Raw genomic sequence first — 115,343 nt, forward strand, 5'->3', positions numbered from 1 at the left:
AACAGTATCAGATGGCTTTTATAAAATGTCAATATACGGATGATTACCTACTTGCAATTATCAGATAAAGTTCGGATATTATTAGAATTTTATAAATTTAATTACTGGCATCTTACGATGCCAGTAAAAAATAACAAAAAACTTTAGTAAGTTAATTTTAAAAAGCAAAGAGATTAAATTAAAACATATTTTCAGTTGATAGAAAATTAGTGGAGAGATATAATGAAGCAAATTAAATATTATGACAGAGTGTACATGTTTCGAGTGCGAAAGGTAAATAAACAGAAAAATACAGGGAGATTCGCACCGGAAAATGACAGGATGAAGAGAAAAGCGAAGAGAAGCTAGGTGAAAAAGAAAAGCTAGAATGAGAAATTTGGAAAGAATTAATAAAAATAAGAAGTGTTTAGCAGCAAAAATTATTTGAATTTGCAGTCGCCTTCCGTGAAGGCGTGAGTTGAGAAGAATAAATTCGAGAAATTGAACAAGAAACTAAAGTCGCCTTCCGTGAAGGCGTGAGTTGAGAATGAATAAATTCGAGAAATTGAACAAGAAACTAAAGTCGCCTTCCGTGAAGGCGTGAGTTGAGAATACTAGCATTTAGACCCTATAAATGTGCTGTTATAGAACGCCTATAAAGATGTTCCTCCTGCTCATTTGAATATTCTTGGAATATAAGTCTTCAATAGCATAAATACGGACCAAGGAAGCTGTATGAGAAGAAACAGAAGAGTAGAAAGTAAATGCTAAAAGAAAAGATATTATAATAGGAAGAAACACGAGTAAAAAATATTATAAAAAGAAAAAAACAAAAAGTCATGAATTGATTGTTATGCTGGAACATAGGTGTTAAAATCAAATTATATTGTAAGTACGGGGTATATATACAGTAATAAATTTGAGAAGTTTGTGAGCGTTATTTGCGTATACAAAAAGTTTGCATTTCCAAGAAAGAATTGTATAGGTTTGGAGGGATGTCAATGAATACAAGAGCGTATATTCCAATGGATTTTTGGAATGTTCCAGGAACACAGCTTGAGAAACTGCCATGGGAGCATGAACAGATATTGCGGCGGTATCTCAGCATGTCACAGCATATTTGTGAATTGGATGAGTTATATAGTATGATGGTTTTTAACTTGGAAAATATGTTTGAGAAATTCTCTTTACAATTTGACGATCGTATATTCGCTAAGAGAGGAGAAACTGTAGATGTGATTCAGATCAATGCGTTGCTTTGCAATGCCGTCAGCGCAGGGCGGACATTGATAGAATCTATGGAGAAATTTGATGAATTCTATATTTCTAAGGATAAAAGTTTTAAGAAAAACTTCATTTCGAAAGCATATGATCAATATTCGGAGTATAAAATTGTAGACTTTCTGCGAAACTATATGCAGCATGGCCATATACCGATTCATTATGATGAAGAAAAAATTTATTTAGATCTGTCAGAAATTCTGGAGACCACACATCTGAAGATGAATAAAAATCTAAAAAGGATGTTACAAAAGGCCAAAAAGGATTTGTTAGAGTATGGAGTAGCAGATACAAGACTTTGCTGTGTCCCGCTTTTTTATAAGTATTTTCTTTTGATTCATAGATTGTATCGGGCATTTTATTCGTATGCTGAGTATACATTGATGCAGATAGGAGAAGAAAAGCGAAAATTATTGCAGGATCATCCAGAATATGTACGGCAAGTGGATGAGATTGCTTTTGCGCCAGTTTATCAGGATGAATTGGGGCAGCTTCATGGAGTAGCGGTAGAGGACGGTTATGAAGAGAAAATTCGGGAAAATATAACGTATGCAGAAGAAAAACTTCAGGAATACATAAAAGGAAATGGACAGATCTGCAGTTTACAGATTGACTATTGCCTGGAATATCGTATTCCGGAAATGATCCTGATTCATGAGGAGGAGCTGTCGGAAAATCTGGTGTTTTATTGCAAAAAGCATGGACATGAGATTCGGCATGTTTCTTTTTATACGTATTATAAAGATGATATGGATAGCTATACACGCTATAAAATGTTTCCGTATATCCAATTTGAGGAGGGTGTCGAATGGAATGTCCCATATGACAGGGTGACGATTCGGGATTTCCTTCGCACATTTCCAGAGGCAGAGGAAAAAGGAATTCTTGTACAAGCCAACAATATGGGCGGGGATGGAATACAGATCGCGCAGGCGGTTTTGCAGGGATGGAAAACATTTTTATATCACAGTTCCCAGATATTGGACACGCTGGGAATAAACTCCCTGGCTGATGCAATCGACTGGGCGTCACGGGTAGTTTTTATTTATCAGAGTATTGGATGGCTGAAGAAGTCATTTGGAAAAAGAATCGAGAAGAAACCGACTATTGAGCAATTGGAAGAATATATCAGGAGAGCAGAACGGTGGGAGCTATCGCAGCTTTCATCTACACTGCATGCAGCGCCGGAATTGTTGAAACTGGTATTGAGCGAAGTGGGATATATCAGCCAAGATGGTGAGTTGTTTGTATATGATGAAGTAATAGCTACGCAAAGAAAAGAGGAAGAACGAAAACGTAAGGCAGAAAAAGAAAATTCGCATGGAACCCAGGTAGACTGCAGGAAAATGAATAAGGTGATAGAAGAGCTTAATGTCACGATTTTGTATTATGCAAGTTTACAGAATGAGAAAAAGGCAGAGGAATGTGGGAAAGAGACGAGGATAGGAAAATGCGTGGAGCAGGTGATCTGCAAGTATAGAGAGTTTCTATGGTGGGACGAAGTGAGAGAAGAGCTGAAGGTGAGAGATCCATTGCCGGAAAAATTTACAGAGGAGATCCAAGGAAAGATTTGCAGGGATGTGAGAGCGTTGGAGGAAGAGCTTTCTGGAAAATGCAGGGAATTAGAAAAGAATGAGAGCTTATGAAAATAGAAGAAATGAACATAAGATTACAAATAAAAAGAATAAAAAAGAAATTCTGTAATTTTTTTAAAATAGTGCATATTCCGCAAGAACTGCGCATCCGTTCCAGAGGAACGGAGCGCCATTCCGCTTCAAACTGAGCAAAGCTCAGCAGGTTTATTAGTTACCGTTGTTTACTCTACGATCTCTGCCAGGAAATTCAAGACGATATGCCTTGGATGTCATTCGGCTTAAGCAGGCATCTGCATAGGTGGAATCTCCAGATTGTCCCTGATAAATAAGAGGCGAAATGACCATGTCCTTTTGACGTAGTTCATGCTTTGTCATGTTTATACCAGCTCTGGACGAAGACAGACATTCCTTGTATTTGCGGTCTGCAAAGACAGCATCGTAACGGTACTTGTGAGCAATGGAACAATGATGGATGGCTTTCGGACATCCATTACAGACGTAAGGAGCCTTATCAAGACGGTTACACTGTTCTTTAACGAAATCAGGACAGGTTTGGTTACAGGTTGGACAGGAAGTACACTTAATGTTGCAGAGTATGATTTTCCTGCATACATTTGTTTTTCTGCAGTGATATCTATGAATGCAGAAGTTGTGAGCGTTAAGGAAGGATCCTTTATAATACCAATCACTTACACGATGGAGTTTCACTTCCTTCGAAATAGTTGTAGGATCTTTGCATAAGAAGCGGGCGATATCTTTAAAAGTGCTGCCGTTATTCAGGGAACGCTCAATGTATTTACGGTCTTCAAGGGAAAGATGTTTCTGGTTACCAGGAATATATTTACTCATAGAGATCTCCTTCTACTGCTGTCAGAAGGTCTTCATGAGCATAGCACGAATATATGAAAGATTAAACTCCACTCATGTAGGAGTAAATTCCACCGCATAAGCGGACGATGGAATTTACTTTTGAAATTTTCAGTGAAAGAATTTAGCTTTTAATCACATGACAACGACAGGGTATGATGCTATAATGAGTTTAAAAATAAGAAACGGGGTGACGTTGTATGATGTATCCATATATGACACTGGCAGATGAAACGGAGATTGTTCATTCACAAATTGTTGAAAAAGATGGAATGAAAAAAGTTATTGTAAACTTTGAACGACCAACAGAAGATGGATTTGATTCGGCAAGGTGTGAATTGCCTGATTACAAATGGACAGAACGCCAAGGATATTCGGATGAAGAAATAGCAATGTTTGAAGAACTCCTGCATAGTAATGCTCATTTGCTATACCGGTATGCGGAGAATGGGGGGATTCAAATTGCCTAAATTGTTTATGGTATGTGGATATACGGTATATTTTTGGTCTAATGAAAATGGAGAACCAATTCATGTTCATATATCAAAAGGTAAGCCTACTCCAAATGCGACTAAAATATGGCTTACAAAGTCAGGTGGATGCATTTTGGCAAGTAATGGAAGTAAAATTTCCAAGAAAGAGCTGAATGAATTGATGGAATTTATATCAGCACAGTTTTTCTTTATTTGTGCAAAATGGAAAGAGGCATTTGTGACGGATGAGATAGGATTCTATTGTTAAGCATATTGTAACTTATAGTACATCGGGGACCGGTCCCAAGGCGGTCAATCCAAAAGAAGATCACTATAATTCTGATACAAAGATAAGATTAAAAGATTTTCCTAATATTCCCATGACCTTAGCAAACGAGACACATGGGGGTATGCCCTATGAAAATGAATAGAAAAAGCGAGTAAAACGGCAGGGGTCTCGAAAAGGAGACGGCTGCCGTTTTACTCGCTTTTTACCAGGGTTTTCCAGCAGTACGATAGTTCCCGTCTACTCAGATTTTCATAGGGTCAGACCCCTAGAGTTGCGTGGACCAAAGGCTCTGGGCGACATCCGGGGCGTGACCTACATATACGGAATGTTCTACCGCTTCGGACTGATTGATGTGCCGTAAACGAGGCAAAGCAGAAGATAGGATCAACTTGCCATTTGAGTTCCCAAATGGTAAAATCAAAATGCACTGGGATATAATATCCTTTGCCTGTTAATGTAGCTTCGGAAAGGGCGTGGAAGAATGGCAGCGACGTTAAAACTTCCGGTTGGTGTCGAAGATTTTAAGGAAATTCGCCAACAAGGTTTTTGCTATATTGATAAGACAAGACTGATTGAACAGCTTCTTGACAGCTGGGGAAAGGTAAATCTTTTTACAAGGCCCCGCCGTTTTGGTAAGACCTTAAATATGAGTATGCTCCGAAACTAACGGATAATGAAAAACAAAGATATGGCGCGCTTGTCCGAATGCAGGACGGAAAATACGCAATGGACGAAGATACGCTGGAATCGGCACTCCAGACATTGCAGAACAGATGATGTCATCGACTGGCTTTTGGGATGATGTCACTGTGTAAAAACTACCTCAAAGATCGTTCCGCCGGACGGGCTGGACTGAACGGTTATTCTGCCGTCATGTACGCGCACGATTTCACGAACCAGGGCCAGCCCAAGGCCTACTCCGCCAAGCTGGCGGCTTCTGGACTTATCTACGCGGAAGAATGGTTCAAATATGCGTTCTTTTAATTCAGGCGGGATTCCGCTTCCGGTATCTTCTATGGACAGGCAGATGTTTTTTCCGCTCCGGTATGCGGTTACGGTAACCTGTCCGCCGAAATGGTTGTATTTGATTGCATTCTCAACAAGATTGTATACAATCCGGTAAATCAAAATGTCACTTCCGACCATAGTGGTATCTTTACAGTTCCCGATCAGTTTTATCTCCTTTTCCTGGGCAAGCGGTTCCAGATCCACCAGTACTTCATCGACGAGGGCATCAACGGCAATGGTTTCATCCCTGCTTACTGTTTGAAGCTCACTCATATCGAGCAGTGTCTTGACCATTTTGCTGAGCCGGCCGTTTTGCTCCGTCACCATTTTCAGTGTTTGTAAGGTGTCGGCGTCATTGCCGGGATGCGGGGTGGAATGGTATAAATCGAGCTGTACCTGCATGACAGACAGTGGAGTGCGAAGCTCGTGTGCTGCATTTGCCGTAAACTGTCTCTGGATTTCAAAAGCATCTGCGAGACGTTCCAGCATCTTGTTATACGAAATACGAAGCTGGTTCAGCTCTTTTACTTTGTTTTCTTCAATGCGCGAATCGGCCAGATTCTGTGCCTGCACCTCCTCAATTTTTTTGGAGAACTCACGAATGGGCCGAAGTGCATGGCCACTGATAAAATAGGTAGCGACACCGCCAAGAAGGGCCAATAAGGCGGAAAGGATCAGGCTGTTTCTTTTGTAGTCTGCTTTATTGTTGTACACCTGAACAGAGAAATCCCTGGCAAATTCATCCCACTTGTCCTCCGGAATGCTGATATAGATTTGATCGGAACCGTCTGCGGTACCGTCTCCGCCCTGATCTCCGGCATCATCGCCCCGGGCATCTACGGTCTCCTGCAGGGAATCGATATAATAAATTCCGTTTTTATAGACAAGCAGGGTCAGACATCCACAGATGACCGCAATATACAGGGTAATGATACAGGTAAGTCTCCACTGCAGTGATATTTTTTTCATCGGTCGGACTCCTCTCGTATTTGATATCCTTCGCCTACTTTATTTAAAATCGGATCGTATCCAAGTACCGCCCTGAGCTTTCGCCGAAGCGAAGACATATGGACGCGGATGGATCCGCTGAAGCTGTCCACGGAGGCATCCCAGACATGCTCGATCAATTCTTCCTGGCTTACCGGTCTGCCAAGGTGGAGAAGCAGATATTCCAAAATTCCGTTTTCTTTTCTTGTCAGGGAAACCAGGGTTCCGTTGGCATAGGCCTCTCGTTTGATGGTATCGAATTTGATCCCGCCACTTTCCAGACAGACATCCTTCTGCACAAATTTTCTTCTTGTCAGACTGCGGATCCGCGCTTCCAGCTCCTGCAGATGGAACGGCTTTTCCATATAATCATTTGCCCCGGCATCGAGTCCTTCTACTTTGTCTGCAATCTGTCCTCTTGCAGATAAGATCAGCACCTTCGTTTCTTCGTTTTCCTTTCGGAGCTCTTTTAGAAGATCCATTCCGTCCATGCCGGGCAGATTGAGATCCAGGACAATCAGATCATAATTTTCTGCCAGGATGCATTCCAGAGCCTCCGCCCCATCATAGCAGGTATCTACCTCGTACCCGGCGGCGTACAGACTTCTGGCAACTGTGTCACACATTTGTTTCTCATCTTCCACGATTAATAATCTCAAAATTTTTTTCACCTGCCCATTTCTTAACAATGATTTTACAACAGCTATTGTATAATATCAGAGTCAGCTGGTCAATCAATAAAATCAAAGGAGCAACCACATTTTGAAATGCAGAAAAATATCTCAAATTGTTCTAGTTATCACAGGCATAGCGATGATGGGCTATGGCGCCGTCAGAGGGGAAGCGGCTGCTGTGCTTGGGAAAGCAATTAAATTATGTCTGGAGTGTGTCGGAATTGGATAAGAAAAAGAAGTTACGATCAAAGAAAATAGCCGGAATACGCGGGTGGATCCAGGCAGCGGCCACACTGCTTACCAATCCTCATATCCCCAATTTTTTTCAGGGCAAAATATATCAGGGCAAAGTGAAAACGGTATGCGTACCGGGACTAAACTGTTATTCCTGTCCTGCCGCGACGGGAGCGTGCCCCATCGGAGCCTTTCAGGCGGTTGTCGGATCATCCAAATTTAAGTTTTCCTACTACATAACCGGGTTCCTGATTTTACTCGGCGTGACACTGGGAAGATTCATCTGTGGTTTTTTGTGTCCGTTTGGATGGTTTCAGGATTTGCTTCACAAAATCCCCGGAAAGAAATTCTCTACGGCCAGACTGAAGCCGCTGCGGTATCTGAAATATATCATCCTTGTTGTTTTTGTGATTCTTCTGCCGATGTTTGCAACGAATTCGATCGGGATGGGAGATCCGTTCTTCTGCAAATATATTTGTCCGCAGGGCGTTCTGGAGGGGGCGATCCCGCTTTCCATCGGAAATGCCGCAATCCGGTCTGCACTGGGCAAGCTGTTTTCGTTTAAATTCGGTATTCTGATTACGGTTGTCGTGCTCAGCATCTTGTTTTACAGACCTTTCTGCAAATGGATCTGTCCTCTTGGGGCAATCTATTCCTTATTTAATAAGGTAAGCTTTTTACATATCACGATTGAAAACAGCAAATGCGTCGGATGCAACCAGTGTTCCAGGGCATGTAAAATGGATATCGACGTGTGCCGGACCCCAAATCATCCGGAATGCATCCGATGCGGAGCCTGCATCAAGGCCTGCCCGAAGGATGCGATCCACTATCAGTTTCTGGGAAAAACGTGTCAGAAAAAGGACACCGGAGATCAACAGTCAGAGATCAGAAACCATTGATCAGCAGCAGATCACGAAGTATCGAAGGATGATATTGAATTCTTGTTTTTTACATTATACTATCTTAAAAGGAGCCATAACTTATGAAAACCAAAAGAACTTTTATCCCTGTTTTTACACTCAGCGTAGCATTATTACTTACCGCATGCAACGGAAAAGAGGCTGCAGACACAAAGAAAACGCAGACAACACAGACGGAATCCGGCACAGAAGCTGTTACGGGATCTGTTGCGGAATCCGGAACCGAAACGGCAGGGGCTTCCGGCACAAAGCTGGACGATTTATATCAGCAGGAAAACCAGATTTTTGCAGATCATGCGGATGTATGGAATAAGGTGTTTGGCATGATGAATAAAAGCACGGCTGATCCGAGCGGAAATTATGGGGATTATCTGGCAGACACGGTTGAAGCCAACAAGGACTCTTTTTCAGAGGACGAGCTGAATACACTGACGGATGATATTGCAACGATACGAAAAATCGAGGAACAGATAGCGGAAATGGAAAATGGCAATACAGCATCGGAAGATAGCAACGCGAAAAACGATTCCGAAGAGGCATCTCCGTTCCGGGATTTTTCGGGTCAGGATTATGATGGCAACACAGTTGACGAAAGTCTGTTTTCCAAAAATGCGGTAACGGTCGTGAATTTCTGGTTTACCGGCTGCAAGCCTTGTGTTGCTGAGTTATCCAAGCTGAACGAATTAAACGATGCAATCAAATCCATGGGAGGCGAGGTTGTAGGTATCAACACAGAAACCTTCGACGGAAATCAGGATGCGATCAAAGAAGCAGCAGCGGTTCTTGAAAGCCAGGGTGCGAAATACCGCAATCTTTCCATTGACTCTGCTTCCGCGGCAGGAAAGTATGCTTCCGATATTATGGCATTTCCTACCACAATCTTAGTCGATCGAAATGGAAATGTTGTGGGAGAACCGATGCTTGGCGGAATCGACAATCAGGAGAATTATGATACGCTGATGAAACAGATCCAGTCTGTGATAGATGCAGACAGCGCGAAGTAAGACGAGAGCTGCGGCGTTTTTTGGGAGAGAAAATGGGAGTGCGAAAAAACAAAGTTACGTTTTTTCGCACTCCTTTTCATAACAAGATTTTAAAAAAATACATTTACGAAACGATGTACTGTGCTGTACCTGTCACGAAAAGCTGCTCGGTGCTTAGAACAAGAGCTGAGGTCACACGGCGATTCCCCACATATATGCACACGTTTTCGGAACCACCAGTAATCCGACCTTTGGTTTTGATAGCAGCCATTTGACAAACAACAGCCGGGTTCCTGCTCTGCGAAAGGGCAGAAAATAAGGAAAACTTTGCGCAATTAAAAGGAGCATACCGCATCAGCGATATGCTCCTTTTGGACTACCTGGGTAAATATTATTCACAAAGTTTGGAGAAAGCGTCAGCTACGAACTGAACTTTTGTTCCAACGATAACCTGTACAGAGGTTTTGCCAGGTTTGATCACGCCTGCCACGCCGGCAGATTTGATTACCTTGTCGTTTACGGCAGTGATATCTTTCACTTCCAGTCGCAGTCTTGTAACGCAGTTATCAATGCTTGTGATGTTTTCTTTTCCGCCGCAGCCTTCCAGAATTTTAGCTGCGATTGCGGTATAGTTATCACTTGCCAGTTCTACTTTTTTCTCTGCTTCGAGATCGTCATCTTCGCGTCCAGGAGTCTTCAGATCCCATTTCTTGATAGCAAACAGGAATACGAAGTAGAATACGAGGAATGCTGCGATTCCAAGCGGAATGATCAGCCATATTTTCTGTGCTGCGGGCAGTGAGGATGAGAACAGGAGGTCCATAGCACCGGCGGAGAAGCTGAATCCTGCACGGAAGCCGAGAGCAACTGTGATCATAGTAAAGATACCATACAGTAATGCATAGATTACGTACAGAGCAGGAGCAAGGAACATAAATCCGAACTCAAAAGGTTCTGTAACGCCACAGATGAATGCGCAGACTGCAGCAGAAGCTACCAGACCGATCGCAGCTTTTTTCTTTGCAGGTTTTGCACATCTTACCATAGCAAGTGCAGCACCAGGAATACCGAACATCATACATGGGAAGAATCCGGACATGTACATACCAAGGCTCCAGGTTACATCAGCAGATGTTTCACCAGCCCAGAAGTGCTTCAAGTCACCAAGACCGATCGTGTCAAACCAGAATACATTGTTCAGAGCGTGATGTAATCCGGTCGGGATCAGCAGACGGTTCAGGAATGCATAGATACCGGCACCGACAACATCAAGGCTGACAATAGATTTACCGATTGCTACCAGAGCACCGAACAGTAATGGCCATACCAGTAACAGAACAGCAGATACAACGATAGAAACAACACCGGAAACAATTGCTACACAGCGTTTGCCGCTGAAGAAGGATAACCAGTCCGGAAGCTTGGTGTCTTTGAAACGGTTATAGCAGGCAGATCCGATGATACCGGCCAGGATACCGATGAACGGGTTTTCGATCTTGTCAAAGGCCAGCGTCTTTGTAGCACTCTCAGCGATGGACGGGATGATAGTTGTAACAACTCCGGTAGAAAGAAGTGTTGTGATCATCAGCTAGGATGCCAGAGCTGCGATTCCGCCGGTACCGTCATTCTTTTCTGACATACCGACACCAACGCCGATTGCAAAGAGGATTGCCATGTTGTCGATCAGAGCTGCTCCTGCTTTTACGAGAAACAGACCGATCAGGTTTACTACGCCCGAGATCTCGCCGCCCTGCATCGTTGCCGGACACAGCCGGTATCCGATACCCATCAGGATACCGCAGATCGGCAGTACTGCTACAGGAAGCATGAGGGCTTTCCCTAGTTTCTGAAGAAATTTCATATATTTCTCCCTCCTTAAAAGATAATTTATATAACTGGATACCTCCAATTAGATACGTGAATTTACCGAATCCACCCAATATACTTACAAAAGCAAGTGCAGAAAAGACATTGAGAGGGCATTTCGCAAAAGCAAGTGAGAAAAGGCTATAAGCGTACATTTCACAAAAGCAAGTGAGAAAAGCCTTCAAGCGTACATTTCATTTCATAAAAGAAGAGGATGAAGATTCATCTGACGAAAGATCAAAAAAAGATCAGGAAATACTGAGAACGGCTTCGTCTAAGGAAACTTCGCCCTCTTTTTTCAAGCTGATTTTCTCGTAATCATCGGTATTGCAAATCAGTACCGGAGTGACTGTGTTCAATCCGGCTCCGGTGATCTTGTCCAGATCGACATCCATCAGAAGATCTCCTTTTTTGACCTGATCGCCGGCTGCAACGTGTGCGGTAAACGGTGCGCCCTTTAGTGTAACCGTATCCAGGCCGATGTGGATCAGGATTTCGGTTCCGGAGCTGCTTGTGAGCGTGATGGCATGAAGAGTATCAAATACCATGGCTATTTCACCGTCTGTCGGTGCATAAATTTTTCCTTCCGACGGAATTACTGCGAATCCGTCCCCCAGGATTTTTTCGGAAAAGGTAGGATCCGGGACTTCGGAAAGCGGAACTACTTTTCCTTTGCAAGGTGCGTAAAGAACATTTTCTTTACTCTTTCCTTTTAGAAAATGAAACATAAAATTGATATCTCCTTTCGAAATAAGGTGCGATGTTTTTTTCGGGATATGGATCCGATTTCATCTGTAATTACGTTGAGTGATTTTTTGCGAAAAAATTTGGTATTTTACCCTTTGATCCGTTCTGTTTGACGTAAAAAGTCAACAAAATGCCATTGGGAAAGGAAACAGAGTATTTATTAAAAACAAAATTGCATAATTCTACACGAACTTCTCAATAGATTATATACATAATAACTGATGTGTAAGGATTTGTAAATACTTTTTTTGATATTTATGACAAAAGAATCTACTTTCAAAAGGAGAAAAATCGGTAGTTTAACCAATTAATGCGTTACTGCGATAAAAGAAGAATATACACACATTGGGGTCAGACCCCATTACTGTTGTGGGAAACTTTTGGGCGGTTCCTGTTTTTTGGTTTGAAATTCGAAAAATCTTTATACAATCTTAATGCCATGGAAAAGGTATTTATACGTTTTTAAAACGGAAGTCTCTAAAATAAGGAGGAATCAAAAAGAAGGAGTAAAAAGAGAAATGTGGAGTATAAAACTGCGATACAGGAAACAATGGTCGTCGTTTGAAATTATCATTCTTGGATTTGCGGGGGTAATTCTGGCAGGAGCACTGCTTTTGATGCTTCCTGTGGCTTCGCGGGAAGGAAATGTAACGCCATTTACAGAAACACTGTTTACTGCAACATCAGCCGCCTGTGTGACAGGACTGGCAGTCAGAGATACAGGAAGCTACTGGTCCGTCTTTGGACAGAGCGTGATTTTGCTGCTCATTCAGATCGGCGGTCTTGGTGTGGTTACGATCGCTGTTTCGATTGCGATGCTTTCCGGGAGAAAAATTTCCCTGATGCAGCGAAGCACGATGCAGGATGCGATTTCTGCCCCGAAGGTGGGCGGAATTGTGCGCCTGACGCGTTTTATCCTCAAAGGAACCTTTGGAATTGAACTGTTGGGGGCGTTGTTTCTTCTGCCTGTTTTTTTACGGGATTACGGCGGAAAAGGAATCTGGATGGCGTTGTTTCATTCTGTATCCGCATTCTGCAATGCAGGATTTGATCTTCTTGGAAAAACGGATCATCTGTATCCGTCCCTGACTTCTTATGTGGGAAATCCACTGGTTAATCTTACGATTATGGGGCTAATTGTAACAGGTGGAATCGGATTTCTGACCTGGGATGATATCTATACAAAAAAATACCATTTTCGTCAGTACTGCATGCAAAGCAAGGTGATCCTGCTTACAAGTCTGTTTCTGATTTTTGTTCCGGCGGCCTTCTTTTTCTTCCGGGATTTCGCTGGAATGCCGGTCAAGGAGCGGACGCTCTGCGCATTGTTTCAGTCCGTGACAACAAGAACGGCCGGATTTAATACGGCAGATCTTTCCGGGATGACAGGTGCTTCCCAGGCGATTATGATTGTTCTGATGATGATTGGCGGAGCACCGGGATCAACGGCTGGCGGAATGAAAATTACCACATTTGCCGTGCTGACAGCTAATGCGTCTGCTACGTTCCGTCAGAGAGAGGACACACAGATGTTTGGACGCAGGGTGGGCCAGGAGGTATTAAAAAATGCATCTACGATTCTGATGATGTATCTTTTTCTGGTGCTGATGGGAGGAATGGTGATCAGTGTGGCAGAAAATCTGCCGATTTCTGAGTGTCTGTTTGAGACAGCATCTGCTGTTGGAACGGTTGGCCTGACGCTTGGAATTACGCCGCAGCTCGGTGTTCTTTCGAAAGGAATTCTGATCGCACTGATGTTTCTTGGAAGGGTTGGCGGTCTGACGCTTGTTTATGCTGCGATGCCGGGGAGAAAGAGCGCACATGCAAAAATGCCGCTGGAAAAAATAAATGTAGGATAAGAAGAGAGGAAGAGATGAGATGAAAAATATTTTACTGATTGGAGTAGGAAGATTTGGGAGACATATTGCCATGCATCTGAATCAGCTTGGACATCAGGTGATGGCGGTAGACCGAAATGAGGAACGGATCGACGCCGTGATGCCGTATGTGACAAATGCACAGATCGGTGACAGTGTCAATGCAGACTTTCTGCGATCCCTTGGTGTGGGAAATTATGATGTCTGTATTGTGACGATCGGAAGCAGCTTTCAGGATTCGCTGGAAACCGCGTGTCTTTTGAAAGAGTTGGGCGCAAAATGGGTCGTGTCCCGGGCAGAACGGGATGTACAGGAAAAATTCCTGTTGCGGAACGGAGCGGATCAGGTTGTTTATCCGGAAAAACAGATGGCAAAATGGACAGCAATTCGTTACAGCTCGGATCATGTGTTTGACTATATTGAAATTGACAGTCAGTATGCGATTTTTGAGGTTGAAATCCCGGAGAACTGGATTGGAAAAAATGTCGGCCAGCTGGATATCCGGAAAAAATACGGTATTAATATTCTGGCAACAAGAAAATATGGAAAAACAGATGTTGCGGTGTCTCCGGAGACAGTTCTGGATGGCGATGCTACCATATTGGTTCTTGGTGAATATAAAGCGATCCAGAAATGTTTTCGAATCTGAAAGAGAGGTGATTTCTGTGTTAAGTGTAGGACTGCTCTTCGTTACCCTGGTCGGTTTTTTGTCTGGAGGCGTGCTCGTAGATCAGATAGAGACATTTTTCACGGAAAACAGAAGAGAGGAACCGGAAACGGGACAAAATTTCACAGAAAACAGAAAACAAGAACAGGGAACGGGAGAAAAAAAGATTTCCTGACTATAGCTTTCTCTTCGTTTATGATCTACAATAGGAGGCGGGGTGAGACAGTTGGAAAAAGAAAAACAAAAAAAAGAGCATATCCTGGTGTGTCTGTCCTCTTCGCCATCCAATGAAAAAATTATTCGGACTGCGGCGCAGATGGCACAGGCGTTTCAGGCCGGCTTTACGGCATTGTATGTGCAGACAGCAGAAAAAACAGAAAAAACACCGGAGGATCTGGCAAGGCTGCAGAAGCATGTTCGTCTGGCAGAGCAGAGCGGGGCAGAAATTGTAACGACACACAGTGAGGATATTGCCCTGCAGATTGCAGAATACGCAAGAATTTCCGAGGTGACGCGGATTGTCATTGGAAAGAGCATGATGAAGCAGGGCTATTTCCATCAGCGAAGGGTGTGGACCGAGCGTCTGACGGATCTTGTGCCTGATCTGGAAATTCACATCATTCCAGACTCAGACGTGTACCGGAGATATCAGAAACGAAAAAAATTTCCGGAGTGGATGGAGCTGCCTTCCTGGAAAGAACTGATGCTTACGGTTCTGATTCTGGCTGCTGCGACCGGAATCGGAGAAATCTTTTTTCGGCTTGGTTTTACGGATGCCAATATTATTACGGTATATCTGTTTGGCGTCATGCTGACATCTATTCTGACCAGCGGTTATACCTGTAGTGTGGTCAGCTCTGTGGCAAGTGTTGTCCTGTTTAATTATTTTATGACAGAGCCAAGGCTTTCGTTGTATGCGTATGGTTCCGGCTATCCGGTGACCTTTGCGATCATGCTTGGCACTTCAATCCTGACCAGTACGCTTGCTTCAAAATTGAAAGAAAATGCAAAGCTTTCTGCACGAGATGCCTTTCGAACCAAGATTCTTTTTAATACCAGCCAGCTTCTGCAAAAGGCAGAGGATGCGTCAGAAATTTTTGATATTACGGCAACGCAGCTGATAAAGCTTCTGGGAAGAAATCTGGTTGTGGCGCCGGTAGAAAAAAAGAAAAACGGCATTGTGCAGGGAACTCTTTATAACGCCGAAACAGGAATAAAATCAGAAAAAGTTTTTAATGTGAAAGAACAGGAAATCCTGCAGTGGGTTCTGAAAAACCGGAAACGGGCGGGAGCTATGACAGAACGTTTTTCTGAAGAACCGTATCTGTACCTTTCCATCTATGCGGCACAGAACAGATATGGTGTGATCGGCATTTTCATCGGACAAAAGCCACTGGATGCGTTTGAGAACAGTATCCTGCTTTCTATTCTGGGAGAGTGCGCCATGGCACTGGATCGGGAGCAAAGTGCGAGAGAAAAAGAAGAGGCGGCAGTCATGGCGAAAAATGAGCAGCTTCGGGTGAATCTGCTGCGGACGATTTCCCATGATCTGCGCACACCACTGACATCAATTCTCGGCAATGCAGACTCTTTGATCAGTAACTTTGACGCACTGGACGAAGGGATGCGGAAACAGATTTTTTCGGATATTTATGAGGATGCCGGATGGCTGATTGAACTGGTGGAAAATCTGCTTGCGCTTACGAAAATAGAAGATGGAAGTGTAAAACTGCAGTTATCCGATCAGGTGGTTGAGGATGTAGTCCGTGAGGCGCTGCGCCATGTAGAACGGCGGAAAAACGAACATAAAATTACGGTGGACTGCGGGGAAGATGTACTGCTCGCCCGCATGGATGCAAAGCTGATTGTACAGGTATTGGTAAACCTGATCAACAATGCAGTAAAATATACACAGGCAGGATCCAAGATCCGGATTACAGCCGGAAAAGAAGAAAAAAACGTATGGATTGCGGTGGAAGATAATGGACCCGGCATTCCGGCGGAGTGCAGGGAGCATGTATTTGAAATGTTCTATTCCGGAAAAAATAAGGTGAGTGACAGCCGCAGAAGCCTTGGCCTTGGGCTGGCACTGTGCCGCTCCATTGTAAATGCGCATGGCGGGGAACTGGTGCTTCGTGACTGCGCTCCGCATGGCTGTCATTTTCGTTTTACGCTGCCGCTCAGTGAGGTGAATTTAAATGAATAAGACATTGATACTGGTCGTGGAAGACGATACGCCGGTCCACAACCTGATTACGACAACACTGAAAACACACGATTATAAATAACCACATTGGGGTCAGACCCCATTACTGTTTAGAAATTTTGTTCTTGTTTTGGCAATTCTGACACTGCAGACTGTGCTGAATGACAATATCAAAACGGCAGAAGATGTTGAAACTTATCTGGGTCTTAACACCTTGGTCGTTGTTCCGGATTTTGGAAGCAAAAAGAAATCCAGAAGACGAAGAAAAGACTGAACATAAACACAGAAAATTAAAAAGGAGCATCTCCGGTTTCGAACTTGAAACCTGGAGATGCTCCTTTTTCGTATGCTGCAGAATGAAAAATTATTCTCCCGCCACCGTCACATCCCGCAGCAGTACCGCACACGGTACCACGCGGTTGTTTATCTGCTGTGTCTCTTTCGAGAAAGTCAGATTTTTCAGCACATCGTCATAACGGGCGGAAAGTGATCCGCTGGTTGTCGGATGGGAGGTGGTTCCGTCGCTCTCATACGCGAGCCGGATCTCACCGCCGCAGGTGCCGCTTACGGCATCCATATCAAACGCACTGAAATCGGTGATTTCTATATGCGGCATGCTGCGCAGCTCGTCGAGTGTTTTCGAACCGCCTTCAACTACCATGTTATTCATGGAAGTAGTATCCTTCATGCCGATATAATGGGCATGCTGAAGGCTGCCCCAGTAGGAGCGGCAGATGCCGTTTTCAAACAGAACGCGCTCGACTGCCGGCATACCGGTTTCGTCGTACGGCGCGTTTTTGGCAGAGCCGTCGAGCGTCGGCACGAGGCGGATATTCAGCGGATCCGCATCCGCACCGGTGATGGCTTCACCGATTTTTGCCTTTGCGACGCCCATGTACTGATAAGAAGCATTGGTATGCATAGCAAAATACTGGAAGAAACTGCCGACGGCATTTCCGGTCAGGAGAACATCAGCATGCTCATTCTGGCGGGTCGGAACAGCATTCAGACGCTGGTGGCCGGTGTGGAACATTCCGCGCACTTCGGCGATGATCTTCTCGGCAGATTTGTCGGAGAAGCGGAGATCCTTGTAGATCTCAATCTCATGATCATCCTTGCGGGAGTTTGTGACAACCTCGATCTCGCAGTCAAAGCCGGAGAAGGTGACATCGACACCGCGGGAATTGCGGATGTGTGTCTGCTTCTGGTTGACGAAAATCTCATAGGAGTTTACGCGGGAATCCTCTTCCGCCTTGATTTCCTGCATAGCCTGCACCAGTTTTACGAGTTTAGCGGTAAGATCGCGGGAAGCATCAGCCATGTCGGCGCTTGCCTGGGCATCCGATGGCTCTGCAACAGGGTACCATGGGTTTTGCACAAACTGTGCGGCGAACAGCGCCTGGTCAATTTCCTGCTTCATTTCTTCGCGGGAAATGCCCTGGTGGATCTCTTTTTCTGCGCTTCCGCGGAATTTTCCATCCTCACTGTCGACAAAGACGGTCAGAAACGTATGCGTTACTTTTTTCGCGCGGCTCATGTCGAGCTTCTGACCGATGAAAAATGCCTCGCGGGATTCGGTCTGCTCTTCGCGGATCAGAAAGTCGCTGGCTTTACTTGTTTTTAATACATTGTATAATTCGTTCATCAGCCTAACCTCACTTTACATTTCAGATACGGGCCGCCATCGCTGACTTTGACCCATTCTTTGTGACCTTTTCCGCACATGCCGGAGCCGAAGAGCTCTTCTTTGTCGGAAACCATGGAGATGCTCTTTAAGAGATCTGGAACGTAGCCGGTCAGGGTGACAGGAGATACGACTTTTCCGGTCAGCTTACCATCTTTGATCTCGCGGCCGAGTCCGACCATGCACTGGATGCCCCAGTGTTTCGGGTCTTCCATACCGGACTGAACGCTTTCGAGAAGATAGCCGTGATCAATCGAAGCGATCATATCATCGAGTTTGTCTGTGCCTGCGGTGAAGTAGGTGTTGGTCATACGGGAGTAGACTTTGCGCTCGAAGCTCTCGCGTTTTCCGTTTCCGGTCGGCGTGGTGCCAAGGCGGAGTGCGCTTACGAGATCGCTGATGCCGGTAACGAGTGTACCGTGGTCGATGACCGTGGTGTCGGTGCCGAGCGTTCCCTCATCATCAAAAAGATAACTGCTGACCTGCTGTGCGCCGACTGCTCCGTCGTGCATGGAGGAGAGCTGGGAGGCAACAGGCTTGCCGATATACTCTTTGGCGAGTGCGCGGTCTTTGACAAACATATCCATCTCGACACCGTGGCCGAATGCCTCGTGTGCAATCACGCCGGTGACATCCGGTGCGGTGATGACATCGTACATGCCAGGGATGACCGGATCGGAGTGGAGCTTGTCGTACAGAACGGCGATGATTTCCTCAACAATCGCATCCATCTCATTTAAGATTTCCACGCCTTTCAGGCCGGAGCAGGAACGGTACGACATATTCTGTTTTCCGTTTTCTGTGCCGATTGCGGAAAGGGAGCCCTCAGAGAAAGCGTAGGACTGCATCAGATCCTTTTTGGAGGAGAGGAACAGCTTGTTGACACGGGCAAAGCTGACGGTACTCTGGAATTCCAGAATTCCTTCATGGGCAGCGCCGGCGTCGCAGAGCTTCCGAAGGTGGGAGAGAATCTCCTCTGCGGAGACGGTCTCCGGGTCAATCTCGATTTCATTCTGCATCGTTTTGGTGATGGCTTCTTCCTGCACGAGAGGAGACTCCATCTGCGCGATGCCGAGTGCCTTTAATGCCTGAAATTCGGATTTCAGCGCGGAAGTAATTTCCTCCGCAAGATCTGCGGCATCGGTGAGGTTGTTGAAGGAATATTCGGTGTAGGAACCGTCCTGCCATGCACGGACAACGAAGCCGCGTTCACAGAAGTGATAATCGCCGACGGTGGTCTGATGCATGCTGACGCGGTAGGTCGTACCTTTGACATCGGTGCAGAGCACGCTGACGTAATCAAATTCGCGCTCGAGCAGACGGATCAGTTCCTGAATCTGTGGTTTGATTTCCACAAGATAGGATGACATTGGAACCTGCATAAGTTTGGTGTCCTTTCTGGAGCCTGCCGGAGTGTTCGATAGAGAACCTGCGCCGGGGCTCAAAATAATAGAATCCGGAAAAATAGTTTCGAAAAAATCCCGAACATAGTTTCATTATAGAAGTGGGAAATGGAAAAAGCAATAAAAAAAGGTTGACAAAATGAATTTTGATGATATACTTTGAATATCAAAACATTTGAAAAGAAAAATGTTTGAGAATGAAATAAGCAAGAGGACAGTAAGGTGAAAAACGGCAGAATTGCGGGAACCGGTTCGTATGTACCGGAGACGATATGGAAAAATGAAGATCTGGAAAAGATGGTGGATACGAGCGATATCTGGATCCGGGAGCGGACGGGAATCGGTGCGCGCCACATAGCCGGGGAGGAGACGGTTGCCCAAATGGCAGTAAAGGCGGCGAGAAGAGCGCTGGAAAATGCCGGGATCTGTTCGACAGAACTGGATCTGATTCTCGTCGGAACCTCCTCGTCGGAGAGCATCTTTCCGAATACCGCCTGTCTTGTGCAGGATGAAATCGGTGCCTTCCGTGCCGCCTGTCTCGATGTCAGCGCCGCCTGCACCGGATTTCTTGCGGTGTATGAGCTGGGCCAGCTGTATATCCGGAGCGGCAAGGCAAAAAACGTGCTGCTGATCGGCGCAGATGCCCTGAGCCGTCTGGTGGACTGGAGTGACCGCGGAACCTGCATTCTGTTCGGGGACGGCGCGGGAGCCATTGTGCTGACGGCGGAGGAGCAGGAGACAAAAGCGTGCGAAAAGATCCATTCCGATGGAGAAAAAGGCGTGTCGCTGACCTGCGAAAAGGGAACGTATCTGCAGATGGACGGCCGTGCCGTGTTCCAGTTTGCTTTATCACGCGTGCCGGAAGTCATCCGCGAGGTGCTCGCGGAAGCCGACATGGCGGTCGAAGAGATTGATGCGTTTATCCTTCATCAGGCAAACAGCCGCATCATCGACGGCGTGGCAAAACGACTGAAAGCACCGAAAGAAAAATTTCCGCGGAATATCGAAGCATACGGCAATACATGTGCGGCGAGCATTCCGATTCTGCTGGATGAGTGGAACCGGTCCGGCAGAGCCAAAAAAGGACAGAGAATCGTTCTCTCCGGTTTCGGAGCAGGACTGATCTGGGGCGCGGCGTACCTGGAATGGTAAGAAACGTCCATATAAAATAAGAAGAATAAGAAAAAAAGTGAGGACAAAAACATGTTAGAAAAAGTAAAAGAAACCGTAGCAGAAGCACTGGGAGCAGACATCGATACCATCACAGCGGAGACTTCCTTCAAAGAGGATCTCGGAGCAGATTCCCTGGATCTGTTTGAAATGGTCATGTCCCTCGAGGACACCTGCGGCGTGGAAATCCCGACCGAGGATCTGGAAACGATGGTAACTGTCGGTGATGTTGCAGAGTATCTGGAGCAGCACAAAAACTAAGAAAGATCGGGAAGCAGGAGGAAGCGATTCATGATCACAGAAGTGACAAAATTACTCGGGATTCAGTATCCAGTCATTCAGGGCGGCATGGCCTGGGTGGCGGAGCATCATCTGGCAGCGGCAGTTTCCGAGGCCGGCGGCCTTGGCCTCATCGGAGCATCGGCGGCACCGGCAGAGTGGGTTCGGAATGAAATCCGCGAAGCAAAAAAACTGACGGACAAACCGTTCGGCGTCAACATCATGCTGATGAGCCCGTATGCGGATGAGGTGGCAAAAGTGGTTGCCGAGGAAGGCGTAAAAGTCGTTACGACGGGCGCAGGAAATCCGGAGAAATATATGGAACTGTGGAAAAACGCTGGTATCCGCGTCATCCCGGTGGTCGCTTCTGTGGCTCTTGCAAGACGAATGGAGCGCGCAGGCGCAGATGCCGTTGTGGCAGAAGGATGTGAGTCCGGCGGCCATATCGGCGAGACGACAACGATGGCACTCGTTCCGCAGGTGGCAGATGCCGTAAAAATTCCAGTCATTGCGGCCGGTGGAATTGCGGACGGACGCGGCATGGCAGCAGCCTTTATGCTGGGTGCCGAGGCGGTTCAGATGGGAACGCGTTTTGTCGCTTCGAAAGAGGCCGTTGTGCATGAAAATTACAAGCAGCTGGTGATCAAGGCGAAAGATATTGATACCCGCGTGACAGGCCGCACAACCGGTCATCCGGTGCGGGCGATCCGAAATGAGATGACACGCCATTATCTGGAACTGGAAAAAGAGGGAGCTCCGTTCGAAGAGCTGGAAAAACTGACGCTCGGCGGTCTTCGAAGAGCCGTTGTGGACGGTGATGTCAAAACCGGAAGCGTGATGTCCGGTCAGATTGCAGGTATGGTAAAAGACGAGAAAAGCTGCAAAGAAATCATAGAGCAGATGATGAATGAGATGGAAGAACTTCTGAAAGGAGCACCGGCGCGGTTATGAGTAAAACAGCATTTATGTTTCCGGGACAGGGTTCCCAGTGTGTCGGCATGGGCGCGGATTTTTATGAAGCATGTCCGAAAGCGAGAGCCGTCTACGATATGGCATCCGAGCTGATCGGGATTGATATGAAAAAACTCTGTTTTGAGGAAAATGAACATCTGGATCAGACAGAGTTTACCCAGATTGCACTGCTGACAACCGGAATGGCGATGGAGCAGTCCATCCGGGCGTGCGGCCTTACGCCGGATGTGACAGCGGGCCTCAGCCTTGGCGAGTACAACGCGATTGTGTCCGCCGGCGGTATGGAAATGGCGGATGCGATGAAGGTCGTCCGCAGAAGAGGCATCCTGATGGAGGAGGCCGTTCCGGCAGGCGAGGGCGCGATGGCGGCGGTGCTCGGCATGGAAGCTGCAAAAATCGAAGAGATTTTGAGCGGGATTTCCGGCGCCTACATTGCCAATTACAACTGCCCGGGTCAGATTGTCATCACCGGATATGAGGCGGCAGTGGCAGAGGCTTCGGAAAAGTTAAAAGAAGCAGGCGCAAAGCGGGTACTTCCGTTGAACGTAAGCGGCCCGTTCCATTCCCCGATGATGGAAGCTGCGTCCCAGGGGCTGACCGAAGCGCTCGAGGGCGTCGGCTTTATGGAGTTGAAGATTCCGTATGTAACGAATGTAACCGGTCAGTATGTGCGTGACATTGCACTGACACGCGGCCTTCTGATCCAGCAGGTGGCATCCGGTGTGCGGTGGCAGCAGAGCATCGAGGCAATGATTGCGGACGGCGTTGATACCTTCGTGGAGATCGGACCGGGAAGAACACTGACCGGCTTTTTAAGAAAAATCAACCGGGATGTAAAAGGTTACAATATCCGCACCTATGAGGAAATGCATCAGGTGTGCGAAACTTTATTATAGATAGTGGATTATGCAGCAGGAGAATGAGATGTTAAGTGGAAAAACAGCAGTAGTAACGGGCGCATCCCGCGGAATCGGGCGTGCGATTGCAGAAAAACTGGCGGCGGAGGGAGCCTTTGTTGTCATCAATTACAATGGTTCAAAAGAGGCGGCCGAAACCGTGCTTGCGGGAATCCGCGCGGCAGGAGGAGACGGCTGCGTGATGCAGTGCAATGTATCGGATTTTGCGGCGTGTGAAGCGTGGATGAAGGAAATTCTTGCTTTGTATGGGAAAATCGATATTCTGGTCAACAACGCGGGTATCACAAAGGACGGCCTTCTGATGGGCATGTCGGAGGAAGCCTTCGACCGTGTCATTGAGACAAACCTCAAGGGAACGTTCAACTGCATCCGCTTTGCGGCACGGCCGATGATCCGTCAGAAGAGCGGCTGCATCATCAACATGGCTTCTGTGGTCGGCGTGGCAGGAAACGCCGGACAGGCAAATTATGCGGCATCGAAAGCAGGTGTGATCGGCCTGACGAAAACAGCGGCACGGGAACTGGCATCCCGCGGCATCCGCGTCAATGCGATTGCGCCGGGCTTTATTGAGACCGATATGACGGAGGTTCTTTCGGATAAAGTGAAAGAAGCATCCGTATCCCAGATTCCGCTCGGCCATTTCGGAAAGCCGGAGGATGTGGCAAACCTGGCTGCATTTCTGGCATCCGAAGCGGCAGCTTACATCACCGGACAGGTGATTCACTGCGACGGCGGCATGGTGATCTAAGAAAAGGAGAGTTGGAATGAAGAGAAGAGTAGTCATCACAGGGCTGGGTGCGGTAACCCCGATTGGAAATACCGTGGAGGAATTCTGGAACGGCGTCCGCAAGGGAGCCTGCGGAATCGGAACGATTACGAAATTTGATACAGCAGAATATAAAGTACATCTGGCAGGCGAGGTCAAAGGCTTCGTGGCAAAAGAGCGCATGGATTTCAAAGCGGCAAGACGAATGGGAACCTTTTCCCAGTATGCCGTTGCAGCAGCAAAAGAAGCGTTTGCAGATGCCGGCATTTCCATGGAGAATGAAGATCCGTTCCGCGTCGGCGTTCTGGTGGGCTCCGGCGTCGGTGATCTGAATGCATGCGAACAGGCGAAAGCCAAAATTGATGCCGGAAATCCGTCCCGCGTCAACCCGTTTACCGTTCCGGTGATGATTGCGAACATGGCGGCGGGAAACGTTGCGATTGCACTCGGCGCGAAAGGAAAATGTACCAGCGTGGTGACGGCGTGTGCGACAGGAACGCACTGCATTGGCGATGCCTTCCGCGCAATTCAGTACAACGACGCGGACATCTGTGTGGCAGGCGGCGCGGAGAGCGCAATTACGCCGGTCGGCGTGGCAGGCTTTTCGGCACTGACCGCACTTTCCGAGTCGGAAGATCCGCTGCGGGCTTCGATTCCGTTTGATAAGGACCGGAACGGTTTCGTCATGGGCGAGGGCGCCGGCATTCTCGTACTTGAGGAGCTGGAGCACGCGAAACAGCGCGGCGCGAAGATCTATGCAGAGGTAGTCGGATACGGCGCAACCTGCGATGCGTACCACATTACTTCTCCATTGGAAGATGGAAGCGGTGCGGCACGTGCGATGGAGCTTGCGATGGAAGAAGCGGGAGTAAAACCGGAAGAAGTTACTTATATTAATGCACACGGAACGTCCACACATCACAACGATCTGTTTGAAACGCGTGCGATCCGGAAAGCCTTCGGTGATGCGGCAGACCATGTGCTGGTCAACTCGACGAAATCGATGGTCGGTCATCTGCTCGGCGCGGCAGGCGGTGTGGAAGCTGTTGTCTGTGCGAAATCCATTCAGGACGGCTTCGTGCATCAGACGATTGGAACAAAGGAAGCAGATGCGGAATGCGATCTGAATTACTGCATCGGCGCTCCGGTGGAAACCGATGTGAAACTGGCAATGAGCAATTCCCTTGGTTTTGGCGGCCACAATGCGGTGCTGCTGTTTCAGAAATATGAATAAAGCGGCATCGTGTTCCGGTGCAGAAAGGAAAATAAGATGGAATTAGATCAGATTTTACAGTTGATTGATAAAGTTTCGGATTCTTCGCTGACCGCGTTTGATTACGAGGCTGATGGGATCAAGATTGCCATGGAGCATGGAAAAGCAGCTCCGGTGCAGGTGCAGATGAGCGGGGTTCCATCCGGTGCCGGTCTGCAGATGGCAGAGATGATGGGCGGAGCAAATGGCGTGACAGCGAAAGAAGCAGCCATGCCGGAGAGAAAAGAAACGGCAGGAAAAAGTACAGCGGCTGAGGATCACAGTGAAGCAGAAGAAGGCGTTTTTGTGACATCCCCGCTGGTCGGAACGTTTTATACAGCTCCGGCAGAGGATGCCGAGCCGTTTGTGAAGGTTGGCGACACCGTGAAAAAGGGACAGGTTGTAGCGATTGTGGAGGCCATGAAGCTGATGAATGAGATTGAGAGCGAAGTGGACGGCGTGATTGCGGAGGTTCTGGTGAAAAACGGCGAGATGGTTGATTACGGAAAACCGCTGTTCCGGGTAAAAGCGTAAAGCCGGGACGAGAAAGGAAGCAGCGAATGAACAGTTTGACAACGAAACAGATTCAGGAGATTATTCCACACAGACATCCGTTTCTGCTGGTGGATTACATAGAAGATTTTGAGCCGGGCGAATTCGGCATTGGGTATAAATGTGTGACGTACCGCGAGGATTTTTTTGCGGGTCATTTTCCGCAGGAGCCGGTGATGCCGGGCGTGCTGATTATCGAGGCGCTGGCGCAGGTCGGTGCGGTTGCGATTCTTTCTCTTGACGAGAATAAGGGAAAAATTGCATTTTTCGGCGGCATCAACAAGTGCCGCTTTAAGGGAAAAGTGAAACCGGGAGACAAGCTTCGTCTGGAGACGAAAATTATCCGCCACAAGGGACCGATGGGCGTCGGGGAAGCGGTTGCTTCGGTTGACGGCAAGGTGGTCGCGCAGGCGGAACTGACCTTTATGGTGGGGGCAGCACAATGATTCGAAAAGTTTTGATTGCAAACCGTGGGGAGATCGCGGTCCGGATTATCCGGGCATGCCGTGAGATGGGAATTCTCACGGTTGCTGTTTATTCGGAGGCGGACCGGGAGGCACTGCATGCGCAGCTCGCGGATGAGGCGGTGTGCATCGGGCCGGCGCCGTCGAAGGACAGTTATTTAAATATGGAACGTATTTTGAGTGCGGCGCTTGTGACGGGGGCGGATGCGGTTCATCCGGGATTTGGATTCCTGTCGGAGAACAGCACGTTTGCGCGGAGATGCCAGGAGTGCCACATTACGTGGATTGGGCCGTCGCCTGAGGTGATGGACCGGCTGGGTAATAAGTCTGAGGCGCGAAATACGATGCAGGCAGCCGGTGTGCCGGTGATTCCGGGGACGAAGGAACCTGTTTTTGACTGGGAGACGGGTCTTTCTGAGGCCGACCGGATTGGTTTTCCGGTGATGATTAAGGCGGCGCTTGGAGGCGGCGGCAAGGGTATGCGCATGGCGGAGACGCGCGGGGAGTTCCAGAGTGCGTTTCAGACGGCGCAGAAGGAGGCTAAAAGTTCGTTTGCGGACGGGACGATGTATGTGGAGCGGCTGATTCGTCATCCACGTCATGTGGAGTTTCAGATTATGGCGGACTCGTTCGGGAATGTGATTCATCTGGGGGAGCGGGACTGCTCGATTCAGAGGAATCATCAGAAGATGATTGAGGAGTCGCCTTGTGTGGCGATTGATGACACGCTGCGGGAGCGGATGGGCTCGGCGGCGGTCCGGGCGGCGAAGGCGGCGCATTATGCGAATGCGGGGACGATAGAGTTTCTGCTGGAGCCGGACGGGAATTTTTATTTTATGGAGATGAATACGCGGATTCAGGTGGAGCATCCGGTGACGGAGTGGGTCACGGGGGTGGATCTGATTCAGGAACAGCTTCGGGTGGCTTCGGGGATGCCGCTGTCGGTGACGCAGGGGGAGGTCCGGCTTTCGGGGCATGCGATTGAGTGCAGGATTAATGCGGAGAATCCGGCGAAGAATTTCAGGCCTTGTCCGGGGAAGATTACGGAGATGCATCTGCCTGGTGGATTTGGAGTACGGGTGGATACGGCGGCGTATGACGGGTATGTGATTCCGGCGTTTTATGATTCGATGCTGGCGAAACTGATTGTGCATGGGAGGACGCGTGAGGAGGCGATTGCGCGGATGAGGAGTGCGCTGGGGGAAGTCGTCATCGAGGGAGTCGACACTAACGTTGATTATTTGTATTCTATTTTAAATGAAGAGGAGTATCTGACCGGGAGGGCGGATATTGAGTTTGTGGAGCGGTTGACGGAGAGATTGTAAGAGACGGACGCCGCCCGGCAGTACAGCAGAGGGGGACGGCGCGGTTTCAGAGGAAAGAAACACTAAGGCCTCCAGCATTTGCTAAAACCATTTTCAAAAATCCAAAACCCGCTGTCGCTCAGACAGTTAGATTTTTGAAAATAACGCAAATTCTGGAAGCCTAAGTGTTTCTATAGCAATCCCCGAAAATAATGCAAAAAATTCAGCACCGCAGAGCGTGAATTACTGCGTCACAGATTTTCGTCGTACCCCGGTACGCCTTCAAATCTGTTCCTTGCAATTCGCGCTCTGCAGCACTGCCTTTTTTGCATTATTTTCGGGTCTTGCTATAGTTCCTCCTGCAAATGCGCCGTCCCCCTCTGCTGTACTGCCGGGCGGCTGAGATCAGACACACGACTGGGAGAGTGTGGTCAGCGACACCGCAGGGCGGTGCGGCTGGGATGACAGGAGTGAGCGGTGAAGAGAGAATGAATGCCTCAATGGGTGAGGTGTGTGGTTGGAAGATTGTTATGGTGACAATAGAGTGAAAGTGTTATGACGTAAGGAGTGATGGTGGTATGATGCTGGGTAAGTATTTTAAGAAGACGGTGTTTCGGAAGGAGCACACGGCGGATGGGGTGGTGCCGGAGGCGCCGCAGGGGATTTTGAAGAAGTGTAATGCTTGTAAGGGGGCTATTTTTACGGAGGATGTGAAGAGGAATCTTTATATTTGTCCGAAGTGTGGGAATTATTTTCGGGTGCATGCGTATCGGAGGATTGAGTTTCTTCTGGATGATGGGAGTTTTGAGGAATGGGATCAGGGGATGACGGCGGGGAATCCGCTGGGGTTTCCGGGGTATGAAGAGAAGGTGAGGGCTCTGCAGGAGAGAACAGGACTTACGGAGGCTGTTGTGACTGGTAAGGGACGGATCAACGGGATGGAGACGGTGATCGGGGTCTGTGATGGCAGGTTTATGATGGCCAGTATGGGTGAGGCTGTTGGGGAGAAGATTACGCGGGCGGTGGAGAGGGCGACGAAGCTCTCGCTGCCGGTGATTTTGTTTGCGTGCTCGGGAGGGGCGCGGATGCAGGAGGGGATTGTTTCTCTGATGCAGATGGCGAAGACGTCGGCGGCGCTGAAAAGACACAGTGATGCGGGGCTTTTGTATGTGAGTGTGCTGACGGACCCGACGACGGGCGGCGTGACGGCGAGCTGGGCGATGCTGGGGGATATTATTCTGGCGGAGCCGCATGCGTTGATCGGGTTTGCGGGGCCGAGGGTTATTGAGCAGACAATAGGACAGAAACTGCCGAAAGGGTTCCAGCGGGCGGAGTTTCTGGTGGAGCATGGGTTTGTAGATCGGATTCTGCCAAGAGAAGAGGCGAAAGAGGTGCTGTCGGAGATTCTGCGGATGCATGGGAAAGATATCGAAGTTTCCTCGGAAGTGCTGACTTTGGGGGATGGAGACGTGAAGCGGTCTTTGGCAGCACCAGAAACGGGAGAGAAAACATCGGCTTGGGACTGTGTGCAGAAAGCGCGGAAAAAGGACCGACCGGTGGGAGAAGATTATATTCGGGAGCTGTTTCCTGATTTTATTGAGTTTCATGGTGATCGACTGTATGGCGATGATGCGGCGATCATCGGCGGTATTGCATCGTTTGACGGCACACCGGTCACGGTCATCGCCGAGGCGAAAGGCGCGGATACGAAAGAAAACATCCGCCGCAATTTCGGCATGCCGTCCCCGGAGGGCTACCGCAAAGCCCTGCGTCTGATGAAACAGGCCGAAAAATTCCACAGGCCTGTTATCTGTCTCGTAGATACCCCAGGCGCCTTCTGCGGAATGGAAGCCGAAGAACGCGGCCAGGGCGAGGCGATTGCGCGGAACCTGTATGAAATGTCAGCGTTAAAAACGCCGGTTCTTTCTATTGTCATTTCAGAAGGCGGCAGCGGCGGTGCACTGGCACTCGCCGTGGCGGATGAAGTGTGGATGATGCAGAATGCCATCTACTCCATCCTGTCGCCGGAGGGATTTGCAAGCATCCTGTGGAAAGACGGCAAACGCGCGCCGGAGGCCGCCGAGGTGATGAAGCTGACGGCGGGGGATTTGAAGGAACTGGGAATTGTAGAAGAGATTGTGGAAGAGCCGGGGGAGTTTACGGTGGACACAATGCCAGTGGTGTGTGAAGAATTGAGAGGCAAAATTCTGAGATTCCTGGAAAAGTATGAGAAGATGGATGGGGAAGAACTGGTAGAGGAGAGGTATCGGAGATTTCGGGATATGTGAAAAGAAGATTTTGACATATTCTGAAATGCATGATATTATGATATTGAAAAGAGTGCTACCGATAGACGGTTAGTCCATATTTATTGGTTTATGTAAAAATAGTCGCCAAAGTTTGCAGGACTGGGCGGCTATTTTTGTGATTTCGCAGTATCTTTGCCGAAGTTGTATCCAAGGCTAAAGCAGGTTAAGCCGAAACTTACAACTGCTATGAAGTCGATAATACTCATGGCTTAGCCCTCCTTTCCAAGGAATTCCCATATAAAGGGTTTCTATGTAATCGGAGAGTCACAGTCCCTCCGTAGAAGGACTAACCGCCTACCGTTATGGCAGCACCCGTATATTGAGTATAACAGTTTCTTGTAGTCCATTCAACAAAAATATGATTGAAATGCAGAATAAAAATATACGGATTTTAGATATACAAAATAAATAGAGGATTTGAAGGGAGGAATAACTAATTGACGTTGGCGGAATTTATGGTAAGATAGAGGGGCAGAATAAGAGTGCGGGAAATATTCTGCGGGTTCAGACGAAGGTCTGTGAGTTGAAAAACATTTTTGAATAACTGTTATGTAAAAAGCATTGGAAAATAATCTGATGCTTTTTATATTTTAGACTATTTAAGAATTATTCAATAATATAAACTTTACATTATTGAAAACTTATAAAAATATAATTTGTATTGCATGTTAGTAGAAAAGGTGATATAGTGAAAATATAAAAGAAGAAGCTATCAGATATTGGCAGTATCGGATAACTTCTTCAGGTAGAAAACTGATTCAATTTAGAAATAAGATCTAAAAAGAATAGTAAACTACGAACATATACTATTCTATACGTTATTTTCTAATTTGTAAAGTCTTCTATAATTTTAGAGTAAAAAATACTCTAACACACAAAGGAAGAATTACAAAATCTAAAAATCTTTGTAAATTCCCAATGTGAAAATAAAAATCAAATTGATACTAAGGCAGAAATGCGATTTAAGAGGAGAGGTGGTAAAAAGGATTTTGAATAGAATTATTTGACATGTCAAAGTAGAAAACGATGAGGTATAAACTAAATATATGATCGAACAAAAGTTTGAAAATATATTGCGCTACAGGTCGGAGTCTGCTATAATGTGGTAAAAATGAATAAAAAATCAGAACTTGACTCCGAAAAATAAACAAAATAGACAAAAGGAGAAAGTGATGAATAATACAAACGAAAATAAAACAAGTGACATTTATCTTGCACATGTGGATTTTGAAACAGGCCGTACCCAGAGCTTTCAGGAACATACAGATAATGTAACATCATATGCAAAAAGCATTTGTCCTATGGGAGAGATTCAGAAACTTGTCGAGGCGGCCGCACTTTTTCATGATGCGGGGAAACTCTCTGATGATGTGCAGAAAGATTTTCAAGATATCTTGAAAAAGGGGGATCAGGCACACCGAAACGATTTGGATCACTCAACCGCAGGTGGACGGATGCTATGGAAAATGATGCGGCAGAAAACAGCAGCAGAGCTGTTAAGTACAGTTGTGTACTCACATCATGGAATCAGCGACTGTATTGATTTTGAAAGCGGGTGTACCTTACAGGAACGCAGAGCGGAAAAAGAGTGTCAGGAAGACATTGTGAAGGAAAGATTTTTTCAGATCTTTGATAAAGAGAAAATCCAAAAAGTGTGCGAAGCAGCAGATGCACAATATGTTCAGATTAATAAAAAAATAGGAATGTTTGTGCGAAAAAGCACAAAACAAAATCGTCATTGTGGAAATGGATATTTTTATATTGGAATGTATTTCAGAGTATTGCTTTCTATGCTGCTTGACAGTGATTGGACAGATACGGAAAAATTTTTTCAGAATGAAGAATTGAAACAACGTATTTCAAAGAAAGAAATACAGAAAATATGGCAACAGAGTATACAATGTTTTGAGAACTATCTTAATCATGAAATTCGAAACAAGGCAGAAAATGGCCAGAGTCTTCAGGCAGTCCGGCAGGAGATTTCTGAGAGGTGCTATGAAGAGGCAGAAAAAGAAACGAGACTGTATCGTCTGACAGTACCAACGGGAGCTGGAAAGACATTAAGTAGTTTGCGCTTTGCACTGTATCGTGCCGAGCGGACCCAAAAACAGCATATTATTTATGTTGCCCCATTTAACAGTATTTTAAGTCAGAATGCCGATGAGATCCGGAGAGCAGTTGACGATCCGGATATCGTACTGGAACATCATTGCAATGTGATTCTTTCGGAGAAAAAGCAGGAGAAAGACTATAAAAAACTGACAGAAACATGGGATGTACCAATTATTATGACATCAGCTGTACAGGTATTGAATGTACTTTTTTCGGGACAGAAAAGAGATATCCGCAGAATGCATACCTTATGTAACAGCGTGATTATTTTTGATGAGGTACAGGCCATTCCGAAGAAGTGTATGGAACTTTTTAACTTAGCAGTAAATTTTCTTACCAATTTTGCGGAATCGGATGTTGTATTATGTTCAGCTACCCAGCCATCCATTAAAGATTTGAAAGAGAATAATTTAAGTGAATGCATGGAGATGACGGAAATCATAGAAAAGTATGAAGAAGCCTTTCGAAGAACGGATATCGTAGATTTGACAGAAACAGAAGCGTATCCGGGCGGAATGGAAATTGAGGATCTCTGTGATTTTACGTTGCAGCAAGCTGAGACATTTCGAAATGTGCTGGTCATAGTAAATACAACCGAATGTGCAAAACAAGTATATGAAAAGATAAAAAGCAGCTGTTCAGACGAAGATCAAGTTTTTCACCTGAGCAATAAACTTTGCCCGCAAAATAAAGAGGACACGTTGGAAACGGTCCATGCGGCATTACGAAAAAATAGAGAATCCGGATATACAGGCAGAGTGATCTGCATCAGTACACCGGTTGTAGAAGCGGGTGTAAATTTTTCTTTTGGCTGTGTCATTCGATCAAAAGCGGGATTGGATCATGTGATCCAGGCCGCTGGAAGAGGAAATCGCCACAAGGAGTATCCCTGGTTTGGAAAGATTTACATTGTACAATTGACAAACGAGGCCGAAAGTCTGGAAAAGCTGCCAGAGATACAAGAAGAACAAAGAGCAGTACAAAAATTATTAGAACAATTTCGAAGTAAGCCTGAAATTTTTGAAAAAAGATTAGATTCGTCGAAAGCGATAGCGATTTATTATCAGTATTACTATCAGGTGCTGCAGGCTGATATCACGAAATTTCCGGCGAAAAATTATAAAACGACCTTGCTAGAAATGCTGGGAAAAAATTGTCCGGGAAGAAAACAATATTGGCATAAGTTTGAACAAGAGTATAAGGGGGGAATGGCACAGGCATTTGCAACGGCAGGAAAAGAATTTGAAGTTATTTCTAATGACTATAAGATTCCAGTTGTGGTTCCCTATAATGATGAGGCCAAAAAACTGATTGCAGCATTTGTCGGAGCAGATGGTGAGTATTTACCTTGGGAGGAAAAGCAGAGGATGCTGCGGGAACTGCAAAAATATACGGTTGGAATTTCAGAAGTGCAGAAGGAACGTCTTAATAATGCAATATATCAAATTAGTGATGAAGAAATACTCGCGTTGAGCGAAGGGTATTACAGCAATGAAGTTGGTGTGCTGGAAGAACCGCAGATGAACTTTGAGAACTATTAAACATATTGGAGGTGGTACAATGGAAAAACATGCGAATACCATAGAGTACGAGGTGTATGGGAACTATGCATTGTTTTCTGATCCGGTGGTGCGTGTTGGAGGCGAAAAAACAAGTTATTCAATTCCAACTTACGAGGCATTGCGAGGTATTACGGAAAGCATATTTTGGAAACCCACGATCTTTTGGGTAATTGATGAAATTCGCGTTATGAACCGGATTCAGACGGAAACAAAAGGTATTCGTCCTATTAAATACAATGGCGGAAACGAACTGGCATACTACACGTATTTAAAGGATGTGCGTTATCAGGTACGTGCTCATTTTGAATTTAATGAGCATCAGGTCAACATGGTACAGGATAGAAATGAGCGAAAATATCAGTGCATGTCAGAAAGAATGGTAAAGAGCGGAGGCCGGAGAGATATTTTTCTTGGAACAAGAGAATGTCAGGCATTTGTGGAACCGTGTGAATTTGGCAGTGGAGCAGGATATTATGATGATATGGAAAAAGATATAGATTTCGGTTTCTCTTATCACGGAATTACTTATGCGGAAGAAGCCGTTTTGTCGGAGGATCAGGGAAACATGACGGTAAGATTCTGGGAGCATCCGACCATGACAAGGGGAGGCTACATCGTTTATCCCCGTCCGGAAGAGTGTACAATCAAACGTCATATACGAAAAATGCAGCCGAAAATATTTGAAAATATCGAGAAAGAAGAACATGAAAAAAGGGAGGTGAAAGATACGTGAACTGGGGAAGAGAAGCACTGGATTTGTACGAAAAAAATCTGAACAAGGTAGGAAAAATAGAATATCGTGGTGAATTTCCCTATACGCTGCTTCCAACATTCCACTCAACGGCAACGGCACAGATTACGGTAACCATTGATGAAGAAGGTAACTTTTTACATGGCGAACAGGTTCCTGCAAATGATAAATTTACCATTATTCCGGTTACAGAAAAATCAGGAAGCCGAACATCTGGAAAAGAAGCCCATCCCCTGTGTGATAATTTAAGATATCTGGCGGGCGATTATCCGCTTTATGTGGCGGACGATGGAAGCTGTTTTGAAATTTATATGGAACAATTAAAAAAATGGTATGAGTCAGAATTTTGCCATGATAAAGTAAGAGCAATTTATTATTATCTGCAGAAGAAAAGTTTGATGCATGATTTGATTGAACAGAAGGTATTGAAGCAAAATGAAGATGGAACGCTGGCAGAAAAGGAAACGATTCAGGGAATTGATCAAAGTAAAGCGTTTGTGCGATTTATTGTGCGCTCTTTAAGTAATCCACTGACAGAAACAGTTGATGAATGCTGGAAAGATAAGACCTTATGGGAAAAATATCAGCAGTATCAGCGGTCTATGGAAGGGGAAAAGGGACTTTGCTATTTAAGTGGAAAAAGAGAAAGTATTTCCTATCTACAGCCAAAGAAAATCCGAAATGAAGGAGACGGCGCGAAACTGATTTCTTCAAATGATAAGGATAATTTTACGTATCGTGGTCGATTTGCAACGAAAGAAGAGGCATTTGCAATTGGAAATGAAACATCCCAGAAGGTTCACAACGCATTGAAATGGATTATCCGCAGACAGGGAGGCACATATGATACCATGGTGTTTGTTACATGGGAAACAGCGGAGGATTCAGCAGGAGAATTAGAAGTTCGATGGGACTCGGATACGGAGCATATTATATCTGAATTTGATGAATGGGATACCGGACTGGAAGATCCGGAGTTTGACACCAATGCGATCGGAGCGGAGCTGTTTCAGAAGGCGATGAGTGGGTATCGCACGCTGCAGAACGAGGAAAAATGTCCCACGACTATGAAATATATGGTGTTATTAGGAGTCGATGCAGCAACACCGGGGCGCCTGGCAGTCGTGGAAGCAAAAAAAATTGAAGAAACGCGATATTTAGAGAATATCAAAAAATGGCACAAGGACTGCTGGTGGCGTCATGAAAAATGGAGAGACGGAAAAAGAATTGTTTATTATGGCATGGTTGGAGTAAAGGAGATAGCGGATCTTTTATTCGGAATAGAAAATAATGGAAGTATTACCATTGTAGATGGAAACAGCAAAAAACTTTATGCTGAGGTTGCAAAGCGTATCTTGCCATGTATTTGGGATGGGCAGAGAATACCAGCTGATTATGTGGAAAGGGCGATAAATAAGGCATCTAATCCATTGGCATATAAAGAACGGAGAAACTGGGAGCAGATTTTGCAGCTTGCGTGCTCCATGGTTAAAAAAAGAAGAAAAGAACTTTATAAGGAGGAATGGAAAATGGCGGTAGACAAAAATTGTACAGAAAGAGATTACCTGTATGGAAGATTGCTTGCTGTAGCAGATCGAATTGAATATCGGACTTTTGATATGGATAAGGACAGAAGTAGAATTACAAATGCAAAGCGATACATGAATAATTTTTCGCAGAGACCGTTTGAAACCTGGAAAGTTATTGAAGAGAATATTCAGCCGTATTTGAACAAATTGCCAGTGCCAGAACGAAGATTTTATGAAAATCTGCTGGACGAAATCGAGGACGCATTTGAAAGTGTAAACGATTATCAGGAGAATAAACGTTTGAGCGGATTATATTTACTTGGATTTCACAGTCAGTCCTGTGCGCTGAGAACTTACAAAACAGAGAAAACAGAGGAGGAATAAAGAAATGAGCGAATTAAAAGGAAAAATTGATTTTACATTATTTGTGAGTGCAACGAATGCAAATCCCAATGGAGATCCACTGAACGGAAACCGTCCGAGAATTAATCTGGATGGATATGGGGAAATTTCAGATGTCTGCATTAAACGAAAAATCCGAAACCGCCTGCAGGATCTGAGACAGAAAATTTTCGTGCAGTCAGATGACAGAACGGACGACTCATTCAAGAGTCTGAAGGAGCGCGCAGATGGTTGCGAGGAGCTTAAAAAACAGATGGGAAATAAGAAAGATGCGAGCAGAGATCTCTGCGCACAGATTGCATGCAGGGAGTGGATCGATGTGAGAGCATTTGGACAGGTTTTTGCATTTAAAGGAATTCCAGTATCCTTTGGCGTACGCGGTCCGGTGTCGATTCATCAGGCAGTAAGTCTGTCTCCGATTGATATCATGAGTATGCAAATCACCAAGAGCGTAAACAGCGAGGCCGGAAAAGAAGGAAAGGCATCTGATACGATGGGAACGAAACATAGAGTTGGGTTTGCTGTATACAAGGTGATGGGAAGTGTCAATGTGCAGCTCGCGGAAAAGACGGGCTTTACCCAGGAGGATGCTGAGATACTGAAAGAAGCACTCATGACATTGTTTGAAAATGATGCATCGTCAGCACGTCCGGAAGGAAGTATGGAGGTATGCCGGATGTATTGGTGGCAGCACGAGGAAAAAACACCGGCTATTTCGAGTGGAAAGATCCAGAGAGGATTTGACTGGAATAAAGATTTAGATCATCCGAGAAGCTTTAAGGATTATGATATTACCTGGAATGTAGAAGGATGCAGAGAACCGGAGATTTTTGATTTTGTCTAAAGATACGGTCGTTTTCCGTGAGGGGTGAATTGGAATGTATGATGAGGATGATTATCTGCAGTTGTCAGGAATTCAACATTTTGCATTCTGCCGGCGCCAATGGGCACTTGCATATATCGAGATGCAGTGGCAGGAGAATGTCCGCACGGTAGAGGGAAAGATTCTTCATGAAAATGCACATGATCCGGGTCTCAAAGAAAAAAGAGGAGATCTGCTGATTGTGCGTGCGATGCCGGTTCACTCCTGCGAAATGGGAGTGAGCGGCGAGTGCGATGTGGTGGAATTTCATCGGGTGAAAGAGGGGATTTCACTGCATGGAAAAGAAGGATTTTATCGTGTAGTGCCAATAGAATATAAGCGGGGAAAACCAAAAGAAGGAGAAGAGGATATCCTGCAGTTGGCAGCGCAGGCGTTTTGTCTGGAAGAAATGCTGTGTTGTGAAATCGAGTATGGATATCTTTATTACGGTGAAGTCCGCAGACGCCATAAGGTAGAATTTGATAATGCAATCCGGGAAAAAGTGAAGCAGATATTTGCAGAAATGCATAAGTATTATGAACAACAGTATACACCGAAAGTAAAAATAAGCAGGAAATGTAATGCATGTTCCTTGAAAGATATTTGTCTGCCGGTTTTAAATAAGAATAAATTGGTTGCGGAATACATTACCAAGAGAATGCAGGAAGAGGAAAATCTATGAAAAGATTGCTGAATACCTTGTATATTACTTATGGAAATCGTTATCTTTCACTTGATGGGGAAAATGTCGTAGTAATGGAGGATAAAAAGGAAATAGGAAGAATCCCTTTACATAATTTACAGGCGATCGTGACCTTTGGCTATACAGGAGCGAGTCCGGCATTAATGGGGGCGTGCGCGCAAAGAAACATTGAATTATCCTTTATGTCCGGAAATGGCCGTTTTCTGGCGAGAGTCAGCGGAGAAGAAAAGGGAAATGTGACACTGCGAAAAACACAATACCGCATCAGTGAGAAAAAAGAAGAAAGCGTCAAAATAGCAAAGAATTTTATTCTTGGCAAGGTCTATAATGCCAGGTGGGTGCTCGAGAGAGCCGCCAGAGATTACAGTATGCGGCTGGATGCAGAATTGCTTAAGAAAAAATCAGCTTTTCTGGGGCAGAGTATGAATAAAATCAGAGAATGTGAAGATGCGGGAACACTTTTAGGACTGGAAGGAGAAGCTGCATCGGTATATTTTTCCGCTTTTGATGAACTTATTCTGCAGCAGAAAGAGGATTTTTATTTTCATGGAAGAAATAAGAGACCACCGTTAGATAATGTGAATGCGATGCTTTCGTTTGGATATTCTTTACTGGCAGGAATGTGCGGCGGGGCGCTGGAAGCAGTGGGCCTGGATCCATATGTTGGATTTTTCCACACAGATCGTCCGGGACGAATGTCATTGGCGCTGGATCTGATGGAAGAATTTCGTAGCGTTATGGTAGATCGGTTTGTTCTGACACTTATCAACAAGAGGATTATGAAGCCAGAATATTTTTTAACTAAGGAAAACGGTGCCGTTATTATGACGGAGGAGGGACGAAAAGCCTTTCTTAGTGCATGGCAGGGAAAAAAACAGGAGATGATTACGCATCCATTTTTAGGCGAAAAGATTGAGTGGGGAATGGTTCCATATGCACAGAGCATGCTGCTGGCACGTTTCCTGCGAGGGGATCTGGATGAATATCCGCCATTTTTGTGGAAGTAGGTGATTTTTAATGCTGGTGCTGATCACATATGATGTAAATACACAAACCGTAGCAGGCAGAACGCGATTGCGCAAGGTAGCAAAAGAATGTACCAATTACGGCCAGCGAGTCCAAAATTCTGTCTTCGAGTGCCAGATGGATGCGGCTAAGTGCCGACAGGTAAAAGATATACTAGAAAAAATCATAGATAAAGAGACCGATAGTTTGCGGTTTTACTATTTGGGTGAAAAGTACAAAAACAAAGTAGAACATGTTGGTGCAAAAGCGGGATTTGACGTGATGGACACACTGATTCTGTAGTGCGAATGCCAAGTGCACAGAAAAAAGCAGGAAGATTCGCACTTGAAATTTAAAGGATTTTTGCTGAAAAGATAGAATTTGGGGGAGGAGGGAGATGAAATGAGGAAGAAAATATAGAGATATTAAATAAGCATAGCCGCGATTTAGAAGAAAAATTTGTCTAAATTTGCTGTCGCCCTCCGTGAGGGCGTGAGTTGAAATGAATAAATTCGAGAAATTGAACAAGAAACTAAGTCGCCCTCCGTGAGGGCGTGAGTTGAAATATTCTGACCAGATCTGACTTGAACCGTTCAACAGAGTCGCCCTCCGTGAGGGCGTGAGTTGAAATATTCCGGTTGTATCTGATCGTTTCACGGTAGACAGTCGCCCTCCGTGAGGGCGTGAGTTGAAATGACCGTTTCAAGGCTTCTGGTGGCTTCTGAAAGCTGTCGCCCTCCGTGAGGGCGTGAGTTGAAATACAAAAGGATGATCCGATACCGGCACCGTGGGAGTGTCGCCCTCCGTGAGGGCGTGAGTTGAAATACAAGGTCAATGACACGGAATTAAACATCCGTAGTCGCCCTCCGTGAGGGCGTGAGTTGAAATATTAAATACGCGTTTACTGGTGACTGGCGGAATGGTCGCCCTCCGTGAGGGCGTGAGTTGAAATACTTAATCGCAAGCTCTATATCAACTTTTCATTGTCGCCCTCCGTGAGGGCGTGAGTTGAAATATCAACGAGTCCGGGCTGTATGCGCTGATCTTCGTCGCCCTCCGTGAGGGCGTGAGTTGAAATTTTCTGCTTCTGCTTTCGTAATTTCTTCCATCCGTCGCCCTCCGTGAGGGCGTGAGTTGAAATACAGGTACAGATACGGACATATCTCCGTACGTCACAGTCGCCCTCCGTGAGGGCGTGAGTTGAAATGGAGGACAAAAATATGGCAGTATCAGCAACTTGTCGCCCTCCGTGAGGGCGTGAGTTGAAATGGTGGTACAGATATACCACTAACACGCTCCACGTCGCCCTCCGTGAGGGCGTGAGTTGAAATACAATTTACAATAATGAAAAGAAAGAAATCTGGGTCGCCCTCCGTGAGGGCGTGAGTTGAAATGTAGTCAAACGGAACCTCATCCGGCAGACCGAAACGTCGCCCTCCGTGAGGGCGTGAGTTGAAATATGGAAGAATTGGGACACAGTCAAAGAAAAATGGTCGCCCTCCGTGAGGGCGTGAGTTGAAATGTGAGACACACGTAAAACTGTATTGGTGCAGACAGTCGCCCTCCGTGAGGGCGTGAGTTGAAATGTGTGGGGATCGTACCCACAATACGCTTCAGTATAGTCGCCCTCCGTGAGGGCGTGAGTTGAAATGTCTCCTTTTAATTATCTTCACCTTGAGCTATCGTCGCCCTCCGTGAGAGCGTGAGTTGAAATACACAGACGGATTCGGATGATCCGAAGAAGTACAGGTCGCCCTCCGTGAGGGCGTGAGTTGAAATTGGTTCCAGGTTGCATGATTCTGCACAATGACGTCGCCCTCCGTGAGGGCGTGAGTTGAAATATGGGGAACGACTTATCCTGGATGGGAAAATGGAAGTCGCCCTCCGTGAGGGCGTGAGTTGAAATATGAAACCGTACACCATATTCTTCTTCGTACTTGTCGCCCTCCGTGAGGGCGTGAGTTGAAATTTTTTGACGAAGAAACCTACAGAAAATGTCTGCGTCGCCCTCCGTGAGGGCGTGAGTTGAAATGATAGTCAATCGACCACCTTTTGATAGTTTTAAAGTCACCCTCCGTGAGGGCGTGAGTTGAAATATCGCTTGGTGCGCAAAAAAAATAACCAATGGAGTCGCCCTCCGTGAGGGCGTGAGTTGAAATAAGAGACCGGAGAGCCAGTGGCGGCAGGTTGATGGTCGCCCTCCGTGAGGGCGTGAGTTGAAATATCATCTCCTTTTAATAATCCGAAAAATTCTAAGTCGCCCTCCGTGAGGGCGTGAGTTGAAATGATGCGTCCCCACACAACCGGCCCGATTCCTTTGTCGCCCTCCGTGAGTTGAATCTTCAAACATTGGCGGAATTATTTAGAGTATGATGTATCACACTTCGTGAGTTGAAATAACAGCAGTTATTCTGCAAGCAGAGGAGCGTTCTCTCAGGAGTGAAATGTGTTTGACATGAAAGTTAAATAATGTTAATCTATAACTAGCGTAAGCGACAACTAACCGCTCATGTATTCGCAAGAACCATGAGCGGCTATTTTTCTATTTTAATATTCGGTGAGAAAGGAGGAAAATTATGAAGAGTCCATTTAAAATATTTTGGATCGTACTCGGCTTTCTGTGCCTGGGATTTGGTACCATCGGCATTGTGCTTCCGATTCTGCCGACAGTTCCATTCTATATGGCGACCCTGTTCTGCTTTGCGAAAAGTTCGGAACGGCTGCACAGCTGGTTTATTGGAACTCAATTATATAAGAAGCATCTCGACAGCTTCGTACAGCATCGGGCGATGACGGTAGGAACGAAATGTAAAATTATCGGGATGGTAACGGTTGTGATGGCGATCGGCTTTTTTGCTATGAAGAATGTGCCGATCGGAAGAATCTGTATTGCTGTGGTATGGATGTGCCATATTTTGTATTTCTTCCTGCGGGTCAAAACCGTAAAAACAGAAGATCATATCCTAGGAGAAACAAAATGAACAAAGTAGAAAAAAAGCGGCAGAAAGAACAGTACGTCGTGGAAGAGATGATCCGCCTGTACTGCCGGAAGAACCATGGAAAAGAGGGGCATGCATCCGGTGGGATGTGTCCGGAATGTCAGAAATTAGCGGACTATGCAAAACAGCGGAGCCAGAAATGTCCCTTCATGGAACAGAAAACATTCTGCGCAAACTGCAAAGTACACTGCTACAAGCCGGAAATGCGGGAAAAGATCCGCGCCGTTATGCGGTTTTCGGGGCCGAGGATGCTGCTGTATCATCCGATTTTAGCTATCTGGCATTTAATCTGCAGCATGAGAGAGAAGCGAAAAGCAAAAGCATAAAAGAGAGGTACTTATGATTAAAACAAGACTGGTGGGGCTGCTGTCCCACGCGAAAAAGTATATCGTGTACACGATTCTGTGGCAGTGGGCGGCGCTTCTGTCGCAGGTGATCGCGGTATTTACGATTGCCGATCTGCTGGAGCGGGTTGTGTATGGCGCGGTAACGGCGACGGCTGTGAAACGGACGGTTTTTATGCTGGCAATTGTTGTTGTGATCCGCTTTTTCTGCGAGCGGATGGGTGCGAGGTCTTCGTATCTTGCGTGTGTGGATGTGAAACGGATTCTGCGTGAAAAAATTTATGAGAAAATGCTGAAACTGGGGGCATCCTACAGCGAACAGGTATCATCCTCGGAGGTCGTACAGGTATCCACGGAAGGCGTGGAGCAGCTCGAAACCTATTTTGGAAAGTATCTTCCGCAGCTGTTCTACAGCCTGATTGCGCCGCTCACGCTGTTCGCCATCCTCTGCCGGGTGAGCATGAAAGCGAGCGTGATTCTTCTGATCTGTGTGCCGCTGATCCCGATTTCGATTGTGGTTGTGCAGAAGATTGCGAAGAAGCTGCTGAACAAATATTGGAGTATTTACACAGGGCTCGGCGATTCGTTCCTTGAAAATCTGCAGGGTCTGACGACCTTAAAAATCTATCAGGCCGACCAGCAGAAAGCCGACGAGATGGATGTGGAATCCCAGAACTTCCGCCGGATCACGATGAAAGTTCTGACGATGCAGCTCAACTCAACGAGCGTGATGGACATCGTAGCATACGGCGGCGCGGCGGTTGGCATGGCGGTGGCGGTATCGGAATTTCTGAAAGGAAACCTCACCGTGTCCGGCGCGCTCTGCATTGTGCTGCTGGCGAGTGAGTTTTTCCTGCCGCTGCGTCTGCTCGGATCGTTCTTCCACATTGCGATGAACGGCATGGCGGCGAGTGACAAGATTTTCAAAATTCTTGATCTGCCGGAGCCGCAGGCGGGAGAACGGACGCTGCCGGGCGGACCGCTGGATGTTGTGTTGGAGGATGTGCATTTTTCCTATGAAGAAGACCGGGAAATTCTGAAGGGCATCGACCTTACACTCCCGGCGGGCAGTTTTGTATCGCTGGTCGGCGAATCCGGCTGCGGAAAGAGTACGATCGCGGGCATCCTTGCGGCAAAGAACCGCGGATATGCGGGAAGCATCACCCTGGGCGGCGTGCCGCTCTCGGAAGTCAATGAGACGGATCTGATGAAGCACGTTGTTCTGGTCCGCCACAACAGTTACTTATTTAAAGGAAACGTAGAAGAGAACCTGCGCATGGCGAAACCGGATGCGACGAAGGAGGAGATGGAGGCAGTTCTGCAGAAAGTCAATCTGCTGGGATTCTTACAGACACAGAACGGACTGCAGACAGAGCTTCTCGAAAAAGCAGGAAACCTCTCCGGCGGCCAGTGCCAGCGTCTTGTGATTGCGCGGGCGCTGCTTCGGCGCGACAGTGCAGTGTATATTTTTGATGAAGCTGCATCGAATATTGATGTCGAGAGTGAAGAGCTGATCATGAATGTGATTCATGAACTCGCAAAGACGAAAACGGTATTGCTGATTTCCCACCGCCTTGCGAACGTCGTACAGTCAGATCAGATTTATTTCCTGAAAAACGGTACCATCTGCGAGCGTGGAACGCATGCGGAACTGATGGAACAGAACGGCGCATACCGGCATCTGTACGACAGCCAGATGGTACTGGAAAACTATGGAAAGCAGGGGAATGCATGATGAACGAGAAGAAAAATACAGCAAAACGCAGAAGCGCCCTCCGGATTATGGGAAGCCTGATCGGGCTGGTGAAGCCATTGCTTCATATTATGATGGCGGCAATTATTCTTGGAACAATGGGATATTTATGTGCGATCTTCCTGACGATTCTGGCAGGACAGGTCATCGTGCACGGCTTACTGACGGGCGCGGCAGGGACGAGCCTTTCGGTGCAAAACATGTGGCTTGTACATACCCCGGTAAAAACGATACTCACGGTGATGATCGTGATCGCGGTGCTGCGCGGCATTCTGCATTATGCGGAGCAGTACTGCAACCACTTTATTGCTTTTAAACTGCTGGCGATCATCCGCCATAAAGTGTTTGCAGCTTTGCGGAAGCTCTGCCCGGCGAAGCTGGAAGGACGGGACAAAGGAAATCTGATTTCGATTATCACAACCGATATCGAACTTCTGGAAGTATTCTATGCGCATACGATTTCCCCGATTGCGATTGCAGCATTAACTTCTCTGATTATGGTATGCTTCATTGGAAGATACCATGTTCTGGCAGGGCTGCTTGCACTTGCGGCGTATCTGACGGTCGGCGTTGTGATCCCGATGTGGAACGGAAAGCGCGGAAGCCAGAAAGGAATGGAGTTCCGGACAGGCTTTGGCGAGCTGAACAGTTTCGTGCTGGATTCCCTGCGTGGCCTCGACGAGACGATTCAGTACGGACAGGGCGAAAAACGGAAAGAGCAGATGTCAGGGCGGTCGAAAGAACTGGCTTCTGTGCAGGAAAACTTAAGCCGCATGGAAGGCTCCCAGCGGTCTGTCACCAACATGGTGATTCTTCTGGCATCGTTCGGCATGCTGGCACTGACGATCTATCTTTACACGAAAGGCGGGATCGGATTTGAGGGAGTCCTGACCTGCACAGTCGCGATGATGGGTTCCTTCGGCCCGGTCGTGGCGCTGTCCAGCCTGTCGAATAACCTGAATCAGACGCTGGCAAGCGGCGAGCGCGTGCTTTCCCTTCTCGAGGAAGCGCCGCTGGTGGAGGAAATTTCGGGAGATACGGCATCCGGCGGTGACCACGCATTTGCAGGAGCCGAGGCGCAGAATGTAACGTTTGCCTACGAAGACGAGACGATTCTGGATCAGTATTCGCTGAAACTGGAACCGGGAAAAATCACCGGCATCCACGGCGCGAGCGGTTCCGGAAAATCGACGATCTTAAAACTTCTGATGCGCTTCTGGGATGTCCAGACGGGGCGCGTTTCCGTGGACGGAGCCGATGTCCGCGAAATCCCGACGAAGCATCTGCGCGATATGGAAAGCTATGTGACGCAGGAGACACATCTGTTCCACGATTCGATTGCGAACAACATCGCTATTGCAAAACCCGGCGCGACGCGGGAAGAAATTATGGAGGCGGCGAAGAAGGCGTCCATACATGATTTCATCATGACACTGCCAAACGGCTACGGCACCGAAGTCGGAGAACTCGGCGATACGCTGTCCGGCGGAGAAAAACAGCGGATCGGTATCGCGCGGGCATTCCTGCATGACGCATCCATGATCCTGCTGGACGAGCCGACATCGAATCTTGATTCCTTAAATGAAGGAATTATTCTGAAATCCCTGAAAGAATCGGCAGAAGAGAAAACCATTGTGCTCGTATCGCACAGAGTGTCCACGATGAACGTCGCGGATGTGGTATATGAAATGGAAAATGGCCGGATTTCCTGATTTTACAGCACTTGACAGAGAAAAGACGATGTGCTACACTAACAGTCGTTAAAGAAAAGACAATTAAATATCGATGTGTAAGGTGTCGGACATACGTGTCCGGTGAAAAGGGAAGCAGGTGTGAATCCTGCACGAACTCGTCACCGTATTTTGCAAGCAGGGGAATGATCCACTGGGAAACCGGGAAGGAGACCGATGCGCTGGAGTCAAATCCTGAAGCAATGAGCCGGGAGACCTGCCTTTCGCAGTACAGGAACGTTACGTTCGTGCCACGAGGAACTGGCAGTACAAAACAGGAAAGCGGACATTTGCCCCACAGCGGGTGAGATGGTTTTCTTTGTGATGAAAATACTGGAAGCCCCTCGTTGAAAAACGAAAGGGCTTCTTTCTATTTACGCGGGCAACAAGCCAAAGTCCGTGCTTGCACGAGACCTTAGCGACTGCCGCGATAACTTGAGAAACTCGCGGAGCGTGTTTTTCATAGTTTGAAATGTAAAACGTCCCCGATATTGGTTGTTGCAAAGATACCAGCAAATGGGAGGAAAACAAAAATGAAAAAGAAACTTGTAGTCGCTTTAATTTCAGCAGCTATGGTAACATCTATGCTCGGCGCATGCGGAAGCAACAACGCATCCAGCAGCAGCGCAAGCAGCACAGCAACAAGCAGCGTAAGTGCATCTTCCGCATCTGAGGAAGACACCACAGCAGCAAGCAGCAGCGTAAGCGCATCTTCTGCATCTGAAGAGGTATCCGCAGATGCAGACCAGGAGGCAGCAGATAAAGTGGCAGCTTTGATTGACGCAATTTATGTACAGGAAAGAAATGATAACACCGACGAGCAGTGCAAAGAAGCAAAAGAGGCATGGGATGCCCTGACAGACGCGCAGAAGGAACTTGTAGAAGGCGAGAACGCAGATCCGGATTACTTCGGAAGAGACACAGGTGATGCTTCCAAGGATGATCCGTTAAACGGAGACGAGATCGGTGAGAATGAGCTTCTGGTTGTAAGCTTTGGTACTTCCTTCAACGACAGCCGTGCTGAGGATATCGGAGGCGTTGAGAAAGCTCTGCAGGCTGCATATCCGGACTGGTCCGTAAGACGTGCCTTCACCGCACAGATCATCATCAACCATGTACAGGCCCGCGATGACGAGAAGATCGACAACGTAGATCAGGCACTGGAAAGAGCTGTAAGCAATGGCGTGAAAAAACTGATTATTCAGCCGACTCATCTGATGCACGGCGCAGAGTACGACGAGCTGAAAGAAGCAGTAGATAGCTATAAAGATAAATTTGAGTCCGTAACCATCGCAGAGCCGCTGCTTGGCGAGGTTGGAAGTGACGCTACCGTAATCAACGAGGACAAACAGGCCGTTGCAGAAGCAATCACGGCACAGGCAGTAAAATCTGCAAATTATGACAGTCTGGATGCAGCAGCAGAGGACGGCACTGCTTTCGTATTTATGGGACATGGTACTTCCCACACTGCAAAAGTAACCTACAGCCAGATGCAGACACAGATGGATACTCTTGGATACAAAAACGTATTCATCGGAACCGTTGAGGGCGAGCCGGAAGAGACCGCTTGCGAGAACGTGATCGAGGCAGTAAAAGCAGCCGGATACAAGAAAGTAATTCTTCGTCCGCTGATGGTTGTTGCAGGTGACCACGCAAACAACGATATGGCAGGCGAGGATGAGGATTCCTGGAAGAGCCAGTTTGAGGCATCCGGTGCATTCGATGAGATCGACACTCAGATCGAAGGTCTTGGAAGAATTGATGCTGTTGAGCAGCTGTATGTACAGCACACCAAGGCAGCTATGGACGGCAACGGCGTTCAGGACGATGCTGAATAATTAGGGGTTGTATTCCGAACGTAAAATAGAGTAAAATAAGATCCGGCAGTACGGCTGAAGAGACTCAGTGTGCTGTCGGATTTTAAGTTGAGCGGATGAAAAAGATCCGCTTCAAGGTGATACAAGGAGGAATTTTATTATGAGAAAAAAATTGGCAGTTCTTTTTCTTGGAGCAGCACTGACTGTATCCATGCTCGGCGCATGCGGCGGAAAGGATGCAGCGTCATCTTCTGCATCTGCAGTATCTGCGTCTTCTGCGGCAGACGCATCTTCCGCTTCTGTACAGGATGCATCTAAGGCAGAGAGCAGTACATCCACATCAGATGTTTCAGCAGAAAGCGCATCGGCAGCGGAGACTGCAGGAGAAAGCAGCGCATCAGAGCTGGAAGACGGTACGTATACGGCAGACTTCAATACAGACAGCAATATGTTCCATGTCAATGAAGCAAAAGAAGGAAAGGGTGTCCTGACGGTAAAAGACGGAAAAATGACCATCCACGTCAGCCTGGTATCCCAAAACATTGTCAATGTCTTTGTGGGAACAAAAGAAGAAGCACAGGCAGACGGCGCAGAGCTGATCGAGCCGACCACAGATGAGGTAACGTATTCTGACGGCACTACAGATGAAGTGTACGGCTTTGATATCCCGGTAGAAAAACTGGACGAGGATTTCAATGTTGCGATCATTGGTAAAAAAGGAACCTGGTATGATCATGTAGTCAGCGTATCCAATCCGGTACCGCAGGAGTAATCCCGGAAGAAAACAAAAGATATCCACAGAAGGCGAACCATTTTGCACCGTCTGTCCACAGAAATTGTGGAAAGAGAGGGGAAAAGCGGTTCGCCTTTGTGGATATCTTTTCTTATTTTTCCGGAAACAGTTTGCGGAACAGAAAACGGATGAAGGGTCCGCAGTACATGAGCTGCCAGAAGAAGGCAACCGGGAAATTTAAGAACGTGGTCTGAAGCCAGACAGCGACAAATTCCTTTCCGGCATTTTTAAACAGCAGTGTTGCAATAAAACTCATAATCGGACACATAATAGCAATAATCATAATGGAAATTGCCAGCGTGATTACGATCGGGCGATCCTGCGGTGTTACCATGCAAAAAGCTAATTTGTGAGCCAGATGATCCACGAGGAAAAACTCGAGGATAAAAGCGGCCGGCCACATGATTATCATCTCGTGAAACGCCATCAGAAAGACCTGATTTGTCATTCTGCCGATGTTCATGGAAATGTTGTAGCAGATCATGGCATAGACCATCAGAAAGGACATCATGAGGGTAAATACAACGTTTTGAAATTTTGTTTTTGGCATCGATTGTTCTCCTTTTCTTTGCAATTTTGAAAAATGGGCGCAAAAAAGACACATGTGTTGTTCGTTAACCAAGCAATGCACTTGTGCCGTTTCCAATCTGATACCAATCTTTTCTGCAGTTTTTAATTTTGAACCGTCGATTATTATAACGTCTCCGGCGGCGTTTGGCAAGAGGAAATTGAGAAATTTAAAAAAAAGACAGATAAATAAGAAAATTCGATGCGTGCTGGAAGCACGGTTTGGCGAATGGTGCGGGGAACGGCACCGGCGGGAAAAAGAATGGATTGCGAAACGGGAGCGGGATTGCTACAATAGAACATAGTGAAAACAAAGAGAAAACGCAAAAGGAAATCAATATTATGTCAGAGATCAGAAAAATCGAAAACTTTGCGGCGCCGGAGCTCGACGTGTATGCGCGTCTTTCAGAACCGCAGTTATTGCACTATTATGAACCGTAGCCAGGCCTTTTTCTTGCGGAGAGTCCGCGGGTCATCGAGCGTGCGCTGGATGCCGGATATGAACCGGTTTCGTTCCTTGCCGGAAGCGCAGAGCTTGCCGCAAACGAAGCACTCTTTGCGCACTGCCCGAACGCGCCGGTCTATACAGCAGAGACGAAGGTGCTGGAACAGCTCACAGGCTTTGCCCTCACGCGCGGCATGCTCTGCGCGATGCACCGCCGCACGCTTCCGGCTATGGAGGAAATCTGCCGGAATGCCCGCCGCGTGGCGATTCTGGAAAATGTCGTGAACCCGACGAATGTCGGTGCGATTTTCCGTTCTGCCGCCGCGCTTGGCATCGATGCCGTGCTCCTCACATCAGGCTGCAGCAACCCGCTGTACCGCCGCGCCATCCGCGTGAGCATGGGAAATGTCTTCCAGGTCCCGTGGACCGTGCTGCCAGGCGGCAGTTACTGGCCGGAGCAGGGAATTGCTGCACTGCAGGAACTTGGATTTTATACCGTTGCGATGGCATTAAAAGAAGACTCCGTTCCGATGGATGATCCGTCGTTAAAAACGCATGAAAAGCTCGCCATTCTGCTCGGAACCGAGGGTGACGGACTGGCGAGTGATACGATCGCTGAAACAGATGCAACCGTGCTGATTCCGATGACACACGGCGTGGATTCACTGAACGTAGCTGCGGCGAGCGCTGTCGCATTCTGGGAGCTGGCGGGAAGAAGATAAAGATGTTCCGTCGGTACCGGAGATTACGGAATAAAAATAGGATCAGAGATAGATTTTCGGGATGCATATTTTGATGCATCCCTTTTTGAATTTACGGATTTTGAAATTCCTTCCGATACATCTGCGGCGTACATCCCACTTTGCTTCGGAACTGCCGGTTGAAGTTGGAAAGGTTGCGGAAACCATTGTCGTACGCGATTTCGGACACACTCCGCGTCGTACTGCGCAGCGCCTCGCAGGCGGCTTTGATCCGAAGCTGTGTCAGATATTCAACGGCCCCGAGTCCGAAGGTCTGCTTAAAACAGCTCATAAAATAGCTTTTGCTCAAGTGCGACAGCCTGGCAAGTTCCTCTACGGTAATCGGGTCGGCGAAGTGCTCCTGGATATAGGCGAGCACAGGCCGCAGGTTTTCAGCAGCCGCAGGCATGGCGGGACGATCGGTGCAGAGTTCCGGCGATGCGGCGAGCAGATAGAAGAAGCGGAGCAGCTCACTTTTCAGCAGAAGATCGGAGACAGCAGAGTTTTCACGGATGCAGCGGAAAATCTGATGGACGGATGCAGAAAGTGCAGCATAACCGGAATGTTCGGGTGAAATCGGTGCCTGGATGCGGCGCCGGGCGGAGAAAAACGGCTGCAGAATTTCCGTGTAGCTGCGGTCGTCATACCCGCCGATCAGCATATTCTGGTGGAAAACAATCGTATCATAAAACATCGACTCCTGCTCGGCGGGCAGAATGGCATGTACGAGGTTCGGTTGAATCAGAAAAATATCACCGGCATGCGCCGTAAGCAGACGGTCCTCATACTGAAAATACCCCGTTCCGCGTTTGATATAATTCAGCTCCATCTCCCCGTGCCAGTGCAGCGGTACGCCGGGAAAATAGTCGGGCATCCGGCAGTCATAATAACTGTAGGGAACCTGCATGGAGCCGTGCTGGCGTTTTTCTTTCGCAGCAGAAAGCATCATAAAATCCTCCTCCAAAAAGCATGTCCGTAAAATGCCGGAAATGGCAGAGCGTGGCATGGATAAAATCAGTTAATGTTCACTCAGCAGTGAAACACTTGCTGTTTCGCTGCGTAAGAAAGTGATTCAGGCGTGAGCAGCCCTCCTTTTGCGAAGCAAAACTTTAAATGAGGGGTGCGAAGGTTACAGTTCGCTGGGTACCAGTGAACTGTAACTAAAATCATAGAATAGTATTAGAATGAAATAGGAAATTACTGGTATTTCAGCGGATACAGTAGTAATATATCATATAGAAACACTTGCTTCAACGACGAAAATACAGCAGAAATAAGAGCGAAAGAGGGAAAGAAAAAATGTCAAAATGGTTAGATAACGCAGTATTTTATGAGATTTACCCGCAGTCCTTCAACGACACCAACGCCGACGGAATCGGAGATTTCCAGGGTATCATTGAAAAATTAGACTACATCAAGGAACTGGGCTGCAACGCCATCTGGATCAACCCGTGCTTCCTGTCCCCATTCGGTGATGCAGGATACGATGTCGCAGATTACTGCCGCGTTGCACCGCGCTACGGAACGAATGAGGATCTGAAGAGAGTTTTCGAAGAGGCACACAAACGTGACATGCACGTTCTGCTCGACCTGGTTCCGGGCCATACATCTGTTGAGCATCCATGGTTCAAAGAATCCATGAAAGCAGACCGCAATGAATTTACAGACCGCTACGTATGGACTAATAACGTATGGGAAGCACCGGAAGGAATGGGAAGCCTGCGCGGCATTTCCGAGCGTGACGGCGCCTGCGCCATCAACTTCTTCTCCAACCAGCCGGCCCTGAACTACGGCTTTTATCAGCCGGATCCGGAAAAACCGTGGCAGCAGTCCTTTGATGATGAGGGACCGCAGGCAACGCTGGCAGCGATGGAAGATGTCATGAGATTCTGGCTGAACATGGGCTGCGACGGCTTCCGTGTCGATATGGCGGGCTCCCTGGTAAAGAACGATCAGGAAGGCAAAGGAACCATCCGCCTGTGGCAGCAGGTACGGAAATTCCTCGACGCCGAGTTCCCGGATGCAGCCATGGTATCCGAGTGGGGCGAGCCGGACAAATCCTTACAGGGCGGCTTCCACATGGACTTCCTGCTTCACTTTGGACCGTCCCATTACAACGATCTGTTCCGCTGCGATGAGCCATTCTTCTCCAAACGCGGAAAAGGAGATATCTCTGAGTTTGTAGAGACCTACAAAACCAACTACAATAAGACCGCACAGAAAGGCCTGATCTGCATCCCGTCCGGAAACCATGATATGGACCGTCTGGCACGCCGTCTGCAGGGGAATGAGCTGAAAATTGCTTTCGCTTTCCTTCTTTCCATGCCAGGTGCGCCGTTCATCTACTACGGTGATGAAATCGGTATGCGCTACGTCGAAGGCCTGAAATCCGTTGAGGGCGGATACAACCGCACCGGTTCCCGTTCTCCGATGCAGTGGGATGACAGCACCAACGCAGGATTTTCCAGCGCACCGGCCAGCGACCTCTACATCACCATGGATCCGGGCAAAGACCGTCCGACCGCAAAAGCACAGATGGCCGATCCGGATTCCCTGTACCACGAAGTTAAAAAACTCATCCAGATCCGCCAGAGCAGCAAAGCACTCTTAAGCCGCGGAACCATCGAGTTCGTTTATGCAGAGAAAAACCAGTATCCGCTGGCATACGTCCGTGAGGCTGAGGGTGAAAAAGTCCTCGTTATCATCAACCCATCCGACAAAGAGCAGTCCTTCCCATACAGTGCAGAGCTGAAGGATGCCCTCTACACGATCGGAGGAAAAGCAGAATCCAAAGACGGAATCATCACCATCCCGGCACAGTCCGCAGGATTCTATCATATCTGATCGAAAATAAAAATGACAGGGAGATCCAATCGAATTTTTTCGGAGGATCTCCCTGTTTTTAAATATGATACACTCTCAGCTCATGCAATGCTCTGGTCGCTGCAATATACTGCGCCTGCATCATCATCTCCCGTTTCTCGTCCTTTGGGAAAATCGAGAACACCTGATCAAACTCCAGCCCTTTTGCCAGATAAAATGTGGTAACCGTCAGTCCTTTCTTAAAACTGGAGCTGTCACGGTTCAGCCACGAAAGCCGCTTCTCACAGTCAAAATCTTTTTCCGCCAGAATCTCCCGTAAAATCAAATAAGCCCGTTCCGCCGTCTTCTCATCCGGTACAATCACCGCCGCCGTCTCATACGTTTTCTCATCTGGAAACAGCGTATCCACTGCCTCCCGCAGAGCCGCCTCAAGATCCGTGACATTCCGTTCCAACACCGGCATTCCGTGCCGTTCAAACAGCTCCAGATCCGTTACGCCAATGAGATTTGCCGCATACGACGCAATTTCCACCGTATTCCGGTAACTCTTCCGCATCTCAATCCGCCGCAGATCCTTCCCGAAAATCCCCGGTAAAAACTGCAGTACATCCTGCTGCTGATCCGCCATCGTCTGCGCCCGGTCGCCGAGAATCGTCATCTTACAGGAAAACATCCGCCGGATAATCAGATACTGGAGCCGCGAATAATCCTGCATTTCATCAATCACCAGATGCTTAATATTCGACCGCTCCGCCTGCCGCGACAGGCGGTACTTCAGATACAGAACCGGATACACATCCTCATACCGCAGTTTCCGCTTCTCCAACGGCCGCCGCGGCAGCGTCTGATATCCCTCTTTCTTCAGAAAACGATTGTAGAGAACATAAAAATCCATCGTCTCATACATCTTCTGGAATTTTTCGATGAGCGGAATCCGCTCCTCCTCCGGCAGATCCCGGTTCAGCAGCGTCTCGATCTCGTCAATAAACGTCTCCGCCACCGCATCCATCCGCGAGAGCAGCGGAATATCCGCAAACTTGTCATAAAACAGCGTAATAATCTCCGATTCTGACTTCACAAACGACTTATACGAAACGTCTGAGAAATTCATCAGCTCGTCCTCAAGCTCCAGCGCAAATCCCTCCATCTGGTCCACAAACGCCTGCGACTGTTTTAAAGCAAACCGTTCTGCGGCTTTTGGATCCCGCATCTCCCGCTCAATCTGATCACAGCGATCCTCACAGTCCGCCGCCGTGTCCTGTAATTTGCGGTAAGCAAAGAGATCAAAACTCATCTCCTGAATATTCTCCTCACCGAGCTCCGGCAGAATATGTGAAATATAATCCGAAAATACCCCGTTCGGCGATAAAATCAGAATATTCGAAGACTTCAGATTCTGTCTGTCATGATACAAAAGGTAGGCAATCCGATGCAGCGCCACCGATGTCTTGCCGCTTCCCGCCGCTCCCTGAATTACCAGAATCCGGTCCTTCGTATTGCGGATGATCGCATTCTGTTCCTTCTGAATTGTGCGGATAATATTCTTCAGCTGTACCTCGCCGTTGCTGCCAAGCTCCGCCTTTAAAATATCATCATCAATTTTCACATCACTCTCAAATCCGTAAATCATCTTTCCATCCCGGATCTTATACTGCCACTTGGAACAGATTTCCCCTGTCATCTCGCCGCCCGGCGCCAGATAGGAAGCCGGCCCGCGGTCAAAATCGTAGAAAAGACCGCTGACCGGGCTTCTCCAGTCGTAAATCAGCGGCAGCTCGCCCGGCCGCTCCGCAAAATTGCCGATGCCGATATAGAAAATTTCCGGCTCATCATCCCCGTCATAGCAGAAATCCACACGCCCGAAGAACGGAGAATCCAGCATTTTCCGGAAGCGGCTCCGCAGAAGAAGCTGCTCCTGATTCGCATTCACCTGATGCAGCAGCGCCTGCTGATTGTCGTAATCCTCATATCCGTACTGGTCCATCTCGGTATAGTTCTGCCAGTAATAATCGTGCATATTTTCAATTTCTTTCTGTCCGTCCAGCAGAGACTGACTAATCTCGGCAAGACGCGCCTGCAGCTTTTCCAGCACAAAAGAAAGATATTCCTGTCCGTTTTTCTGGTCTGTCATAAAAGGAAACCTCCTCTTAAAAATATAATGTCGAGTGCCGGAAAACCCGGCTGATCTTATCAGTATAGCAGACAGGCACGTTTCCTGCAATTCAAACATAAAATAAAGAAAAATCCCCTTTGAGGTGCCGCTTTTCTTGGAACCCTTTTTAAAACCACTGTCTGCACAGGAAGAAAAAAGCTGTCTGGATGCGTATCAGAGGGGCGATACAAAAGCCAGAGACATTCTGGTCGAGCGGAATCTGCGCCTGGTCGCGCACGTTGTGAAAAAGTATCAGGGCCTGCCCGATGATCTCGACGATCTGATTTCCATTGGAACGATCGGCCTCATCAAGGCGGTGATGACATATGATTCGAAAAAAGGAAACCGGCTGGCCGCATACGCCGCCCGCTGTATTGATAATGAGCTGCTGATGTATCTTCGGAGCAAAAAGAAAACGGCACGGGAGATTTCCCTCTACGAGCCGATCGGAACCGACAAGGAGGGAAATGAGATCCATCTGCTCGACATCGTGGAGGGCGGCGGGGAGGATATCGCGGAACAGTACAACCGGAAAGAGGACGCGGTGCGGCTGTACTGTTATCTGGATTCGGAATTAAAAGAGCAGGAAAAACAGGTGCTTCTTCTCCGGTACGGCCTTGGCGGAAAAGCAGAATACACACAGAAACAGGTCGCTGCCCGGCTCGGCATCAGCCGTTCGTACGTGTCGCGGATCGAGAAGAATGCAATTGAAAAGTTGCGGTTACGGTTTGCCGCTTCGTAAATGCTTGACATTTCAAACGGACTGCTTCTATAATAAAGGGTAAGGAAATCAGGTGCAGAAAAGGTTTCCTTATCCTTACTTTTTCGAACAAAAATCAAAGATAATATCTTCCCGGTGTTCTTGCCGGACATTTTCCCAAAATGAAAAATAAATAGGAACTATACGACCTGCTACTGAAAGAAAAGGAGGTTTTCTTTGTATTGCAGTGTATTATCAGCCACCGTCTCGGGCATGGAGATGATTCCGGTGCAGGTGGAGGCGGATGTCAGTGACGGCATGCCGCAGTTTACGATGGTCGGCTACGTGAGTGCCCAGGTAAAGGAGGCGCAGGACCGCGTGCGGACAGCCCTCAAAAACATGGGAATTTCCCTGCCGCCGAAACGAATTACGATTAATTTATCCCCGGCGGACGTCCGAAAAGAAGGATCGCGTTTCGATCTTCCGATTGCAGCGGGCGTTCTGATGACGCTCGGCCGGATTCCGCCCGGGTCACTCCGGAAAACGATGGTGCTCGGCGAACTCGGCCTTGACGGCCATGTGCAGGAGATCAGCGGTGTATTTCCGGCAGCGGCGAAGGCGCGGGAGCTTGGATGCACAACGCTTCTTGTTCCAGCCGGAAATGCCGCGGAAGGGGGTCTGGTCGGCGGGCTTCACGTCGTTGGAATCCAGAATTTACAGGAGCTTTTGAACTACTGCTGTGAAGGGAAAATGCCGTCGCTTCCGTCTATAGAAAATCAAAAGAAGGAGGACGGAAAAGAGCCGGACTTTTCCGAAGTGCAGGGCCAGACGGCGGCGCGGCGGGCGGCGCTCATCGCTGCGGCCGGATTTCACAATCTGCTGATGCTGGGGCCGCCGGGCAGCGGAAAATCCATGATCGCAAGGCGGATTCCGACGATCATGCCTCCGATGTCTGAGGAGGAGCAGATGGAAGTAACGCGGATCTACAGCATCGCCGGAATGCTTGCCAAAGGAGAGGGTGTCCGCCGGGAGCGGCCCTTCCGTGCTCCGCATCACACGATGTCTCCGCAGGCTCTTGCAGGCGGCGGAAAACAGCCGTCCCCGGGCGAAATTACGCTGGCACACCGCGGCGTTCTCTTCCTTGATGAACTCCCGGAGATGACGCGCACAACCATTGAGATCCTGCGCCAGCCGCTCGAGGAGCACCGGATTGTGATTTCCCGTGTCAGCGGAAACTATGTGTTCCCGGCGTCATTTCTGATGGTGGCGGCAATGAACCCCTGCCCCTGCGGCTTTTACCCCGACTTATCGCGCTGTACCTGCGCACCCGGCGACATCAGCCGGTATCTCTCGAGAGTCAGCCAGCCGTTCCTCGACCGCATGGATCTCTGCGTGCAGGTGGAAGCACTTTCCTACGAGGATCTGCACGGCGAGGAGCGGTGCGAATCCTCGGCCAGGATGCGGGAAAAAGCGACGGCAGCGGCGGAAATTCAGGCGGCGCGCTACCGGCAGGAGTCGATTCATTTCAATAGCGAACTGAAAGCAGGCCAGATCGAGAAATACTGTATCCTGGAAAAAGCAGCGGAAGAGCTTTTAGAGGATGCCTTCCGCCGCCTGCGCCTCAGCGCGCGTTCCTACCACGGGATTATCCGCACCGCGCGGACAATTGCGGATCTGGACGGGGCGGTCAAAATCGGCGTGCCGCATATCAGCGAGGCGATCTGCTTTCGGAGCGCCGACAAAAGTATATGGAGGATCTGACGTATGGCGATGGAAATTTTTACAGTCGGCCGCGGGCAGGAGGGCTATCCGGAGCGGCTTATGCCGTTCGCGGACATGCCGTCCCGCCTTTTCGTGCGGGGCGCGCTGCCGGCGGATGAGCAGAAAACAGCGGCGATTGTGGGCGCGCGGATATGTACGGCGTACGGAAAGAGCCAGGCGGCCTTTTTCGCGCAGGTGCTGGCGGCAAACGGCGTGGCGGTGATCAGCGGACTGGCGTGCGGAATCGACGCGGCGGCGCACGAGGGGGCACTGCGCGGAAAGGGAAAGACGTTTGCCGTGCTTGGCTGCGGCGTGGATATCTGCTATCCGAAACAGAATTACCCGCTGATGCGGCGGATGCTGGAAAACGGAGGCGGTGTCTTAAGCGAATTTCCGCCGGGCGCAGAGCCGCTTCCGTGGCATTTCCCGATCCGCAACCGCGTGATCAGTGCGCTGGCAGATGTCGTTCTGGTAATTGAGGCAAAAGAGAAGAGCGGCTCGCTCATTACGGCGGACTATGCGCTGGAGCAGGGAAAAACGGTATTTGCCCTGCCCGGACGGACAACGGATGCGACAAGCCGCGGCTGCAACCGCCTGATCGCGCAGGGAGCGGAAATTGCGATTTCACCCGAAACGATTCTCGAGGAGCTGGGCGTGAAAAAGGCCGGAACAAAAAGAGCCGCACCGCGTCCGCGCTATGGAAAAGAGGCGGAAATGGTTCTGAAAACACTCGCGGCAGAACCGCAGAATCTTGCACAGCTTGCCGGCAGCACCGGAATCCCGCTGCAGGAGCTGACCGGCATTCTGCTGGCACTCGAAATTGACGGCGTTATTGCGGAAAATCCGCCGGGCGTGTACATGGCGTTATCGTAAAAGGGACGAGGAAAAGAAAGGTTTTGTGATATTCCGCCCGGTGCACAATTATAATAGAAGAAAAAGAAAAAAGGGGGCTCTTCTGCGCCGCGTGCATGTCTGAAAAAGGAAAAAGAAAAGAAAAAAATCAGGAAAAATCGTTAAAAAATAGAAAAAATCCTGTTATTTTGTCGGGAAACATCGAAAAATGGTACATTTTAAAAATGGAAAACACTTGCAAGAAAAAACTTTTTGGTGTATAGTCAGTGGAAGTTACGACTAATTTAGGAATTATTCTGGAATTTGTAATGATGCAGAACTATGCGATATGAAAAACGCAATATAGATCTGGACAGTTATAAAAATATGTATTCAGGAGGCATCAGAGGTGGCAAAATATCTTGTAATAGTGGAATCACCGGCAAAAGTCAAGACGGTGAAAAAGTATCTCGGGGCAAATTACGAAGTTGCAGCATCTATGGGCCATGTGCGCGATCTGCCGAAAAGCCGGCTTGGAATTGATGTAGAACATGACTTTGAACCAAAATATATCACCATCCGCGGAAAAGGAGAGCTTCTGGCATCTCTTCGAAAAGCCGCAAAAAAAGCAGATAAAGTTTATCTCGCAACTGACCCTGACCGCGAGGGAGAGGCAATTTCCTGGCATCTGTCGATTGCGCTGAATCTCGATGAGAACAAGATGCGCCGCATCACCTTCAATGAGATCACAAAATCAGCAGTCAAAGCGTCGATCAAACAGGCACGCGACATCGATATGAACCTGGTGGACGAGCAGCAGGCGCGCCGCTGCCTCGACCGTATGGTAGGTTATGAAATCAGCCCATTGTTATGGAAGAAAATCAAACGCGGACTTTCCGCCGGCCGTGTGCAGTCCGTTGCACTGCGCATCATCGGCGACCGCGAGGATGAGATCAATGCGTTCATTCCGAAAGAATACTGGACACTGGAAGCAGATCTGAAAATTCCAGGCGAGAAGAAACCGCTCGTCGCAAAATTCCACGGCAAAGGCAGTGAAAAGATGGCGGTCGAGACGAAAGAGCAGCTCGATGAAATCTTAAAGGGACTGGAAAATGAGACCTTTACTGTATCCGAAGTGAAAAAAGGAGAGCGTTCCAAGAAAGCGCCGCTTCCGTTCACCACGAGTACCCTGCAGCAGGAAGCATCGAAGGTGCTGAACTTCTCCACGCAGAAGACGATGCGTCTGGCGCAGCAGCTCTACGAGGGCGTGGAAGTAAAGGGAAAGGGAACGATCGCTCTGATTTCCTATCTGCGTACCGATTCTACACGAATCAGCGAGGAGGCCGATGCGGCAGCACGTTCCTTTATCCAGGAGCAGTACGGCACAAAATATACCGCAAGCGGGGACACGACGGAGAATAAAAACAGCAAGGCACAGGATGCGCACGAGGCCATCCGTCCGACCGATGTGACGAATACACCGGTAATGGTAAAAGAATCCCTGCCAAGAGATCTGTTCCGCCTGTATCAGCTGATCTGGAAACGCTTTGTGGCAAGCCGCATGCAGCCGGCCGTCTATGAGACAATTTCCGCACGGATCAATGCAGGAGAGTATCTCTTTACAGCAGCTTCCTCCCGTCTGGCATTTGATGGTTTCATGTCCGTTTACACCGATCCGGATGAGGAAAAGAAAGAGAAAAACGCCGCTGTCCGGAGCCTGGAGGCAGGAACGGAGCTGGCACTGGAAAAGATGGATCCGCAGCAGCACTTCACACAGCCGCCGGCACACTACACCGAGGCTTCCCTTGTCAAAACACTCGAGGAACTCGGCATCGGCCGTCCAAGTACGTACGCGCCGACCATCACAACGATCATCAACCGCCGTTACGTGGCAAAGGAGAACAAGAACCTTTACATGACAGAGCTCGGCGAGGTGGTCAACAACATGATGAAAGAGGCATTCCCGAGCATCGTGGATGTCAACTTTACGGCAACGATGGAAGCTCTGCTCGACAGGGTTGGAGATGGAAGTGTTCCGTGGAAGACAGTAGTCGAGAACTTCTGGCCGGATCTCTATGAGGCGGTCACAGAGGCAGAAAAGAACCTCGAAGAAGTTAAGGTAGAGGATGAGGTGACAGATGTCATCTGCGAGAACTGCGGCCGCAACATGGTGGTCAAATACGGCCCGCACGGAAAATTCCTCGCCTGCCCGGGATTCCCGGACTGCAAGAACACGAAGCCGTATCTGGAAAAGATCGGTGTTCCGTGTCCGAAGTGCGGAAAAGAAGTGATCCTGCGCAAGACGAAAAAAGGGCGGAAATATTATGGATGCGAAAACAATCCGGAATGCGATTTCATGTCCTGGCAGAAACCGTCTGCCAAGAAATGCCCGCAGTGCGGCGGCTATATGCTGGAAAAAGGCAATAAGCTGGTCTGCGCGGACGAGCAGTGCGGCTATGTAGAAGCACGCGAAAAGAAAGACGAAGACTGAGAATGACAAAGCGGTCTGTACTGGTGAAAAACTGGTGCAGGCCGTTTTTTTTGCTTATCGAGGCGGAAAAACAGGAAGATCTGAAAAAATTTAGCATGAATTTTTATAAAATTTATAGTTTTCTGAAAAATATATTGATTTCCGGAAAACTACATGATAGAATGAGCTTAGTTTTAAGGGTTGTCTGAAAAAGGCATCAGTGTGCATTTTTTTCGGCGGATACGCCAAAAAAATGCAGAAAATAAAGAAAGGAGAAGAACATGAGCGTACAACTGCTGGATAAAACCAGAAAAATCAACAAACTGCTTCATAACAATCACTCCACGAAGGTCGTGTTCAACGATATCTGTGAAGTCCTGATGGAAACGTTAAGTTCCAATATCCTGGTGATCAGTAAAAAAGGAAAAGTGCTGGGCATCAGCCTTTGCCCGGGCGTGGAAGAAATTACGGAGCTGATCGAGGATAAGGTGGGCGGTTATGTCGATGCCGCATTAAACGAGCGTCTCCTCGGCGTACTCTCCACAAAAGAGAACGTCAATTTACAGACCCTCGGCTTTGAGCGGCCTGGTGTAGAGCGCTACACCGCAATTATCTGCCCGATCGAGATCGCCGGAGAACGCCTTGGTACCGTATTTATGTACCGCTGCACCCCGCAGTACGATATCGACGATATCATCGTCAGTGAGTACGGCACAACCGTTGTCGGACTGGAAATGATGCGTTCCGTCAACGAGGAAAATGTGGAGGAAAACCGCAAGGTTCAGGTGGTTAAATCCGCATTCAACACGTTGTCCTTCTCCGAACTGGAAGCCATCATCCATATCTTTGATGAACTGAACGGGGATGAGGGCATTCTGGTTGCAAGCAAAATTGCAGACCGCGTCGGCATCACAAGATCCGTCATCGTAAATGCCCTCCGCAAATTCGAGAGCGCAGGCGTCATCGAGTCCCGTTCCAGCGGTATGAAGGGAACGTATATCAAGGTATTAAATGATTATATCTTTGATGAACTCGACGAGATCAAAGCAAGAAAGAACCTGAAAGGAAAGGGCGATGCCCATCCGGACGAGGCGAAAAAATAAAAAAGTGGAATGTAGAAAAGAATCGGAGCCGTTTAAGAATGGCGCCGTTTCTTTTTGTGCAAAAAAGCATTCGGGGAGCGGAAAAAAATGGTATCATTCCCGTTTTTAGGAATAAACTATAATTAGATTCTAAAGAGAGTATAAAATATGAAAAAGTTGCCAAAATAAGAAAAAACGAGAAAATAAGAGAAATTAAGAGCTATCACGAGAAAAAAAAAGAGAATTACAAAATTCATACATTTGCGAAATGAGGTGGAAAACACTATAGTAAGAACCATCAAGTAGCACTCGAATGAACTGAGTGCTAATAAATAAAACTGAATGAAATCTTGAAGGAGGAAACATAAATGAAGTTAGTACCTTTAGGTGACAGAGTTGTATTAAAAGAGTTAAAAGCAGAGGAAACCACAAAATCCGGTATCGTACTTCCGGGACAGGCACAGGAGAAACCGCAGCAGGCTGAGGTTATCGCAGTAGGACCTGGAAAAGTAGAAGACGGCAAAGAAGTAAAAATGGAAGTTGCAGTCGGAGATCAGGTAATCTATTCCAAATATGCAGGAACCAACGTCAAACTGGAAGACGAAGAGTACATCATCGTAAAACAGGATGACATTCTGGCAGTTGTAAAATAAAGAATAATCAAGTAAAAATCAGGAGGCATGACAATCATGGCAAAAGAGATTAAATATGGAGCAGAGGCAAGAAACGCTCTTCAGAATGGTGTAAACCAGCTTGCAGATACCGTACGTGTAACCCTTGGACCGAAAGGAAGAAACGTTGTTCTGGACAAACAGTACGGCGCTCCGCTCATCACAAACGATGGTGTTACGATTGCAAAAGAGATCGAGCTGGCAGACGGCTTTGAAAACATGGGCGCACAGCTCATCAAAGAAGTTGCTGCAAAGACCAACGACGTAGCAGGTGATGGTACCACAACCGCAACCGTTCTGGCACAGGCTATGGTAAACGAAGGAATGAAAAACCTGGCAGCAGGTGCGAACCCGATCGTTCTTCGTAAGGGAATGAAGAAAGCAACCGATAAAGCTGTTCAGATCCTTGCAGAGATGAGCCAGCCGGTAGCAGGCAAAGAGCAGATTGCAAAAGTTGCAGCTGTTTCTTCCGGAAGCGAAGAAGTAGGCCAGATGGTAGCTGACGCTATGGAAAAAGTTTCCAAAGACGGCGTTATCACCATCGAGGAGTCCAAGACCATGCAGAACGAGCTGGAGCTGGTAGAAGGTATGCAGTTCGACCGTGGATATATCTCCGCTTACATGTGTACCGATATGGAGAAAATGGAAGCCGTTCTCGACAATCCATATATCCTGATTACCGATAAGAAACTGTCCAACATTCAGGAAGTTCTTCCGCTGCTGGAGCAGATCGTACAGAACGGAGCAAGACTGCTGATCATCGCTGAGGACGTAGAGGGCGAGGCTCTCCAGACACTCGTGATCAACAAACTGCGCGGAACCTTCAACGTAGTAGCTGTCAAAGCACCGGGATACGGCGACAGAAGAAAAGCAATGCTCGAGGATATCGCAATCCTGACCGGCGGCCAGGTGATCTCCGAGGAAGTTGGTCTGGAATTAAAAGACGCTACTCTGGAAATGCTCGGACGTGCAAAATCTGTTAAAGTTCAGAAAGAGAACACCGTTATCGTTGACGGTGCCGGCGCAAAAGATGCCATCGCAGCAAGAATCGGCCAGATCAGATCCCAGATCGAGGAGACCACTTCTGAGTTCGATAAAGAGAAACTGCAGGAGAGACTGGCAAAAATGGCAGGCGGCGTAGCTGTGATCCGTGTAGGTGCAGCAACCGAGACCGAGATGAAAGAAGAAAAACTCCGTATGGAGGATGCTTTAAATGCAACGAGAGCAGCCGTAGAAGAGGGTATCATCGCAGGCGGCGGTTCTGCATACATCCATGTAACAACACAGCTTGCAGAGCTGATTGACAGCCTGGACGGCGACGAGAAGATCGGTGCAAGAATCGTACAGAAAGCACTCGAGGCTCCTCTGTTCCACATCGTAACAAACGCAGGTCTGGAAGGCGCTGTTGTGATCAACAAAGTAAAAGAGTCCAAAGTAGGTGTTGGATTTGATGCATACAACGAAGAGTATGTAGACATGATCCAGGCTGGTATCCTTGATCCGGTTAAGGTTACCAGAAGCGCACTGCAGAACGCTACCAGCGTTTCCGCAACCCTGCTGACCACAGAATCCGTTGTTTCAACCATCAAAGAGCCGGCTCCGGCTATGCCGGCAGGCGCAGACGGTGGAATGGGAATGATGTAATTTCCGGGATAAAAATGTCTGGTAAAACAAAATAAGAAAACCGGCTGGCAAAGACCGTAGCGGAACATGGGTTCCGAAGTCCTGTCTTTGCCGGCCGGTTTTTTAGTGGAAAGTTTTTCTTCCATTTCGCATGGCTCTGAATCGTTACAAAAAATTTCAGAAAGTTTTCATGCTTTCGCCGGGCGGCGTATATGGACGCTTCCGGCGTTTTATGCTATACTGATTTGTAGGATGTTGGGGGAAATACAACAAAGGAGAAGAAACACACATGGCAAGTCGTTATGAATCCGACATGACAAGGAAGGAGAAGATGCAGCTCGAAAAAGAGAAGCTGTCGAAAATGAATTTTAAAGAGAAACTGGCCTATATCTGGGAATACTACAAGGCTGTCATTTTCGGCATCATCGCTGTTATCTTCATCATCGGCACGATTGTGAATATCCATGAAAATGCGAAGTATTATGACCTCGTGAGCATTGCCGTAGTGGATTACGCAGGACTGCAGGATGTAAGTCCGATCGAGGAGGACCTAAAAGAAGCGCTCGGAACCGGAGATAAGTACGAAAAGGTAAGCATCGATACAAGCTACAGCTTCGGTGAAAACCTGGAAAACGCGGATTACAACACGCTGATGAAATTCACAGCCGTGATTGCCGCACAGAGCATGGATGTTCTGATCTGTTCACAGGCCGTGTACGACAACTACAGCAAAGACGATTATTTTCTGGATCTGTCCACACTGTTTGACGAAGCGACGTGTGAGAAGTACGGGATAAAGGCGGGAGATACCTGCCTCGACATTTCCAAATTGAAAAAGTACCAGGATATGGGCCTTACGTACTATGAGCCGTGTTATCTGACCGTGTTGGTCAATACAAAGAACGCGGACAATGTAGCAAAACTGATCGAATATCTTGAGGAGGATGGAGTAAATGAGTGATCTGTACACAGAAGTGCTGGTGAAAAAACAGCAGACAGGAAAAGACAAGGCGATCAAAGGAGTTCTGATCTTCTTTACCGTTCTTTTTGCAGCCGCAGGAATTATGATGAATCCGCTGATTCTGCTTCTTGCGCTGGTACTTGGAATCGTAGACTATATTTTTATCCCGAAGCTTTCGGTAGAGTTTGAGTATCTGTACGTCAACGGCGAGCTCGATATCGACCGTATCTATTCGCAGTCAAGAAGAAAAAGAGCCGCAAGCTATGAGCTTTCCAACATGGAAATCCTGGCTCCGTACCAGTCCCATCAGCTTGATTCCTACAAAAACAACCAGAGTATCAAACGTTACAACTATTCCTCCGGCATCGAAGGACAGGGCCACAAACCGTACGCATTCGTCATCTCCAAGGACAATGCCATGCAGATGGTGATCTTCGAGCCGGACGAAGTGATGTTAAAAGATATCCGCAACCGTGCACCAAGAAAAGTATTTATGGATTGACAGCTTTTTTGTTTTATGTTAAATTAGGTGATAAATCAAAAAGACTTAAGAAGAAAGGAAGAAATGAAAATGGGTACAATTATTGGTGATGGTATTACCTTCGATGATGTGCTTCTGGTTCCGCAGTATTCTGAAGTAACCCCAAACATGGTAGATCTGACTACGCATCTGACCAAGAAGATCAAGCTGAACATCCCGATGATGAGCGCCGGCATGGATACGGTTACAGAACACCGTATGGCAATTGCCATGGCACGTCAGGGAGGAATCGGTATTATTCACAAGAATATGTCGATTGAGCAGCAGGCAGAAGAAGTAGACAAAGTAAAACGTTCTGAGAACGGTGTTATCACCGATCCGTTCTATCTGTCTCCGGAGCACACCCTGGAAGATGCCAATAATCTGATGGCAAAATTCCGTATTTCCGGTGTCCCGATTACCGAGAACGGAAAACTGGTTGGTATTATTACAAACCGTGATCTGAAGTTTGAAACTGATTTCACCAAGAAAATCAAAGAGTCCATGACCAGCGAAAACCTGATCACTGCAAAAGTAGGCGTTACGCTGGACGAGGCAAAAGCAATCCTTGCAAAATCCAGAAAAGAAAAACTTCCGATTGTCGATGACGATTTCAACCTCAAAGGTCTGATCACCATCAAAGATATCGAGAAAACCATCAAGTACCCATTGTCCGCCAAGGATGAGCAGGGACGTCTGCTCTGCGGTGCCGCAGTCGGCATCACGGCAAACGTGCTCGATCGTGTCGATGCGCTGGTAAAAGCACACGTAGACGTGATCGTCATCGACTCCGCTCACGGACATTCCGCAAATATCTTCAAAACACTTCGTCTCATCAAAGAGCATTATCCGGATCTGCAGGTAATCGCCGGAAACGTGGCAACCGCAGAGGCAACAAGAGACCTGATCGCAGCCGGAGCAGACGCTGTTAAAGTCGGTATCGGACCTGGTTCTATCTGTACGACCCGTGTCGTTGCAGGTATCGGTGTACCGCAGGTCACAGCCGTTATGGACTGCTATGAGGAAGCAAAGAAGACCGGAACTCCGATCATCGCCGATGGAGGTATCAAGTACTCCGGAGATATGACAAAAGCAATCGCAGCCGGTGCCAATGTCTGCATGATGGGAAGCATCTTCGCAGGATGCGATGAGAGCCCGGGAGATTTCGAACTGTTCCAGGGAAGAAAATACAAAGTATACCGTGGAATGGGATCCATCGCAGCGATGGAGAACGGAAGTAAAGACCGTTACTTCCAGACCGGCGCCAAGAAACTGGTTCCGGAAGGTGTGGAAGGCCGTGTAGCATACAAAGGCCTCGTAGAGGACACTGTATTCCAGCTGATCGGCGGACTTCGTTCCGGTATGGGCTACTGCGGAGCGAAAGATGTTGAGACCTTAAAGGAGACCGGAAAATTTGTGAAGATTTCCGCAGCATCCTTAAAAGAGTCCCATCCGCATGATATTCACATCACCAAAGAGGCTCCGAACTACAGCGTGGACGATAAATAAGAATAAAAAGTCGCAAAAGGCAGAAGGGGGAAAGGGCAGAAACTTTTCAGCTTCTGCCTTTTCAAATGAGGGGGCGCTTATTTGCAGCGGGGAGAGAACATATGGCACAGAAGAGACGGGGAAAAATGACAAGAAAACAGAGGCAGCGCCAGCTTCACCGCAGAATGTTTCTGACGGGAGTTCTGGTGGTGCTGATCTGCGTCGGCATTTACAGCGGCATCCGCCGTGTGGCAAAAACGGCAAGTGATATCACGGCCGTTGACTATTCCGGTTCTGATTATGAGGACAACGATATCACCGACTGGACCGGCGCTCCGCCGATTGATGTGGAGCTTCTGACGCCGAACAGCTGGTCCAGACCGCAGACGAGGCTGAAAAAGGTGGACGGCATCGTTATTCACTACACGGCAAACCCGGGAAGCACGGCGATGCAGAACCGTGATTACTTTGAAAACCTGCCTGAGACGCAGGAGGCGCAGGCCAGCAGCCATTTCGTCGTCGGCATCGAGGGAGAAGTCGTTCAGTGTATCCCGACGAGTGAATGGTCGTATGCATCGAACCAGCGTAATTTCGATACGATCTCGATTGAATGCTGCCACCCGGATGACAGCGGTGAATTTACCGATGAGACATACAATTCTGTGGTCCAGCTCGCCGGTTTCTTATGCAAGCGGTTCAATCTGACTTCGGACGATGTGATCCGTCACTATGATGTAACCGAAAAGCTTTGCCCTCTGTACTACGTGGAGCATGAGGATGCCTGGATTCAGATGAAGGCAGATATTCAGGCGTATGCGGATTCACTTTCCTAAGAGCTGTTTTTAAGAAAAATGAAAAAATCCCCGTTGGGAAAATCAGTTTCAGGAGAAATGATTTTTCCAACGGGGATTTTTCTGTTATCCAATATTTTTAGTAATAGTAACGCCGTCTGCGCCGCTTTCTTTTTTTCGTATTTCCGCCGAGTGCAATCCAGCAGAACAGCCGTACAAACGTGATGCCGAAGAGAACGCCGATGCTGTCGATGCCGACGTCCTTTACCGACGGGCCGCGGTTGGCGACCATCGTCTGGTGGAACTCATCGCTCGCGGCAAAGGCGACACAGAGGATGCCGGCAAGAAATGTGAGCGCGAAGCCGCGCAGGCCGTAGACGTAGAGCGGAAGCGAAACACAGATTGCAAGCAGACAGTACTCTGTCATATGAGCCAGCTTCCGTACCGGGTACTGATACTCGTCAGCCAGTTCCTGGATCTTCTCATCATCCCATCCGCGGTCCATGACGTGGTCGATCGTGATGAAAATGCCGCGCGCCACTTTTTCACTGAGCTGTGAGGATTCCGTTCCGTTCTGGGAAGAGAAGGAGAAAATCAGCGACATCATCAGAATCGCCGGGATGAAGGAAAACGGTTTTAACAGTGCAATTACAATTCGATTCATAAAATACCTCCAGTAAAACAAAGCAGGTCAGATCGGAAACTTTTTATGCGGTATGCTCGCGGATTCCGGCAATCGCAGAAAAGATCAGGAATGCCAGCAGGTTCACGATTACGACCGTCGCTCCGGCAGGGGAGGACAGGAAAAACGAGAGGGACATGCCAAGAAGGAAGCACACCACCGAGAGAACCGCAGAGCAGATCACCACGCTCTGGAAGGTATGGCAGAGACGCATCGAGGTCAGTGCCGGGAAAATCAGCAGGCTGGAGATCAGAAGCGCGCCCATCATGCGCATGCCGAGGACGGTGGTGATGGCGGTTAAGAATGCCAGCAGCATGTTGTAAACCTCTGCGCGGACACCGGTTGCTTTGGCAAATGTCTCGTCGAAAGTGACGGCAAAAATACGGTTGTAATACAGGACGAACAGGAGCAGCACGACGATGGAGAGCACCACGGAGAGAACGACGTCCTCATCACTCATCGCAAGGATGCTTCCGAACATGTAGTTGTTGACATCGGTGTTCATGCCGCTCGACCACGAAACCGTGATGACACCGATCGCAAGCGCAGAGCTTGAAATCAGACCGATGGCGGCGTCGCCTTTGATCTTGCTGGATTCGTTCATGCGGAGCAGCAGAAAGGCGGCAAGCACGACGACAGGGATTGTGAAGGCAAGCGGAGCAAAACCGAGTGCCGTTGCAATCGCAAGAGAGCCGAATCCGACATGGGAGAGGCCGTCGCCGATCATGGAGTAGCGCTTTAACACGAGGCTGACGCCAAGCAGTGCGGCGCACAACGAGACGAGAATACCGACCACAAGGGCACGCTGCATAAACGGATAAGAAAGCATTTTCAGCAGATTCGAAATCATAAGTCGGCACCTCCTAAAAACTGTTTTCCAGCCTCGGTTTTCAGATACTCGTTCGTCGGACCGAAGAAGACCTGCTTCTGGTCGAGCTGGAGAATGTGCGTTGCGTCCGGCAGAATATTGCGAATATCGTGGGAAACCATGATGATCGTAACGTTCTGCTCGCGGTTGATGCGGCGGATGAGCTGGTACATTTCGTTTGTCATGACCGGGTCAAGGCCAGTGACCGGCTCGTCGAGGAGCAGCAGTTTCTTTGTGGCGCAAAGCGCACGAGCGAGAAGCACACGCTGCTGCTGGCCGCCGGAGAGATCACGGTAGCACCGTTTCTTTAATGAAAGGAGGTCGAGAAGCTCCATATTGCGGAGCGCGTCCTCTTTGTCTGCCTTTGTGTAAAACGGCGGGAAATGCGGGTGGTTCTGCCGGCCGGACAGCACGACTTCCCAGACGCTCGCCGGGAAATCCTTTTGTGCGGCGGTCTGCTGCGGCAGATAGCCGATCTCGCTTGGATGAAGCCCGTCGCCGGTTGTGATCGAGCCGGTGGACGGATTTTTTAAGTGAAGCAGTCCCTTGATCAGAGTACTTTTTCCGGAACCGTTCTCGCCCACAATACAGAGGTAGGAGCCGGCTTCCAGGGCAAAGTTGACATCGGTCAGGACCGGGATGCCCTCGTAGGAGAAGGTGACATCACTGCAGGTAAGTAGAGCCATTTAGTTTAAAGCCTCCTTTAATGCGGAAACGTTCTGTTCCATGAGGGAGAGATACGTAGCGCCGCTTTCGAAATCATCTTTGGATACATTGTGACAGGAATGAAGCAGCAGCTTTTTCGCGCCGGTCGCCTCACAGATGGAGTCCGTCATTTGTTCATTGGACAGCTCGGTGTGGAAAACGACGGGAATCTGTTCTTCCTTGATTTTATCAATTAAAAAAGAAAGGGTTTTGGCACTTGCCTCGGATTCCGAGGAGCAGCCGGGAAACGCCGCGTAGTAGTCGAGGCCGTAGGTGTCCGCAAAGTAGCGGAACGGGAAACGGTCGCCGAAAACAATGGTATGGCGGCTTGCAATTGCGGTGACATCGGAAAATTCCTCATCGAGGGAGGCAAGCGAAGCAAGATACGAGGCGGTGTTTGCCTGGTATTCATCCGCATGCTCCGGGTCGAGGCGGCAGAGGGAATCACAGAGCTTCTGGACAATCCGCATTGCATTTTTCGGCGAGGTCCAGACGTGCTCGTCCTGTTCGCCGTGGGATTCGTGCGCATGATCATGGGAAGATTCGTCGTGTGTATCCTCGTCCTCATGGTCGTGTACATCCTCGTGATCTGCATCTTCGTCCTCATGGTCGTGCGCATCCTCGTCCTCATGATCGTGTGCGTGGCCGTGGGTCTCCATTCCCTCGACGGTTTCCTCGGCAACGGTGTCAACGCAGTCCATCAGCGTCACTACCTCTTTGTTCGAGGTATCGACAGAATCAAGGATTGTCTCGACCCAGGCATCGGAATCGCCGCCGACGTAGACGAAGAGATCACATTCGGAAACCGTAATCATATCGCCCGGTGTCGGTTCAAACGAGTGACTTTCCGCACCCGGGGAAAGCAGCATGTGGAGATCGAGATGATCGCCGCCGATGGCGCGCAGAAAATCATACTGCGGAAAAATGGTCGCCACGGCGGAGAGCTTTTCGTTCTCTGTGGAATCCGCCGTCTCCTTTGCGGAACCTGCGCAGCCCGTCAGAAGAAGGAGCGCAGGAAGGAGGAGAAGGCGTAAATGTTTTCTGGAAAAAAACGTCATGATACTCCTTTCTGAAAGAAAATACGGAAGCATTGTGAAAAAGCTCCGTATCAGACCGTTCAGTAACAAATGCCGCAGGAGTGGGAAGCGGCAGACGGGAACAAATGTCCCCGAAAAAAGATCAGTTATCATCATATAGCAGGGAGGATTCATTTGTCAAGGAAAGGAAAACCAGTTATAGAAAAGAGGGAAAAAAACTGCCTTTCCCTGTAAAAAAGAAAGGCAGTTTTGAGAAAATTTCTTGATTTTACGATACCCTGCGGAACTGTGCCTGGTAGAGCTGGTAGTACGCGCCCTGTTTTGCCATCAGTTCGTCGTGGGTTCCCTGCTCGAAAATCTTTCCGTGGTCGATCACGAAAATCCGGTCCGCATTTTTAATAGTAGAAAGACGGTGCGCAATGATGAACGAGGTACGGCCCTTCAACAGGCTTTCGATTCCCTGCTGCACCTGAATTTCTGTCTGTGTGTCGATGCTGGACGTCGCCTCATCGAGAATCAGAATCCGCGGATCAGACACCATCGTTCTGGCAAAGGCGAGAAGCTGGCGCTGGCCGTTGGAAAGACGGGCGCCGCGCTCGCTGATCTCGGTGTCGTAGCCGTCCGGCAGTTCTATGATAAAGTCATGGGCATGCACGGCCTTTGCGGCGGCAATGATTTCTTCCTCCGTGGCATCGAGCTTTCCATACGCAATGTTGTCGCGGATCGTGCCGGAGAAGAGAAAGTTGTCCTGGGTCATAACGCCCATCTGGGCACGCAGGCTGTTGATGGAGACATCCGTCAGGCTGTGGCCGTCGACGCGGACCGTTCCCGAAGTAATATTGTAGAAACGGCTGATCAGATTGACAATGGTCGTCTTTCCAGCGCCGGTCGGGCCGACGAGTGCGATCGTCTCACCGGGAGCCGCTGTAAAGCTGACATCTTTTAAAACCAGCGTGTCCGGATCATCGGAGTAGGCAAAGCTGACGTGGTCGAATGTTACTTCTCCTTTGATCGGCGGCAGTTCTGTGACGCCAGGCTTGTCGGCAACCTCCGCCGGTGTGTCGAGGATCTCAAAGATTCGCTCCGCAGCGGAAAGGTTCGTGATCAGCTTGTTGTAAAAACCGGCCAGGTTCTGGATCGGATCCCAGAACATCGTCAGATACATCGCAAACGCCGTGAACGTACCGATCGGAACGGCATCCACGCCGAGCACGGAAATACCGATAAAATACAGAAGAAACGTTCCGATGCCCCAGGTCACCTCGATCACAGCGGAAAAACCATCCGCCAGGCGGACCGCATGGATGAAGGAGTTCTGATGCTCAAGAAGAAGCCGGTCAAACTCGCCCTGCGATTCCTGCTCTGCGGTAAAGCTCTTGATGATGCGGATACCGGAGAAGTCCTCGTGGATATACGCCGTAACATTGGAAGATTTTTTCCGGAACGTCTGCCATCTCTTGTGTGCGACGATCTGAATAAAATACATGCCGATAGCGATCAGCGGCAGCACGAGAATCGCACTTAAGGAGAGCCAGATGTTTTTGATCATCATGATCACCAGAATAGCGATGATCGTGAGAATGTTCGGAATCAGCTTTGTGACACCGTCGTTCAGCACATCCTTTAACGAGTTGACATCGCCGATGATGCGCGCCAGAATCTTTCCGGCCGGACGGGTATCGAAAAAGCTGAAGCTTAAGGTCTGGATATGCGTGTAGAGCTCGTCACGGATTTCCAGAAGAATGTTGTTGGTAATGCGCGCCATCAGAAGCATCCGCAGGCGGACACCGGCCGCGTAAACCAGGTTGATCACAACCATGAATACGCAGAGGGCAACAAGCCCGCGCCAGTCTTTCTGCGCAATATTGACGTCGATGGCGTACTCCAGGAGCAGTGGGTTCACAGTGGAAATCGCAATGGTAACGGCGAGAACCACGAGAACAACGGCAACCTGGCGTTTATAATTTTTTAAGTAGGAGAAGAGGCGGCGGATGGTCGCGCTCTTTAAGACCTCTTTCTGCTCTTCATCTACTTTACTGGAATTGATAGCCATAATCGTATTGTTCCTCTCTTAACGGGTAAGTAAATACAGAAGTTGTCGGGTAACAGATTAAATTGAATTAAGCATTGGCAGGAAGTGCCTGCTCGAGGGCTGCCTTTGCTTTATGGTAATCACCGTACTGAGCCTCCCAGGTGGAGTAGTACAGGCCTTTCTGTGCCATCAGACTCTCATGCGTGCCGCGCTCGGCGATGCGTCCGTGATCGAGATACAGGATCTCATCGGCATTCTGCACCGAAGAAATGCGGTGGGCAATGATGATCTTGGAAACATCTTTTTTCTCGGCGAGATGGCTCTGGATTTCGTATTCGGTCTCCATATCGAGCGCCGAGGTGGAATCATCCAGTACGAGGATCGGAGCCTGTTTTGCCAGGGCGCGTGCGATGGAAAGACGCTGCTTCTGACCGCCGGAAAGTCCCATGCCGCGTTCGCCGATGACGGTTTCGTACTGATCCGAAAGATGGTCGACGAACTCGGAAGCACATGCAGCGGAGACAGCGTTATGTACCTCCTCGGATTTCATCGTGCTGCGGCTGCCGAGGCGGACATTCTCAGAAATGGTATCTGAGAACAGGAAGACGTCCTGCATGACGACGGAAGAAGTATCGCGCACGGTGCGCAGCGGCAGGGTGCGGATATCGTGGCCGTCGAGACAGATGGAACCGTCGGTGACATCGTAAAAACGCTCGAGCAGATTGACGATGGTTGTTTTTCCGGAACCCGTCATACCCATGATGCCGAGTGTGTGGCCCTGCTTTAAGGTAAAGTCGATATCCTGCAGAATCGGTGTGTCATGCAGGGAGAAATCGACGTGATGGAATTCCAGGTCACCCGGAAGTTTTGAAAGCTCCACCGGATTTTCCGGTTCTGCGATCTGCGGCTCCTCTGCGAGAATTTTGTTCAGCTTCTTGTTGGAAGCAATCGCAGAAGCGAAGCAGTTGCCGAGCCAGCCGACGTTTTCGATCGGCCAGGTGATCTTGGAGGTGTACTCCATAAAGGCCGTTAAAACACCGAGCGTAATGCGTCCGTGGATGACACCGTAGCCGCCCGCGAGAAGGACGAGCACGCGCATCAGCTTCGTAAGAAACGAGATGGCGGGATCGTATTTCATCAGGACGCGCGCCTGATCCATGTTGAGATCGCAGTATTTCTGATTGTGTTTCCGGAATTTTTTGATCTCATACGGTTCCCGTGCAAAGGATTTGACGGTGCGGACACCGGCGAGATTTTCCTGTGCAACGGTATTCATGACAGCGTTTTCCTCGCTGATCGCATCGTAGACACGGTCGAGTTCTTTTTCGAGGCGGATTGCGATGCCTGCGACGAAAGGAAGGATCGCCACGGAGACGAGTGTCAGCGGCAGATCCAGTTTGACCATACTGACCATTGCCATCATGATACAGATCAGGCCTTCTAAGATCAGCATGCCGGCAAAGCCGAGGATATCCCAGATCCGGTCGACGTCATCGCGCACGCGGGCGAGGAGTTCGCCGGTATTGTTTTTGTCAAAGTATTCCACCGAAAGCCGCTGGACGTGGCGGAACAGGTTGTCCCTCATCTGGCTGGCGACGCGGACGCTGCTGACATCGAATAAAAATTCTTTAATGTACTGAAACAGGGCTTTTGCGGCACCGATCAGAAGAAAGGCGGCAAGGTATTTCCAGAGCAGTTCCATTTTGTGACCGACCAGCACGTCATCCACGATGTGCAGCGTGACAAGCGGCGCGAGCATATCGAGAAAGACACTTAAGGCCATGGAACCAAAAGCGAAAACGTAGTAGTACCAGTTCTGGAGCAGGTACTTACCGATTGGATTTTTCTTCATGAATGTTAAAACCTCCTCATTGATGTCGTTTGGGTGTCTGGCAGAACATAGGCTTTCAAAAGCTCCGTAAGTGTGGGAACGGAACAACGGGAAACGAAAGCGAAGGCTGCGTTTGTATATAAAAGAAGGGAATCGATGCGGTAAGAAGACCGCGGAATCTGCCTGCCGGAAACGGAGCGAAGCCGGAAAGAACGGTTTCGTACTGTTTATAGCAATAAAAAAAGCCGCAGTATCGACGTACCGCGCCTTCTGTGCGAAATAGCAGGCATAAAGAATGCATAGAGATTTGTTATGCAGAGTTAATGCTTACAAAGAATTTCGAAAGAAGGGCAGCCACCTGGTTTGATCGCCATACGAAGTTTATTCTGTTTTACGCTGGATGCATAAATAAGATTGATCATAAGTGGTGTTCTCCTTTCATGATTTTTTCTGCCGCATCTGATCGAACACGACAGCTTATGATTCTAAGCTACTCCTGTTTTCCGGATTTGTCAATTGTTATTTTCAAAAATTAAAAAATAAAAGCTGCAAAAGGTATGAAAATTGCGAATTTGGGTAGCTGTTTTGGGGAATATGCGATATAATAAACGAGAGTATAAGCGGAAAAATCACAAGATAACATGTGAAACGAGGGGACAAAAAGATGGAAAAAATAATTGCAGGCCTGGTGCAGATGGATTCCGGGCCGGATATGAATGAAAATATGCGTATGGCCGAGCAGTATGTGCGGGAGGCGGCGGAACAGGGAGCGAAGCTGATTCTTTTCCCGGAGACCGCAGAATACACGGGAGCAGACATGCCGGGCCACGCAAGTGCAGTGCCGGGCTACGTCAGCCGCCGGTTTTCCAGCCTTGCCAAACGGTACGATGTCTATCTGCACTGCGGCAGCATGACGGTACGGCGCCATCCGGGGCGTCCGTCCAACACGTCGTTTCTGTTCGGACCAGATGGAGAAACGATTGCAGAATACAGCAAAATACATATGTTTGACGTAAATATTCCGGGCAGTGTCTCCTACGAAGAATCACGCGAGATCTGCCCGGGAAATGAAATTGTTCTTGCGGACACGGCGCTTGGCCTGTTCGGCATGAGCATCTGCTACGATATTCGCTTTCCGGAACAGTACCGGCTGATGGCATCCTCTGGAGCAGATGCATTTCTGATAGCGGCGGATTTTACGAAAGCAACGGGAGAGCGCCACTGGGAAGCACTGCTGCGCACGCGCGCCATTGAAAACGGATGCTACGTGCTCGCCGCCAACCAGTGCGGCCAGAAAGCGCGGTTTGAGGCGTACGGCCATTCCATGATCATTGCGCCGGACGGCGAAATTCTTGCGGAGGCAGATGATACCCCGCAGGTACTCATCGCAGAGCTGGATCCGGAAGTGCTGGAGCGGACAAGAAATGAAATCCCGTCTCTGGAAAACAGGAGAGACGATCTTTACCGTGTAAGCTCGGGAAACGTACGGATTTATGAAGAATAAAAATGCAGGGAGGAAATAAGAAGATGGATCAGTTTATACAGTATACCCCGACGGAAGTCGTGTTCGGAAAAGAGACCGAAAACCAGGCAGGCGCTGAGGTAAAGAAATGGGGCGGCACAAAGGTGCTCGTCGTTTACGGAGGCGGAAGTGCAAAACGGAGCGGTCTTCTGAACCGAGTGGAAGCATCTCTTGCAAAAGAGGGCCTTGCCTTTGAAGAGCTTGGCGGCGTAAAACCAAACCCGAGACTTGCCCTTGCCGAGGAGGGTGTGAAAAAAGCAGTGGAAATGCAGGCAGACTTTATTCTTGCCGTCGGCGGCGGAAGCTCGATTGACACCGCAAAAGCCGTTGCACACGGAGCTGCAAATCCGGAGGAGGCACTCTGGGATATCTGGACGAAAAAAGTACCGCTGACAAAATCTCTCCCGGTAGGAGCGGTTCTGACGATTCCGGCAGCCGGAAGCGAGATGAGTGATTCCGCCGTTCTGACAAACGAGGCAATCGGCAAAAAGGCAGGCATCAACACGCCGTTCAACCGCTGCAAATTTGCCATCATGAATCCGGAGCTGGCAGCAACCCTGCCGAAATACCAGATTGCCTGCGGCGTAACCGACATCATGATGCACACGATGGAGCGCTATTTCATTCCGGAGAGCCAGTGCGAGATGACGGACGAGATCGCAGAGGGACTCCTCCGTACCGTAATCAAAAACGGACCGAAGGTTCTGGAAAACCCATCCGATTACAATGCGATGGCGGAAATCATGTGGTGCGGAAGTCTGTCACACAATGGACTGACGGAGTGCGGACGCGGCAAAGATTTTTCGGTACATAAATTCGGCCATGCGTTAAGTGCAAAATACGATGTAGCACACGGCGCATCCCTGGCGGCAGTCTGGGGTGCCTGGGCGAAATACCAGTACGATGATGAGACGGTTCTCTGGCGGTTTGCACGGTTTGCAGAAAAAGTCTGGGGCATCACAGAGGGAAGCGATCACAAACGGGCAACGGAAGGCATTGAGCGCACAGTAGCGTTCTTCCATTCGCTCGGCATGCCGACCTCCCTGCATGAGCTTGATATCCCGAACCCGTCGGATGAGGATCTGCGTGCCCTTTCCATGGATGCAACACAGCAGGACACTGTAAAACTGTCCCGCATCCGCAAGCTGGGCGCACAGGAAGTATATGAGATTTACCAGATGGCGCGATAAAAGGAGGAAAACCAGATGGCAAAAAAGAAAATCGCAGCACTGCTGATCGCAGCGGCCGTTGCGGCAGGAGGCTGGGCGCTTCCGGCAAGGGTAAGCGCAGCAGAAAATGACGGCACGGCCGTAACCTGGCAGCAGGATGAGACGGAAAGTTCCGAGCAGAATTCGGATGAGGAAGCGGCAGTGCAGGAGCAGAGCGGTACTTCGGAAAACGAGACGCCGGCTGTTACGATTCCAGGTGAGGACAACGAACAGGAGCCGGAAGAGAAACTTCCTGCCGGCTGGGTGAAACAGGAGGACGGAAGCTGGAAATACAGAAAAGAGGACGGCACGATGGCCGCCAGCGAGTGGATCACCCATCTGAACCGGAGATATTATCTGAATGCAGACGAAATCATGTGCACGGGTCTTTCGATGGTCAACGGAAAGCTCTATTATTTTGAGAGCTGGGGCGGAGCCGGATACAAAGGCTGGAAAAAAGTCGGCGGGGCATGGTACTATCTGAACGAGGACGGAAGCGTCAAAACGAATGAATGGTTCGTTCACGACAAGAGAACATACCATGTAGATGAAAACGGTGTGATGAGCACCGGACTGCAGAAGATTGACGGAACGCTCTACTACTTCGAGAGCTGGGGCGGAGCCGGATTCCAGGGCTGGAAAAAAGTCGGCGGAACATGGTACTATCTGAATGAGGACGGAAGTCTCAGAACGAATCAGTGGTTTGTGCATGATAAAAGAACGTACCATGTAGACGCAGACGGTGTGATGAGTACCGGCTGGCAGACGATTGACGGCGTTGATTATTACTTTGAAAGCTGGGGCGGCATGCGCGTGAACGCCTGGGCGGCCAAGGGCAGTGACTGGTATTACATGGACAGCAACGGAACCCCAAAAGGGGAAGGCTGGCTGCTGTATGACAAGAACTGGTATTATCTGAGGCAGGACGGCAAAATGATGCACAGTGAATGGCTGTGGTATGATAATAACTGGTATTACCTGCAGAGCTGGGGCGGCATGTATAAGAGCCAGTGGGTAACGATCAAAGGCGCAACGTATTACTTCCGGAGCTGGGGCGGTATTTACAAGAACGGCTGGCAGGAAGTGGACGGAAAAACGTATTACTTCCGAAGCTGGGGCGGCATCTATAAGGATACCTACATCGACGGCTATTACGTTGATAAAAACGGTGTCCGCCGGAACAGCAAAAATATCTGCGTGGCAATCGACGCAGGACACCAGAGAAGAGGAAACAGCGAGAAAGAGCCGATCGGACCGGGATCATCGACCTATAAGGCGAAGGTTGCTTCCGGAACATGCGGTGTGGCAACCGGCATCAATGAGTATGAGCTGAACCTTGCGGTATCCTTAAAGGTACGCGATATCCTTGAGGAGCGCGGCTACGATGTTTACATGATCCGCGAGACGCACGACGTCAATATCAGCAATTCCGAGCGTGCAAAACTTGCCGCGCAGAACGGAGCAGACATTCTCGTGCGTGTACACGCGAACGGCGATTCGAACCAGTCGGTTTACGGAGCACTTACGATGGCACCGAGCAGCAGAAATACGTATCTTTCCGGTGATGTGGTCAGCAAGAGCCAGAAGCTCTCCCAGAAGATGATCGCAGCATTCTGCAAAGACACCGGTGCGAAGAACCGCGATGTGATTTACACCGATTCCATGAGCGGCATCAACTGGAGTACCATTCCGGTCACGATCATTGAGCTTGGCTTCATGAGCAATCCTTCCGAGGACCGTTTGATGGCAACCGAGGATTACCGAAACAAGATGGCACAGGGAATTGCGGACGGAATCGACGCATATTACGAATAAACAAAGGGACCTGCCTGAAATGGGCGGGTCCTTTTTGCATGCAAAAAAAGAAAGCGGAGCGAGTCCGCTTTCTTTTGGGAATCCATAGGATCAGATCTTATTTGTTGTTGTTTTTCTCCAGCTCCTGCATTTTCATCGCACGAACCTTCAGCGGCAGACCGAACAGTGTGATGAATCCGTCTGCATCGTGGTGATCGTAGAGATCGCCGGTGGTGAAGGAAGCAAGAGACTCATTGTACAGGCTGTACGGAGAAGACTCGCCGGCTTTGATGATGTTGCCTTTGAACAGTTTGAATTTTACTTCGCCTGTTACGTATTTCTGGGTTACATCAACGAATGCCTGGATTGCTTCGCGCAGAGGAGTGTACCATTTTCCTTCGTAAACAACCTCAGCAAGCAGGTTTCCGAGATCTTTCTTTGTTTTCAGGGTCTCACGGTCGAGAATCAGCTCCTCTAACTGCTCATGTGCAGCCATCAGGATGGTTCCGCCAGGAGTCTCATAAACACCGCGGGATTTCATGCCGACAACACGGTTCTCAACGATATCAACAATACCGATGCCGTGTTTTCCGCCCAGCTTGTTCAGCTCGGTGATGATTTCAGAAACTTTCATTTCTTTTCCGTTTAAGGTCTTCGGAACGCCGGCCTCAAAGGTCATGGTTACGTACTCGCCTTCGTCCGGAGCTTTTTCCGGAGGAGTGGTCAGTACGAGAAGATCGTCGTAGTTCGGCTCGTTGGACGGATCCTCAAGCTCAAGTCCCTCATGGCTGATGTGCCACAGGTTACGATCACGGCTGTAGCTGTGGTTTGCATCAAACGGAAGGTCGATGCCGTGTGCTTTACAGTAAGCCAGCTCGTCTTCACGGGACTGCATGGTCCATACATCGGTCATTCTCCAAGGAGCGATTACTTTGATATCCGGAGCAAGAGCTTTGATGCCGAGCTCGAAACGGATCTGGTCATTTCCTTTACCGGTAGCGCCGTGGCAGATGGCAACAGCACCTTCTTTTCTTGCGATCTCAACGAGTTTCTTTGCGATAACCGGACGTGCCATGGAAGTACCGAGCAGGTATTTGTTCTCATAAACAGCGCCTGCTTTTACGCACGGCATGATGAAGTCTTCACTGAACTCGTCGATAACGTTTTCGATATATAATTTGGAAGCGCCGGAAAGTTTTGCTCTCTCATCGAGGCCAACCAGCTCGTTTCCCTGGCCGCAGTCGATGCAGCAGCAGATTACTTCGTAGTCAAAGGTCTCTTTCAGCCACGGAATAATGGCAGTAGTATCAAGTCCGCCGGAATAGGCAAGTACAACTTTTTCTTTCATAATGTAAGATCCTCCTTGGATTTCTCGTGCACCTATATGCGCGGTGCATCGTCAATGACTAAAATATACATCATACGACAGGATTATGCAAGCTTTTTTTCAGAAATTCAAAAAAAACTTGCATAATATACATTTGAGGTGTATACTTATGCAATCGACGGTATATGACAGCAGAAAACAAAGATTTTTCATTGAAAAAAGAAAATAATTGAGCTATCATAAAGAAAAAAGAAAAAATGTCCGGCAAGACAAGAAAACGGGCGAAAGAAAAAAGGAGAAAAAGGTATGATCAGAGCAGGAATTATCGGTTCTACAGGATATGCAGGAGGCGAGCTGGTGCGTATTCTCCTGGGACACAAAGATGTGGAGATTAAATGGTATGGTTCCAGAAGCTATATCGATAAGAAATATGCGTCGGTTTACCAGAATATGTTTCAGTTAGTAGACGATGTCTGCAAGGACGACAACATGGAGCAGCTTGCAAAGGAAGTAGACGTCATTTTTACAGCAACTCCGCAGGGACTCTGTGCTTCCCTGGTAAATGATGAAATTCTTTCGAAAGTAAAGGTCATCGACCTGAGCGCCGATTTCCGTATTAAAGATGTAAAAACGTATGAAGAGTGGTACAAGATCGAGCATAAATCCCCGCAGTATATCGACGAGGCGGTTTACGGACTGTGCGAGATCAACCGTGAGAAAGTAAAACAGGCGCGCATCGTGGCAAACCCGGGATGCTATCCGACCTGCTCAACTCTTTCGATTTATCCTTTATTAAAGGAAGATCTCATTGATGGCAACACCATCATCATCGATGCAAAATCCGGAACTTCCGGAGCAGGAAGAGGAGCGAAAGTGGACAACCTCTACTGTGAGGTCAATGAAAACATCAAGGCATACGGCGTTGCCGGCCACCGCCACACACCGGAGATCGAGGAGCAGCTTTCCTATGCAGCTGGCTACCCGATCACCCTGAACTTCACCCCGCATCTTGTTCCGATGAACCGCGGCATTCTCGTAACGGCATATGCATCCCTGAAAAAAGATGTGACTTACGAAGAGGTTAAAGCCGTTTATGATAAGTATTATGCCAACGAGCAGTTTGTACGTGTTCTCGATAAGGATGTCTGCCCGCAGACGAAATGGGTCGAGGGAAGCAACTATGTGGATGTCAACTTCAAGATTGATCCGAGAACGAAACGAATCATCATGATGGGTGCGATGGACAACCTGGTCAAAGGCGCAGCAGGACAGGCGGTACAGAATATGAACCTGATGTTCGGCCTGCCGGAAAATGAAGGCCTGTGCATGCCGCCGATGTTCCCGTAAAAAAGACAGAAGCAGACAACAGACGGAATTTACGAAAAGTGAGGATAAAAGAATGAAAAAGATTGAAGGAGGCATCACTGCTGCAAAAGGTTTTCAGGCAGCAGGCGGCGCAGCAGGAATTAAAAAACAGGGCGTAAAGGATATGGCACTTGTCTACAGCGAGGTACCGTGCGTAGCAGCAGGAACCTTTACTACAAACATCGTAAAAGCAGCTCCGGTCAAATGGGACCAGGAGATTGTATACAACCATCCAACCGCACAGGCAATCGTCTGCAACAGCGGAATCGCCAATGCATGCACCGGCGAGGAGGGCCATGGCTACTGCAGAAAAACCGCAGAGGCAGCATCGGCTGCACTTTCCATTCCAGAGGACTCCGTTCTCGTTGCATCGACCGGTGTTATCGGAAAACAGATTCCGATCGATAAGATCGCAGCCGGCGTGGAAATGCTGAAACCGCAGCTTGCAGCTACAAGAGAAGCCGCAGCTACAGCAGCACAGGCGATCATGACAACCGACACCGAGCCGAAGGAAGTTGCTGTTCAGATCGAAATCGGCGGAAAAACCGTAACGATCGGCAGCATGTGCAAGGGCTCCGGCATGATCCATCCGAATATGTGCACCATGCTGAGCTTTGTGGCAACCGATGCCAATATTTCGAAAGAGATGCTGCAGAAAGCACTGAGCGAAGTCGTACCGGACACCTACAACATGGTTTCCGTAGACGGTGATACTTCCACAAACGATACCGTTCTCCTTCTGGCAAACGGTCTTGCCGGAAACCCGGAAATTACGGAAGAAAACGAGGATTACAAGATTTTCAAAGAAGCACTCTTTGAAGTCAATAAAACACAGGCGATGCACATCGCAGGCGACGGCGAGGGCGCAACCGCACTGTTCGAAGTGACGATTCAGGGAGCCGAGAGCAAAGAGCAGGCCGTGACACTGGCAAAATCCGTCATCACATCGAGTCTGACGAAAGCGGCAATCTTCGGCCATGACGCCAACTGGGGAAGAATCCTCTGCGCGATGGGTTACTCCGGAGCAAAATTCGATCCGGAAAATGTAGATCTCTACTTTGAGAGCGCAGCCGGAAAACTGCAGATTATCACGAAAGGTGTTGCCGTTGACTACAGCGAGGAGGAGGCAACGAAGATCCTCTCCGAGCCGAAAGTAACTGCGATCGCCGACATCCACATGGGAGAGGCGGCAGCAACGGCATGGGGCTGCGACCTGACCTATGACTATGTAAAAATTAATGCGGATTACCGTTCTTAAAAACATTCGGATGAAATTCTGAGGGAATACAACGAAAACGTGCCGGGAAATCGTATTTTCGGTACAGCAGAACCAGGAATCAAAAGAGGAGAGCGAGGAAAAAATCATGGTAAATCAGATGTATCTGGACAAAGCAAATGTGCTGATCGAGGCACTTCCTTATATTCAGCGGTTCAACCGCAAAATCATTGTCATCAAATACGGCGGAAGCGCGATGGTGGATGAAGAGTTAAAGAGAAACGTCATCCAGGACGTGGTTCTTCTGAAACTGGTCGGCTTCAAACCGATCATCGTACACGGCGGCGGAAAGGAAATCAGCCGCTGGGTCGGAAAAGTCGGCATGGAACCGAAATTCGTCAACGGCCTTCGTGTAACGGATGCCGATACGATGGAAGTGGCAGAGATGGTGCTGAACAAGGTCAACAAAGAGCTTGTCACCATGATTCAGTCACTCGGAGTTAATGCTGTCGGCATCAGTGGAAAAGACGGCGGTCTCTTAAACGTAGAGAAAAAGCTGTCCAAGGGAGAAGACATCGGCTTCGTTGGAAATATCAAAAATGTAAACCCGAAAGTGCTGTACGATCTTCTGGATAACGATTTCCTGCCGGTAGTCTGCCCGGTCGGCATGGACGATGATTTCAACACCTATAACATCAATGCAGACGACGCAGCCTGCGCGATCGCAGAGGCGTTAAATGCGGAAAAACTGGCATTCCTGACCGATATCGAGGGTGTCTACAAAGATCCGAAGGATCCGGAGAGCCTGATTTCCGAGCTCCACGTACAGGAAGCAAGAGATCTCATCACCAACGGAAATGTCGGCGGCGGTATGATTCCAAAGCTCCAGGGCTGTATCGACGCGATTGAGAACGGTGTTTCAAGAGTCCACATCATGGACGGAAGAATCCAGCACTGCCTGCTGCTTGAGATCTTTACGAACAAAGGAATTGGTACGGCGATTTTAGGGGAAAACAAGGAGAAATTCAATCATGAAGACAAATGAGTATATGGAACAGACCGAGCAGTACGTGCTCCACACCTATAACCGGTTCCCGCTCGTGATCGACCACGGCGAGGGCGTTCATCTGTATGACACCGACGGAAAAGCATATCTGGACTTTGCAGCAGGTATCGCGGTATATGCGCTCGGCTACAGCAATGACGATTATAAAAAAGCAGTGAAAGACCAGGTGGACAAAGTCATCCATGTTTCCAACCTGTTCTACAATGTGCCGATGGGCTCCGCGGCAGAAAAGCTGGCGAAGGCATCCGGCATGGATAAAGTATTCTTTACGAACAGCGGTACGGAGTCGATCGAGGGAGCCATCAAAGTAGCGAGAAAATACGCTTACTTAAAAGACGGCAGCAACGATCACGAGATCATCGCGATGAACCATTCTTTCCATGGAAGAAGCCTTGGAGCGCTTTCTGTAACAGGAAATACGCATTATCAGGATCCGTTCAAACCGCTGATCGGCGGCATTAAATTTGCGGATTTTAATGATCTGGAGAGCGTAAAGGCACAGATTACCGACAAGACATGTGCGATCATCATGGAGACTGTACAGGGCGAGGGCGGTATCTATCCGGCAACGAAAGAATTTTTACAGGGCGTGCGCGATCTGTGTGACGAGCACGACATCCTGCTGATTCTCGACGAGATCCAGTGCGGTATGGGAAGAACAGGAAAACTGTTCGCATGGCAGGATTACGGCGTACAGCCGGATGTCATGACGTGTGCAAAAGCACTTGGCTGCGGCGTTCCGGTCGGCGCCTTCGTGCTGAATAAAAAGACGGCAGAGCATTCGCTCGTTCCGGGAGACCACGGAACGACATACGGCGGAAACCCGCTGGCCTGCGCGGCTGTCAATGCTGTATTTGAATGCTATGAGAAACAGCATGTCGTAGAGCATGTAGCAGAGACGGCTCCGTATCTGGAGAAAAAGCTGGACGAGCTGGTGGAAAAATATGACTGCCTCGCAGCACGCCGTGGAAAAGGCTTTATGCAGGGCCTTGTCGTAACGGGCCGTCCGGTCGGAGAAGTCATCAACCGCGCGATTGAGAACGGACTTCTTGTGATTTCCGCCGGAAGCGACGTTCTTCGTATGGTACCGCCGCTTGTGATTACGAAAGATGACATCGATGAGATGATTGAAAAACTGGAGAAAGCATTACAGTAATGTGAAATAGACAGCCGTCTGGTTTCCTAGGCAGGAGACCGGTCGGCTGTTTTCCTGCTGTCCCTGAGTTCTGTATAAAAACGGGGAAAAAAGGAATAGTATAAAATGTACTCTCGGAGCCTTTCTGCACTTGCTTTTACGGCCGATTTTCCGCCAGCTGCACCCAAATTTCATCAACGTACGCACCGCGTACGCCTCAGAAATTTGGGCACAACTGACAAAAAATCTTCTCGTAAAATCAAGCGCAGAAAGACTCCGAGAGTACATAAAAAAACAGCAGGAGGAAAAATCAATGGCGGGAATTTTAACAGCGCTGCTCTCCGGAGCGCTGATGAGTATTCAGGGCGTTTTCAACACAGAGGTGACGAAACAGACGAGTACATGGCTGGCGGCCGGCTGGGTGCAGATTAGTGCGTTTGCCGTCTGTCTTGCGGCATGGTGCATCACCGGGAGGGAGCCGATCGGGGATTTGTTCCGCGTAAAGCCGTGGTATCTGCTGCTCGGCGGGGCAATTGGCGCGTTTATCACGATCACGGTTATCTGGAGTATGGCAGGGCTCGGCCCGGCGAAGGCGGCGATGCTGATCGTCATTTCCCAGCTCGCAGCGGCGTGGCTGATTGAACTGTTCGGCCTTTTCGGTATGGAAAAAACGGATTTCACCGTGCGCAAGCTGCTCGGCATGGCAGTGGCAGTTGTGGGAATTGTAGTGTTTCAGTGGGAATAACGATTAAGATTTCTACTTGTATTTTTATGGTTTCTTCGATACAATAGAAACGTAGTTATGCGTACACAAGGGACCCTTGCGCGTCAGATGCGAAGCGGAAGGGAGTACACAGCATGAAATTGAAAAAACAGCAGGACAGAGGCAGAAAACATACAAAAATACTGGCGGCGATGCTGGTTTTTTTGCTCTGCGGATGCAACCACAGGGATACAGAATACAAACTGTCAGATAGCACAGGCGGGAGCACGGCGGAAAACGTTTTCGGGAATCAGAAGGAAGTGGATGAGGAGCAGACGGTTTCCGGAAAAAGCGCCGGAGAAACCACAGGCATTCCGGAAAAACGTGAGGCACAGGAGGCAGCACCGGAAGAAACGGTGCAGGTTTATATCTGCGGTGCGGTCGCTTCCCCCGGTGTCTACACGCTGCCGGGCGGAAGCCGCGTAGTGCAGGCTGTGGAAGCGGCAGGCGGATTTCTGCCGGATGCTGAAGAAAAAATCCTCAATCTTGCACGGAAAATCGAAGACGGAGAGCAGATCACCGTCTGGACGCGCGAGGAGGCAGAAAACATGGAAATCACGGAAACGCCGCAGCAGAATACGGGCGGCACGGAGCAGGCTTCCGGTTCCGGCAAAGTCAACCTGAACACGGCCGGAAAAGAAGAACTGATGACACTCTCCGGCATCGGAGAGAGCCGTGCGGATGCCATCATCGCCTACCGCGAAGCAAACGGCCCGTTTGGTTCGATTGAGGAGATTATGAACATTGAGGGCATCAAGGGAAAGATGTTTGAAAAGATAAGGGGTTCTATCGAGGTTTAGAACAAGAAGGAGAAGAAATGGCAAAGAAAGTTCTTGTAGTTGATGATGAAAAACTGATCGTAAAAGGAATCCGCTTCAGCCTGGAGCAGGACGGCATGGAGGTTGACTGCGCATACGACGGCGAGGAAGCACTCTCCATGGCAAAAGAAAAAGAATACGATATGATCCTTCTGGATCTGATGCTGCCAAAGCTGGACGGATTGTCCGTCTGCCAGCAGATCCGTGAATTTTCCAACGTTCCGATCGTCATGCTGACCGCAAAGGGCGAGGACATGGACAAAATCCTGGGACTGGAATACGGCGCAGATGATTACATCACAAAGCCGTTCAACATTCTGGAAGTAAAAGCACGCATCAAGGCCATCATGCGCCGTGCGGCCCGCCAGGAGCCAAAAGAAGAGAAAGCAAAAGTCGTACAGGTGAAAGACCTGCGGATCGACTGCGAGAGCAGAAGAGTCTTCATCGGAGACCGCGAGATCAATCTGACTGCGAAGGAGTTCGATGTGCTCGAGCTTCTCGTCTTCAATCCGAACAAGGTGTACAGCAGAGAGAACCTGCTGAACATTGTCTGGGGCTATGAGTACCCGGGCGACGTGCGCACCGTAGATGTACATATCCGCCGTCTGCGCGAAAAGATTGAGAAAAATCCAAGTGAACCGAAGTACGTTCACACAAAGTGGGGAGTTGGTTACTATTTCCAGGCTTAAAAACAAAGAAAAATGGAAGTTTCTGCGGAGTCTGCGCTTCCGCATCACGGTGATTCTTGTGATCATCGGCATTGTACCGTGTGTGATCCTTGAGAAGAGCATCGTAAACAGCTATGAGGACCGTGCGGTATCGGTGCGCAGCATTACCGTAAAAAATCAGTGCGATATTATCTGCAACCAGCTCATCCAGCAGAATTACATGGAAGATCCTGGATCGGATGTCATCAACGGACAGCTCAGTATGCTGACAAATATCTACGGCGGCAGAATCCTGATTATCGATCAGGATTTCCGCGTCATCAAAGATACGTACGATATGGACCGCGGAAAGACGATTATCTCGCAGGAGGTCATCCAGAGCTTTCAGGGCAAGGAGACGAGCCAGTACGACCGGAAAAACAGCTATCTGGAAATGACGGTGCGGATTCAGAATACCGAGACGAAGGAGACGCTCGGCGTTATGCTCGTCAGCATTTCGACGGATGAGATCCGTGCGAATATGAAAATTCTGGAGACGAAGGGAATGACGATTCTTTCGATCATTGCGCTTCTCGTGCTGGTTTTTGGCTATCTGCTCGCGGGCATTCTGATGAAGCCGTTCCAGAAGGTCACCCGTTCCATCGAGGACATCACCGACGGCTATCTCGACGAAAGCATTTCTGTTCCGGATTATCTCGAGACAGAGCTGATCACGGACGCATTCAACAAGATGCTGACCCGCGTCCGTACGCTCGACGATTCTCGCCAGGAATTTGTTTCGAACGTCTCGCATGAGTTAAAGACGCCGCTTGCGTCCATGAAGGTTCTGGCGGATTCGCTGAACGGGCAGGAGGGCGTTCCGGTGGAACTTTATCAGGAGTTCATGCAGGATATTACCTCGGAGATCGACCGCGAAAACCAGATTATTACCGACCTTTTGTCGCTGGTCAAGATGGATAAAAAGGTGGCAGACCTCAATATCACCCAGGTCAATATCAACGAGCTGTTAGAGCAGCTGCTGAAGCGGCTTCATCCGATTGCCGCACAGAAAAATGTGGAGCTCATTCTCGACAGCTTCCGCCCGGTCAATGCAGAGGTGGATGCGACGAAGCTCTCGTTGGCGTTCTCGAACCTGATCGAAAACGGCATCAAGTACAACAACGAGAATGGATGGGTGCGTGTATCCTTAAATGCGGATCACAAATATTTCTACGTGACGGTGGCAGACTCCGGCATCGGCATCCCGGAGGAGTCGATTGCGCATATCTTCGAGCGTTTCTACCGCGTGGACAAGTCCCACTCGCGGGAAATCGGCGGAACCGGCCTTGGCCTTGCGATTGCGCGGAGCGCGATTGTCATGCACCGGGGAGCGATCCGTGTATACAGCAAAGAAAACGAGGGAACGACATTTTCCGTGCGGATTCCTCTGAATTACGTGATGTAGGAGGTGGCGCACATGAAACGGATACTTGGCGTACTGCTGGCCGGCGTGCTGCTTCTTAGCGGCTGCGGGCAGTGGCAGAAGAGCCAGAAGGAGTCGGCGTATCACCTGTACTGCCTGGACAAAACCGGCACAACACTGGTGCAGGAGCCGTATGAACCAAAAGAAGGAACGGATCAGAAACTGATCAAGGAGCTGGTTGACGCGCTGCAGGAGAAACCTGCCAAGGACGGAAACCAGGCACTTCTTTCCAATGGAATTTCCATCAAGACGTATACGCTGGAGAACGGGCTCCTTACGCTGAACTTAAGCGGAGAGTACGGAGAGCTTGCGCGGCCGCAGGAGGTTTTGGTGCGTGCAGGACTGGTGCGTACCTTTGTGCAGGTTCCGGAGGTGGAGCGCGTGACGCTTCTGATCGACGGGGATCCGTTAAAGGATTCCAAAGGACGCGAGATCGGAACGATGACGGCGGACAGCTTTCTGGAAAATTCCGGAAGGGAAATTTATCAGTATCAGTATGCGACGCTGACACTGTATTTTGCAAATGAAGCAGGCGATCATCTTGTGAAGGAGACGCGGCGGGTGCCGTACAGCACGAACATTCCGCTGGAGCGGGTCGTGGTGGAGCAGCTGATGAAGGGACCGAAAGAAGACGGCCATTATGCAGTGCTGCCGGATACGATGAATGTCTTAAGTGTCACGACATCCGATCGGATTGCCTATGTGAATTTTGACAAATCTTTTAAGGATTCTGCGCTTTCGAGTGTGGCGGAGCAGATTCCGATTTACGCGGTGGTGGATTCCATCACGGCGAACTGTAAGGTGGATAAGGTGCAGTTTTCCATCAACGGAGAGAGCGATGTAACCTTCCGTGAAACGATGAAACTCAATCAGTTCTACGAGGAAGACCTGTCTTATCTGGAGGAAAAAGATACATGAGAAAACGGCCCATGTGCCTGGCGTGTCTTGGATTCATGCTGGTGCTTGTGCTGCTGCGGATTGCGGGCGTGCCTCTTGGCACGCCTTTTTCTGACCCCAAATACGAAAACAAAGCGCAGCAGGGCAGGAAGGTGTGGATTGCAGGGACAATTGAAACGTATGAGAAAAAGAGCAGCAACAACGGGTATGTGCTGCGCGGGGAGGGAAGCAAAGGGAAAATTTATCTGCTCGCAAAGCGGGGAGATCTGCCGGTCGGAGCCGCTGTGCGGGTGTACGGAACTGTAAAAAAGCCGGAAGGCCCGCGCAATCCGGGGATGTTTGATGAGAAAACATATTATGAGGGAAAAGGCTGTGCGTTCTACGTGATTTCGGAGCGGGAGGAAGTTGTGGATGCCGGGCGGTGGAATCTCGGCGAAGCGCTCCGGCTGGAGCGGGAGCGGTGCTGTGCCGTTTTAAAAGAAATGATGCCGGAGGAGGAGGCAGGTGTGCTTTCTGCGATGCTGCTCGGGGAACGGTCGGAACTCACGGAGGAGACGTATCTGGCGTATCAGCAGAGCGGTCTGCTGCACCTGATTTCCGTTTCCGGCATGCATCTGATGCTGCTCGGCATGGCACTCCGACGGCTGCTGATGGCGCTGCATCTGCCGAAAACTTCCGCGTCTCTGGCAGCGGCCGCCGGTATGGTGCTGTATGGCATGTTTACCGGCAGCGGAACGGCGACCGTGCGTGCAGTGGTGATGTTTGCGGTGCGGATGGGAGCTGTCGCAGTGGGAAGGACGTATGATTCCTTAAGTGCGCTCTCTCTTGCGGCAATTCTGATGCTGGCAGAAAACCCCTCGTATCTGGAGCAGAGCGGGTTCTGGCTTTCGTTTGGAGCAGTAACAGCCATTTCCGGGGTTTATCCGGTTCTGGCGGGGGAGAAGGCGGAACGGAAGAGACGCGGGGAAAAAACGGGGTTGGAAAAGCTTGCGGCGAAAGGAAAAGAGGCTGCGATGGTGTACCTTTCCCTGCAGCTTGTCATGATCCCGCTGCAGGCGTGGTATTTTTATGAGATTCCGCTCTTTGCGTTTCTGCCGAATCTGTTTGCAGGAGCTGTCATGACGGCGGTGCTGCTGACGGGTGCTGCGGGGCTTCTGGCGGGACTGGCAAGCGTGAAAGCGGGAAGTGTTGTTCTGCTTCCGGCGCGGTTCCTGCTCACACTTCTGCGGCAGATGACAGCGGCGGTCGCACAGATTCCGGGAAATGTGTGGATCTGCGGTCAGCCGGAAAAATGGCAGATGGCAGGATATGGAATCATTCTGACCGGTCTTCTGGTGATACTGTATGTGCGAAAACGAAAACGGGAGATGAATCCGGATGGGGCAAAACGAAAAGGTGCGCAGGCACGAAAGCGGGAGCGGATGCTCTTTGGTATTACCATGTTTTTTGCCTGTGTTCTGCTTTTTTACCGTCCCCGGGAAACGTTTTCCATTACAGCGCTGGACGTCGGCCAGGGCGATTCGCTGGTGGTGGAGAGCGGCCGTTTTGTGATGCTGAATGACGGCGGGAGCAGCAGTGCGTCTGCGATCGGGGAAAAAAGGATTCTCCCATATCTGAAACAGCGCGGCATTGCCGCTCTTGATGCCGTTGTTGTCACGCACCCGGACGCAGATCACACGAACGGAATCCTCGAACTGCTGGAGCTGATCGGGGAGCAGAAAACGGCGCTTCGCATCCGCCATCTGTTCCTGCCTGTGTGGATGAAAGGAAGCGAAAAAGAAAATCCTTTTATTTTAGCCGCACAAAAAGCGGGAATTATGGTAGAATATCTAAAAAAGGGAGACGAGATCCGTGCAGGAGAACTCACCGTATCGGTACTTCATCCGGGAGCGGGCGAAGACTATACGGGAGAGGAAAACGCCGGAAGTGTTGTATTACAGCTTTCCTGCGGTGCCTGCCGCGCACTTCTGACGGGAGATCTGGAGGGAAGCGGAGAAGAAGAGGTCCTGGGGGCGGCAGAGCGGTGCCAGATTTTAAAGGTGGCGCACCACGGCTCGAGAAATTCAACGAGCGAGGCATTTCTGAACCGCATACAGCCGCAGATCAGCCTGATTTCCTGCGCGTGGCCGGGACGGTACGGCCATCCGCACCGGGAGCTGCTGGAGCGGCTTCGTGCCTGCAAAAGCCATATCTACGGAACACCGGTGGATGGAGCCGTGACAGTACAGCTGAAGCGTGACCGCCTGGCGGTTCACGGATACCGGTCGGATGTGGAATTTCCCGTCTCCTGAATGGTCAAAAGCTCCGGCTGCTGCGGCACTGCGCAAACGTGCTTCTGCCGGAACGAAAGAAAGAGGATGGAATGAAAAGCATTTTAGAAGATATCAAAACGCAGAATTTTAAGCAGGCCTACCTGCTCTACGGAGAAGAAGCCTATCTGAAGCATCAGTATAAAAACAAGCTGAAAAACGCACTGCTGCCGGAGGACGACACGATGAATTTCTCCCGCTTTGAGGGAAAAGGAACCGAGATTCCCAAAGTGATTGACCTTGCGGAGACGATGCCGTTTTTTGCGGACCGCCGTGTGATTCTGCTGGAAAATACAGGATTTTTCAAAAACAAAGCCGACGCGCTGGCAGACTACATGGGATCCCTGCCGGATTATCTGGTGCTGATCTTCGTGGAGGAGGAAGTCGATAAGCGGAACCGTATGTACAAGGCGGTGCAGAAGCAGGGAAGAGCAGTGGAATTTGCTCGTCAGGACGAAAAGACGCTGATGACCTGGGTACTCGGCATGATGAAAAAAGAGGGAAAAAAGATTACGCGCCAGGATATGGAAGATTTTCTGGAAAAGACGGGCACGGATATGGGAAATATCTCGCAGGAGCTGGAAAAACTGCTCAGCTATACGATGGGAAGAGATGTGATCACGCGGGCGGATATCGAGGCAGTCTGCACAACGCAGATTACGAACCGGATTTTCGAGATGATCCGCGCGGTAACGGAGAAGAAGCAGCGGAAAGCGCTCGATCTGTATCAGGATCTGCTGGCTTTAAAGGAGCCGCCGATGCGGATTCTCTTTCTGCTGGCACGCCAGTTTAATCTGCTGCTGCAGGTCAAAGAGCTGCTGGCAGAGCACTGCGATCAGGCGACGATCGCAAAACGGACGGGACTGCAGAGTTTCGTTGTGCGGAACTATATTCCCATGTCGCGCCAGTATGCGGCGGAGGAATTAAAAGCGGCGGTCAATGACTGCGTGCAGATGGAAGAGGACGTGAAGACGGGAAAAATTTCCGATCTGCTGAGCGTGGAGCTGCTGATTACGAAATACAGCAGGGCGGCGTAAGATCAGAGTTTTCTAAAAAGAACAAGGCGTATCGGCCAGTTTTCCTGTACCGGTACGCCTTGTTCTGTGTTTATCAAAAGATCTGTCGCGGCGCACTCTTTTGGTAAGCATAAAAAAAGAACCCAGCCACATGACGGTATGACTAAGTTCTCTTTGTTTTATATCTTTATTATGCGATTGAGTTTACAGCTTTGCTCAGATTGGATACTTTTCTGGCAGCGTTGTTTTTATGATAAACGCCTTTAGAAGCAGCCTTGTCGATGGTAGAGATCGCATTTACTAATGCAGCAGCAGCAGCCTCTTTATCGTTTGCAGCAACAGCAGCATCTACTTTTTTCATAGAAGTCTTAACTGCAGAACGGATTGCTTTGTTGCGGTCTGCCTTTGTCTGATTTACCAGGATTCTTTTCTTTGCGGATTTAATGTTAGCCAAACTGTACACCTCCAATATTTTTAAAATTAATGTGATTTAAGGGATGTTATTCAATGGAACAGACACGGGCGCTCCACTGAAACATGCTTTATTATCCTATAATATTTCGCATGTTTTGTCAATACATATTTTTGAAAAAATTGCAAAAACTACAACAAAAATACAGGAGAAGGAGAAAAGTATGATAGGAAAGTATAGGATGCGGACAGACCTGGCGATGGAGAATCAGGAAAAATTTGAGAGGGACCATGTGGAGATCTCCGGGGTCGAGATTGAGAAGAAGAAAAGAAAGGCGGAAATTCAGACAACCATTGTGAAAATCACATCGGAGCAGGGTGCAAAAATGATGGGAAAGCCGAAAGGGACGTATGTGACGATCGAAGCGCCGCTGCTTTTGACGGCAGACGAGGAGGAGAGCCGGAAAGCGGCGGAGGAGTTTTCTCACTGTCTGATGGAAATGGTGCCGGAAGCGTGCGGATCCGTTCTTGTGGCCGGCCTCGGCAACCGCGGCATCACGCCGGATGCGCTCGGGCCGGAGACGGTGGAGCAGCTTAACGTTACGCGCCATCTGGTGCGCACCTACGGAAAGAAGGGCCGGGAAGTGAGTGCCCTTGCTCCCGGCGTTATGGCACAGACGGGCATGGAGGCAGTGGAAATCCTGCGCGGAACGGCAGAACAGACCCATCCAGATGTGATTCTCGCCGTGGATGCCCTTGCCGCATGCAGTATTCACCGGCTGAACTGTACGATCCAGCTTGCCGACACCGGAATCTGGCCGGGCTCGGGCGTCGGAAACCACCGCAATGCCTTAAATCAGGAGACGCTCGGCGTGCCGGTCATCGGAATCGGTGTGCCGACCGTTGTAGGGGCAGGAACGATCGTCCACGATGCCGTCGCAGGCGTTCTGGAATCGCTGGAGGAGTCCGAGATGGATGAATTTCTGGGAGAAGTCATTTCACCGGCGCTCGAAAGCCTTTACGTGACGACAAAAGAGATCGACGAGATGGTCCGCCGCCTGGCCGGGGTTCTTGCGGCAGGTATGAATCAGGCATTTTCCGGGGAAATGTAACATATCATGAATATGGTGATAATATGTGGAATGCCAGGCGAAATGGACGATGGTTCGGATGGGGATGTCTTTTCCTGTCCTGCAGTATACTGCTGTTCCGCAGTGCAGCGGTTCTCCGGAAAAATCATTTCTCAGAGGGGAAAGTTCTGCTGCAGCGGGCGGCAGCACAGGCGGAGCAGTTATCCGTGGATGTGATGATGCCGCTTCTTTTTTATGACGGAAAAGAGGACGGAAGGGGATGGATGGAAAATCTCCTCGCGGCAGTGCGGGATCAGATACCGGCGCTTCGGGAGGGAAGCACGGCAGAAAATACGCTGTCTGCCGGGACAGAAGCAGCGGAAACGGATACGGCGAAGCAGGATTCGAATCCGGGACCGGGAGCAGAAAGAGGGCAGACAGAATCGAAGGAGCAGGGAACTGAGGAAGATCAAAAGGATGGAACTCAAAAAGATGAAACTCAAAAAGATGGAATGGAAATCACGGAGCCGGAGCAGACGGAAACAGGAATCACAGAACCGGCAGCCGGAGAGTCGGCATCAACGGCAGAACCCGAAGCGCCGCAGTCTGTCCCGGAGGAGACCATCGAAACCGGCGGCGCACCGCGTGAGATTCTCTACCCGGAGGCCGACACGATTCAGGAGACAATTTCCCCTGACCTTCTTGCTGACCCGCAGGCGCTCCTGAACCGCTTCTTCGTTGTCGATCCCAACACTTCGGTCCTGCCGGGCGAGATCGACGGCAGCACCCTGCTCGGAAAAGACCTGACCCTGCCGGAAAATGCCGAAGGCCCGCAGATTCTGATCTATCATACCCATTCGCAGGAAACCTTCGCCGATTCCCGTCCGGGAGAAAGAGCGGACACGGTAATCGGCCTCGGTGATGATCTGCAGGAGCTTCTGGAAAAGCAGTACGGATACGAAGTGCTTCATATTACAGAGGCATTTGACATGAAAGAAGGCTGTCTCGAGCGGAGCCGCGCCTACAACTACGCGGAGCCGGTCATCGCAGCGGCGCTGGAAGAACACCCGTCCATTCAGGTCGTGATCGACCTGCACCGGGACGGGGTCAATGGTTCAAAACGTCTTGTGACAGAAATCAACGGAAAGCCGACCGCGCAGATCATGTTTTTCAACGGCCTTTCCCGCACGAAAGAAAGCGGCGAACTGACAAGCCTGCCCAATCCGTATCAGGCGGAAAACCTTGCATTTTCCTTTCAGATGGAGTATGAGGCAAAACAGTATTATCCCGGCTTTTCGCGCTGTATCTATTTAAAAGGCTACCGCTACAACCTCCATCTCCGCCCGAGATCTGTTCTTCTCGAGGTTGGTGCGCAGACGAATACGGTCGAGGAGGTGAAAAATGCAATGGGGCCGTTTGCGGATATCCTGCATAAGGTTCTGTCGGGCAAAAGTCCGGCATCAGGCGGATAAATTTATCTTGCTTTTTTGAGTGGAATTTCGTATCATACAAAATAGACAGATTGCGGGAGTACGAAATATGGAGCAATCTGGTATCGTAGGGAAAAAGCAGGAGGAAAAAACTTGTCAGGAATAGATCAGAGTAAAATTCGTAATTTTTGTATTATTGCCCATATCGACCATGGAAAATCAACCCTTGCGGACCGTATTATTCAGAAAACAGGCCTTTTGACCGAGCGTGAGATGCAGGATCAGGTGCTGGACAATATGGATCTGGAGCGTGAGCGCGGCATCACGATCAAGGCACAGGCAGTCCGTACCGTATACAAAGCGGCCGACGGCGAGGAGTACATTTTAAACATGATTGACACCCCGGGCCATGTTGACTTCAACTATGAGGTTTCCCGAAGCCTTGCCGCATGCGACGGCGCACTGCTCGTTGTCGATGCATCGCAGGGTATCGAGGCGCAGACCCTTGCCAACGTCTACCTCGCCCTTGACCATGACCTGGATGTGTTCCCGGTCATCAACAAAGTAGACCTTCCAAGCGCCGAGCCGGACCGTGTAATTGCAGAGATCGAGGATGTCATCGGACTGGAAGCGCAGGATGCTCCGCGGATTTCCGCAAAAACCGGCCTGAACGTGGACGAGGTGCTCGAACAGATCGTACAGAAAATTCCGGCACCGGAAGGTGATCCGACGGAACCGTTAAAAGCACTGATTTTCGACTCCGTCTACGATGCATACCGCGGCGTCATCATTTCCTGCCGTGTGATGGAAGGAAGCGTGAAAAAAGGAACGAGAATCCGCATGATGGCGACAGGCGCTGTCGAGGAAGTTGTCGAGGTCGGCTACTTCGGCGCAGGCCGTCTGATCCCGTGCGACGAGCTCTCCGCCGGAATGGTAGGCTATATCACCGCCAGCATCAAAAACGTGCGCGACACCCGCGTGGGTGATACCGTGACCGATGCCGACCGTCCGTGTGCAGAAGCACTGCCGGGCTACAAAAAAGTCAACCCGATGGTATACTGCGGCATGTACCCGGCCGACGGCGCACAGTACGGCGATCTGCGCGACGCGCTGGAAAAACTGCAGTTAAACGATGCATCCCTCTTCTACGAGCCGGAGACATCGGCAGCACTGGGCTTTGGCTTCCGCTGCGGTTTCCTTGGACTGCTTCACCTGGAAATTATTCAGGAGCGCCTGGAGCGTGAGTACAATCTGGATCTCGTGACGACCGCACCGAGCGTTATCTATAAGGTTCACAAAACCGACGGAACCGTCATTGACCTGACCAACCCGTCGAATCTGCCGGACCCGTCCGAGATTGATTATATGGAAGAGCCGCTGGTAAAAGCAGAGATTATGGTGACGACCGACTACATCGGACCGATCATGGAGCTCTGCCAGCAGAGACGAGGCCAGTATCAGGGAATGGAATACATGGAGACGACGCGTGCGATGCTTCATTACCATCTCCCGCTGAATGAGATTATCTACGATTTCTTTGATGCCTTAAAATCCCGCTCCAAAGGTTACGCGTCATTCGACTACGAGCTGCTCGGCTATGAGAGAAGCGAGCTTGTAAAACTCGATATCCTCGTCAATAAAGAAGAAGTGGATGCGCTGTCCTTCATCGTATTCGAGGGATCTGCCTACGAGCGCGGAAGAAAGATGTGCGAGAAGCTCAAAGAAGAGATTCCGCGGCAGCTCTTCGAAATCCCGATCCAGGCGGCTGTCGGATCGAAGATTATCGCCAGAGAAACCGTCCGCGCGATGCGCAAAGACGTCCTCGCCAAGTGCTACGGCGGCGATATTTCCCGAAAGAAGAAGCTGCTGGAGAAGCAGAAGGAAGGTAAGAAGCGGATGCGCCAGGTAGGAAACGTGGAGATTCCGCAGAAAGCCTTTATGAGCGTGCTGAAACTGGATGAAAATTAAGAGATAAAAATGAGACCGGCCTGTCGGCGCCGCCTGCTGTTGCGGGAGCGCAGGGGCCGGTCTTTCGATCGTACGGAGGAAAAGCAGAATGAATAAAAAAAGAAAACCACTGGAACTCTATGTGCATATCCCGTTCTGCATCCGGAAATGTGCCTACTGTGATTTTGTCTCGGGACCGGGCACGAAAGCAATGCAGAAGGAGTATGAAGAGGCTCTGCTGGCAGAAATCGATGCAGCGGAAGAGACGGCAGAAAGGGAAGTGATTTCCGTCTTTTTCGGCGGCGGAACACCATCCGCAGTGGATGCCGGAATGCTCGCCCGTGTGATGGAAAAACTGCGGAGCAAGTACGTTTTTTCAGAGGATGCTGAGATTACGCTGGAGGCCAATCCGGGAACGCTGGATGCGGAAAAACTGAAATGTTACAGGAAGAGCGGCTTCAACCGGATCAGTATCGGCTGTCAGTCGGTTCACGATGAGGAGCTGAAACGGCTGGGAAGAATCCACACGTTTGCGGAATTTCAGGAGAGTTTTGTGCTGGCACGGGATGCCGGGTTTGCGAATATCAACGTGGATCTGATGTCAGGTCTGCCGGAGCAGAGTGAAGAGAAATGGGAAGAGAGTCTTCGGACGATCGCGGAGCTTTCTCCGGAGCACATTTCCGCCTACAGCCTGATCGTGGAGCCGGGAACCCCGTTTGCGGAGCAGAAACTGGATCTGCCGGATGAGGACACAGAACGCGAAATGTATGCCAGAACGGCGGAAATCCTCGCAGAATACGGCTTTTTCCAGTATGAGATTTCCAATTATGCAAAGCCGGGCTTCGCATGCTGCCACAATATCGGCTACTGGAAAAGGACGGATTATCTGGGGTTCGGGCCTTCCGCGGCATCGTTATTCGGAAACCGCCGGTGGACGAACACGGCAGATCGATCTTTGTATCTGAAAGCGTGCGGAGCACTGGAAAAGATCCGTGAGGATGAGGAAATTCTTTCCCGGCAGGATGCCATGGAAGAATTTATGTTTCTCGGCCTTCGAATGACACAAGGGATCTCGACGGCGGAGTTTGAGGAGAAGTTTGGAAAGGAGATCCATGCCGTATACGGCGGGGTTCTGAAGAAATACGAAGCGATGCATCTTTTACAGGAACACAGCGGGCGCCTGGCTCTGACACGCGATGGGATTTCCGTCAGCAATGTGATTCTGGCAGATTTTCTGCTGTAAAAAGATGATGAAGAAATAGAACAAATGTTTGCATAACGCACGGCGGTGTGCTATAATGGGAGAAAACGAGACAAGATTCCTGTCCCTGTCCGGACAGGGATTCCAATTAATAAGAGGAACAGTTATGGCAGAGAAAAAAGAGTTTATCAGAATACGGGGAGCCAGGGAGAACAACCTGAAAGCACTGAATGTCGATATCCCCAGAAACCAGTTTGTTGTATTTACGGGCCTCAGCGGTTCAGGAAAGAGTTCGCTTGCGTTTGACACGATCTATGCGGAGGGCCAGCGGCGGTACATGGAGAGCCTTTCCTCCTACGCGCGCCAGTTCTTAGGACAGATGGAAAAACCGAATGTGGACAGCATCGAAGGCCTGCCGCCTGCTATTTCGATCGATCAGAAATCGACGAACCGGAACCCGCGTTCCACCGTCGGAACCGTGACGGAGATTTACGATTACTTCCGTCTTCTGTACGCGAGAATCGGTATTCCGCACTGCCCGAAGTGCGGAAAAGTCATCAGCCGCCAGTCGGTGGACCAGATGGTCGATCAGATCATGGCACTCCCGGAGCGGACGAAAATCCAGCTTCTCGCGCCGGTTGTGCGCGGCCGCAAGGGAAGACACGAAAAGGTGCTCGAACAGGCAAAACGCAGCGGCTATGTCCGCGTGATGATCGACGGCAGCCAGTATGAGCTGTCCGAGGAGATTACGCTGGATAAGAACCTGAAACACAACATTTCCATTATTGTGGACCGTCTTGTAGTCAAACCGGACATTGAGAAACGTCTGACGGATTCCGTCGAGAATGTACTGGATCTGGCGGACGGCCTTCTGGTGGTCGACACGATGGACGGAAATCAGCTCAACTTCAGCCAGAGCTTTTCCTGCCCGGACTGCGGCATCAGCATGGAGGAGATTGAGCCGAGAAGCTTTTCCTTCAACAACCCGTTCGGCGCCTGCCCGAGCTGTGCCGGCCTTGGCTACAAGATGGAGTTCGACGAGGATCTGATGATTCCGGACAAGACCGTATCCATCGCAGACGGAGCCATCACCGTGCTCGGCTGGCAGTCCTGCACGGACAAATCGAGCTATACGAGAGCCGTTCTCGATGCGCTGGCAGAGGAGTACGATTTTTCCCTTTCCACTCCGTTCTGTGAATATCCGAAAAAAATCCACGATATCCTGATTTACGGAACGAACGGAAAATCCGTCAAGGTGCATTACCGCGGTCAGCGCGGCGTCGGTGTGTACGATGTGGCTTTTGAGGGGCTGATCAAAAATGTAGAGCGCCGCTACCGTGAGACCGGATCGGATTCTACAAAACAGGAATACGAAACCTTCATGCGTGTGACCCCGTGCCAGGCGTGCCATGGCCAGCGTCTGAAACCGACGTCGCTTGGTGTGACGGTCGGAGATAAAAATATTTTTGAAGTAACATCCCTTTCCATCGACAATCTGCAGAAGTTTATGCAGAACCTCGAACTCTCCGAACAGCAGCTGCTGATCGGAAAGCAGATTTTAAAAGAGATCCGTGCGCGTGTGAGCTTCCTTGCGGATGTCGGATTAAACTATCTGACCCTGGCGCGCGGAACGGCATCGCTGTCCGGCGGTGAGGCGCAGAGAATCCGTCTGGCAACGCAGATCGGCTCCGGCCTTGTCGGTGTCGCCTATATTCTCGACGAGCCGAGCATCGGTCTTCACCAGAGAGACAACGACAAACTTCTCGCGACGCTGAAACATCTGCGTGACCTCGGAAACAGCCTGATCGTCGTGGAGCACGACGAGGATACGATGCGCGCCGCTGACTGCGTTGTCGATATCGGCCCGGGAGCCGGTGAGCACGGCGGAGAGCTGGTGGCGATCGGAACAGCGGAAGATCTGATGAAAAATCCGAATTCCATCACCGGAAAATACTTAAGCGGAGAGCTGAAAATTCCGGTTCCGTCCGAGCGCAGAAAGCCGACGGGCTGGCTGAAGGTAGTCGGAGCAAAAGAGCACAATCTGAAAAATATCAACGTGAATTTCCCGCTCGGTGTCATGACCTGCGTGACCGGAGTCTCCGGATCGGGAAAGAGTTCTCTTGTCAATGAAATTCTGTACAAACGGCTGGCAAGAGATCTGAACCGTGCGCGGACGATTCCGGGTGCACACAAAGACATCATCGGTATGGAACAGCTCGATAAGGTCATCGACATCGACCAGTCCCCGATCGGAAGAACACCGCGTTCCAATCCGGCAACGTACACAGGTCTGTTCGATCAGATCCGCGACCTGTTTGCGGCAACGCAGGATGCCAAGGCGCGCGGCTACAAGAAGGGAAGATTCAGCTTTAATGTGAAGGGCGGCCGATGCGAGGCCTGCGGCGGCGACGGTATCCTGAAGATCGAAATGCACTTCCTGCCGGATGTCTATGTGCCGTGTGAGGTCTGCCATGGAAAACGGTACAACCGTGAGACACTGGAAGTCAAATACAAAGGAAAGAGCATCTACGATGTGCTGAATATGACGGTCGAGGAGGCACTGGAATTCTTCAGGCCGGTACCGTCGATTTTCCGGAAATTACAGACCCTGTACGATGTCGGCCTTTCCTACATCCGCCTCGGCCAGCCGTCCACCACGCTGTCCGGCGGAGAAGCGCAGCGTATCAAGCTCGCAGCAGAGCTGAGCCGCCGCGGCACGGGAAAAACGATCTACATTCTCGACGAGCCGACGACGGGACTTCATTTTGCGGATGTCCACAAACTGGTGGAGATTCTGCACCGCCTGTCCGAGGGCGGAAATACCGTCGTTGTTATCGAACACAATCTGGATGTCATCAAGACGGCGGACTATATTATTGATATCGGACCGGAGGGCGGAGACGGCGGCGGAACCGTGATTGCGTGCGGAACGCCGGAGGAAGTGGCCAAGAGCCCGGTATCCTACACCGGAAAATATGTCGAAAAATATCTCTAAAAAATCCTTTCCATTTTAAAAGGGATTGTATATAATAAGAAGCGGGTTGGGTTCAGAACACATTCGATCCTTTTGTGTTTCGGGTGTTTTGAACCTGAACTTATTCTATACAAATTTCAAACAGATTAAAATAAAGAAAAATAAAAGAGAACAGGAAAGGGGATTACTATGGCTGCAACGACCGATATCGGAATTGATCTGGGGACGTCCAGCATCCTGGTCTATGCCAAGGGAAAAGGCATTGTATTAAAGGAGCCGTCCGTAGTTGCGTATGATAAAGATGCAGATAAAGTACGGGCAATTGGAGAAGAAGCGCGTCAGATGATTGGACGGACACCGGGCAATATTATGGCGGTCCGGCCCATGCGGCAGGGCGTGATCACGGACTTTCTGATCACCGAGCGCATGCTGCGCTACTTTATCCAGAAGGCAATGGGAAGAAGAGCATTCCGGAAACCGAGAATCAGCATCTGTGTGCCGTCCGGTGTGACGGAAGTAGAGCGGAAGGCTGTGGAGGAGGCAACGTACCAGGCGGGAGCCCGGGAAGTGCTGATCGTGCCGGAGCCGGTGGCAGCGGCAATCGGATCCGGAATTGACATTACGAAACCATGCGGAAATATGATCGTGGACATCGGCGGAGGCACGACGGATATCGCTGTGATCTCGCTTGCGGGAACCGTTGTTTCCAATTCGGTCAAGATTTCCAGTGAGACATTTGACCAGGATATCATCCGCTATGTACGGAAAACATACAACGTATTTATCGGAGAACAGACCGCAGAGGCAGTGAAAATCCGGATTGGTTCCGCTTATCCGCGGGCCGAGGAGAAAACGATGGAGATCAAGGGAAGAAACGTCATCACCGGACTTCCGGCGACGATTACGGTTTCCTCCGACGAAATCCGAGGTGCCCTTGCCCAGACGACAAACCAGATTGCGGACGCGATCTGTGCCGTGCTGGAAAAAACGCCGCCGGAACTGGCATCCGATGTTTCCGACCGCGGCATTATCCTGACCGGAGGCGGCAGTCTCCTTGACGGAATGGACGAGCTGATCCAGGAGCGGACCGGCATCAATACCGTGACAGCAGAAAATCCGGCGAGCGTCGTTGCGCTTGGAACCGGCCAGTACCGCGAAGTGATGAATGAATTTGAAAGCCAATTTTGATAAAAGATGAGTGAAAAAGAAAAAGTAGAAGGCTACGTAGAACACATTATTTTCCGAAATGAGGAGAACGGCTATACCGTCCTGAATCTGAGCATGAAGGGGCGCGAGCTGACATGCGTCGGCACGCTTCCGATGATCGGAGAGGGCGAGCTGATCGAGGCTTCCGGAGATTATATTGAACATGCTGCCTATGGAAAGCAGTTCCGCATTGAATCCTATGAGACGAAAGTTCCACAGGATTCTGTTGCATTGGAGCGGTATCTCGGTTCCGGTGCGATCAAAGGAGTCGGTGCGGCGCTGGCGGCAAGAATTGTGCGCCGCTTTGGTGACGATACGCTTCGGATCATCGAGGAAGAGCCGGAGCGCCTCGCGGAGGTAAAGGGAATCAGCGAGCGGAAAGCGCGTGAAATTGCACAGCAGGTGGCAGAAAAAGCCGAAATGCAGAATGCGATGATTTTCCTCTCGGGATATGGCATTGCGCTGAATCTCGGTGCAAAGATTTATCAGCAGTACGGGGACAATGTGTACCGGATTTTAAAGGAAAACCCGTATAAAATGGCGGAAGATATCGCAGGCGTGGGATTTCGGACGGCGGATGAGATTGCCGGAAAAATCGGGATTGCCGTGGACAGCGAATTCCGCATCAAGAGCGGTCTTTCGTATGTGCTGAATCAGGCGACGGCAGAAGGCCATGTCTATCTGCCGGAACCGGTGCTGCTTCGGAGAGGGCAGGAACTTCTCGGCGTAGAACCGGAGCGGATGCAGAAATCTCTGCAGGATATGGCAATCGACAAAAAAGCGGTCATCCGCGAGCTCCCGGCCGAACGGGAAGGGGATGAGCCGCTGCGGATTGTGTACGCCAGCCAGTATTATTATCTGGAACTCAGTACGGCGCGCATGCTGCATGAGCTGAATATTACATGCGAGGAAGACCGTGAGGCAATCGAAAAGCGGATCGGAAAGATCGAGAAAAAATATCAGATCGAGCTGGATGAGATGCAGAAGACGGCAGTCGTTGAGGCGGCATACAGCGGTCTTATGATCCTGACCGGAGGTCCCGGAACCGGAAAAACGACGACCATCAATGCGATGATCCATTATTTTGAGGCAGAAGGCCTCGACATTTTCCTGGCAGCGCCGACCGGAAGAGCGGCGAAACGAATGACAGAGGCAACTGGCTGTGAGGCTTGCACGATCCATCGTCTTCTGGAACTGACGGGAAATGTGGATGACTCCTCGGCAAATGTGCATTTTGAGCGGAACGCAGATAATCCGCTCGACGCGGATGTCATCATCATTGATGAGATGTCGATGGTTGATATCCACCTGATGCATGCCCTTCTTTCCGCGATTGTGCCGGGAACAAGGCTGATCCTGGTGGGAGACCAGAACCAGCTTCCAAGTGTCGGCCCGGGCAGTGTCCTCCGGGATCTGATCCGTTCGGAATGCTTTCCGATTGTCTGCCTGACGCACATTTTCCGGCAGGCATCCCAGAGCGATATTGTTGTCAATGCACATAAGATCCATAATGGGGAAGAGGTTATACTGGACAATAAGAGCAAAGATTTCTTCTTTTTGAAACGGTACGATGTCAACGTGATCTGGAAAGTGCTGGTGACGCTGGTGTCCCAGAAACTGCCGCGTTATGTGGATGCCCGCCCGCAGGATATCCAGATTCTGACTCCGATGCGGAAAGGTGCACTCGGCGTGGAAAATCTGAATCAGATTCTGCAGAAATACCTGAACCCGCCCGCACCGGACAAAGCCGAGCGGGAAAATGGAGGTAATATCCTCCGCGAGGGCGACAAGGTCATGCAGATCCGCAACAATTACCAGATGGAGTGGGAAATCCGCGGCATCAACGGAATCGTGGCGGAGCGCGGTATGGGTGTATTCAACGGAGACCTCGGCATGATCCGGAGCATCAACCCGTATACCGAGGTGATCACCGTGGAGTTTGAGGAAGGAAAATTCGCAGACTATACGTTCAAACAGGCGGACGAGCTGGAGCTCGCCTACGCCACAACGATACATAAAGCGCAGGGAAGCGAGTACCCGGCGGTTGTGATTCCGCTGCTCGGCGGCCCGCGCATGCTGATGACGCGGAATCTTCTGTATACGGCCGTGACGAGAGCCAGAAAGTGCGTCACCATCGTCGGAAGTGATGTGACATTCCAGGCAATGATCGGAAATCATATCGAGGCGAACCGGTATACAACGCTCGCCAGAAGAATCCGGGAAATGCAGGAAGAAAACGCATAAACACGTTTTTCCGGGGCATGGATGCGGCTGCATCCGGCAGAGTGGATAAGGGAAAGCGCAGGTTACATGAAAGAAAAAAATAAAACAGGAAACTGGCTTTTAAACGCAGTTTATCCGAGACGATGTCCCATCTGTGACGGACTGCTGTCACGTGAGGAGCTGTATCTATGCCGGAATTGTGTGGAAAAGATCCATCCGATTCTGGGCGCGCGGTGCAAAAAATGCGGGAAACCCGTGGGCAGTGAGGAAGAGTTCTGCCGGGACTGCAGCAGAACGAGGCACAGCTTCGACCGCGGTTTTGCGCCGTACGGTTACCACGGGGAACTTGAGGCTTCCCTGATGCGGTTCAAATATCATGAACGGCAGGAATACGCCGGATTTTATGCTCACGCGGCGTTTTTCTATGTGGGAAAGCAGATCCAGAGAAGAAATCCGGAGGTGCTCGTTCCGGTGCCGCTTCATCCGGCGAGACAGCGGAAGCGCGGCTACAATCAGGCGGAGGTATTTGCAGAAAAGCTGGCAGAAGAAATGGAACTTCCCGTGAATGCCCGCCTGATCCGCCGTGTGAAAAAAACAAAACGCCAGAAAGAGCTTGGTCCCGCCGAGCGGCGGAAAAACCTGGAGGGAGCTTTTGCATTGGCAAAGCCGGGACAGATGAAATACTGCCGGATTCTTCTGGTAGATGACATTTACACAACGGGAAGCACGGTTGATGCCATTGCGTCACTGTTGAAAGTGAATGGAGCAGAACAGGTGGATTTTGTTTGTGCGGCAATTGTAAAATAGTGTGTGAATATTTTGAGAATAGCTTTCCAATATCGGAAACATATGGTAAAATAAACATAATTTAGAACGGGAAGAGGAGACCAAGAGGCATGTTGGACGAAAAAAGGATTCGTCAGATGACAAAACTGGCTTTTTTCGAAAAAAAAGAAGAAAAAAATGCCTTACGAATCGGCCGCTATTTTCGGAGTGATTACATCGGAAAAGAGCTTCTGAAAAATTTTTTTCTGGCTTCCATCGGATACATTCTGGTACTTGCGGTTGCAGTCTTATATCATATTGAATGGTTGGTGGACGAGATAGACACAATCGACCTGCAGTTTGCAGCAGGGTGTCTGATCGCGTCCTATCTGTGTTTTCTGGCAGTCTATTCCATTGCCGTGTATGTGATCAGCACGATCCGTTACCAGGGAGCACAGAAAAAGCTGAAATGGTATGGAAAAGAGCTGGATGACCTGCAGAACATATATGAGGAACAGGAAAAAAGCGGGAAGAAATCCGGGCGCAGGAGGAAGGAAACATGACAGTATTGATTGAACTGAAAGAAAAATTAAAAGAGTTTTACGGCTCCTGCAGCGGAATCGTACTTCCGATTGTGAAATTTCTGCTCGCTCTTGCTGTATTTCGTGGTATTAATTCCAATCTCGGCTATCTGAAGATGCTGAACAGCATGTATGTGGTATTGATTCTGTCGCTGATCTGCGCCATCCTGCCATTGAATGGAATGGTTTTCCTTGCAATGCTGGTGATCATCGGCCACTGCTTTGCACTTCACATGGTAATCGCGGGTCTTGCGGCGCTGGTTCTGCTGGTGCTCTGGTTTCTATATCTTCGCTTTGTGCCGAAGGATGCGCCGGCACTCCTTTTGACACCGCTCGCATTCTGGCTTCACGTGCCATCTGCTGTTCCGGTTGCCTATGGTCTTGCCGGCACGCCGCTCTCTGCATTTTCAGCAGCCTGCGGTGTCGTTGTCTACTATATGTGCGACATGATTCACGGAAAAATGGAGCCGCTGCTTCATGCGGCGGAAGCACCGGAGATCACGGCAGTCGTACAGGAATTTTTCAACGGCCTCTTCCGCAATGAGGAAATGCTGCTGGTTCTGATCGCCTGCGCACTGACCGTACTTCTTGTCAATGCAATCCGCCACAGCAGTGCGGACTATGCATGGCAGATTTCCATTGTGGCAGGTTCGGTTGCCTATGCGGTTATTATGATTGCCGGAAGCCTGGCACTGGATGTACAGATTGCACTCCCGATGGTTCTGATCGGGGCGGCGGCCGGCTGTCTGGTTGGATTTGTTCTGGAGTTTTTCCTGTTCGGTGCAGACTACACCCGGACAGAATACCTGGAATATGATGACGACGATTATTATTACTACGTAAAAGCCGTTCCAAAATTCAATGTGACAAAGGCACAGCGCTGTGTGACTTATATTCGGAATGAAAAGAAAAAAGAACCGGATCTGACAGACGAGGAACTCGATGCTCTGGCAAATCTTGGACATACAGAAGAATCCGGGAACAGCAGGGATCTTGATGAGATCGAGGAAAAAGAAGAAATAGAAGAAATAAACGAAACAGAAGAAATTCAGGAAGAAGAAATTCCGCCGCTGGACGAGGGCGATTATCAGGATGTGGATTATAAGAGCATGCTGGAGGACACCTTAAAGGATCTTTAAAAGAATTTTGAAAATCAGAAGAAAACCGGCCGTGGGAAAAGAAAGGAAGTGACAGTGTGCGTGGCGTGTGGAACTGGATTGTCACAAGAACGGCAGACTACGGGCTGCCAAAACAAATTGAACTGATTGATATTGTGCAGATTCTGCTCATTGCATTTTTCGTCTATCACCTGATCCGCTGGCTGCAGAATACAAAGGCCTATACGCTGATGAAAGGTATTTTTCTGATTGGTGTCTTTGTCATCATTGCAAACGTGCTGAAAATGCAGACGATTCTGTGGCTGTTCGGAAACATCGGCGGGGCGGCGATCACAGCGGTTGTAATTATCTTTCAGCCGGAGCTTCGAAGAGTGGTCGAGCAGATTGGAGAAAAGAATCCGCTGTCTGCCATTTCTTTTGCGAGCGGCCAGGAGGAAAATGAACGGTTCAGTGACAAAACCATCAATGAACTGGTAAGGGCCAGTTTTGAAATGGGAGAAGTAAAGACCGGAGCGCTGATCGTCATCGAAAAGACCATCACCCTGGAGGAATATGAAAAGACCGGAATCCCGATTGACGGCGTTCTGACCAGCCAGCTGCTGATCAATATTTTCGAACACAATACGCCGCTGCACGACGGAGCCGTGATTGTACGGAACAACCGTGTCACGGCAGCAACATGTTACCTGCCGCTGTCCGACAACATGGATCTGAACAAGAATCTTGGAACACGCCACCGTGCAGGTGTCGGCATCAGTGAGGTGACGGATTCCTTTACGATTATTGTCTCCGAGGAAACCGGAAATGTGTCGTATGCTTCCGGCGGAGAACTCCACACGGCAGTAACACCGAGCGACCTTCGGGAGCAGCTTCACAAAATCCAGAAGCTCGCGAAAAAACCGGAAGAGAAGAAAGGATGGCATATCCGCGGAATGCGTCAGAAAGTGGAGGGAGAGAAGAAATGAAAAAGAAAATTCTGAAAAAGCTTCTGAACAATCTCCCTTTGAAAATTCTTTCTATCCTGATTGCCATTGTAATCTGGTACGTTGTGGTCAGTGTGAATGACCCGATTGTGAAAGAGCGCTTTGATGTCCCCGTGCAGGTGACCAATGAAGCCTACATCGCAGCCGGAAAGAAAACATACCAGATTGCGGAGGAATACCAGACGGTCACGGTTACTGTCACGGACAACAACTCGGTTGTCAGCCGGCTGAAAGCATCGGATATCACTGTCACGGCCGATCTGACCCAGATTGTGACGATGGATACAAACCCGGTTTATGTGCCGATCAAGGCAGCGTGCTCCATGGTAAAACAGGAAAAACTGAGCACAGTGACAGCAACGATCCCTGTGGAAATCGAGGATGTGGACAGCGAAAAATTCCCGATCACAATTGACGCAGGAAATACGAAACCGGCAAAAGATTACGAAGTGGGAACGATGACTTCCGATCCGGAGAGCATCACCATTTCCGGCCCGACGTCCCTGATCAATAAGATCAGCAGTGTGGTGGCAAAAGTAGATGTAACCAATATGCGGAATTCCGGAACCGTCACGGCGGATCTGATGATTATTGATAAAAACCAGGATGAGATGCCGGAATCCCAGATGGAATTTTTGAATTTCGACAGCGGCTCCCCGCAGGTGGATGTGGATATTGAACTGTGGCGCCGTGTATCCGGTATTAAGCTGAGTGCACTGTACAGCGGAACTCCGGCAGACGGCTATCAGATTAAAAATATCTATACCACACCGGAGGAAATCACCGTTGCCGGATCCGAGGAGGCACTTGCAAAGCTGGCGGATGAAGGCAATACGATTGAAATTCCGGAAGACTATACCTCCGTTGCAGGACAGCGCTCCGATGTGGAGACGACGGTTGACTTAAGCGATGTTCTCGCCGATGTGACAGATCTGAAAGTATCTTCCAGTTCGTCTGCATCCGTTACCGTTCACGTAACGGTTATGCCGAATGAGAGCAGGGAATTTGAACTTGATGTCGATCAGATCGAGACGGGCAATCTTCAGTCCACTTATACCGTTCTGTATGATCAGACACAGCTTGCAATCCGCATTAAAGCATCGGACAAAAATCTGGCCAAATTAGATACTTCCCAGATCAACGCATCCATAGATCTGAATGGAATGGGTGTCGGGGATTACGAGGTACCGGTAAAAATCACACTGCCGGATGGCTATGAGCTCGTAGACAGTGTCAAGACAACGATTCATATCAAAGAAAAAGCAGTAGCAAATAAAACGACAGGAACAAATTAGGAGGGAAACCAATGGTAAGCGGAAAAGTGACCGTGAAAAATCCAACCGGCCTTCATCTTCGCCCGGCCGGAACCCTGTGCAAACAGGCGATGCAGTTTAAATCATCTATTACATTCCACTACGGAGATGGAAATACAGCAAATGCAAAGAGCGTCTTAAGCGTCCTTGGCGCATGCGTCAAATGCGGAGACGAAATTGAGCTGTTCTGCGAGGGAGAGGACGAGGAGGAAGCTCTGCAGTTCCTTGTCAATTCCATCCGGACGGGACTTGGGGAAGAACTGTAAGGAGAAAGAACAATGAAGAAATATGATTATGTTCTGGTTGGCGCCGGTCTGTATTCCGGAGTGATTGCTTATCTTGCCGGTCAGGCAGGGAAAAGCTGTCTTGTACTGGAACGAAGAGATCATACAGGCGGAAATATTTACTGCGAAGAAATCGAGGGAATTCATGTACACAAGTATGGAGCGCATATTTTCCATACTTCGAATAAAGAGGTGTGGCAGTTTGTCAATTCGCTGGCAGAATTCAACCGTTATACAAACTCGCCGATTGCCAACTACAAAGGCGAAATTTATAATATGCCGTTCAATATGAATACCTTCAGTAAAATGTGGGGAATCCGCACACCGGAAGAGGCGAAAACAATCATCGAAGAGCAGAGAAAAGCTGTTCCGGGAGAGCCGAAAAATCTGGAAGAGCAGGCGATCAAACTGGTTGGAAAAGATATTTATGAAAAGCTGGTTAAGGGTTATACAGAAAAGCAGTGGGGAAGAGATTGCAGTGAGCTGCCGAGCTTTATCATCAAACGGCTTCCGGTGCGCTTTACGTATGACAACAACTATTTCAATGACCTTTATCAGGGAATTCCGATTGGAGGCTATAACGTTCTGACAGAGCGGCTTTTTGAAAAAGCGGATGTACAGATAGGTGTTGATTTTCTGGAAAATAAAGAAAAGTACCTGGCGATGGGTGAGACGGTGATTTACACCGGAGCGATTGATGCGTTTTACGATTATGCACTTGGCAAGCTGGAATACCGTACGGTGCGCTTTGAAACAGAAGTGCTGGATACCGACAATTATCAGGGCGTAGCTGTAGTAAACTACACCGATCGGGAGACACCGTATACGCGTGTGATCGAACACAAGCATTTCGAATTCGGAACCCAGAAAAAGACCGTCATTTCCAGAGAGTATTCCACCGACTGGAAAGAGGGGATGGAGCCGTACTACCCGGTGAATGATGCCAGAAACCAGGAACTTTATCAGAAATATGCCGCACTTGCGGAAAAAGAAGAGAAGATTATCTTTGGCGGAAGACTTGGAGAATACAAGTATTACGATATGGACAAAGTCATTGAGGCTGCACTGAACCAGTGGGAGAAAATGCAGCGGTAGGAAAAAGAACTGCAAACGGAAATCAATCAAAACGGACTGCACACTTGACAGCAGTCCGTTTTTTGACTATATTATAAACGATATCCGGCTGGAAAATACCGGAAAATAAGAAAATGAAAGAGGTCGTTATGAGAAAAGAATATGATGACGAGGATGAAATCCCGGAAAGACGCCATTCCTCAGGAAAGAAAAAGAAGAAATTCGGCTGGGTTAATGTGCTCACCATCCTTCTCGTAGTTGTACTGGTTGTGCTCGTCGGTGTCTATGCTGTAATCAATCACTATTACAGCAAGAGTAACTACGTAAGCGATGATAAAATCACGATCAATAAATCCACAGAGGTTGAGACAGAAAGTACCGGGTTGACTGATGAGGAGACGGATGCCCTGCAGTCTGAGATTTTAAATGAGACACAGGACATTGAACTTCCAAACAACAATAACGTGTACAACATTCTGCTGATCGGTGTTGACCGTCGTGACAAAACGTGGTATGGAAACTCCGATTCCATGATTCTGATGTCCATCAATAAAGATACAAAACAGATCCACATGACATCCTTTATGCGTGACCTGTATGCAAATATCCCGGATGTCGGTGTGAAAAAACTGAATGCAGCCTGCGCATATGGCGGCGGTCCGCTGGTTGTACGAACCATCGAGGACAACTACAAACTGCCGATTGACAATTATGCAAGTGTTGACTTCGATTCCATGATTGACATTATCGATGCCATCGGCGGAATCGAGCTTTCGCCGAGCGATGATGAAATCCGTGTAGCGAACCAATATGTTGATGAAATGTGCAGACTCCGTAATGTGGATGCTTCCGCCCATCAGTATACAGCAGGCGGAGAGCAGCATGTGGATGGCTATCAGGCAGTTGCATATGCAAGAATCCGTTACGTTGGAAATTCTGATTATCAGAGAACGGAGCGTCAGCGAGAGGTTTTAAGCAAGATGATGCAGAAAATGAAATCGTCAAGCGTAACAGAACTGAGTGCACTGGCGGATACCATTCTTCCAAGTGTTACCCATAACATTGATCAGTCTACATTGATGACATTGATCGGAGAGCTGCCGACAATTCTGTCCTACGAGATTGTACAGAGCCGTGTACCGTACGACGACTTGTACTCCAGCAAGGGTGAGATGCTTGTTCCGGACTTCGCAGCAACCATCTCGAGACTTCAGACAGAGATCTATGGATCTACCACGGTAAACGAATAAAAGAACAGTAAAAAGCCTTCTGTTTCCGGTCAGAAAACCGGGGTCAGGAGGTTTTTTCTGCCCGAAAAACAGGAAAAAACCATAAGAAATTTGTAAGGTATTTTACCGGCGGATAACTTGAAATAGATGGAAAAATGTAGTAAGCTATAAATTGTATAAGAGTAAAAAAATGGGAGGATGAATAAGAATGAAAAGAAAGTTTCTGGCCGCAGCCGTACTTGGCGTCATGGTAAGTGTTACACCAGCCGGTGCATATGCAGCTTCTACAGAAACCAGTCCATTACCGGTAAATTCGGAAAGTGATACTGTAGCTCAGGCCGAAGACGAAGAAACGACTCCGACTCCGGCGCCAACTGAGACCCCAGAGGTTACACCGAGTGAGACTCCGGCTCCAACCGAGGCACCGACCGCAACACCAACCGTAACACCAACTGAGACCCCTTCCGAGACACCGACGCCGAGCGCAACTCCGGCTCCGGAAGTAAGTAATCTGAAGGAAGGCTGGAACAGCGTTGAAAAAGATGGAAAGAAACAGTTTCAGTACGGAGTTCTGGATGAGAATAATAAGGTGGTAGCTGCTACCGGACCAATAGAAATCGACGGCGTCGATTATGCGTTTGACGAAAATGGCTATATGCTGACCGGTGAAGTAGAGCTGACGGATGAAGATGGAAAAACCGGAATCTACTACTTTGAGACAGAAGGGGAAGATCCTGCAAAAGATGAACTTGGTTCGAGACAGCAGGGTATTTGTGAAGGAAAAGTATTTGCACCGGAACTGAAAAAAAATGAACTTGTTACCATCAAATTTGAGGATGGCAGTGTGGATGATTACTATGCCGATGAAGAAGGCTATGCAGTCTGGAGCACAACTCAGAAAGTAGGAGATGTAACATATCTGTTTGGCAATGATGGAACCCGCGTAAAAGAGGCAGGTTTCCAGACTGTTGTTGATGAAAACAATGTAACGCATACCTATTATCTGAATGCAGAAGACAGCACTGTATCTCTTGGAAATCACAATGCGTATCAGCAGGGAGATCGTACGGTAAGCTGGTTGACGGTTGGCTCTAACTGGTACTTAGTGGATGCGGAAACAGGGGAACTTCTTTCAGGATGGCAAAAGGTAGATACAGCAATCTACTATATGAAACCAGCTTCCTTTGATGCAAACGGAAATTTGAAAGATGGAAGTTTCGAGATGGAAACCGGTAATCAGAAAAATAAATCCGGCTGGGCACAGATTGATGGAAAATGGTACAGCTTCTGCAGCTGGGGCGGCGTACGGACAGGCTGGTTCAATTACGATGGAAATAAATATTATCTCCATGAAGACGGTCATATGGAAGACAACGCGCTGAATGTGAACGGAACCATGTATCTCTTCAAGAGCTGGGGCGGCATGTGTGTCAACGATGTTGGAAGCTATAATGGAAATTATTATTACGTTGGTGCTGACGGAGCCGTTTCGACGACAACAGGATGGAAAAAAATTAAAACCAGCACGCAGACAATCTGGTACTGGGCAACTGCAGACGGCGGAAAACTGCTGACGAATTCCTGGCTGGATTACAATGGAAACAGCTATTATCTGAAAGCCGATGGAAAAATGGCTTTTAATGAGTGGCTGGATAACACCTATTACTTCCGCAGCTGGGGTGCGGCCTACAAAAACGCATGGGCAAAAGTCAACAATGTATGGTATTATTTTGACGGAAATGGAAAGAAATATACCAGCGGCTGGCTGACCTACAAAGGAAATAAGTATTATCTGAAATCCGATGGAACCATGCTTGCCAATGAATGGCTCGATGGAAAATACTACTTCAAGAGCTGGGGTGGTATGTATAAAAACGAATGGGGCAAGTCCGGCGATACCTGGTACTGGTTTAATGCAGATGGAACCAAACGGACGCAAAAAGGCTGGTTCCTCTATGATAAAAATTATTATTATCTGGATAAAGATGGAAAAATGCTGACCGGCTGGGTTTACCATGACGGTAACTATTATTACATGAAGAGCTGGGGCGGCATGGCACATGACGAGTGGATTCTTCATGATAAGAACTGGTACTAC

General features: G+C 49.1%; 90 protein-coding genes, 5 pseudogenes, 1 CRISPR repeat array and 1 riboswitch (1 of these 97 running past the window's edge). Of the genes and pseudogenes, 77 read left to right on the plus strand and 18 right to left on the minus strand.

Translation table 11 applies throughout. From position 1 onward, the window contains the following. Positions 1–920 precede the first annotated feature (920 nt). Entirely contained in the window at positions 921–2,906 is a 1,986-nt protein-coding gene (locus DXB83_RS08180) for a hypothetical protein (RefSeq protein WP_147399373.1), read from the plus strand. 258 nt (positions 2,907–3,164) lie between these two features. On the opposite strand, the pseudogene DXB83_RS08185 reads toward DXB83_RS08180, so the two are convergent. Then, positions 3,165–3,704, minus strand: a pseudogene (locus DXB83_RS08185) (helix-turn-helix domain-containing protein); the annotation flags it as partial. A 218-nt stretch (positions 3,705–3,922) separates the two neighbouring features. Here DXB83_RS08185 and DXB83_RS08190 point away from each other — a divergent pair. The 3 genes and pseudogenes from DXB83_RS08190 to DXB83_RS08200 form a co-directional block, all read left to right on the plus strand. Beyond that, positions 3,923–4,192 carry a hypothetical protein gene (locus tag DXB83_RS08190; protein ID WP_055227428.1) on the plus strand — a complete coding sequence of 90 codons (270 nt, stop codon included), beginning with the start codon at positions 3,923–3,925 and terminating at the stop codon, positions 4,190–4,192. After that, positions 4,185–4,463 (plus strand): DUF4160 domain-containing protein, encoded by a 279-nt coding sequence (locus DXB83_RS08195; RefSeq protein WP_055227426.1) that lies wholly within the window; start codon positions 4,185–4,187, stop codon positions 4,461–4,463. Before DXB83_RS08190 ends, DXB83_RS08195 begins: the two co-directional genes overlap by 8 nt. Before the next feature lie 502 nt (positions 4,464–4,965). Then, positions 4,966–5,148, plus strand: a pseudogene (locus DXB83_RS08200) (AAA family ATPase); the annotation flags it as partial. Positions 5,149–5,288: 140 nt separating this feature from the next. Here DXB83_RS08200 and DXB83_RS08205 read toward each other — a convergent pair. Together DXB83_RS08205 and DXB83_RS08210 are read right to left on the minus strand one after the other, a co-directional pair. Beyond that, positions 5,289–6,461, minus strand: a complete 1,173-nt coding sequence (locus DXB83_RS08205; protein ID WP_118697427.1) for a sensor histidine kinase — start codon at positions 6,459–6,461, stop codon at positions 5,289–5,291. After that, positions 6,458–7,105: a response regulator transcription factor gene (locus tag DXB83_RS08210; RefSeq protein ID WP_022461282.1), complete on the minus strand. Its 648-nt coding sequence runs from the start codon at positions 7,103–7,105 to the stop codon at positions 6,458–6,460. Before DXB83_RS08210 ends, DXB83_RS08205 begins: the two co-directional genes overlap by 4 nt. Positions 7,106–7,238: 133 nt before the next feature. Here DXB83_RS08210 and DXB83_RS17270 point away from each other — a divergent pair, with 133 nt between their 5' ends. The 3 genes from DXB83_RS17270 (at position 7,239) to DXB83_RS08225 (ending at position 9,314) form a co-directional block, all read left to right on the plus strand. Next, the gene (locus DXB83_RS17270) at positions 7,239–7,382 is read left to right on the plus strand and encodes a CD1871A family CXXC motif-containing protein (RefSeq protein WP_055218540.1); all 144 of its coding nucleotides are present in this window, start codon (positions 7,239–7,241) and stop codon (positions 7,380–7,382) included. Further along, the gene (locus DXB83_RS08220) at positions 7,375–8,289 is read left to right on the plus strand and encodes a 4Fe-4S binding protein (RefSeq protein WP_118697428.1); all 915 of its coding nucleotides are present in this window, start codon (positions 7,375–7,377) and stop codon (positions 8,287–8,289) included. Before DXB83_RS17270 ends, DXB83_RS08220 begins: the two co-directional genes overlap by 8 nt. Before the next feature lie 83 nt (positions 8,290–8,372). After that, positions 8,373–9,314 (plus strand): TlpA disulfide reductase family protein, encoded by a 942-nt coding sequence (locus tag DXB83_RS08225; RefSeq protein WP_118697429.1) that lies wholly within the window; start codon positions 8,373–8,375, stop codon positions 9,312–9,314. A gap of 370 nt (positions 9,315–9,684) precedes the next feature. Here the strand turns inward: DXB83_RS08225 and DXB83_RS08230 are convergent. Further along, positions 9,685–11,154 (minus strand): annotated as a pseudogene (locus DXB83_RS08230) (PTS transporter subunit EIIC). Positions 11,155–11,407: 253 nt separating this feature from the next. Further along, positions 11,408–11,887 (minus strand): PTS sugar transporter subunit IIA, encoded by a 480-nt coding sequence (locus DXB83_RS08235; protein WP_118659237.1) that lies wholly within the window; start codon positions 11,885–11,887, stop codon positions 11,408–11,410. Positions 11,888–12,424: 537 nt separating this feature from the next. Between DXB83_RS08235 and DXB83_RS08240 the strand changes: the two genes are divergently transcribed. The 4 genes and pseudogenes from DXB83_RS08240 to DXB83_RS17275 form a co-directional block, all read left to right on the plus strand. Beyond that, positions 12,425–13,765, plus strand: a complete 1,341-nt coding sequence (locus DXB83_RS08240; protein ID WP_117804786.1) for a TrkH family potassium uptake protein — start codon at positions 12,425–12,427, stop codon at positions 13,763–13,765. Positions 13,766–13,784: 19 nt separating this feature from the next. Next, positions 13,785–14,432, plus strand: a complete 648-nt coding sequence (locus DXB83_RS08245; protein ID WP_022462603.1) for a potassium channel family protein — start codon at positions 13,785–13,787, stop codon at positions 14,430–14,432. A gap of 235 nt (positions 14,433–14,667) precedes the next feature. Beyond that, positions 14,668–16,656 (plus strand): DUF4118 domain-containing protein, encoded by a 1,989-nt coding sequence (locus tag DXB83_RS08250; RefSeq protein WP_117801512.1) that lies wholly within the window; start codon positions 14,668–14,670, stop codon positions 16,654–16,656. Next, a pseudogene (locus DXB83_RS17275) lies at positions 16,649–16,735 on the plus strand (DNA-binding response regulator); the annotation flags it as partial. The gene DXB83_RS08250 and the pseudogene DXB83_RS17275, both read left to right, overlap by 8 nt. A 285-nt stretch (positions 16,736–17,020) precedes the next feature. Here DXB83_RS17275 and DXB83_RS08260 read toward each other — a convergent pair. Both DXB83_RS08260 and DXB83_RS08265 read right to left on the minus strand, forming a co-directional pair. Further along, a complete protein-coding gene (locus DXB83_RS08260; RefSeq protein WP_118697430.1) occupies positions 17,021–18,301 on the minus strand; it encodes a metallopeptidase TldD-related protein in 1,281 nt (426 codons plus the stop codon). Then, a complete protein-coding gene (locus tag DXB83_RS08265; protein WP_118666383.1) occupies positions 18,301–19,722 on the minus strand; it encodes a TldD/PmbA family protein in 1,422 nt (473 codons plus the stop codon). The genes DXB83_RS08260 and DXB83_RS08265 overlap by 1 nt, the downstream gene beginning before the upstream one ends. A 243-nt stretch (positions 19,723–19,965) precedes the next feature. Between DXB83_RS08265 and DXB83_RS08270 the strand changes: the two genes are divergently transcribed. The 23 genes from DXB83_RS08270 to DXB83_RS08380 all read left to right on the plus strand — a co-directional run bounded on the left by DXB83_RS08270 (position 19,966) and on the right by DXB83_RS08380 (position 48,069). After that, a complete protein-coding gene (locus DXB83_RS08270; RefSeq protein ID WP_118697431.1) occupies positions 19,966–20,895 on the plus strand; it encodes a beta-ketoacyl-ACP synthase III in 930 nt (309 codons plus the stop codon). A gap of 51 nt (positions 20,896–20,946) precedes the next feature. Next, positions 20,947–21,174: an acyl carrier protein gene (gene acpP, locus DXB83_RS08275; protein WP_022462597.1), complete on the plus strand. Its 228-nt coding sequence runs from the start codon at positions 20,947–20,949 to the stop codon at positions 21,172–21,174. Positions 21,175–21,204: 30 nt separating this feature from the next. Next, on the plus strand, positions 21,205–22,143 hold the full coding sequence (fabK, locus tag DXB83_RS08280) for an enoyl-[acyl-carrier-protein] reductase FabK (RefSeq protein ID WP_022462596.1): 939 nt from the start codon (positions 21,205–21,207) through the stop codon (positions 22,141–22,143). Then, positions 22,140–23,060 carry an ACP S-malonyltransferase gene (gene fabD / locus DXB83_RS08285; RefSeq protein WP_118697432.1) on the plus strand — a complete coding sequence of 307 codons (921 nt, stop codon included), beginning with the start codon at positions 22,140–22,142 and terminating at the stop codon, positions 23,058–23,060. The genes fabK and fabD overlap by 4 nt, the downstream gene beginning before the upstream one ends. A 28-nt stretch (positions 23,061–23,088) precedes the next feature. Further along, entirely contained in the window at positions 23,089–23,829 is a 741-nt protein-coding gene (fabG, locus tag DXB83_RS08290; RefSeq protein ID WP_022462594.1) for a 3-oxoacyl-[acyl-carrier-protein] reductase, read from the plus strand. Between the two features lie 16 nt (positions 23,830–23,845). Then, positions 23,846–25,081, plus strand: coding sequence for a beta-ketoacyl-ACP synthase II (gene fabF / locus DXB83_RS08295; RefSeq protein WP_055227403.1), 1,236 nt, complete (start codon positions 23,846–23,848; stop codon positions 25,079–25,081). Positions 25,082–25,117: 36 nt separating this feature from the next. Next, positions 25,118–25,633 (plus strand): acetyl-CoA carboxylase biotin carboxyl carrier protein, encoded by a 516-nt coding sequence (gene accB / locus DXB83_RS08300; RefSeq protein ID WP_055218562.1) that lies wholly within the window; start codon positions 25,118–25,120, stop codon positions 25,631–25,633. A 26-nt stretch (positions 25,634–25,659) separates the two neighbouring features. Beyond that, the gene (fabZ, locus tag DXB83_RS08305) at positions 25,660–26,097 is read left to right on the plus strand and encodes a 3-hydroxyacyl-ACP dehydratase FabZ (protein ID WP_022462591.1); all 438 of its coding nucleotides are present in this window, start codon (positions 25,660–25,662) and stop codon (positions 26,095–26,097) included. After that, a complete protein-coding gene (locus tag DXB83_RS08310; protein ID WP_118697433.1) occupies positions 26,094–27,440 on the plus strand; it encodes an acetyl-CoA carboxylase biotin carboxylase subunit in 1,347 nt (448 codons plus the stop codon). The genes fabZ and DXB83_RS08310 overlap by 4 nt, the downstream gene beginning before the upstream one ends. 557 nt (positions 27,441–27,997) lie before the next feature. Beyond that, positions 27,998–29,707, plus strand: a complete 1,710-nt coding sequence (locus DXB83_RS08315; RefSeq protein ID WP_082424902.1) for an acetyl-CoA carboxylase carboxyltransferase subunit alpha — start codon at positions 27,998–28,000, stop codon at positions 29,705–29,707. 1,151 nt (positions 29,708–30,858) lie between these two features. Further along, entirely contained in the window at positions 30,859–33,381 is a 2,523-nt protein-coding gene (cas3, locus tag DXB83_RS08320) for a CRISPR-associated helicase Cas3' (RefSeq protein ID WP_147399374.1), read from the plus strand. 19 nt (positions 33,382–33,400) lie between these two features. Further along, on the plus strand, positions 33,401–34,135 hold the full coding sequence (cas5c, locus tag DXB83_RS08325; RefSeq protein ID WP_117801505.1) for a type I-C CRISPR-associated protein Cas5c: 735 nt from the start codon (positions 33,401–33,403) through the stop codon (positions 34,133–34,135). Then, positions 34,132–36,066 (plus strand): type I-C CRISPR-associated protein Cas8c/Csd1, encoded by a 1,935-nt coding sequence (gene cas8c, locus DXB83_RS08330; RefSeq protein WP_118697434.1) that lies wholly within the window; start codon positions 34,132–34,134, stop codon positions 36,064–36,066. The genes cas5c and cas8c overlap by 4 nt, the downstream gene beginning before the upstream one ends. 4 nt (positions 36,067–36,070) lie before the next feature. Beyond that, positions 36,071–36,928: a type I-C CRISPR-associated protein Cas7/Csd2 gene (gene cas7c / locus DXB83_RS08335; RefSeq protein ID WP_118697435.1), complete on the plus strand. Its 858-nt coding sequence runs from the start codon at positions 36,071–36,073 to the stop codon at positions 36,926–36,928. A 34-nt stretch (positions 36,929–36,962) separates the two neighbouring features. Next, positions 36,963–37,628, plus strand: coding sequence for a CRISPR-associated protein Cas4 (gene cas4 / locus DXB83_RS08340; protein WP_199691632.1), 666 nt, complete (start codon positions 36,963–36,965; stop codon positions 37,626–37,628). After that, positions 37,625–38,656 (plus strand): type I-C CRISPR-associated endonuclease Cas1c, encoded by a 1,032-nt coding sequence (cas1c, locus tag DXB83_RS08345; protein ID WP_118697436.1) that lies wholly within the window; start codon positions 37,625–37,627, stop codon positions 38,654–38,656. Before cas4 ends, cas1c begins: the two co-directional genes overlap by 4 nt. 10 nt (positions 38,657–38,666) lie before the next feature. Continuing rightward, positions 38,667–38,957, plus strand: coding sequence for a CRISPR-associated endonuclease Cas2 (cas2, locus tag DXB83_RS08350; protein ID WP_117509533.1), 291 nt, complete (start codon positions 38,667–38,669; stop codon positions 38,955–38,957). A gap of 171 nt (positions 38,958–39,128) precedes the next feature. Further along, a CRISPR array of direct repeats spans positions 39,129–40,940; the repeat unit is 30 nt; unit sequence GTCGCCCTCCGTGAGGGCGTGAGTTGAAAT. A 290-nt stretch (positions 40,941–41,230) separates the two neighbouring features. Further along, a complete protein-coding gene (locus DXB83_RS08355; RefSeq protein WP_055227396.1) occupies positions 41,231–41,635 on the plus strand; it encodes a YbaN family protein in 405 nt (134 codons plus the stop codon). Then, entirely contained in the window at positions 41,632–41,979 is a 348-nt protein-coding gene (locus tag DXB83_RS08360; RefSeq protein ID WP_022462170.1) for a nitrous oxide-stimulated promoter family protein, read from the plus strand. Before DXB83_RS08355 ends, DXB83_RS08360 begins: the two co-directional genes overlap by 4 nt. Before the next feature lie 13 nt (positions 41,980–41,992). Next, positions 41,993–43,732 (plus strand): ABC transporter ATP-binding protein/permease, encoded by a 1,740-nt coding sequence (locus DXB83_RS08365; protein WP_118697437.1) that lies wholly within the window; start codon positions 41,993–41,995, stop codon positions 43,730–43,732. After that, a complete protein-coding gene (locus DXB83_RS08370; protein WP_118697492.1) occupies positions 43,732–45,462 on the plus strand; it encodes an amino acid ABC transporter ATP-binding/permease protein in 1,731 nt (576 codons plus the stop codon). Before DXB83_RS08365 ends, DXB83_RS08370 begins: the two co-directional genes overlap by 1 nt. Before the next feature lie 63 nt (positions 45,463–45,525). After that, positions 45,526–45,719, plus strand: a riboswitch (cobalamin riboswitch). Positions 45,720–46,013: 294 nt separating this feature from the next. Further along, positions 46,014–47,318, plus strand: a complete 1,305-nt coding sequence (locus DXB83_RS08375) for a sirohydrochlorin cobaltochelatase (protein WP_118697438.1) — start codon at positions 46,014–46,016, stop codon at positions 47,316–47,318. Positions 47,319–47,457: 139 nt separating this feature from the next. Beyond that, complete coding sequence (locus tag DXB83_RS08380; protein WP_118697439.1) at positions 47,458–48,069, plus strand: hypothetical protein; 612 nt, start codon at positions 47,458–47,460, stop codon at positions 48,067–48,069. Positions 48,070–48,181: 112 nt separating this feature from the next. Here DXB83_RS08380 and DXB83_RS08385 read toward each other — a convergent pair whose 3' ends face one another. Next, positions 48,182–48,640, minus strand: coding sequence for a DUF2798 domain-containing protein (locus tag DXB83_RS08385; RefSeq protein WP_118697440.1), 459 nt, complete (start codon positions 48,638–48,640; stop codon positions 48,182–48,184). Positions 48,641–48,999: 359 nt separating this feature from the next. Between DXB83_RS08385 and DXB83_RS08390 the strand changes: the two are divergent. Further along, positions 49,000–49,824 (plus strand): annotated as a pseudogene (locus tag DXB83_RS08390) (TrmH family RNA methyltransferase). Positions 49,825–49,915: 91 nt separating this feature from the next. Here the strand turns inward: DXB83_RS08390 and DXB83_RS08395 are convergent. Beyond that, a complete protein-coding gene (locus DXB83_RS08395) occupies positions 49,916–50,791 on the minus strand; it encodes an AraC family transcriptional regulator (RefSeq protein ID WP_158581095.1) in 876 nt (291 codons plus the stop codon). Positions 50,792–51,141: 350 nt separating this feature from the next. Here DXB83_RS08395 and DXB83_RS08400 point away from each other — a divergent pair, with 350 nt between their 5' ends. After that, positions 51,142–52,686 (plus strand): alpha-amylase family glycosyl hydrolase, encoded by a 1,545-nt coding sequence (locus tag DXB83_RS08400; RefSeq protein WP_118697442.1) that lies wholly within the window; start codon positions 51,142–51,144, stop codon positions 52,684–52,686. 58 nt (positions 52,687–52,744) lie between these two features. Here DXB83_RS08400 and DXB83_RS08405 read toward each other — a convergent pair whose 3' ends face one another. Next, positions 52,745–54,796, minus strand: a complete 2,052-nt coding sequence (locus DXB83_RS08405; RefSeq protein WP_118697443.1) for a HelD family protein — start codon at positions 54,794–54,796, stop codon at positions 52,745–52,747. A 136-nt stretch (positions 54,797–54,932) separates the two neighbouring features. Between DXB83_RS08405 and sigK the strand changes: the two genes are divergently transcribed. The 11 genes from sigK (at position 54,933) to DXB83_RS08465 (ending at position 67,757) form a co-directional block, all read left to right on the plus strand. After that, entirely contained in the window at positions 54,933–55,559 is a 627-nt protein-coding gene (gene sigK / locus DXB83_RS08410) for an RNA polymerase sporulation sigma factor SigK (protein WP_022462180.1), read from the plus strand. Positions 55,560–55,754: 195 nt separating this feature from the next. Further along, a complete protein-coding gene (locus DXB83_RS08415; protein ID WP_118697444.1) occupies positions 55,755–57,278 on the plus strand; it encodes a YifB family Mg chelatase-like AAA ATPase in 1,524 nt (507 codons plus the stop codon). Between the two features lie 3 nt (positions 57,279–57,281). Further along, on the plus strand, positions 57,282–58,151 hold the full coding sequence (dprA, locus tag DXB83_RS08420) for a DNA-processing protein DprA (RefSeq protein WP_022462182.1): 870 nt from the start codon (positions 57,282–57,284) through the stop codon (positions 58,149–58,151). A gap of 367 nt (positions 58,152–58,518) precedes the next feature. Beyond that, positions 58,519–60,600, plus strand: coding sequence for a type I DNA topoisomerase (gene topA, locus DXB83_RS08425; RefSeq protein WP_117804112.1), 2,082 nt, complete (start codon positions 58,519–58,521; stop codon positions 60,598–60,600). Between the two features lie 260 nt (positions 60,601–60,860). Then, a complete protein-coding gene (gene codY, locus DXB83_RS08435) occupies positions 60,861–61,682 on the plus strand; it encodes a GTP-sensing pleiotropic transcriptional regulator CodY (RefSeq protein WP_022462184.1) in 822 nt (273 codons plus the stop codon). A 347-nt stretch (positions 61,683–62,029) separates the two neighbouring features. Then, entirely contained in the window at positions 62,030–62,314 is a 285-nt protein-coding gene (gene groES / locus DXB83_RS08440) for a co-chaperone GroES (protein WP_022462185.1), read from the plus strand. A 36-nt stretch (positions 62,315–62,350) separates the two neighbouring features. Continuing rightward, positions 62,351–63,976: a chaperonin GroEL gene (groL, locus tag DXB83_RS08445; protein WP_117509522.1), complete on the plus strand. Its 1,626-nt coding sequence runs from the start codon at positions 62,351–62,353 to the stop codon at positions 63,974–63,976. A 268-nt stretch (positions 63,977–64,244) separates the two neighbouring features. Beyond that, the gene (locus tag DXB83_RS08450) at positions 64,245–64,916 is read left to right on the plus strand and encodes a hypothetical protein (RefSeq protein ID WP_055227379.1); all 672 of its coding nucleotides are present in this window, start codon (positions 64,245–64,247) and stop codon (positions 64,914–64,916) included. Further along, on the plus strand, positions 64,909–65,418 hold the full coding sequence (locus tag DXB83_RS08455; protein WP_055227377.1) for a DUF6106 family protein: 510 nt from the start codon (positions 64,909–64,911) through the stop codon (positions 65,416–65,418). The genes DXB83_RS08450 and DXB83_RS08455 overlap by 8 nt, the downstream gene beginning before the upstream one ends. A gap of 69 nt (positions 65,419–65,487) precedes the next feature. After that, positions 65,488–66,945 carry an IMP dehydrogenase gene (gene guaB, locus DXB83_RS08460; RefSeq protein ID WP_117509520.1) on the plus strand — a complete coding sequence of 486 codons (1,458 nt, stop codon included), beginning with the start codon at positions 65,488–65,490 and terminating at the stop codon, positions 66,943–66,945. Positions 66,946–67,046: 101 nt separating this feature from the next. Next, positions 67,047–67,757, plus strand: a complete 711-nt coding sequence (locus DXB83_RS08465; RefSeq protein WP_022462190.1) for a peptidoglycan recognition protein family protein — start codon at positions 67,047–67,049, stop codon at positions 67,755–67,757. A 97-nt stretch (positions 67,758–67,854) separates the two neighbouring features. Here DXB83_RS08465 and DXB83_RS08470 read toward each other — a convergent pair whose 3' ends face one another. From DXB83_RS08470 to DXB83_RS08495, 6 genes are all read right to left on the minus strand, one after another. Further along, a complete protein-coding gene (locus tag DXB83_RS08470) occupies positions 67,855–68,379 on the minus strand; it encodes a VanZ family protein (protein WP_117509519.1) in 525 nt (174 codons plus the stop codon). Between the two features lie 43 nt (positions 68,380–68,422). Next, positions 68,423–69,247 carry a metal ABC transporter permease gene (locus tag DXB83_RS08475; RefSeq protein ID WP_118697446.1) on the minus strand — a complete coding sequence of 275 codons (825 nt, stop codon included), beginning with the start codon at positions 69,245–69,247 and terminating at the stop codon, positions 68,423–68,425. After that, the gene (locus tag DXB83_RS08480; protein WP_118697447.1) at positions 69,244–69,951 is read right to left on the minus strand and encodes a metal ABC transporter ATP-binding protein; all 708 of its coding nucleotides are present in this window, start codon (positions 69,949–69,951) and stop codon (positions 69,244–69,246) included. The genes DXB83_RS08475 and DXB83_RS08480 overlap by 4 nt, the downstream gene beginning before the upstream one ends. Then, positions 69,952–71,028 carry a metal ABC transporter substrate-binding protein gene (locus DXB83_RS08485; protein ID WP_118697493.1) on the minus strand — a complete coding sequence of 359 codons (1,077 nt, stop codon included), beginning with the start codon at positions 71,026–71,028 and terminating at the stop codon, positions 69,952–69,954. Positions 71,029–71,275: 247 nt separating this feature from the next. Next, complete coding sequence (locus DXB83_RS08490; protein WP_117761029.1) at positions 71,276–73,060, minus strand: ABC transporter ATP-binding protein; 1,785 nt, start codon at positions 73,058–73,060, stop codon at positions 71,276–71,278. Between the two features lie 67 nt (positions 73,061–73,127). After that, positions 73,128–74,891, minus strand: a complete 1,764-nt coding sequence (locus tag DXB83_RS08495) for an ABC transporter ATP-binding protein (protein ID WP_117801493.1) — start codon at positions 74,889–74,891, stop codon at positions 73,128–73,130. A gap of 643 nt (positions 74,892–75,534) precedes the next feature. On the opposite strand from DXB83_RS08495, the gene DXB83_RS08500 reads away from it, so the two are divergent. From DXB83_RS08500 to DXB83_RS08510, 3 genes are read left to right on the plus strand one after another with little or no spacing between them, the layout of a single operon-like run. Beyond that, the gene (locus DXB83_RS08500) at positions 75,535–76,374 is read left to right on the plus strand and encodes a carbon-nitrogen hydrolase family protein (protein ID WP_117761031.1); all 840 of its coding nucleotides are present in this window, start codon (positions 75,535–75,537) and stop codon (positions 76,372–76,374) included. Between the two features lie 23 nt (positions 76,375–76,397). Further along, the gene (locus DXB83_RS08505) at positions 76,398–77,582 is read left to right on the plus strand and encodes an iron-containing alcohol dehydrogenase (protein WP_118697494.1); all 1,185 of its coding nucleotides are present in this window, start codon (positions 76,398–76,400) and stop codon (positions 77,580–77,582) included. A 15-nt stretch (positions 77,583–77,597) separates the two neighbouring features. Next, complete coding sequence (locus DXB83_RS08510) at positions 77,598–79,415, plus strand: N-acetylmuramoyl-L-alanine amidase (protein WP_117801491.1); 1,818 nt, start codon at positions 77,598–77,600, stop codon at positions 79,413–79,415. Positions 79,416–79,512: 97 nt separating this feature from the next. Here the strand turns inward: DXB83_RS08510 and DXB83_RS08515 are convergent, their stop codons facing one another. Further along, a complete protein-coding gene (locus tag DXB83_RS08515; protein ID WP_055218598.1) occupies positions 79,513–80,745 on the minus strand; it encodes an argininosuccinate synthase in 1,233 nt (410 codons plus the stop codon). A 282-nt stretch (positions 80,746–81,027) separates the two neighbouring features. Here DXB83_RS08515 and argC point away from each other — a divergent pair, with 282 nt between their 5' ends. From argC to holA, 11 genes are all read left to right on the plus strand, one after another. Then, entirely contained in the window at positions 81,028–82,068 is a 1,041-nt protein-coding gene (gene argC, locus DXB83_RS08520) for an N-acetyl-gamma-glutamyl-phosphate reductase (RefSeq protein ID WP_022462202.1), read from the plus strand. A gap of 52 nt (positions 82,069–82,120) precedes the next feature. Further along, positions 82,121–83,344, plus strand: coding sequence for a bifunctional glutamate N-acetyltransferase/amino-acid acetyltransferase ArgJ (gene argJ / locus DXB83_RS08525; RefSeq protein WP_118697495.1), 1,224 nt, complete (start codon positions 82,121–82,123; stop codon positions 83,342–83,344). Between the two features lie 106 nt (positions 83,345–83,450). Next, positions 83,451–84,347, plus strand: a complete 897-nt coding sequence (argB, locus tag DXB83_RS08530) for an acetylglutamate kinase (RefSeq protein WP_117761227.1) — start codon at positions 83,451–83,453, stop codon at positions 84,345–84,347. Further along, complete coding sequence (locus tag DXB83_RS08535; RefSeq protein WP_022462205.1) at positions 84,334–85,524, plus strand: aspartate aminotransferase family protein; 1,191 nt, start codon at positions 84,334–84,336, stop codon at positions 85,522–85,524. The genes argB and DXB83_RS08535 overlap by 14 nt, the downstream gene beginning before the upstream one ends. A 292-nt stretch (positions 85,525–85,816) precedes the next feature. Then, positions 85,817–86,248 carry a DMT family transporter gene (locus tag DXB83_RS08540; protein ID WP_055218605.1) on the plus strand — a complete coding sequence of 144 codons (432 nt, stop codon included), beginning with the start codon at positions 85,817–85,819 and terminating at the stop codon, positions 86,246–86,248. 113 nt (positions 86,249–86,361) lie between these two features. Next, positions 86,362–87,066: a helix-hairpin-helix domain-containing protein gene (locus DXB83_RS08545; protein ID WP_117804119.1), complete on the plus strand. Its 705-nt coding sequence runs from the start codon at positions 86,362–86,364 to the stop codon at positions 87,064–87,066. A gap of 17 nt (positions 87,067–87,083) precedes the next feature. After that, positions 87,084–87,773, plus strand: a complete 690-nt coding sequence (locus DXB83_RS08550) for a response regulator transcription factor (protein ID WP_022462209.1) — start codon at positions 87,084–87,086, stop codon at positions 87,771–87,773. Beyond that, positions 87,718–89,196, plus strand: coding sequence for a sensor histidine kinase (locus tag DXB83_RS08555; RefSeq protein WP_022462210.1), 1,479 nt, complete (start codon positions 87,718–87,720; stop codon positions 89,194–89,196). Before DXB83_RS08550 ends, DXB83_RS08555 begins: the two co-directional genes overlap by 56 nt. A 12-nt stretch (positions 89,197–89,208) precedes the next feature. Beyond that, on the plus strand, positions 89,209–90,132 hold the full coding sequence (locus DXB83_RS08560; RefSeq protein WP_055227346.1) for a GerMN domain-containing protein: 924 nt from the start codon (positions 89,209–89,211) through the stop codon (positions 90,130–90,132). After that, the gene (locus tag DXB83_RS08565; protein WP_118659222.1) at positions 90,129–92,402 is read left to right on the plus strand and encodes a DNA internalization-related competence protein ComEC/Rec2; all 2,274 of its coding nucleotides are present in this window, start codon (positions 90,129–90,131) and stop codon (positions 92,400–92,402) included. Before DXB83_RS08560 ends, DXB83_RS08565 begins: the two co-directional genes overlap by 4 nt. A 71-nt stretch (positions 92,403–92,473) precedes the next feature. Continuing rightward, positions 92,474–93,457: a DNA polymerase III subunit delta gene (holA, locus tag DXB83_RS08570; protein ID WP_055227342.1), complete on the plus strand. Its 984-nt coding sequence runs from the start codon at positions 92,474–92,476 to the stop codon at positions 93,455–93,457. Between the two features lie 169 nt (positions 93,458–93,626). On the opposite strand, the gene rpsT is transcribed toward holA, so the two are convergent. Continuing rightward, on the minus strand, positions 93,627–93,890 hold the full coding sequence (gene rpsT, locus DXB83_RS08575; protein ID WP_022462214.1) for a 30S ribosomal protein S20: 264 nt from the start codon (positions 93,888–93,890) through the stop codon (positions 93,627–93,629). Positions 93,891–94,071: 181 nt separating this feature from the next. Here rpsT and gpr point away from each other — a divergent pair, with 181 nt between their 5' ends. The 16 genes from gpr to DXB83_RS08655 all read left to right on the plus strand — a co-directional run. Beyond that, positions 94,072–94,959 carry a GPR endopeptidase gene (gene gpr / locus DXB83_RS08580; RefSeq protein ID WP_118659221.1) on the plus strand — a complete coding sequence of 296 codons (888 nt, stop codon included), beginning with the start codon at positions 94,072–94,074 and terminating at the stop codon, positions 94,957–94,959. 23 nt (positions 94,960–94,982) lie between these two features. Further along, on the plus strand, positions 94,983–96,389 hold the full coding sequence (locus DXB83_RS08585) for a stage II sporulation protein P (protein ID WP_243004554.1): 1,407 nt from the start codon (positions 94,983–94,985) through the stop codon (positions 96,387–96,389). Between the two features lie 111 nt (positions 96,390–96,500). Beyond that, positions 96,501–98,315, plus strand: coding sequence for a translation elongation factor 4 (gene lepA, locus DXB83_RS08590; RefSeq protein WP_022462217.1), 1,815 nt, complete (start codon positions 96,501–96,503; stop codon positions 98,313–98,315). An 88-nt stretch (positions 98,316–98,403) separates the two neighbouring features. Further along, complete coding sequence (hemW, locus tag DXB83_RS08595) at positions 98,404–99,537, plus strand: radical SAM family heme chaperone HemW (protein WP_118697448.1); 1,134 nt, start codon at positions 98,404–98,406, stop codon at positions 99,535–99,537. A 124-nt stretch (positions 99,538–99,661) separates the two neighbouring features. Continuing rightward, positions 99,662–102,490: an excinuclease ABC subunit UvrA gene (gene uvrA / locus DXB83_RS08600; RefSeq protein WP_055218624.1), complete on the plus strand. Its 2,829-nt coding sequence runs from the start codon at positions 99,662–99,664 to the stop codon at positions 102,488–102,490. A 168-nt stretch (positions 102,491–102,658) separates the two neighbouring features. Beyond that, entirely contained in the window at positions 102,659–103,657 is a 999-nt protein-coding gene (locus tag DXB83_RS08605) for a rod shape-determining protein (RefSeq protein ID WP_022462222.1), read from the plus strand. Positions 103,658–103,663: 6 nt separating this feature from the next. Beyond that, the gene (recD2, locus tag DXB83_RS08610; RefSeq protein ID WP_055264890.1) at positions 103,664–105,919 is read left to right on the plus strand and encodes an SF1B family DNA helicase RecD2; all 2,256 of its coding nucleotides are present in this window, start codon (positions 103,664–103,666) and stop codon (positions 105,917–105,919) included. A gap of 66 nt (positions 105,920–105,985) precedes the next feature. Continuing rightward, positions 105,986–106,705: a ComF family protein gene (locus tag DXB83_RS08615; RefSeq protein WP_070100796.1), complete on the plus strand. Its 720-nt coding sequence runs from the start codon at positions 105,986–105,988 to the stop codon at positions 106,703–106,705. Positions 106,706–106,794: 89 nt separating this feature from the next. After that, positions 106,795–107,226, plus strand: a complete 432-nt coding sequence (locus tag DXB83_RS08620; protein WP_117509502.1) for a hypothetical protein — start codon at positions 106,795–106,797, stop codon at positions 107,224–107,226. After that, entirely contained in the window at positions 107,223–108,383 is a 1,161-nt protein-coding gene (locus DXB83_RS08625; RefSeq protein ID WP_118697449.1) for a hypothetical protein, read from the plus strand. The genes DXB83_RS08620 and DXB83_RS08625 overlap by 4 nt, the downstream gene beginning before the upstream one ends. A 56-nt stretch (positions 108,384–108,439) precedes the next feature. Beyond that, a complete protein-coding gene (gene cdaA, locus DXB83_RS08630) occupies positions 108,440–109,327 on the plus strand; it encodes a diadenylate cyclase CdaA (RefSeq protein WP_330410111.1) in 888 nt (295 codons plus the stop codon). Next, the gene (locus tag DXB83_RS08635; protein WP_158554979.1) at positions 109,324–110,640 is read left to right on the plus strand and encodes a CdaR family protein; all 1,317 of its coding nucleotides are present in this window, start codon (positions 109,324–109,326) and stop codon (positions 110,638–110,640) included. The genes cdaA and DXB83_RS08635 overlap by 4 nt, the downstream gene beginning before the upstream one ends. 11 nt (positions 110,641–110,651) lie before the next feature. Beyond that, complete coding sequence (locus DXB83_RS08640; RefSeq protein ID WP_022462230.1) at positions 110,652–110,924, plus strand: HPr family phosphocarrier protein; 273 nt, start codon at positions 110,652–110,654, stop codon at positions 110,922–110,924. Positions 110,925–110,936: 12 nt separating this feature from the next. Continuing rightward, positions 110,937–112,037, plus strand: a complete 1,101-nt coding sequence (gene glf, locus DXB83_RS08645) for a UDP-galactopyranose mutase (RefSeq protein WP_118659217.1) — start codon at positions 110,937–110,939, stop codon at positions 112,035–112,037. 128 nt (positions 112,038–112,165) lie between these two features. Continuing rightward, on the plus strand, positions 112,166–113,266 hold the full coding sequence (locus tag DXB83_RS08650) for an LCP family protein (protein ID WP_158565815.1): 1,101 nt from the start codon (positions 112,166–112,168) through the stop codon (positions 113,264–113,266). Between the two features lie 187 nt (positions 113,267–113,453). After that, a protein-coding gene (locus DXB83_RS08655; RefSeq protein WP_117761058.1) for a L,D-transpeptidase family protein crosses the window boundary here: on the plus strand, positions 113,454–115,343 show its 5' portion. Its footprint extends 726 nt past the window's final position; the window shows 1,890 of its 2,616 coding nt (coding positions 1–1,890); its start codon is at positions 113,454–113,456; the stop codon falls past the right edge of the window.

It is taken from the genome of Blautia sp. OM06-15AC (genome assembly GCF_003481425.1).
Classification (GTDB): domain Bacteria; phylum Bacillota; class Clostridia; order Lachnospirales; family Lachnospiraceae; genus Fusicatenibacter; species Fusicatenibacter saccharivorans.

What these genes read in the sequence shown, in the direction of transcription:
- argC (WP_022462202.1), top strand. Translation starts at nt 81,028, where the DNA reads ATGATCAGAGCAGGAATTATCGGTTCTACAGGATATGCAGGAGGCGAG.
- DXB83_RS08640 (WP_022462230.1), top strand. Translation starts at nt 110,652, where the DNA reads ATGGTAAGCGGAAAAGTGACCGTGAAAAATCCAACCGGCCTTCATCTT.
- DXB83_RS08535 (WP_022462205.1), top strand. Translation starts at nt 84,334, where the DNA reads ATGAAGACAAATGAGTATATGGAACAGACCGAGCAGTACGTGCTCCAC.
- DXB83_RS08240 (WP_117804786.1), top strand. Translation starts at nt 12,425, where the DNA reads ATGTGGAGTATAAAACTGCGATACAGGAAACAATGGTCGTCGTTTGAA.
- DXB83_RS08560 (WP_055227346.1), top strand. Translation starts at nt 89,209, where the DNA reads ATGAAACGGATACTTGGCGTACTGCTGGCCGGCGTGCTGCTTCTTAGC.
- DXB83_RS08495 (WP_117801493.1), bottom strand. Translation starts at nt 74,891, where the DNA reads ATGAAGAAAAATCCAATCGGTAAGTACCTGCTCCAGAACTGGTACTAC.
- DXB83_RS08395 (WP_158581095.1), bottom strand. Translation starts at nt 50,791, where the DNA reads ATGATGCTTTCTGCTGCGAAAGAAAAACGCCAGCACGGCTCCATGCAG.
- holA (WP_055227342.1), top strand. Translation starts at nt 92,474, where the DNA reads ATGAAAAGCATTTTAGAAGATATCAAAACGCAGAATTTTAAGCAGGCC.
- cas7c (WP_118697435.1), top strand. Translation starts at nt 36,071, where the DNA reads ATGAGCGAATTAAAAGGAAAAATTGATTTTACATTATTTGTGAGTGCA.
- cas4 (WP_199691632.1), top strand. Translation starts at nt 36,963, where the DNA reads ATGTATGATGAGGATGATTATCTGCAGTTGTCAGGAATTCAACATTTT.
- dprA (WP_022462182.1), top strand. Translation starts at nt 57,282, where the DNA reads ATGGCGATGGAAATTTTTACAGTCGGCCGCGGGCAGGAGGGCTATCCG.
- recD2 (WP_055264890.1), top strand. Translation starts at nt 103,664, where the DNA reads ATGAGTGAAAAAGAAAAAGTAGAAGGCTACGTAGAACACATTATTTTC.
- DXB83_RS08485 (WP_118697493.1), bottom strand. Translation starts at nt 71,028, where the DNA reads ATGACGTTTTTTTCCAGAAAACATTTACGCCTTCTCCTCCTTCCTGCG.
- uvrA (WP_055218624.1), top strand. Translation starts at nt 99,662, where the DNA reads ATGGCAGAGAAAAAAGAGTTTATCAGAATACGGGGAGCCAGGGAGAAC.
- DXB83_RS08235 (WP_118659237.1), bottom strand. Translation starts at nt 11,887, where the DNA reads ATGTTTCATTTTCTAAAAGGAAAGAGTAAAGAAAATGTTCTTTACGCA.
- DXB83_RS08465 (WP_022462190.1), top strand. Translation starts at nt 67,047, where the DNA reads ATGGCACAGAAGAGACGGGGAAAAATGACAAGAAAACAGAGGCAGCGC.
- glf (WP_118659217.1), top strand. Translation starts at nt 110,937, where the DNA reads ATGAAGAAATATGATTATGTTCTGGTTGGCGCCGGTCTGTATTCCGGA.
- DXB83_RS08405 (WP_118697443.1), bottom strand. Translation starts at nt 54,796, where the DNA reads ATGACAGACCAGAAAAACGGACAGGAATATCTTTCTTTTGTGCTGGAA.
- groL (WP_117509522.1), top strand. Translation starts at nt 62,351, where the DNA reads ATGGCAAAAGAGATTAAATATGGAGCAGAGGCAAGAAACGCTCTTCAG.
- DXB83_RS08385 (WP_118697440.1), bottom strand. Translation starts at nt 48,640, where the DNA reads ATGCCAAAAACAAAATTTCAAAACGTTGTATTTACCCTCATGATGTCC.
- DXB83_RS08310 (WP_118697433.1), top strand. Translation starts at nt 26,094, where the DNA reads ATGATTCGAAAAGTTTTGATTGCAAACCGTGGGGAGATCGCGGTCCGG.
- DXB83_RS08510 (WP_117801491.1), top strand. Translation starts at nt 77,598, where the DNA reads ATGGCAAAAAAGAAAATCGCAGCACTGCTGATCGCAGCGGCCGTTGCG.
- DXB83_RS08505 (WP_118697494.1), top strand. Translation starts at nt 76,398, where the DNA reads ATGGATCAGTTTATACAGTATACCCCGACGGAAGTCGTGTTCGGAAAA.
- hemW (WP_118697448.1), top strand. Translation starts at nt 98,404, where the DNA reads ATGAATAAAAAAAGAAAACCACTGGAACTCTATGTGCATATCCCGTTC.
- DXB83_RS08315 (WP_082424902.1), top strand. Translation starts at nt 27,998, where the DNA reads ATGATGCTGGGTAAGTATTTTAAGAAGACGGTGTTTCGGAAGGAGCAC.
- acpP (WP_022462597.1), top strand. Translation starts at nt 20,947, where the DNA reads ATGTTAGAAAAAGTAAAAGAAACCGTAGCAGAAGCACTGGGAGCAGAC.
- DXB83_RS08500 (WP_117761031.1), top strand. Translation starts at nt 75,535, where the DNA reads ATGGAAAAAATAATTGCAGGCCTGGTGCAGATGGATTCCGGGCCGGAT.
- DXB83_RS08260 (WP_118697430.1), bottom strand. Translation starts at nt 18,301, where the DNA reads ATGAACGAATTATACAATGTATTAAAAACAAGTAAAGCCAGCGACTTT.
- DXB83_RS08355 (WP_055227396.1), top strand. Translation starts at nt 41,231, where the DNA reads ATGAAGAGTCCATTTAAAATATTTTGGATCGTACTCGGCTTTCTGTGC.
- cas1c (WP_118697436.1), top strand. Translation starts at nt 37,625, where the DNA reads ATGAAAAGATTGCTGAATACCTTGTATATTACTTATGGAAATCGTTAT.
- DXB83_RS08210 (WP_022461282.1), bottom strand. Translation starts at nt 7,105, where the DNA reads ATGTGTGACACAGTTGCCAGAAGTCTGTACGCCGCCGGGTACGAGGTA.
- DXB83_RS08625 (WP_118697449.1), top strand. Translation starts at nt 107,223, where the DNA reads ATGACAGTATTGATTGAACTGAAAGAAAAATTAAAAGAGTTTTACGGC.
- DXB83_RS08650 (WP_158565815.1), top strand. Translation starts at nt 112,166, where the DNA reads ATGAGAAAAGAATATGATGACGAGGATGAAATCCCGGAAAGACGCCAT.
- DXB83_RS08360 (WP_022462170.1), top strand. Translation starts at nt 41,632, where the DNA reads ATGAACAAAGTAGAAAAAAAGCGGCAGAAAGAACAGTACGTCGTGGAA.
- codY (WP_022462184.1), top strand. Translation starts at nt 60,861, where the DNA reads ATGAGCGTACAACTGCTGGATAAAACCAGAAAAATCAACAAACTGCTT.
- DXB83_RS08585 (WP_243004554.1), top strand. Translation starts at nt 94,983, where the DNA reads ATGTGGAATGCCAGGCGAAATGGACGATGGTTCGGATGGGGATGTCTT.
- DXB83_RS08550 (WP_022462209.1), top strand. Translation starts at nt 87,084, where the DNA reads ATGGCAAAGAAAGTTCTTGTAGTTGATGATGAAAAACTGATCGTAAAA.
- DXB83_RS08205 (WP_118697427.1), bottom strand. Translation starts at nt 6,461, where the DNA reads ATGAAAAAAATATCACTGCAGTGGAGACTTACCTGTATCATTACCCTG.
- DXB83_RS08470 (WP_117509519.1), bottom strand. Translation starts at nt 68,379, where the DNA reads ATGAATCGAATTGTAATTGCACTGTTAAAACCGTTTTCCTTCATCCCG.
- DXB83_RS08605 (WP_022462222.1), top strand. Translation starts at nt 102,659, where the DNA reads ATGGCTGCAACGACCGATATCGGAATTGATCTGGGGACGTCCAGCATC.
- cas2 (WP_117509533.1), top strand. Translation starts at nt 38,667, where the DNA reads ATGCTGGTGCTGATCACATATGATGTAAATACACAAACCGTAGCAGGC.
- DXB83_RS08475 (WP_118697446.1), bottom strand. Translation starts at nt 69,247, where the DNA reads ATGATTTCGAATCTGCTGAAAATGCTTTCTTATCCGTTTATGCAGCGT.
- DXB83_RS08545 (WP_117804119.1), top strand. Translation starts at nt 86,362, where the DNA reads ATGAAATTGAAAAAACAGCAGGACAGAGGCAGAAAACATACAAAAATA.
- fabK (WP_022462596.1), top strand. Translation starts at nt 21,205, where the DNA reads ATGATCACAGAAGTGACAAAATTACTCGGGATTCAGTATCCAGTCATT.
- DXB83_RS08190 (WP_055227428.1), top strand. Translation starts at nt 3,923, where the DNA reads ATGATGTATCCATATATGACACTGGCAGATGAAACGGAGATTGTTCAT.
- DXB83_RS08490 (WP_117761029.1), bottom strand. Translation starts at nt 73,060, where the DNA reads ATGGCTATCAATTCCAGTAAAGTAGATGAAGAGCAGAAAGAGGTCTTA.
- fabZ (WP_022462591.1), top strand. Translation starts at nt 25,660, where the DNA reads ATGAACAGTTTGACAACGAAACAGATTCAGGAGATTATTCCACACAGA.
- guaB (WP_117509520.1), top strand. Translation starts at nt 65,488, where the DNA reads ATGGGTACAATTATTGGTGATGGTATTACCTTCGATGATGTGCTTCTG.
- DXB83_RS08380 (WP_118697439.1), top strand. Translation starts at nt 47,458, where the DNA reads ATGAGAAAAAAATTGGCAGTTCTTTTTCTTGGAGCAGCACTGACTGTA.
- DXB83_RS08450 (WP_055227379.1), top strand. Translation starts at nt 64,245, where the DNA reads ATGGCAAGTCGTTATGAATCCGACATGACAAGGAAGGAGAAGATGCAG.
- DXB83_RS08480 (WP_118697447.1), bottom strand. Translation starts at nt 69,951, where the DNA reads ATGGCTCTACTTACCTGCAGTGATGTCACCTTCTCCTACGAGGGCATC.
- argJ (WP_118697495.1), top strand. Translation starts at nt 82,121, where the DNA reads ATGAAAAAGATTGAAGGAGGCATCACTGCTGCAAAAGGTTTTCAGGCA.
- DXB83_RS08245 (WP_022462603.1), top strand. Translation starts at nt 13,785, where the DNA reads ATGAAAAATATTTTACTGATTGGAGTAGGAAGATTTGGGAGACATATT.
- DXB83_RS08365 (WP_118697437.1), top strand. Translation starts at nt 41,993, where the DNA reads ATGATTAAAACAAGACTGGTGGGGCTGCTGTCCCACGCGAAAAAGTAT.
- DXB83_RS08265 (WP_118666383.1), bottom strand. Translation starts at nt 19,722, where the DNA reads ATGCAGGTTCCAATGTCATCCTATCTTGTGGAAATCAAACCACAGATT.
- groES (WP_022462185.1), top strand. Translation starts at nt 62,030, where the DNA reads ATGAAGTTAGTACCTTTAGGTGACAGAGTTGTATTAAAAGAGTTAAAA.
- DXB83_RS08620 (WP_117509502.1), top strand. Translation starts at nt 106,795, where the DNA reads ATGTTGGACGAAAAAAGGATTCGTCAGATGACAAAACTGGCTTTTTTC.
- DXB83_RS08400 (WP_118697442.1), top strand. Translation starts at nt 51,142, where the DNA reads ATGTCAAAATGGTTAGATAACGCAGTATTTTATGAGATTTACCCGCAG.
- fabD (WP_118697432.1), top strand. Translation starts at nt 22,140, where the DNA reads ATGAGTAAAACAGCATTTATGTTTCCGGGACAGGGTTCCCAGTGTGTC.
- DXB83_RS08370 (WP_118697492.1), top strand. Translation starts at nt 43,732, where the DNA reads ATGAACGAGAAGAAAAATACAGCAAAACGCAGAAGCGCCCTCCGGATT.
- gpr (WP_118659221.1), top strand. Translation starts at nt 94,072, where the DNA reads ATGATAGGAAAGTATAGGATGCGGACAGACCTGGCGATGGAGAATCAG.
- DXB83_RS08225 (WP_118697429.1), top strand. Translation starts at nt 8,373, where the DNA reads ATGAAAACCAAAAGAACTTTTATCCCTGTTTTTACACTCAGCGTAGCA.
- DXB83_RS08635 (WP_158554979.1), top strand. Translation starts at nt 109,324, where the DNA reads ATGAAAAAGAAAATTCTGAAAAAGCTTCTGAACAATCTCCCTTTGAAA.
- fabG (WP_022462594.1), top strand. Translation starts at nt 23,089, where the DNA reads ATGTTAAGTGGAAAAACAGCAGTAGTAACGGGCGCATCCCGCGGAATC.
- argB (WP_117761227.1), top strand. Translation starts at nt 83,451, where the DNA reads ATGGTAAATCAGATGTATCTGGACAAAGCAAATGTGCTGATCGAGGCA.
- DXB83_RS08455 (WP_055227377.1), top strand. Translation starts at nt 64,909, where the DNA reads ATGAGTGATCTGTACACAGAAGTGCTGGTGAAAAAACAGCAGACAGGA.
- DXB83_RS08540 (WP_055218605.1), top strand. Translation starts at nt 85,817, where the DNA reads ATGGCGGGAATTTTAACAGCGCTGCTCTCCGGAGCGCTGATGAGTATT.
- DXB83_RS08565 (WP_118659222.1), top strand. Translation starts at nt 90,129, where the DNA reads ATGAGAAAACGGCCCATGTGCCTGGCGTGTCTTGGATTCATGCTGGTG.
- cas5c (WP_117801505.1), top strand. Translation starts at nt 33,401, where the DNA reads ATGGAAAAACATGCGAATACCATAGAGTACGAGGTGTATGGGAACTAT.
- fabF (WP_055227403.1), top strand. Translation starts at nt 23,846, where the DNA reads ATGAAGAGAAGAGTAGTCATCACAGGGCTGGGTGCGGTAACCCCGATT.
- accB (WP_055218562.1), top strand. Translation starts at nt 25,118, where the DNA reads ATGGAATTAGATCAGATTTTACAGTTGATTGATAAAGTTTCGGATTCT.
- DXB83_RS08615 (WP_070100796.1), top strand. Translation starts at nt 105,986, where the DNA reads ATGAAAGAAAAAAATAAAACAGGAAACTGGCTTTTAAACGCAGTTTAT.
- DXB83_RS08375 (WP_118697438.1), top strand. Translation starts at nt 46,014, where the DNA reads ATGAAAAAGAAACTTGTAGTCGCTTTAATTTCAGCAGCTATGGTAACA.